Genomic DNA, 114,373 nt, shown 5'->3' on the forward strand with positions numbered 1-114,373 from the left:
CTTGTCTAAAGTACCGTACATCGGAGAAGCGCCGCAACGTGATCGCTGCGGCGCTGGTAACGGGACTTTATCTGCCCATGTTCAGGATCGGATCAGTTGCAGACTGCAACGGTTCCGGCCTTGACGCCCTGGCAGGTTTCTTCCTTGGAAATCCAGCCGGCGTCGATGACGACGTTCAGATTGTCCTTGGTGATCGGCTGCGGTGCGATGAAGAACGACTGCATTTCGACGCCCTTCGGTCCGCCGGCAAACTTGACAGTGCCGGGGATCGCATCCATGGCGGTGCCGCTGGCAAGCGCCACAGCGATTTCGCCGGCCTTCTTGCCGAGTTCGCGGCTATCTTTCCAGACGGATACGGTCTGGGTGCCAAGTGCGACGCGGTTCAAGGCGGCCTTGTCGCCGTCCTGGCCTGAAACCGGAACAGAACCTGCCAGGCCCTGGGCTTCGAGCGCTGCGACAACGCCGCCGGCCATGCCGTCGTTCGAGGAGACGACACCGTCAACCTTGTTGTCGTTGGCGGTCAGGAACTGCTCCATGTTCTTCTGCGCAACTTCCGGCTTCCAGCCGTCCGTATAGGCTTCGCCGACATTCTTGATCTTGCCGGCGTCCATGGCGGCCTTCAGCACTTCCAACTGCCCGGAGAACAGGAAGTCAGCGTTCGGGTCCGTTGATGCGCCCTTGATGAAAACGTAGTTGCCTTCCGGCTTGACCTTGAACACTTCGGCAGCCTGCATGCGGCCGACTTCCTTGTTGTCGAAGGTGATGTAGTAGGCAGCCGGATTTTCGATCAGGCGGTCGTAGCCGACGACCGGAATACCTTCAGCGGCGGCCTTTTCGATGGCCGGGCCGATGGCTTCCGAATCCTGCGCCAGAACGATGATGGCGTTGGCGCCCTGTGCGATTAGCGACTCGATGTCGGTCAATTGCTTGGCGGCGGATGCCTGGGCGTCAGCGGAAATGTACTTGTCGCCGGAGGCTTCGAGGGCTGCCTTGATGGCGGCTTCGTCGGTCTTCCAGCGTTCTTCCTGGAAGTTCGACCAGGAAACGCCAACGACCAGATCCTTGGCCATGGCTGCAGTGTGCAGAGATACGATGATGGCAGCGCCTGCCATCAGTGTCAAAACTGATTTCATGAAGTCCTCCCAAGTGACCGCTGGCCGTCCGCGCGAACCTCCCGCACGGCCCCCGGCCAGCAAATTTGCCTGTCGCCAGCTCCAAAAGAGTTTTTTCTCGACAGTCGAGAAAATAGATGTCAGAGTTTTTCGGGGCTGTCAACAATGCTTTGAACAAGGCCGTTTGACATCGGGCAGATGCTTTGGGAGGAGCATGTGTTTGTGGGATTCGTGAGCAACAGGGATGCGCAATGCTGAGTAAATCGAGCACCGAACTGGTGCGTCAGCAAAACAGCGCGCTCGTGCTTGCAACGCTGCGGCGTCTGGGGCCGCTCTCCCATACCGACATATCCGAACATACGGGGCTGGCCTCTGCAACCGTTTCTGCGATCACCGCCGAACTGGAGCGGGCAGGGGTCATTGAGAAGGCGGAACAGCAGGCGCCTTCGGGACGCGGCCGGCCGCGGGTGCTGTTTGCGCAGCGCCGCGACAGCGGCTTTCTGATTGCCGTGCGAATCTCCTCGGATGTCGTGCAATATTCGCTGGTCGATTATTCCGGGCGGCTGATCGACCGTTTCGAGGAGCTGCGCAATCACAAGGCCGTGGGCACGCAATCTTTTGCCGAGGGGTTCCTCGATGCGCTGGCCCGCCTTATTCACCGGTCGCAACTGGACAAGGCGCAGATCCTTGCCGTCTCGATCAGCAGCAAGGGCACGGTCGATGCGGATGGCAAGCGGCTGTTGTGGTCGCCGGTCTTTGGTGGCGAGCAGATCGATTTCGTATCGTTGCTGCAGCCGGACTGGCGCGCCAAGGTCACCCTGAACAACGAGACGCTTCTGGTGGCGCAGGCCTTGGGAATGAAGGCGGATGCGAGCGAGGCCGGGTCTTTTCGCGTGCTTGCCGCCTTGTCGCTTGGCCACAGCATCGGGCTTGGCGTTGCCCGCAAGGATAGGTTTGGCGAGCTGGAGGTGACGGCACCCAATTTCGGCCATATGCTGCATGCCACCAATGGCTGCCTGTGCCGTTGCGGCTCCTTCGGCTGCATCGAGGCGTCGGCGGGGTTCTATGGGATTTTGCGTACAGCCTTTGAAGTGCCGCCCGATACGATCCCGGCCAAGTTCGTGCCTCTGGCGGAAATGGACAAAATCGCCGCAAGCGCGCGCCAGGGAAACCGCATGGCGGGTTATGCTTTCCGGCAGGCCGGCATTGCGCTCGGCAATGGTCTGTCCCGGCTGCTCAGCCTCTACGACCGCATGCCGATCCACATCACCGGGCCGGGAACGCGTTACTTCGATCTTCTGCAGCGTGGCATCGACGAGGGGCTTGAGCAGTCGCATGAGGTTCGGCTGCAGGGCAAACCGGAAATTTCGGTGATCTTCGATGAGCAGCGGCTGGTTTTCGATGGGCATCTGGATCGGGCCTTGACCGACATGGATCACGATATCGCCGCCTTCAGGCCGCTGCCGTCGTCGATAGAGCAGTCTTGATACAAGAATGGCCGGGCGAACCCGGCCTTTCTGACTTCGGTTTATCGATCAGGCGCCGACGCGGATCTGACGCTTTTCCGTGACCGACTTGACGGCAGCGTCGGCCAAGGCCAAAGCTGCGAGACCGTCAGCACCGGAAGGCGTGATCTTCGTGCCCTTTTCGATCGCCGAGATGAAGCCGGCGATTTCGTTGGCATAGGCTTCGGTGTAGCGCGTCATGAAGAAATCATGCAGCGGCGGGCGGGTATAGCCGTCGCCGTTGGCGATCTCGATCGAGACGGCGCGCTGATTTTCGGCAGAGACGACGCCCTTCGAGCCGTGCACTTCGATGCGCTGGTCGTAGCCATAGGTGGCGCGGCGCGAGTTGGAGATGATCGCCTGCTTGCCGGATGCGGTTTCAAGAATGACCGAAACGCTGTCATAATCGCCGGCCTTGCCGATTTCCGGATCGACGAGCACGGCCGCATGGGCGGTGACGGCGACCGGCTCTTCGCCGAGCAGGAAGCGGGCCATGTCGAAATCATGGATGGTCATGTCGCGGAAGATGCCGCCGGAACGCTTGATGTAATCGACCGGCGGGGCGCCGGGATCACGCGAAATGATCGTCACCATTTCGACGTCGCCGATCTTGCCGTCGTCGATCGCCTTGCGCACGGCCATGAAGTGCGGATCGAAGCGGCGGTTGAAGCCGACCATCAGCTTGCCCTTGGTCTCTTCGACAACTTTCATGCATTCACGCACCCGGCCGACGTCAAGATCGATCGGCTTTTCGCAGAAGATCGCCTTGCCGGCACGGGCGAAACGCTCGATCAGGTCGGCATGGGTGTCTGTCGGGGTGCAGATGACGACGGCATCGATATCCGCCGATTTTTCGATTTCCTCGATCGTGCGGACCGCGCAGCCATACTGCTTGGCGATCGCGTTGGCGGCCTCGGGAAAGGCATCGGCAACAGCGATCAGGACGGCGTCCGGATTGCCGCTGACGGCTTTAGCGTGGACCTTGCCGATACGGCCGGCACCGAGAAGACCAAATCTGACGGTCATGTTCATCTCTTTTTGACGAGCGGCAAAGCGCCGCGAAGGGACGGGGTGATGACGCTCACTCCGGACAGGCGTTGCGGAAGACAGGTCCGCGCTGATGCTTTCAAGGTTGTTTCAGGCGTCGGCCGGCCCTGTATTGCGGGCAGGGGCAATCTCTCTCCCTGTTCTTTTCCACTCCGGCGCGCATACCGTATATCTCCTCCGGCACGAGCGAAAATCAGAATGAAAACGTAACGAACATTATTTTCGGAATTTTTATTCCATTTACGCCGTCGCCGTCAAGCTGTTAAACCGTCCGGCCCCTTGCGGCAAATGTCCTTTTGGCCATAAAGCTGTGACGTTGTGATGTAAGGCCTTCAAGGCCGGAAAATTTCCAAGGACAGTTTGCATGATGAAGTTCATCGATCCGGATCACCCGTTCTACAAGCCGCTTTGGGTCCGGCTGTTGATCGTGGCGCTCTGCTGTGTCTGGACGGCTGTCGAGTTCTGGAACGGTGCGAATACCTGGGGGATGATCTTTCTTGCTGTATCTGCCTATACGGCCTGCGTGTTGATCATCTTTTTCAAGCCGAAGGCCGAGGTTGCCGAAGAGGCCAAGACCGACGACCCGGCCTGATCATCACCGCCGCTGCATCAACCGTAACCGCCGTTGCGCCTCGTCGATCAGCATGTTGGCGATCTTCATCCGGATCGTCGCGTTGGAGCGAAAGTCCGGGTGGTGCCGGTCAGGATGATTTTCGGCTGCAAAGCGCCGGCGCTTGTCGGTGAGTGTCTGCGGCGTTTCCATCTCGGTCAGCGCCAGGTCGGCGGCGATCTGCTCCGGGCGGATCCGGCCCAGATGGTCCGGCATGACGGGCTTGGGTACCGGTTTGGCAGGCGCCAGCATCTCGTCGCTGGCCGTGTCGAAATAGGCGCGCTGAACTGCGCCGCTATCTGCCATCCCGGATGCGGCAAGATTGCCGACGAAGCCGCCGTTGAGGCCGCGGATACTGGTATGCGCTGGCTGCTCGTCCTCAGCAGGCCCTTCCGCGTCTTCTTCCGTTTTCAGCCGTTCCAGAACGGACTGGAACACCGACATTCCGAACATGCGCGTCTTCCCGTTTTGCCGCCTTAGAGCATGGCAAGGTTTTGCGGGCCTGATCAGGCGGAACTTTGCTTGAGGATCAGATCATAAAGAAGCTTGGCGCTTGGCGGCAGGGCGCGACCGCGAGCGGTGATCAGGCTGTACGGCCTGATCTTGATGTCGAAATCGGTGGGCAGGACGCGAATTTCGCCTGCCTGGCTGCCGCTCCCGGCGATCAGCGTTGCCACGTCACGGGCGACGGGAGCGACGGCATTGGTGTGGCGGACGATGGAGACCGTGAGGATCGTCGATGAGGTGTTGATGATGGTTGAGGGCAGGGGCGTGCCGGCCGACAGGAAGCTGTCTTCAACGGCGCGCCGCAGTAGCGTTCCGGACGGCTGGAAAACCCAGTCGTAACCGGGTAGATCAGACGAGCTGATGATGCTCTTGTCGAGCAGCGGATGACCCGCACGGACAATCAGGCAGACGTCTTCCTCGCCGAGTTCGATCAGATTGAACTGCCGCGGATCCATGTCGTCCGGTATCCGGCCGATGACGAAGTCGTGCCGCGCGGCCAACAGTTCGCGCACGAGCACATTGCTGTTTTCGATCTGGATGTTGATTTCGATACCGGGATAGGCGGTCGAAACCTGGCGGATAGCGGGAACGGCGAGATTGAGGGCCGGGCCGGTGACAGAACCGAGCGACACCGAGCCGCCGCTGCCCGTTTTCAGTTCGTTGATCTCGCGGGTCGTTTCCCGCAGTTCCAGGAAGATCGTGCGGGCACGCCGCGCCAGCGCCCGGCCATACTGTGTCAGCTCGACGCCGCGGGCGACGCGGGCGCAGAGCGGCGCCTTGAGAATGGTCTCGATCTCACCCAGCATGCGCGATGCGGCTGGCTGTGAAATGCTCAGGGAATCGGCCGCTGCACTGATCTGCCCGTGCTCCTCAATGGCCAAAATCAGCTGAAGATGACTCATTTTTAAGCCTAAGCGAAAAATTCCGCGCTCCGAATAATCGACAGCTGTGGATGAGTGCGGCGCTGAATCGTCCATATTTTACCCACCTTCCGAGAAAAATGCCTTCGCATATGCAAAAAATCACACTGTTCCGCCACATTATACCAAAATTGCTATATGGATACACATATATTGCATTTGACAGTTATGATGTTTGATTCCAGTTTGCAGCCATGTGCGCCAGCGTGCTCGGGAGCGTGTAAGGCCTGGGAGGGCTTTCTTTCACCCCTTAAACCTCCGCCAAGAGATTTTCTGATCTCTCGGCTACGCGACGCGCTGCACATATCAAGGCCGGCTGATCGCCGCCTGGATCAACACTCAGGGAGAGATACATGAGATTAGTTACTTCGCTTCTCGCCGCCGCAGCGCTCAGCGTGGCGTCGTTCGTCGTTCCGGCGATCGCCCAAGACAAGGGCACTGTCGGTATCTCGATGCCGACCAAGACCTCGACCCGCTGGATTTCGGACGGCGAGACCATGGAAAAGCTGTTCAAGGAAGCCGGCTATACCCCGGACCTGCAGTTTGCTGACGACGACATCCCGAACCAGCTGGCCCAGATCGAGAACATGGTCACCAAGGGTGCCAAGGTTCTCATCATCGGCGCCATCGACGGCACGACGCTCTCCGACATCCTGGCAAAGGCTCATGAAGCCGGCGTCAAGGTCATCGCTTATGACCGTCTGATCCGCGATTCCGGCAATGTCGACTACTACGCAACGTTCGACAACTTCCAGGTCGGCGTTCTGCAGGCAACCACGCTGGTTCAGGGTCTCAAGCTCGACGGCGCGACCGAGCCGAAGAACGTTGAACTGTTCGGCGGTTCGCCGGACGATAACAACGCCTTCTTCTTCTACGATGGCGCAATGTCGGTTCTGCAGCCGCTGATCGACGCCAAGAAGATCGTCGTCAAGTCCGGCCAGACAGGCATGGAAAAGGTCGGCACGCTGCGTTGGGACGGTGCTGTTGCACAGGCCCGCATGGAAAACCTGCTTTCCTCGACCTACACCGATGCCAAGGTTGACGGCGTTCTGTCGCCTTACGATGGTCTCTCCATCGGCATCATCTCGGCTCTGAAGGGCGTTGGCTACGGTTCCGGCGACATGCCGATGCCGATCGTTACCGGTCAGGACGCTGAGCTTCCTTCGGTCAAGTCGATCCTCGCTGGCGAGCAGTATTCCTCGATCTTCAAGGATACCCGCGAGCTTGCCAAGGTTGCCGTCTCGATGACGGACGCCATCATTGGCGGCAAGGAGCCGGAAATCAACGACACGAAGACCTATGACAATGGCGTCAAGGTCATCCCGTCCTACCTCCTGAAGCCGGTTGCTGTTGACAAGTCGAACGTCAAGGACGTGCTGGTTGGCGCTGGTTACTACACGGAAGACCAGATCAACAACTGATCCCGTCTTCTCCATTCCGGGCCCGCATCACCTGCGGGCCCTTTTATCTTGATGAGAGACTTGTATTGTCATTGCGTCTGGCCTCATCATTCACGGACTGCCGCAGGATTACCTGAACATGGACAACATCATTCTCGAAATGCGGGGCATCACCAAGACGTTTCCGGGCGTCAAGGCCCTGGACAATGTCAATCTGAAGGTTCACGAGGGTGAAATTCACGCGCTGGTCGGCGAAAACGGAGCCGGCAAATCAACGCTGATGAAGGTTTTGAGCGGTGTCTATCCCGCTGGAACCTATGACGGCGAAATCCACTACGATCGCGAAGTTCGCAACTTCTCGACCATCTCGGACAGCGAGCATCTCGGCATCATCATCATTCACCAGGAGCTGGCGCTTGTGCCGCTTCTGTCGATTGCCGAAAACATCTTCCTTGGCAACGAAATCGCCACCAACGGCGTCATCGACTGGAAGCAGACATTTGCCCGCACGCAAGGCCTTCTTGAAAAGGTTGGTCTCAAGGAGCCACCGTCGGCCCGGATCACCGATATCGGCGTCGGCAAGCAGCAGCTCGTCGAAATCGCCAAGGCACTTTCCAAGAAGGTCCGGCTGCTGATCCTCGACGAGCCAACAGCGTCGCTCAATGAAACGGATTCCGATGCGCTCTTGAAGCTGCTGATGGAATTCCGCAAGCAGGGCATGACCTCGATCATCATTTCGCACAAGCTGAACGAGATCAAGAAGGTCGCCGACAAGATCACCATCCTGCGCGATGGCGGCACGGTGGAAACACTGAACTGTCACAACGAAGATATCAGCGAAGACCGCATCATCAAGGGCATGGTCGGCCGCGACATGGAAGACCGCTACCCGCCGCGCGAGCCGAAGATCGGCGAAACGTTGATGGAAGTGAAAAACTGGAATGTCTTCCATCAGCAGCACCGCGACCGCCAGTTCCTGCATGATATCAATTTCAATGTCCGCGCCGGCGAAGTCGTCGGCATTGCCGGCCTCATGGGAGCCGGCCGTACCGAAACCGCGATGAGCATTTTCGGAAAGTCCTGGGGTCACAAGATCACCGGCGAAGTGCATATGCATGGCAAGCTTGTTGATGTCAGCACCATCCCGCGTGCCATCGAAGCCGGCCTTGCCTATGTTACCGAAGACCGCAAACAGCTCGGCCTGGTGCTCAACAACAACATCATGCACAACACGACGCTCGCCAATCTGGGCGCTGTCGCAAGCAGCGGCGTGATCGACGATCACATGGAGCGCAAGGTCGCGACCGACTACCGGACGAAACTGCGCATCCGCTCCCATTCGATCTATCAGGAGACCGTCAATCTGTCGGGTGGCAACCAGCAGAAGGTCGTTCTATCCAAGTGGTTGTTTACCACGCCTGAAGTGCTGATCCTCGACGAGCCGACACGCGGCATCGATGTCGGGGCGAAGTATGAAATCTATACCATCATCAATCAGCTTGCCGCAGAAGGGAAGGGTATCCTGATGATCTCATCGGAAATGCCCGAACTTCTCGGAACCTGCGACCGCATCTACGTGATGAACGAAGGACGCATCGTCGCCGAGCTTTCGAAAGCAGAAGCAAGCCAGGAATCCATTATGCGCGCCATCATGCGCTCCGGGGAGAAACACTAATGGTCGCCGAAACCAGCGCTCCGAAAACCACACCCTCCATCGGGGAATATCTCAAGAACAATATCCGCGAATACGGCCTGCTCGTCGCGCTCGTGGTTATCATGCTGTTCTTCCAGTATCTGACGGATGGCGTCCTCTTCCGTCCGGTCAACCTGACCAACCTGATCCTGCAGAACTCCTTCATCGTCATCATGGCGCTGGGCATGCTTCTGATTATCGTTGCCGGACATATCGATCTGTCCGTCGGATCGATCGTGGCGTTCACCGGCGGCCTGTCGGCAATTATGCTGGTGAAATGGGGAATCCATTACTCGATCGTGGTGCCGCTCTGCCTGATCTTGGGTGGTCTCGTCGGTGCCGCTCAAGGGTATTGGGTCGCCTACCAGAAAATTCCGGCCTTCATCGTGACGCTGGCCGGTATGCTCGTGTTCCGCGGCCTGACCTATCTCATTCTCCAGAACCGCCCGATTGGTCCGTTCCCGAAGGACTTCCAGTCGCTGTCGACCGGCTTCGTTCCTGATTTCCTGTATTTCCTCAATCCGGCGCCGGACACGATCGTCAATTTCTTCTCGCTTGTCGTCGTCGTTGCCCTGGTAGCCCTGGCCATCTACTACGGTCTTCGCGACCGCCGCACCAATGAGAAACACGGCACGGAAAACGAGCCTTTCGCGTTCTTTGCCGGCCAGATGTTCATCATTGCTGCTGTCGCAATTTTCCTTGGCTACCAGCTCTCGACCTACAAGGGTTTCCCAAACGTTCTGGTCGTCATGGCTCTGCTGATCGCGCTCTACACGTTCGTCACCACACGTTCGACGATCGGCCGCCGCATTTATGCGATGGGCGGTAATGAGAAGGCCGCAAAGCTCTCCGGTATCAATACCGAGCGCCTGACCTTCTACACCTTCGTCAATATGGGCGTGCTTGCCGCTCTTGCCGGCATGATCATCGCGGCCCGCCTGAATTCGGCAACGCCGAAGGCCGGTGTCGGCTTCGAACTCGACGTCATCGCGGCCTGCTTCATCGGTGGTGCGTCCGCTTCGGGCGGCGTTGGCAAGATCACCGGCGCTGTCATTGGTGCTCTGATCATGGGCGTCATGAACAACGGCATGTCGATCATGGGCCTCGGCATCGATTACCAGCAACTGGTCAAGGGCCTTGTGCTTCTCGCTGCCGTGTTCTTCGACGTCTACAACAAGAACAAGGGCTGACCGGGTCCGGTCTGTCCTGCGCGCCGGGCCTTGTCCGGCGCAAACTGGTGCCGGGGCGCGTTTCGTGCTGACATTTGGCGAGATGCTCCGGCCCACGCATCATAACGAGAACGGCGGCGTTGCCGCCACCAACGGGAGCATATGCCATGTCTCCCAATGGGTTGTTGTTGCCGAAAGCTCGCGGCTTGACGCTGAAAAGACAGCCCGGATCGAGAAAAGGATAGTGCTGTGCTGATTTCCCAGGTGAAGAACAATGATGGCTCGATCACGGTCGCCGTTCGCGACGCGGGGCAGGCCGCGCGTGCGGTCAAGAACGCATCCAGTGTCTACGGACTGGCGATGGAAGCGGCCAATTCCGGCAAGAGCCTGAAGGCTGTCGTCGAGGCACATGGACTTGGCGACGAAGTCGATCTTCAGGACGCTTATGCCAAGGGCAATTTCCTGCCGCCGATCACGCATCCGGACGATGCCCACCTGCACCTGACCGGCACGGGCCTTACCCATCTTGGCTCTGCCTCGACGCGCGATGCGATGCACGCGGCTGTGTCCAAGGTGGAAGAGGGCGCCACCGACACGATGAGAATGTTCAAGATGGGCCTGGAAGGCGGCAAGCCGAAGCCGGGCGAAAAGGGCGTTCAGCCCGAATGGTTCTACAAGGGCAATGGCTCGCAGACCGTGGCCCCTGGCGGCGACCTCGTTTCGCCATCGTTTGCGCAGGATGGCGGCGAAGAGCCGGAAATGGCAGGCATCTATGTGATCTCCGACAAGGGCGCGCCATTCCGCATCGGTTTTGCGGTCGCCAACGAATTCTCCGATCACGTGACCGAGCGCGTCAACTATCTCTATCTTGCTCATTCGAAGTTGCGGCCTGCAAGCTTCGGTCCGGAAATCCGGGTGGGCGAAGCGCCGAGCGATATCCGTGGGACCTCGCGCATCATCCGCGATGGCGCCGTGTTCTGGGAAAAGCCGTTCCTGTCCGGCGAAGCCAACATGTCCCATACGTTTGCCAACCTCGAATATCACCACTTCAAGTACGGTATCTTCCGTGCGCCGGGCGATGTGCATGTCCATATGTTCGGGACTGCGACGCTATCCTTCGGTGATGGCATCAAGACCGAGGCAGGCGATATCTTCGAAATCGAGGCGTCCGAGTTCGGCCTGCCGCTGCGCAACACGCTGGCGATTGCTGGCGAAGACGAGGTCACGATCGGCCAGCTCTGATTTCCGTGCATTTGACTGCGGGCGTCTATCCCAGGGCGCTCGCTGAACCAAAGGAGGCTTCGAGCCCATGACACTTCATCACAACCTGATCGCTGGCGAATGGGTCGGCAGCAATGGCGTCGAGAACATCAACCCGTCGAACACCAACGAGATTGTCGGCCTCTATGCCACCGCCAGCGCCGACGATGCCAAGACCGCGATCGCCGCTGCCAAGGCCGCATTTCCGGCCTGGTCGCGCTCGGGCATCCTTGAACGTCACGCGATCCTGAAGAAGACGGCCGACGAAATCCTCGCCCGCAAGGAAGAGCTTGGCAACCTGCTCGCTCGCGAAGAGGGCAAGACGCTTCCCGAAGCGATCGGCGAAACCATCCGTTCGGCACAGATCTTCGATTTCTTTGCTGGTGAGGCGCTGCGCCTGGCCGGTGAGGTTCTGCCATCGGTTCGTCCGAACATCGGCGTCGAGATCACCCGCGAGCCGATCGGCGTCATCGGCATCATCACGCCGTGGAATTTCCCGATCGCTATTCCGGCCTGGAAGATCGCCCCGGCGCTCTGCCACGGCAACACCATCGTCTTCAAGCCGGCCGAACTGGTGCCGGGCTGCTCCTGGGCGATTGTCGATATTCTTCATCGCGCCGGTCTGCCGAAGGGCGTGCTCAACCTGGTGATGGGCAAGGGTTCTGTCGTTGGTCAGGCGATGCTCGACAGCCCGGATCTTGCCGGCATCACCTTTACCGGTTCGACCGGAACCGGCAAGCGGGTGGCTGCCGCCTCGATCGAGCATAACCGCAAGTTCCAGCTGGAAATGGGCGGCAAGAACCCGATGGTCGTGCTTGACGATGCCGACCTGACGGTCGCCGTCGAGGCTGCTGCCAATTCCGGCTTCTTCTCGACCGGCCAGCGTTGCACCGCCTCCTCACGCCTGATCGTCACTGAAGGCATTCATGACAGGTTCGTTGCGGCGCTTACCGAAAAGCTGAAGACGCTGGTGGTCGATGATGCGCTGAAGGCTGGCACCCATATCGGACCGGTGGTCGATGAGCGCCAGCTTGCCACCGATACCGACTATATCGCCATCGGCAAAAAGGAAGGCGCCAAGCTCGCCTTCGGCGGCGAGACGATCGAACGGGAAAATCCGGGCTTCTATCTGCAGCCGACGCTGTTTACCGAAGCCACCAACCAGATGCGCATCAGCCGCGAGGAAATCTTCGGCCCTGTCGCCTCGGTCATCCGTGTCAAGGATTACGAGGAAGCCTTGTCGGTCGCCAACGACACGCCGTTTGGCCTGTCGGCGGGTATCGCCACGACGAGCCTCAAGCATGCCACCCATTTCAAGCGCAATTCGGAAGCCGGCATGGTTCGATTTCCACGTGCCGTTCGGCGGCCGCAAGGCCTCCTCCTTCGGCTCACGCGAGCAGGGCAAGTATGCAGCCGAGTTCTTCACTGTGGTGAAGACGGCCTACACGCTGGCATAACGCATTTTCGCCGGATCGGCTGTGTCGATCCGGCATGTCAAAGGACAAGGGTAATGTTCAAGAAAGCACAATGGCCGCGGCAGCTGCGTTCGCAGCATTGGTATGGCGGCACGAGCCGCGACGTCATCTACCATCGCGGCTGGATGAAGAACCAGGGATATCCGCACGACCTGTTCGACGGACGCCCGGTGATCGGCATCCTCAATACCTGGTCGGACATGACGCCGTGCAACGGCCATCTGCGTGAGCTGGCCGAAAAGGTGAAGGCCGGTATCTGGGAGGCGGGTGGCTTCCCGATGGAAGTACCGGTATTCTCGGCTTCGGAAAACACCTTCCGACCAACCGCGATGATGTACCGGAACCTTGCGGCTCTGGCGATCGAAGAGACGATCCGCGGCCAACCGATGGATGGTTGCGTGCTTCTGGTCGGTTGCGACAAGACCACCCCGTCGCTGATCATGGCAGCTGCCTCCGTCGATTTGCCTTCGATCGTCGTCACAGGCGGCCCGATGCTGAACGGCTATTTCCGCGGTGAGCGTGTCGGTTCCGGCACGCATCTGTGGAAGTTCTCCGAAATGGTCAAGGCCGGCGAGATGACGCAGGACGAATTCCTTGAGGCGGAAGCCTCGATGAGCCGCTCGTCAGGCACCTGCAACACCATGGGCACCGCGTCCACGATGGCCTCCATGGCCGAAGCACTCGGCATGGCGCTGTCCGGCAACGCCGCGATCCCGGGCGTCGACAGCCGCCGCAAGGTGATGGCGCAACTCACCGGCCGGCGCATCGTGCAGATGGTCAAGGACGACCTGAAACCATCAGATATCATGACCAAGCAGGCTTTTGAAAACGCCATCCGCACCAATGCGGCGATCGGCGGCTCGACCAATGCCGTCATTCATCTGCTTGCCATGGCTGGCCGCGTCGGCATCGACCTGACGCTGGACGACTGGGACCGTTGCGGCCGCGACGTGCCGACCATCGTCAACCTGATGCCATCGGGCAAATACCTGATGGAAGAATTCTTCTATGCCGGTGGTCTGCCTGTCGTCATCAAGCGCCTCGGTGAGGCGGGCCTGCTGCACAAGGATGCGCTGACCGTTTCGGGCGAAACCATGTGGGACGAAGTCAAGGATGTCGTCAACTGGAACGAAGACGTCATCCTGCCGGCCGAGAAGGCGCTGACGCAATCCGGCGGTATCGTCGTGGTGCGTGGCAATCTCGCTCCAAAGGGCGCGGTGTTGAAGCCGTCCGCCGCTTCGCCGCATCTGTTGACGCACCGTGGCCGCGCTGTCGTGTTCGAGGACATCGACGACTACAAGGCCAAGATCAACGATGACAATCTCGACATCGACGAGACCTGCATCATGGTCATGAAGAACTGTGGACCGAAGGGCTATCCCGGCATGGCCGAAGTCGGCAACATGGGTCTTCCGCCAAAGGTGCTGAAGAAGGGCATCACCGACATGGTGCGCATCTCCGATGCCCGCATGTCCGGCACCGCCTATGGCACGGTCGTGCTGCACACGTCGCCGGAAGCCGCTGTTGGCGGGCCGCTCGCCGTGGTCAAGAATGGCGACATGATCGAGCTCGACGTTCCCAACCGCCGCCTGCATCTCGACATTTCCGATGCGGAACTGGCCCAGCGTCTTTCTGCATGGAAACCGCAGCACGAGCTACCGACATCGGGCTATGCTTTCCTGCATCAGCAGCATGTCGAAGGGGCCGATACCGGCGCCGACCTCGACTTCCTCAAGGGATGTCGTGGTAGTGCTGTTGGCAAGGACAGCCACTAACCGCTGGGCAGCAATCAATAAAAAAGGCGGGGTGCAAACCTCGCCTTTTTTGTTTGCCCGCGCCAGATTACAGGCTGATCAAAGCAGTACCGCATACTGCGATGACAGCGCCGACCCACGCAGCTTTCGGTGGTGCGACCCCGGTTCTGGCCCATACCATAGGCAGGATCACGACGGGTGTCATCGAGGACAGCGTCGAGACAATACCGACATTGCCATTTGCAAGCGCCGCCATCAGCAATGACATGCCGAGACCCGTGCCGAAGAAGGCAGATCCAAGAGCCGTGACTTGTGTTTTGGCTGTCATCGGCGAACGGTCTCTCAGCTGTGCGATCGGCAGCAGGCTGGCGAGGAGAAAGACCAGTGCCGCAAAGCCGGCGCGGACCATCATGGCGGTAAACGGTTCGACACCTGCTGCCATCGCAGGACGGGCGCATAGGCTTCCGAGAGCCTGACCTATCGCCGTAATGACCCCGAGGCCGATGCCTAGCCATGGCGTTCCAGCCGATAATGCCGCCTTCGATCCTAACGGTAGGCCGATCGCCAGTGTGATGCCCAAAAGCACGAGAAGAACGCCGGCGCTCTGCTGCAGGCTGACCGTTTCGCCAAGCACGGCATAGCCGAGCAGAAGTGCGAAAGGAGACGCAAGCGAAAACAACAGGGCGGTTGTTCGCGCGCCGGCAATGTAGATCGCTGCGAAATAGGTCGTGGTCGCAATGACAATGCCAAAGCCGCTGGATAGTGCGAGGTATCCGATCTGCCATGGCTCCAGCGAGTGCCAGCCGCCAACGGCAAGCGACGCCGTACCTGTCATCAGGAATGACGCAACCATCTGCCACCGGGCCAGCCGGAAGACATTTACGCGCCCTTTCAGCTCACCAATGAGCATGCCGCTCATGGCAATGCAGGTTGCTGCGGCGAGTGCGAGGATTTCGGAGACATACATGAATGTTGCCTGGCTATGAATGTTTGCGGGGCATGCCACAGAGCCGTATAAATCCCCAGATAAATCGTGGTCTCTTGCCAGTAAAATTTCCCGTCCGGCTGCAAATGCATCATTTCAATGCACTTCTCTAAGGTATTATCGCCTGTGATTACTTTCCATTCACGCGGCTTTTCAGAAGCCGGAATGCGGTCGGAACGAAGGCGTGCCTGAGCTGGTTGCTTCTCCATCGCCGGGCTGATCCGGTATTCGGGAAGGAGAACGTTATGAAAATTGCTATCATAAGCCTGTCTCTCGGCTTTCTCGCTGCAACGGTTGTATTTGTGCCGCCTGTTGAGGCTGAGGACAGTCACGGCAACGGTCGCGGTCTCGGTGTGAGTGTATCGATCGGCGGTGAAAATGGCATCAACGCTGACGTTGGAGCATCACTGGGCGGGCGTAATGGCGTCAATGCCGACGTCAATGCTTCAGTGGGAGGTGCCAAGGGTGTGAACGCCGATGCCAATGCCTCTGTCGGAGGACGGTCAGGGATCAACGCCGACGTCGATGCCAGCGTCGGTGGCAGCCGAGGTCTGACAGCGGATATCAGTGCAAGCGCAGGCGGAAGCAAGGGTGTCAATGCCAATGCTGGCGTCGGGCTTGGCGGATCGCGCGGCCTCAATGCAGATGTCGATGTAGGAATAGGCGGCGGGCGGGGTATCGATGTCGGTATTGGTGTTGGCAACAACGGCGGCGATGGCGGTGGCAAGACGCCGGTGAAGCCCAATCCCGGTGGTGGCGATGGCAGCAGCAATCCGGACGTTAAGCCTGCAACGCCACCTATGACGGCGTTCAACAGTTTGCCGGCAGGCGAACAGCATCGTCTCATCCGCCGCTGCCGGGATATTGCCGGCTCGTCAGATTATGATGCCAGTCTAGTCAGTCTCTGCCGACTGCTGCAGGCAAGCGCTTCGCGCTGACAATAGCAAAAAGCAAAATCCCGCCAGCTGGAATGGCGGGATTTTCCGCGGCGATCGATATCACCCTTTACTGGCTTTGCGTCTGGCTCTGGCCCTGCTGCTCCACCGTCACGGAAACCTTCAACGCTTCGCTCGACGAACCATGCACCAGGCCGGAAATCGGTGCTGCGTCGCGATAATCCAGGCCGCAAGCGATGCGAACGTAGCGGTCGTCGGGGCACATCTTGTTGGCGGCGTCGAAGCCGACCCAGCCGAGGCCGTTGAGGTGCACTTCGGCCCAGGCATGGCTTGCCGTCTGTTCAGGCTGGTCTTGCATCATCAGATACCCCGACACATAGCGGGCCGGCAGACCCAGCGTGCGGGCAGCGGCGATCATGATATGGGCGTGATCCTGACAGACGCCGCTCTTTTGCAACAGAGCCTGTTCCGCTGTGGTCTCCGTTCCGGTTTCGCCCTGCCGGTATTCGACAAGCTCGTGGATCTTTCCCATCAGGGCGTGCATTCTGGCAAGATCGGTATCGCCATCCATGGCCTTGGCAAGGTTGCGGATCGGTTTTGCCATCTTCGTCAATGGCGTTTCGCGCAGATAGAGCCAGAGTGGGGCATAGGCCTGATGCGCGCCGTAGACGCCGGCCTTGTCCTCGGTCTCCACTTCGCCGGAAGCGACAACGCGGATGAAGGTCTGGTCGCCGTTGACACTGACGAGATTGACGCGGTTGCCGAAATGGTCGTCATAGCCGACCTCCATCTTGGCGCCCTCGACGGATGTTTCCCAGCTGATCACGCTCTGGCCGGGCTGCGACAACGGTGTCAGGCGCAAGCGTTGCAGGGAATACTGTACGGGCTCGGCATAGGTATATTCGGTGGTGTGACTGATTTTCAGACGCATTGATTGCTCCCCATCCGAATCTCAGTTGAACCGGTAGCCGTTGGAGATTTCCTCTCCGAGGCGGTTGTTATGGCTGATGAAATTCTCGATATACTCGTGCAGGCCTTGATCCATCACGTCCTTGATCGAATGGTTGCGCAGCGACGACAGCGTTTCCTCCGCTGTCGCATGGGCCGCGTGGGCTTCCCCATATTCACGTGCCAGATAGCCGAGATTGCTGACGATCTTGTCATAACAATAGGCAAGCGAACGGGGCATGCGGCCATTGAGGATGAGGAAGTCGGCGATGTTGGATGGCTTGTATTCCGCCTCATAGACCCAGCCATAGGAGCGGTGCGCCGAAACCGAGCGCAGGATCGATTCCCATTGCACGTTATCGATCGACGAGCCGACCTGCGACACCGCCGGAAGCAGGACGTAGTATTTCACATCGAGAATGCGGGCTGTGTTGTCGGCCCGTTCGATGAAGGTACCGATGCGGGAGAAGTTGAAAATCTCGTTGCGCAGCATCGTTCCGTGGAACGCGCCGCGAATGAGGCCGGTCATGCGCTTGATGCCGTCGATGACTTCGGGAAGGTCGGCCGGCTTGATACGCCGGGCGAGGGTGGATTTGAGGTTGAGCCAGCATTCGTTGGTGGCTTCCCAGGTCTCCCGCGTCAGCGCGGTGCGCACCATACGGGCATTGTTGCGGCCGGTGTCGATACAAGACATGACGCTCGACGGATTGGCCTTGTCGCGCAGCAGGAAATCGATGGCGTCGGCGCTGGTCAGGTTTGGATAGAGTTCGTCGTAGATGTCGCGGACACCGGAGCTTTGCAGCACGCCGTCCCAATCGTCTTCGGTCGCCTCCGAGCGGGTCAGCGACATGCGCAGGCCGGCGTCGATCAGCCGGGCGCTGTTTTCGGCCCGTTCGATATAGCGGAACATCCAGTAGAGGCCGTTTGCGGTTCTTCCAAGCATGTGGTGTCAGTCCTCCAGAACCCAGGTATCCTTGGTGCCGCCGCCCTGGCTGGAATTCACCACCAGCGATCCGGCCTTCAAAGCCACGCGGGTGAGCCCGCCCGGAATGATCTGCACCTTGTCGGAAACGAGGACGTAAGGGCGGAGATCCACATGGCGTGGAGCGATGCCCTTATTGACGAGGATCGGCACTGTCGAAAGTGAAAGTGTCGGCTGGGCGATGTAGTTGGCTGGCCGCGCCTTGAGCTTTTCGGCAAACAGCGTGCGCTCCTTCTTCGATGCGGTTGGCCCGACCAGCATCCCATAACCGCCGGAGCCGTGGACCTCCTTGACGACAAGATCGGCGAGGTTTTCCAGCACGTATTTCAGGCTGTCGGCCTCCGAGCAGCGCCAGGTCGGAACGTTCTCGAGCAGCGCCTTGCGGCCGGTATAGAACTCGACGATCTCGGGCATGTAGGAATAGATCGCCTTGTCGTCGCAGATGCCGGTGCCCGGCGCATTGGCGATGGTGATATTGCCGGCGCGGTAGACATCCATGATGCCGGGGATGCCGAGCGCCGATTCTGGCTTGAAGGTTAGCGGATCGAGATAGTCGTCGTCGACGCGGCGGTAGAGCACGTCGATCGCCTCGTAGCCGCGTGTGGTGCGCATCTTCACCTTGCCGTCGATGACACGCAGGTCCGAGCCCTCGACCAGTTCGACACCCATCATGTCGGCAAGGAAGGCATGTTCATAATAGGCCGAGTTGTAGATGCCGGGGGTGAGGACGGCGACACGCGGCTTGCCCTCGCAGCCGGGAGGGGCAAGCGACGCCAGCGAGTGGCGCAGCAGATAAGGATAGTTCTCGACGGGGCGGACGCGGTTCTGATGGAAGAGTTCCGGGAACATCTGCATCATCGTCTCGCGGTTTTCCAGCATGTAGCTGACACCGGAGGGGGTGCGGGCATTGTCTTCCAGCACATAGAACTGGTCTTCGCCGGTGCGAACGATATCCGTGCCGACGATATGGGTATAAACGCCGCCCGGCGGGCGGAAGCCGATCATCTGCGGCAGGAAGGCGACGTTGCGCTCGATCAGTTCGCGCGGTACGCGGCCCGCCTTGATGATTTCCTGCTTGTGGTAGATGTCATCGAGAAAGGCGTTGAGGGCGATGACCCGCTGCTCGATGCCCTGAGCGAGCTTTCGCCATTCACGGCCGGAAATGATACGCGGGATCAGATCGAAGGGGATGAGCTTTTCGGAACTGTCTGCGTGCCCGTAGACCGCGAAGGTGATGCCCGTCTTGCGGAATATGTTTTCCGCCTCCCGCGATTTGGCGATCAGGCGGGCCTTGTCCTGGGCGGCGTACCAATCATTGTAAGTCGAGTAAGGCTGGCGCGGGCTGTTGTCCGCATTCATCATTTCGTCAAATGCCAACGGTGTGTCCCCTTTTTTGTCATTTGAGACCAACAACAGGGGCAATGCAAGAAGCATGCTCAAAAGAAATTCAGGCGGGGGATCGCTGCTTTTTTAGGCTAATGACGGGGCGCCTGCATCGGCCTGCCACCAGTTTCATCATGTTTTTGCATAAACGTTGCCAAGCCATTCCATTCTGGTCTCGAGATGGAAGCCGGATGCTTGTCGAGTGCCTGATTTTTGTGCGGCCAAAAGATCGCGATCCTGCCGCTGCTGAAGATAAACATCAGGAATATTGCTTTGACCATCACAGGAAGCGGCCCTATCGCAGTCGGCGACGCAAAGATTGCCTCTGGAGTTCGCATGACCCTCGACCGCTTGGCACCCGCCATATTCGTACTGCTCTGGTCGACGGGATGGGTGATGGCGAAATATGCCGACATCTATGCCGATCCGCTGACATTCTTGGTGATGCGTTACATCCTCGCCACGCTGCTGTTCGTCGGCTTCTGTCTAGTCACCGGAGCCAAGTGGCCGAAGACATGGGCGGCAGCCGGACACGCAGTCGTCTCCGGCATCTTCCTGCACGGGCTTTACCTGGGGGCTGTCTGGTGGGCGATCGGGCAGGGCGTGCCGGCCGCGATTTCCGGCATCATTGCCGGCCTGCAGCCGTTGATGACGGCGGCGGTGGCGCCGGTCCTGATTGGCGAAAATCTGTCTGGTCAGCAGAGGCTCGGTTTGACACTCGGCTTCCTCGGGATTGCGCTGGCCGTCATTCCCAAGGTTCTGGCGATCGATACCGGCATGACACCGATCCATCTGTTCCCTGTCATCGTCAATGTCATCGGCATGGCGGCTGTGACCTACGGCACGATCTACCAGAAACGCCATCTTCAGTCGGGAGACATCCGCTCGACCGCGGCGCTGCAATATGTCGGGGCGCTGATCGTCACGGTGCCTGCCGCGTTTCTGTTGGAGGACATGCGGGTCATCTGGAGCGTGCAGCTGTTTGCCGCTCTTGCCTGGGCGGTGCTTGGCCTGTCGATGGGGGCAATCGCCTTGCTGCTCTATCTTATCCGGCGTGGTCAGGTCTCGAAAGCCGCTTCGCTGATCTATCTGGTCCCACCGCTCGCAGCGTTACAAGCCTGGTTGCTGTTTGATGAAGCGCTGACATTGCCGATGATCATCGGGACGGTCATTGCGGTGGCCGGTGTTTATCTCACCAACCGCAAGCCGGCAGCGGTTCCGGCATAAAAAAAACGGCGGGTCCAGCCCGCCGTTCTTCATTTCAATTCACTATCGCGAAAAGCTTATGCCTCGTCGCGGCGCGGGGCAGCGTTGGTACGCTTGCGCTGTCCCTGGGAGCCGGCGCCGCCTTCGCGGCTCTGGCCACCGGCGGCATTGCCGCCGCCATGGTTGCGGTTGCGCCATTCGCCCTGCTTGTGGCCGGGGCGTCCATTGCGGTTGCCGCCCGGACGCTTGGCAAGAGCATTTTCATGGGCTGCCTGTGCGGCCGGACCCTGGCCCTTGCGGTGCGGCTTTTTCGGCGAGGCGTTGTCGCCAGCCAAGAGATCGTCACCGGCAAACGGGCTTGGAGCCGTGCGCTCAGCGCGATGAACGTTGTCGCTGCCACCCTGCGGGCGCGGACGGCGTTCGTTGTGGCCGTTGCCGGCCGGACGTGCGGCGTTGCGGGCACCGTTGCCACCGCGGGCACCCTTCGGGCGGGCGCGGTCGGCCGGAACTTCACCGCTGGCGACAGCAATATCGATCTTCATCAGGCGTTCGATATCGCGCAGCAGGCGGATTTCATCCGGCGAGCAGAAGGCGATGGCGATACCGTCGCGGCCGGCGCGGGCCGTACGGCCGATCCGGTGAACGTAGGCATCCGGCACTTCCGGCAGGTCATAGTTGTAGACGTGGGTGACGCCCGGAATGTCGATGCCGCGGGCCGCAACGTCGGTTGCAACGAGAACGCGGGTGTCGCCATCACGGAAGGCCTTCAAGGCGCGCTCGCGCTGGCCCTGGCTCTTGTTGCCGTGAATGGAGGCAACGGAGAAGCCGACATGTTCCAGATGCTTCATCAGCTTTTCGGCGCCATGTTTGGTGCGCGAAAAGACCATGGCGCGGCCATCGGGATTTTCGGTCAGGGTCTTCTTGAGGATTTCGGTCTTCTGGCTGGCGCCCTGAACGAAGTGCACATACTGCTCGACCTTGTCGGCAGCCTTGCCCGGAGGCGAAACTTCGACGCGCTTCGGCGTGCTCAGATATTCGGCCGCGAGATCGGCAATGGCCTTCGGCATGGTGGCCGAAAACAAGAGCGTCTGGCGGTTCTTCGGCACCAGCTTGGAAATCTTGCGCAGGTCGTGGATGAAGCCGAGGTCGAGCATCTGGTCGGCTTCGTCAAGCACGAGGTAGCGTGCCTGTGTCAGCGTCACGGCCTTGCGGGCAACCAGATCGAGAAGGCGGCCAGGGGTCGCGACAAGGATGTCGACGCCGCGGGCGAGCTGTTCGGACTGCTTGTTGATCGAGGCGCCGCCAACGACCAGACCGATCTTGATCGGGGTCTTCTTGACGAAGTCCTTCAGGTTGGCGGCGATCTGGTTCACCAGTTCGCGGGTCGGGGCGAGCACGAGCGCGCGGATGTTGCGCGGATCGGGACGCTTGCCGTCGGCCATCATCTTTTCGATCATCGGCAGGCCGAATGCGGCCGTCTTGCCGGTGCCGGTCTGGGCAAGACCGATCAGGTCATGGCCTTCCATGACAAGCGGAATGGATTCGGCCTGAATCGGTGTCGGCGTTTCGAACCCGAGGGAGGCGAGGGTCGAAAGCACGTGCTCGGAGAGGCCAAGGTCTTTGAAAGTGGTCAATGTAGTACCTTTTCGGGGCGCAAAACGAGATTTGCCGGAACTGCACCATGCGGTTCCGGTTTCGCTTCGCGTCAAGAACCCCGCGTGATTTGGGAACTTGTGGGTTGATTCTGCTGTCTGCGCTGCATCCTGCCGCGTTTGGCAGGACATTCTGTGTTGCGCTTATCCTTCGTTACGGATCGTTGAGATCCCGCAGGGCTCGCTCACGCGGCGGCCGGAAGGTGACGCTGGGCCTCATGTCGTTGTTTTGCCGCGAAAAGTCAAGGGATAGTTTTTGCAGCTGCGAAGAGACCGGCGGATCACGGCATGGCCAGCTGGAAATCCCCGCCAGCGAGCACCGTGCCGTTGACGAGAATTTCCACGCGGTGGCTACCGGGATAATATTGCCGCGTGGTGATGGCGCGAATCGCATGCTGGCGTGTCATGATGACAGTTTCGCCGGGAGCGAGCACGAGGCTTTTCCACTTGAAGACTTTTGGGGCAAGGCTGCCATTGGCTTTGCGATGATGGACGGCATAGTCGATCATCACCTGTTGCGGTGCCGGCCCCTCATTGGCGATGGCGAGCTTGAAGGCGAGGGCATTGCCGAAGACCACCTGCGGGGTCTCTATCTCCATGGCCGCGCCGATGCCGGAAAGCGGCGCAAAGCCGAAATTCGACAATGCGGCCGCATGTCCCTTCTTCAAGAGCGTGCGCGAGGCATGCCGCAAAAGCTGCCGCCGCTCGGGGGAGGCCGTTTCGATATGCTCACCGACGAAGGATGCGACCAAATCAGGATGATCCTTGGCGATGTCGTTCAGGCTGTTGGCAACGGAGCGGCGCACGTAATCCTCGGGATCATCCAGCAGCGTGGAGAGGATTGGCAGGATCGGTTGCGGATCACGCATCAGCGCCGGTAGACGAATCGCCCAGGGCAGGCGGGGCCGGGTACCCTCGCTTGCCAGCCGCCGAACATGATAGTTGCTGTCGGTGGTCCATGTGCTGATTGTTGCCAGGGCGCGTTCCTGCTCCGCGAGAATAAACGGCCGGATGCCGAACTCGGCGGTAAAATGCGGGGTCAGCTGTTTCAGCAACGCCAGGGACAGATCGAAATGGCCAAGGCCGTTTTGCGCTACGAACTGGCTGACGGGCAGCAGCGCCCAGCCTGTGATACCTGAGCGGCCCGATTGCGGCAGGCTCGCCGACAGGATTGCAGCGGCTGTTTCGAAATCATCGGGCAGGGTTTCCTCAAGCGCGTCACGTATCTGCAGGGCGCGCTGCATCAATTCCAGCTGCTCCATATTCCGGCAGGCGATATCGACAAAGCGTACCCTGTCGAAACCAGTGGCGTTCGCGGCAATGTGCGTGGCCATCGTTTCGACGAGCGCCGGATGCAGAAGGTTTTTCAGTGGTTCAGCCATGCCGTGTCCGTCCTGTGATTCCTATCAACCATAATGGCTGTTCTGCCGGGAGCGTAGGACGGTTTTTGGCAGTAGGATCGATCATCGGATTTTCTGCGGAACTATCCTTTTTTCCAATGCGTTGATTCCATTGCGCGCCTCGCCATCCGGGAGGCGCGGCCGGTCTTCAGTCGCGGTGCCGCCGGTGCTGTGCCATGTGAATGCCGGGATACCACGCTCGAGGAGTGAACAATGACCACCACTTGGATTCTTGCTGCCGATGGAAATCAGGCCCGTCTTTTGAAGGGCGTGAATTTCCTCAAAGACGAACCCCAGAACCCCGAGCAGGAGATTTTTCAGATGGACACCAAGCGTGTCCAGGACATCATGGCGGACAAGCCTGGACGTAGTCATTCGTCGGTCGGACATGGCCGTTCGGCGATGGAGTACTCCAGCGATCCGGTCCGCGAGGAACAGCAGAAATTCACCGCCGACGTTGCCAGCAGGATCGACAGCTACGAACAGGAAGGTGCATTCGATCGTCTGGTCGTCTGTGCAGCGCCACAGACGCTGGGGGACCTGCGGGGCATGCTTTCCACCGCGACACGGGCAAAGACCACGGCGGAGATCAGCAAGGACTACAGCAATCTACCAACGAAAAAGCTGATCTCGTCGGTGCGCGCTGCAATGTCAAACTGATCGCAACGACAAGGGCAGGCAGCGATGCCTGCCCCTTCGGCTTTTTAGTAGCACACACGGGTTCTGTACTGATCACCCCAACGATCCTGATGCCAGACAATGTGGCAACGAGGGTAATAGCCGCCGTACACATAATATGGGCGATAGGCAGGGGCATAATAGGCCGGAGGCGCATAATAGCGGGGTTGGCTGAGCGCTCCGCCGATGATGGCACCCCCGACAATGCCGGTGGCCAGTCCCGGCCAGAAGCGATCATGCGCAGTGGCCTCAGAGGCGGTGGCAATTGTGGCGCCCGCAATTGTCAAGGCAATCAGACCGGTGGAAATTGCTGTTCTCAACGAAAGCATGGTCTTGTTCCCTATGTCCGGGCGATGGCCGCCGACCGGTCATGTCTTGCTCGAACAAGGATATTAATGCGCCGGAATGTGGCTTTGTTGCCTTAGATTTTCATTAAATTTCCGTTAGAAATCAGTCGCAACGCCGCCCTCTGCCTTGCGGCGGGCAACAAACGCGTCAAGCTCTTCCTCGATGGCCGGATCGAGTGGCGGCTTCTCGTATTCGTTGAGTTTTTCCTTGAAGACGCGGTTGGCGTGATCATAGGTCGTCGGCCGTCCGGCCTCGGTCCAGGTCTCGAAATTGCGCCAGTCCGACAGGATCGGCGAATAGAACGCCGTCTCATAGCGGGCAAGTGTATGGGCGGTGCCGAAATAGTGACCGCCGGGGCCGACGTCGCGCACGGCATCGAGACCGAGCGCATCCTCGCTGACATCAAGGGGGGTGAGAAACTCTGCCACCATCTGCAGCATGTCGACATCGAGAATGAATTTTTCGAAGGATGCGGTCAGGCCGCCCTCGCTCCAGCCGGCCGAATGCATGATGAAATTGCCACCGCCTTGCGTCAGCGCCCACAATGACAGCACCGATTCATAGGCGGCCTGCGCATCCAGTGTATTGGAGGCATTGGTATTGGAGGTGCGGTAGGGCACCTTGTAGCGGCGGGCGAGCTGTCCGCCGGCAATCACGGCCTTCATGTATTCCGGCGTGCCAAAAGCGGGTGCTCCGGTTTTCATGTCCACATTCGAGGTGAAGCCGCCATACATCACCGGAGCGCCGCGCCGGACCATCTGGGTAAACGCGATACCCGCCAGCGCCTCGGCATTTTGCTGGACCATGGCGCCTGCGATCGTCACTGGCGCCATGGCACCGGCGAGCGTGAACGGTGTGACGACGACGACCTGATTGCGAGACGACATTTCGATGATGCCTTGCAGCATCGGCCCGTCGAGCCGCAGCGGCGAGGAGGTGTTGATGATGGTGAACAGCGATGGTTCGCTTTCCATCTGCTCGGCGGAAATGCCACGCCCGATCCGGGCTATCTCAAGCGCATCGATATTGCGCTGCTGGCCAAGCGAATAGCAGTGAAACACCTTGTCGGTCAGCTTCACCATGTCGGAGAGGCAATCGAGATGGCGCACAGAGGCGTGGATATCGATCGGCTCGACCGGATAGCCACCGGTTGTGTGGATAATATCGTAGGACTGAGCGAGCTTGACGAGCTTGCGGAAGTCTTCCTGGTTGCCGGCGCGCCGTCCGCCTTCGCGGTCGGCGACGAAGGGGGCCGAGGCGATCTGAGCAAAGACAAGATTGTTGCCGCCAATCTGGACGTTTCGCGCCGGGTTCCGGGCGTGCATGGTGAAGCCTGATGGTACCGACGCCATCATGTCCATGATCAGGCCGCGATCGAAACGTACTCGATCAGTGCCGGGTGTGACATCTGCACCTGCCGCCTTCATCCGGTCGCGGGCTTCCGGCAGGATCACATCCATGCCGATTTCTTCAAGGATTGTCAGCGAAGCGTCGTGAATGGCCTCAAGCGCGTCTTCCGACAGCACGACGGATTTTGCCATCGTGTTGACGAGGTTGAGATATTTCGAGCTGCCGCCGCCCCTGCGCGAGCGATCCGCGCCGCGGCCGCCGGTTCGGCGCCGGCGTTCCACCGGAGCTTCTGGGTCGCTCGGGGTGGTCTGCGGAAATAGGTTCTCGCTCATGATTCTTCCATCGGATTGGACCGAGCGTCATGTTGCATATCCGGTGCTCGAAAGGCGCTACCATTTGCGACAGCAAACTTCCTGGAAAGAGTAGGCGGTTTTGGAGGGTTGGCTATTCCGCGACGCCGGATGTCGATTTCACGCCGCAAAGCATTTCCCGTTTGCTGCCAAAGCCCGGCCTGCGCTCGACGATAAAACCGGCCGCTTGCAGATTACGGCGGACAAAACCGGCGGCGGCATAGGTCGCGAACGTGCCTTCCTCGACAGTCTTTTCCTGGACAACGCGCATCAGCTCTTGCGACCACATATCCGGATTGCGCCGGGGCGCGAAACCGTCGAGATACCAGGCGTCGAATGGGGCAGGGAACCCAGGGATCGTGTCGAACGCCGGGCCGCAGACGACGGTCAGCCGCACATCGGTGGCAAGATCGAGATCGATACGGCCGTTTGGTGCGTCCGGCCATGCGGCACAGAGCGCTTGCCGCTCCGCATCGATCTCAGGCCAATGTGACAGCGCCCGGCCGATGTCGCCCGCCTGCATCGGAAACCGCTCGAACGAGACGAAATGCAGATTTGTCCCTTCGGCAGCGGCCGTTTTCCACTGCCGCCATGTCTCGCAACAATTGAGCCCGGTGCCGAAGCCGAGTTCGCCGATCCGGAATGTGCCGGGGCCGCGCCAGCGTCCGGGCAGGCCGTTGCCCGCAAGAAAGACATGGCCGCATTCCAGCCGCCCGTCTTCGCGGCAATAAAAGTGATCGCCAAATTCCTGCGAATAGGGCATATCGCCCGCGTGCCATTCAAGCGTTTGCCGGTCGGGAATATCGGCCTCTGGCACGATTGCAATTTCAGGGTTCTTGGTGGACATGCCGAACCGATAATCTCCGCATGCAGGAAGGTCAATCGATGACGGATCTGTTGATCGTCGGCGGCGGCATCATGGGGCTCTGGGCTGCCGTCATGGCCGATCAGGCTGGGTTGAAAACGGTTCTCGTCGAGCGTGACAGGATCGGCGCCGGTGCCAGCGGCGGCGTGCTCGGCGCGCTGATGCCGCATATGCCGGATCGCTGGAATGCCAAGAAGCAGTTCCAGTTTGATGCACTGCTCTCGCTTGAAGAAGAAGTTGTCGACCTTGAGGCGCAAACTGGGCTATCGGCCGGTTATCGCCGCTCGGGCCGGCTGATCCCGCTGCCAAAACCACATTTGCGCACCATCGCTCTTCGCCATGAGCAAGACGCGCTCGTGAATTGGAAGCAGAAGGACCGGCAGTTCTTTTGGCATGTTCGAGACAACCCGGCGGCGGCTGGCTGGCCAGAAACCGAAGCCATGGCTAGCGGTGTCGTGTTCGATACGCTGGCCGCACGTATCGATCCGCGCTTGCTTCTGAGGGTTTTGAGCGCGGCGCTTCTGCAGTCTCGCCACGTGCAGATTGAGGAGGGGCGGGCGCTTGCCGGTCTTGACCCGGCTGTCGGCAAGGCGACGTTTTCGGACGGACACTCCATTTCTTTCGGTGCGTGCATTCTTGCCAGCGGAGTCGACGCCTTCCGGCAGCTGGATGCCCTGGAAGAAACCCCGATGGCGGCATCCAGCGGCGCGGCCGTCAAGGGGCAGGCGGCGGTGTTGAAAGCCGATATCGATCCCGCCTTACCTGTCATTTTTATGGATGGTCTCTACATCGTGCCGCATGACAACGGCCTTGTTGCCATTGGCAGCACCAGCGAAGACAAATTTGCCGATCCGTTGTCAAACGACCATCTGCTGGACGATCTCCTTTCCCGGGCTCGGGCGGTTGTTCCGTCGCTTGCCGATGCGCCTGTGGTCGAGCGCTGGGCGGGCTTGCGGCCAAAGGCCATCGGCCGCGATCCGATGGTCGGCCGCCATCCGGATCATTCCCGCCTTTATACCCTGACCGGCGGCTTCAAGATCAGCTTCGGACTGGCGCATCGTCTTGCGGCCAGTGTTATCGGCGAAATCACCGGGCGGGCGGATGGAGCGTTGCCGGAGACGTTCCGCTGTGCCAGCCATTTTTCGCTGCTCCGCGGCTCATAAAGCTGACGTCGTCATAAGTGGCGTGCCGTTCATGCAAAAAAGCCCTGCTCGGGTGAGCAAGGCTTTTCGCTGGCGGTTCAGGCTGAATTACATCCAATATGGCGGCACGCCGTAATAATCGTAGACGCGGCGGCCGTTTTCCTTGTTCCAGTCGTACTCGTCATTCCCGTGATATTTCGGCGCACTTTCCACCTGTTCGCGGGTGATATCAGTACGATAGCCACCAAGGCTCTCGTCGTAGCTAAGCTTCTGCCACGGAAGCGGATAGTGGTCTTCACCGATACCGAGGAAGCCACCGAAACCGAGCACGGCATAGGAGACACGGCCACTGCGCTTTTCCAGGATGACCCGCTCGATCGAGCCGATGTGCTTTCCGTCCTGGCCATACACGCGGGTACCTTCGACCTTGTCGCTGGCGATCAGGTCGTGCGTTTCCTTGATGCTGGCATCCCGGTTCATGCTTTCCTGGTAAGTCATGATCAGTCTCCGTTTTTGAATGGTATCGCTTGGAAAACGAAGCAAATGCCAGTTGGTTCCGTTCAGAAACCGGTATTTCCGGGCAGCCATTCATTTTTGCAGGGATAGATCGTAAGTTTGTATTGGCCGCCGCCATTCGTCATTGTGTCATGCAAATCACTTAACCCCGGCTCCAGAACAAGTTTCAACGGAGCGGGGCCGATGCGGTACGCCATCTATTTTACGCCGTCGATGTACGATCCCCTGTCGGTCGCCGCGGCAAGCTGGCTTGGCCGCAACGTCTATTCCGGCGAAGCGCCCGAGGCGCCCTCTATCGCCGGTTTCAGCCGGCAGGAGCTGGCGTTTCACACCGCCGTGCCGCGCCGCTACGGATTTCACGGGACGATCAAGGCCCCCTTCCGCCTGCATGACGATACCAGCGAATCGGCACTCTTGAAGGCGCTGATGCATTTTGCCAGCACCATGACGCCGTTTGAGATTCCGCGAATGGAAATCGCACGGCTCGGCGAGTTTTTCGGGCTCGCACCCTCGGTCCCCTGCGAGCAGATGAACCATCTCGCAGCTTCCGTGGTTCAGGTCTTCGATGAATTTCGCGCACCCTTGAGCGATATCGAGATCGAGCGGCGGGATCCGGACCGGTTGACGGCCCCGCAGTTCTCCAATCTCCACCGCTGGGGCTATCCCTATGTGATGGATGAATTCCGTTTTCATATGATGTTGACGGGGCCGGTAAATTCCAAACTCAACGCCCGCTTCGAAACCGCCTTGCGCGATTTCTTCGAGCCGGTGATCGCTGATCCGTTGAAAATTTCCAGCCTTGCCCTGTTCGTCGAGCAGGAACCCGGCGCGCCGTTGCGGGTCCATTCGCAGCATCCGCTCGGCAAGCTTTCGGCGCACCGGCCCGCTGCTGCTTGCGCAAAAGCCAGTGCCTCGGCATTGATCACTGTGCCGCGCATTTCCGAATCAAGGGCGGCTGTGGCTGCCCGCTTGCTGCAGGCGAGCTGCTGAGCCGCAGATGCCGTTCTGACTGTTAAAGCTCCAGCCTCTGCAAGCTTTGGACAGAGCGTTACCGGTCACCATTTTGACTTCGATTTTCCGGTCCCGGATGATACCGTTCCGGCAAATTCGAAGGGTGATTTCATGACAGACCAATCCTATCCACGCGATCTCGTCGGCTATGGCCGCAATCCTCCGCAAGTTCGCTGGCCGGGCGATGCGCGCATCGCCGTGCAATTCGTGGTCAACTATGAAGAGGGGGGCGAGAGCTGCATTCTTGACAGCGACAAGGCATCCGAATCGCTGCTGTCGGAAATCGTCGGCGCACAGCCCTGGGCCGGCCAGCGCAACCTCAATATGGAATCGATCTACGAGTATGGCGCGCGTGCCGGTTTCTGGCGGCTGTGGCGGATGTTTACCAGCCGCAATGTCGATGTCACCGTTTACGGCGTGACGCTGGCCATGGCGCGCAATCCGGAGGCGGTTGCCGCCATGAAGGAAGCGGGTTGGGAAATCGCCAGCCACGGCTATCGCTGGCTGGAGTACAAGGATTTTTCCGAAGACGAGGAACGCAAGCATATCCGCGAGGCCGTGCGCCTTCACACCGAACTGACGGGATCGCACCCGCTTGGCATGTATCAGGGCAAGCCTTCAGACAATACATTGAAGCTGGTGATCGAAGAGGGCGGCTTCGTCTATTCCTCTGACAGCTATGCCGACGAACTACCCTATTGGGTGCCGGGCCTGACCAAGGACAAGCCGCATCTGATCATTCCGTATACGCTCGATGCTAACGACATGCGGTTTGCGACGCCGCAGGGCTTCAATTCCGGCGACCAGTTCTTTGCCTATCTGAAGGACACGTTCGACGTGCTCTATGCGGAAGGTAAGGAAGGCAGCCCGAAGATGATGAATGTCGGTCTGCACTGCCGTCTCGTCGGCCGGCCAGGTCGGGCCGCGGCGCTTGCCCGGTTCGTCGATTACGTTCTAAGCCACGAAAAGGTCTGGACGCCGAAGCGCATCGACATCGCCCGGCACTGGCATGAGCATCACAAGCCGGAAGGTGGCCTGTGATGCTGGCGCGGGACGAGTTTGTCGCGCGGTTTGGCGGCGTATTCGAGCATTCTCCTTGGGTCGCCGAGCGTGCTTTCGACACGGTACCGGATATTTCGCTGACGTCTGACGATGTGCATGAGGCGCTGGTTGCGCCGTTCCGTGCGGCCTCGCATGCCGAGCGGCTGGCGGTTCTCCGCGCTCATCCGGATCTTGCTGGTAAACTCGCCATTGCCGGTGGGCTGACCGAGGATTCCAAGGCGGAGCAGGCTGGGGCAGGGCTTGATCGCCTTAGTGCCTCCGAACATGCGCGGTTTACCGGGTTGAATACCGCCTATACGGAGAAATTCGGCTTTCCTTTCATCATCGCCGTCAAGGGGCTGAACAAGGACGATATTCTGTCTGCCTTCGAAAGGCGGATTGACAATAGCCAGGAAGAGGAATTTGAAACGGCATCTGCGCAGGTCGAGAAGATCGCGCTTTTGCGTTTGCGTTCACTGCTTCCGGGAGAAGACAATGCCTAAGACGAACCCGCCATGCCATTTCACGGCGGCATTGACGATCTGATGCCACATATTCTGACGATCGAGCCGCTGACCCAGGCGGCATTCGCGCCTTTTGGCACTGTTATTGAGGCTGATCCGGAAACGATGCGGCTTATCAACGGTGGATCGACCGAGCGGTTTCATGCGCTTGGACGTGCCGATGTGGCCGGTGACGATGCCCGCGTCATCATCAATATCTTTCGCGGCCAGCCGCGCAGCTTTCCCTACAGTGTGATGATGATGGAGCGCCATCCGCTGGGCTCCCAAAGCTTCTCGCCGATCAGTGGCGGTTCGTGGCTTGCGGTCGTGGCGCCGGATGATGGTGGAAAGCCTGGATTACCGCGGGTCTTTCTGGCCACCGGCGCGCAAGGCGTCAACTATGGCCGCAATGTCTGGCATCATCCGCTGATGGCTGTCGGCGCGGTCAGCGATTTCCTGGTTGTCGATCGTGATGGTCCGGGTAACAATCTCGAAGAGGTTTTCTACGACGAGCCCTTCGTCATCGCCAATCCCTTCTGACGCACGAGGTTCCCATGAGCATGTCCGGCCGCCTGACCACCCATGTCCTCGATACCGCGCTCGGTAAACCGGCCAGAGGCTTGAAGATCGACCTCTTCCTGATCGAGGGTGACGGTCGCCGTCTGCTGCGCACTGTCGAAACCAACAGTGACGGCCGGGTCGATGGCCCGGTGCTTGAGGGCGACGCCTTTGTGGCCGGTACTTATGAGTTGCTGTTCCACGCGGGTGACTATCTGCGTGGGACTGGTGCTGTCTTGGCAGAGCCAGCCTTCCTCGATCTCATTCCGCTGCGCTTCGGCATTGCCGATGCGGCCAGCCACTACCATGTGCCGCTGCTGCTTTCGCCGTTCAGCTATTCGACATACCGGGGTAGCTGAGCCTATTCGGCAATCACGTCCCGGTTGATATCACGGATATCACGCTTGCCGCAGAGCGCCATGGTGATGTCGAGTTCCTTGCGGATGATATCGAGCGTGGTGGTGACACCGGCCTTGCCGCCGGCGCCGAGGCCATAGAGGAACGGGCGGCCGATATAGGTGCCCTTTGCGCCCAAGGCGATAGCCTTCAGTACATCCTGGCCGGAACGGATGCCGCCATCGACATGGACCTCGATCTGGTGGCCGACGGCATCGACGATTTTCGGCAGCATGCTGATCGATGACGGTGCGCCATCCAACTGGCGGCCGCCGTGATTGGAAACGATGATCGCGTCAGCGCCGGTGCGCGCCGCCATCTTGGCGTCCTCGACATCGAGAATGCCCTTCAGGATCAGCGGGCCGCCCCACATTTTCTTGATTTCCTCGACATTTTCCCAGGACAGCTGCGGATCGAACTGTTCGGCGGTCCAGGAAGAGAGGGAGGAGAGATCGGAGACGTTCTTGGCGTGGCCGACGATGTTGCCGAAGCTGCGGCGCTTGGTCCCCAGCATCTGCATGCACCATAGCGGCCGGGTCGCCATCTGCCAGATATGTTTTGGGGTGAATTTCGGCGGGGCTGACAGGCCGTTGCGCAGGTCCTTGTGACGCTGGCCGAGAATCTGCAGGTCGAGCGTCAGGACCAGTGCCGAGCATTTGGCGGCCTTGGCGCGGTCGATCAGGTTCTTGACGAATTCCCGGTCGCGCATGACGTAGAGCTGAAACCAGAAAGGCTTTGTCGTCACCGAGGCAACGTCCTCGATCGAGCAGATGCTCATCGTGGAGAGCGTGAAGGGAACGCCAAATTCCTCGGCCGCCTTCGCCGCCAGCATTTCGCCATCGGCGTGCTGCATGCCGGTCAGGCCGGTCGGAGACAGGGCCACCGGCATCGAGACCTTCTGGCCGATCATCGTGCTTTCGAGCGAGCGGTTGGTCATATCGACCAGCACGCGCTGGCGCAGCTTCATCTTGCGGAAATCCTCTTCGTTGGCCCGGTACGTGCCTTCGGTCCATGCGCCGCTGTCGGCATAGTCAAAGAACATTTTTGGCACGCGGCGCTTGGCGAGTGCCTTGAGGTCACTGATTTCGAGGATTTTGGCCATGGCGCGGGTTTCCAGCTCAACAGATGTTGCCCGGCCATACCATGTTTCGCGAATGCTTGTTAAGAGCCGAATCGAGAAGAGGTAAAAATATTTTACCTCTTTCTCGATGCTCAATCGCCGCCAGCAATTTGCCCGTTCACCGTCGCATGTACCTCACGCGCCTTGGGCGGCTTGGCAAGCCGGCGCCGAAATGTGCCGGGCTTGGTGCCGAACCGGTCATGGAAGGCTTCGTAGAAACGGGAGAGGGAGCCGAAACCCGCCTCGAAGGCAATCGAGGTGATCGGCAGGTCGGTGGAAATCAGCAGCGATTGCGCCGTGTCGAGGCGGTGGCGGACGATCGATTGATTGATGGTCACGCCAACGGTGCGCTTGAAGATGCCCATTGCATAATTTGGGTGAAGGCCGACATCCCTTCCGACATCCTCGGCCGATATGTTTTCCAGCGCATGTTCGGTAATGAAGCGCATCATCCGCTCGACATGGAACATCCGGTCGGCGTCGTGATGTTCGAACGAGGCGATGGCCGAGCCCTGTTCGCGCAGATCGCGCCAGCCCTCGCGGTCGAGACGGCGCACGCGCGCGCCGAGTTCCTCGCGTACGATCTGCTCCAACTCCGCGTCACCGGAGAGCAGTTCCTCGCGCCAGCGCATGAAGACGTCGCGGTCATAGGGCCTGATATCGAGCGCTTCGATCATTGCGCCGCGAAAGACGGCATCGCGAAAACGGCTGAGGCTTGGAAGCGCCAGAAAGACCGACATCGGCACATAGAGGCAGATGAACCGCGTCGGGTCTTTGATATCCGTCACCTGATGCGGGATCATCCCCCAGAACAGGCAGAGCCGTCCTTCCGAAACGCTGAGCTCGCGCCCGTCGAACCAGTAGGTCATCTCGCCTTCCAGCACGAAATTGAGCTCGATCTGACTGTGCATGTGCGGGCCTGCCATGCGCCGCACATTGATGTTGTCGCCGGCGCAGAAACGGTGATCGCCAAACACCACCAGCGGATGGGCCGGATCGCGTTCCGGATGAACCGGTGTCGCTCCGAGCCTGTTCACGAGTTTCGGACGGCGGGTCATTTCATATCCTGCTGATGTTAGGAAACCGGAAGTCTATGCCGAAATGTCGGAAGTAGATTGCGGGTTTCGGCCGCAAGGTCAAGGCGTTCATGCGGGAGAGAGGAACAAGACGACCTGCGGGACGCAACGGCACCACACGCTGATCCTTGGGAGGATATCATGAATTCTTTTAAAGCCGCGCTCGCGCTCGGCTATGCACTGACCGTCTCGACCGCGTTCGCAGGCGAACTCGTCGTCAATTCCGACCAGACCGATCCGGCGCCGAAAAAGGCAATGGAAACCTTGATCGAAGGGTTCAAGGCTGCCCATCCGGACGTCACGGTCAAGTGGAACAATTTCGACCATGAAGGCTACAAGTCGGCGATCCGCAACTTCCTGACGGCGGACGCGCCCGACGTGGTGTCCTGGTATTCCGGCAACCGCATGGCCCCCTTCGTCAAGGCCGGCCTGTTCGAGGATGTCACTGATCTGTGGACCGAAAACAAGCTGGACGACCAGCTGAAATCGGCTGTGAAGTCAATGGAAATCGACGGCAAGAAATGGGGCATTCCCTATTCCTACTATCAGTGGGGCATCTACTACCGCAAAGACATCTTCGCCGAGCAGGGTATCACTCCGCCAAAGACCTGGGCCGAACTGATAGCCGCTTGCGAAAAGATCAAGGCAGCCGGCATGACGCCGTTTGCAATCGGCACCAAGGCCCTTTGGCCGACGGGCGGCTGGTTCGACTATCTCGACCTGCGCGTCAATGGCTACGAATTCCACATGGACCTGACGGCGGGCAAGGTTCCCTACACCGATCCGAAGGTGAAGGCCGTGTTCGAAAAGTGGGGCGAACTGGTCAAGCCCGGCTATTTCATTGAAAACCACGCCGCGATCGACTGGCAGGATGCCATCCCGCAATTCGTCCAGGGCAAGGCGCCGATGTATCTGATGGGCAATTTCGCCGTTGCTGCGATGGTCGATGGCGGGCTGAAGGAAGACCAGATCGGCTTCCTGCAGTTCCCGGAAATCACCGCCGGCATCCCGATGGCCGAGGATGCACCGACCGAATCCTTCCACATCCCGTCGGGTGCGAAGAACAAGGAAGATGCCCGCAAGTTCCTCGCCTATCTGGCAACGCCGGAGGCTCAGACCAAGATGAACGAGGTTCTCGGCCAGCTTCCGGTCAACAACCAGTCGGCCAAGTCGAACGATCCGTTCCTCAAGGCAGGCTTCGAGATGCTGGCCAACGCCTACGCCTTGGCCCAGTTCTACGATCGTGATGCACCGGCTGAAATGGCCAAGGCCGGTATGGAAGGTTTCCAGCAGTTCATGGTCAAGCCTGACAGTGTCGATGCGATCCTTGCACGCCTCGAAAAGGCACGCGGGCGGATTTACAAGTAGCGGCGGTCTCGGAATAACCCTCCCCCTTGTGGGGAGGGTCGGAGCGAAGCGAAGGGGAGGGGTTCTTTTTCTTAAACAGAAGAAAACCCCGCCCCACCCCTCCCCACAAGGGTGAGGGAGTACTCCGAGCATGCCGCGCCTTCATTAATCTCAAATTTTTTTAACAAAAGGGGCCGCGATGAGCAGCACCGTTCCCGCGACAACGAGTTACTGGAAACGCAACCAGCAGCGCCTCGCGCCCTGGCTGTTTCTGGCGCCCGGCATGATCATGTTTTCGATCTATGTGATCATCCCGATCTTTGAATCCATCTGGATCAGTTTCTACGACTGGGATGGCCTTGGGGCAAAGACCTGGATCGGCGTTGCCAATTATGTCGAGCTTCTCGATGACGAGGCGTTCTACACCTCGCTGAAGAACAACATCCTCTGGCTGGTGCTTTATCTGCTGGCGGTTCCGGCCGGTCTTGCCGTGGCGTTGTTTCTCAACCAGACGGTCACCGGCATCCGGCTCTATAAGTCGCTGTTCTTCTTTCCGTTCGTCATCAGCCAGGTGGTCGTCGGCCTGATCTTCACCTGGTTCTATGCCCCGGATTTCGGACTGCTTTCGGCGCTGATCAAGACGGTGACCGGCGAAAGCATCGCCATCCTTGCCGACGAGCGTTACGTGACGCTCGGCATCATCGCCGCTGGCCTCTGGCCACAGATCGCCTATTGCATGATCCTCTATTTGACGGGCCTCAACAACATCAATCCCGAGCAGGTGGAAGCCGCCCGCATGGACGGCGCCAAGGGCTGGTCGCTGCTCTGGAACATCGTCCTGCCGCAACTTGGTCCCGCCACCTTCATCGCCATCGTCGTCACTGTCATTGGGGCGCTGCGCTCCTTCGACCTGGTGTCGATCATGACCGATGGCGGCCCCTATGGATCGAGCCGCGTGTTGTCCTTTTACATGTATGAGCAGGCGCTGTCCGAATACGGCTACCGCATGGGTTACGGCGCGGCGATCGCGGTCGTTCTGTTCATGATCATGATGGTCTTCATCACGATGTTTATCGTGCGCATGCTGATGCAGGAAAGGAACGCCTGATGTTTCCAACGCCTGTCCAGAAGGCTTCCCCCTGGGTGCGCCACGCCTATACGATCATCCTGCCGGTCGCGCTGATCGTCTGGCTCTTGCCGCTGATCGGCGTCGCCATCACCTCGATTCGTCCGTCCGGCGATCTCGCCGCCGGCAACTATTTCGGCATACCCTCGCGCTTTGCCGGTATCGAGAACTACACCGCCGTCTTCCGGGATTCGCCGATCGGCTGGTACATCCTCAATTCCTTCAAGGTGACGATCCCGACGGTGATCGGCGCGGTCGGGCTTGCCTGCCTCTCTGGGTTCGCTTTGGCGGTCTACAAGTTCCGCGCCAACCTGATCCTGTTCTTCCTGTTCGTCGCGGGCAACTTCATTCCATTTCAGATTCTCATGGTGCCGGTGCGCGACATGACGCTGAAAGCGGGGCTCTACGACAGCATTTCCGGTCTGGTGCTTTTCCACATCGCCTTCCAGACCGGCTTCTGCACGCTGTTCATGCGCAACTTCATCAAGTCGCTGCCATTCGCGCTGATCGAATCCGCCCGTGTCGAAGGTGTCAGCGAGTGGCGGATCTTCCGCTATATCGTCCTGCCCTTGATGCGACCGGCCATCGCAGCCCTTTCGGTGCTGGTGTTCACTTTCATCTGGAACGACTATTTTTGGGCGACGGTCCTGGTGCAGGGCCAGCACGCCATGCCGGTGACGGCCGGGCTCTATTCGCTGAACGGCCAATGGATCGCCGCCTGGCATCTGGTCTCGGCCGGCTCGATCGTCGCCGCCATGCCGCCGGTGCTGATGTTCTTCCTGATGCAGAAACACTTCATCGCCGGGCTGACGCTCGGAGCGACCAAGGGATGATCGCCATGTCCTGCTTTTCCACATTTCAACGTACTTCGGGAGGCAAGGCCAATGGCTGATGTCACACTCCACAATGTCAAGAAACAGTTCGGCGCCGTCAGCGTCATCAAGGGCGTGGATCTCACCATCGCCGATGGCGAGTTCTGCGTCTTCGTCGGCCCGTCCGGCTGCGGCAAGTCCACGCTGCTGCGTATGATTGCCGGGTTGGAAGACATCTCCGCCGGTGACCTGAAGATCGGCGGCAAGGACATGACCCATGTCGGCCCGTCCGAGCGCGGCGTTGCCATGGTCTTCCAGTCCTATGCGCTCTATCCGCACATGACTGTTGCCGACAATATCGGTTTCGGCCTACGCATGACCGGTCACGACAAGGGCGAAATCGAAAAACGCACCAAGCATGCGGCAAAGATGCTGCAGCTCGAACCGCTTTTGACCCGCAAGCCCTCGCAGCTTTCCGGCGGCCAGCGCCAGCGCGTCGCCATTGGCCGCGCCATCGTCCGCAACCCGGAAGTCTTCCTGTTCGACGAGCCGCTGTCGAACCTCGACGCGGCACTGCGCGTGCAGATGCGCACCGAGATCAGCACGCTGCATCAGGACCTGAAGGCGACGATGATCTACGTCACCCACGATCAGGTGGAGGCCATGACCATGGCCGACAAGATCGTCGTCTTGAGTGCCGGATCGATCGAGCAGATCGGCTCGCCGCTCGAACTGTATCATAGACCGAAGAATCTCTTTGTTGCCGGCTTCATCGGCTCGCCGAAGATGAATTTTTTGCGGGCCACAGCCGCGCCTGCAGGCGACCAGATCCGGGTGACGTTGCCGGGTGCCATCGATATTCTGTTGCCTGCCGGTAATGCAAAGGTGAGCGAAGGCCAGCCGGTGACGCTCGGTATTCGTCCCGAACATATCGATGCTGATGCCAGGGACGGCGCCATCCTGTCAGCCAAGCTCAGGCTCGCCGAATATCTCGGCTCCGAGACGATGTTCTATGTCAGCCTTGCCGATGGCAGCGATATCGCCGTCAAGGCCGATGGGCTGGCCACGGCCAAACCGGGCACGGATTTCCGCATCGGCATTCCGCCGAAAGCCTGCCACCTCTTCGACGCCGAGGGCGTCGCCATCATCAATAGGGATCTGACGAAGTAATGCTGGGCGTTTGCTATTATCCGGAACATTGGCCAGAGGCATGGTGGGCAAAGGATGCCCGCCGCATGCGCGAGCTTGGTATCTCTTTCGTTCGCATTGGCGAATTCGCGTGGTCGCGGCTGGAGCCAAAGCGCGGCACGTTCGATTTTGACTGGCTCGACCGGGCCATGGATACGCTGGGTGCCGCCGGTCTGAAAGTCGTGCTCGGCACGCCGACGGCGACTCCGCCGAAATGGCTGATGGACGAATATCCGGAGATCGCCCCGGTTGACCAGCAGGGTCATGTCCGCGGCTTCGGTTCGCGCCGGCATTATACATTTTCCTCGGAAGTCTGGTGGCGCGAGAGCGCCCGCATCGTCGAGATCATCGCCAAACGCTACGGCGAGCATCCGGCACTCGATGGCTGGCAGACCGACAACGAGTACGGCTGCCACGACACGACGCAATCCTGGGGGCAGGAAGACCTGAAGGCATTTCGCCGCTGGCTGAGGCTGCGTTACCAGTCGACCGACCAGCTCAACGAAGCCTGGGGCAATGTCTTCTGGTCGATGGAGGTCAACAGTTTCGACGATGTCGTGCTGCCGAACCTGACGGTCACCGAGACCAATCCGGCGGCGCGGCTCGATTTCTGGCGTTTCCAGTCGGGGCAGGTGGCAGCCTATGACACGATGCAGTGCGAGATCATCCGCAAGCATTCTCCGGGCCGTTGGATCACCCATAACTTCATGGGCTTCGTCAATGATTTCGACCATTGGAAGGTCGGCGAGAACCTCGATATCGCCTCCTGGGATAGTTATCCGATCGGCTTTGTCGAAAAATTTCCGTTCAGCCAGGACGAAAAGAACCGCTGGGCGGAGACGTCGCATCCCGACATCGCACCATTTCATCACGACCTTTATCGCGGCGTCGGCCGTGGCCGTTTCTGGGTGATGGAGCAGCAGCCGGGTCCGGTAAACTGGGCGCCGTGGAACCCGGTGCCGAAGCCGGGCATGGTGCGGCTCTGGACCTGGGAGGCGTTGGCGCATGGTGCCGAAGTCGTCAGCTACTTCCGCTGGCGGCAGGCGCCGTTTGCGCAGGAACAGATGCACGCGGGCCTCAATCTGCCGGGATCGGACGAACTGTCGGCCGGCGGCCGCGAGGCGGAGGTCACCGGCCGCGAGATCATCGAGATGGGCGAACTGCCGACAACGGAACAAGCGCCGGTCGCGATCGTCTATGATTACGAAACCTACTGGAGCACCGTCATTCAGCCGCAGGGCAGGGACTTCCAGTATCACGACCTTGCTTTCCGCTGGTATGAGGCCGTGCGCAAGCTCGGGCTCAACGTCGATTTCGTTCCCCCGGGTGCGGCGCTCGACGGCTACAAGCTGGTCCTCGTGCCATCGCTGATGATTGTCTCGGAGGCAGCATTTCAGGCATTTGCCGCGGCGGAGGGCATCGTTCTCTACGGTCCACGCTCCGGCTCGCGCACGCGCCAGTTTTCCATCCCCGACAATCTGCCGCCGGGTCCGCTTGCCGCGCTGACGGGTATTCGCGTTACGCAGGTCTCGTCGCTGCGTCCCGGTCTTGAGGATGCCGTCTCCGGGGCCGTCTCGGGCGCTGCCATCCGCTGGCGGGAATATATCGAGACCGACGGCGAGGTTCTTGCGCATTTCACCAACGGCGATCCGGCATTGTCGGTGAAGGGCCGGCACCACTATCTTGCCTGCTGGCCTGATCAGTCTCTGCTACAACAGACGCTCACCCAACTGGCGGCAAAAGCTGGCCTCGAAACGGTGGCGCTGCCCGACCACATCCGTCTGCGCAAGCGTGGCGGCATGACGTTTGCATTCAATTACGGCACCGAATCCTGGGCAAGCCCGGCCACGGGTACCGTCATTCTCGGCGACATCGACGTGAAGCCGCAGACGGTAGCGGCCTGGCGGAAATAAAACTGGCGTTTTGCCCTTGCGTAAAAAACGATCTCCTCCACAAAAGGAGATCGTTTTTCGCATTGGATTTTTTGAATGAGAGCCAGCCTGAGACAGAAAATCATCGAGGTCTGCGATCGCAAGATCGCGGAAAAAGGACCCGGTGTCGGGCTGTCCTTCTACGCGTTCTTTGCAAACCGCAATGATGATCCTGAGCTGCTGATGGAAGCGGCCGAATGGTGGATCCGGACGCACAGGCTCGACCATTTCGAAAAGGCCGTGAAGATCAAGGCGATGGTGGAGGAGATGGCCTAAGCGGCCAAATCCGCCTTGGCCGCAAGGCCCGCCACATAGGTCTCGACGATTGCCCGGTCGTCACCCATGGTCTGCAGCAGGAACAATTCGTCGGACAACGAATTGACCATCTCCGCCTTCAGCGCCATGGCCGGTGTTGCCGCCATGTTGAGGACGATGAAGTCGGCATCCGTTCCAGGCTCCAGCGTTCCGATCTTGTCTTCCAGCGACAGCGCCCGTGCATTGCCAAGCGTCATGAAATAGGCGCTTTCCAGCGGGTTCAGCCGCTCGCCCTGCAATTGCTGGATCTTGTAGGCCTCGTCCATGGTGCGCAGCATTGAATAGCTGGTACCGCCGCCGATATCGGTGGCGAAGGAGACGCGCACGGGCTTCTCCCGGTTCATCAGCCTTCTCAGCGGAAACAAGCCGGAGCCGAGGAAAAGGTTCGAGGTCGGGCAGTGAACCGCAATCGAGCCGGTCTCGCTCATCGCATCCATTTCGCGCTCGGACAGGTGGATGGCGTGACCAAACAGGGTTTTCGGCCCTAGCAAGCCGTAGCGGGCATAGACATCGGTATAGTCGATGGCCTCCGGATAAAGTGCGCAGGTGAAATCGATCTCGTCGCGGTTTTCGGAGAGATGCGTCTGGACGTGGAGGTCGGGAAATTCGCGCACTAGGGCTGCCGCGGCCGACATCTGTTCCGGTGTCGAGGTGATGGCGAAACGCGGCGTGATGGCCACGTGGTTGCGGCCCTTGCCGTGCCATTGTTCGATCACGGCGCGAGTTTCGTCGTAGCCCATTTCGGGCGTGTCGAGCAGACCTTGCGGGGCGTTGCGGTCCATCATCACCTTGCCCGCGATCATGCGCATGTTACGGTTCAGCGCTTCGGCGAAGAAAGCATCGGCGGAAGCCTTGTGCACGGAGCAGTAGGCAGCGGCGGTCGTCGTGCCGTGGCGGACCATTTCATCAAAGAATTTTCCGGCAATACGCTGAGCATGCGCCGTCTCGACGAAGCGGCATTCCTCGGGAAACGTATAGGTGTTCAGCCATTCCAATAGATTGGCGGCATAGGAGCCGATCACCTGCATCTGCGGGAAGTGCAGGTGGGTATCGATAAAGCCGGGCATGATCAGATGCGGGCAATGGTCGATTTCGGTGACGTCGCCGGGCGCCTGCGTCTTGACGGCGTCATAGCCGCCGCTGGCAAGGATCAGTCCGTTCTCGACTAGCAGAGCGCCATCGGCTTCGTAGATATAGGAAGCGCTATCGTCCAGGCTCGAAGGAGCGCGGGTGAAACTCAGGGTGCGTCCACGGATGAGGGTAGCGGTCATTCTGTCTTGCCTTCCGAAACCGAGCTTTCAAACCATGCGGTCACAAGCTTGCGTTCGTCATTGGTCATGTCGGTGATATTGCCGGGCGGCATCGCATGGCTGCGTCCGGCCTGGATATAGATTTCGCGGGCGTGGGCGGCAATCTCAGCGTCGTTTTCGAGCATCACGCCCTTCGGTGCCCGATTGATGCCTTCATAGACGGGTTCGGCCGAGTGGCACATGGAACAGCGCGTCGAAATGGCGTCCTTCACGGCGGGGAAATGGGCATTGGCGGCGAATTGCTGGAAGGCGGGCGAGACTTCGGCCTTCTCTTCGCCGGTCAGCACTTTTGGCACTGTCGAGAGCCACATGATGACGATGAAGATGATCAGCGTGACGATCCATGTCCAGGTCGGACGTCCCTTTCTGGCATGGGTGGTATTGAACCAGTGCCGGATGGTGACGCCCATCAGGAAGACCAGAGCCGCGATTACCCAATTATAGGCGGTGGCAAAGGCCAGCGGATAGTGGTTCGACAGCATGAAAAAGACGACGGGCAGGGTCAGGTAATTGTTGTGCAGCGAACGCTGCTTGGCGATGACGCCATATTTCGGATCGGGCGTGCGGCCGGCAATCAGGTCGGCGACGACGACGCGCTGGTTCGGCATGATGATGAAAAAGACGTTGGCCGACATGATCGTCGCGGTGAAAGCGCCGAGATGCAGGAAAGCGGCGCGGCCGGTGAACACCTGCGTGTATCCCCATGCCATGATGACGAGCGCCACATAGAGGATGCCCATCAGCGTCCAGGTGTTCTTGCCGAGCGGCGATTTGCACAGGAGATCGTAGAAAATCCAGCCGATCGCGAGCGAACCGATCGAGATCGCAATAGCCGTGGTCGCGGAGATATCCAGCACATGGCGGTCGATCAGGAAGAGATCGGCGCCGCCATAATAGACCAGACAGAGCATGGCGAAGCCGGAGAGCCAGGTCGCATAGCTTTCCCATTTGAACCAGGTCAAGTGCTCCGGCATGGTGGCGGGCGCGACCAGGTATTTCTGGATATGATAGAAGCCACCGCCATGCACCTGCCACTCCTCGCCATAAGCACCAACGGGCAGATGGTCACGCTTCACCAGGCCGAGATCAAGCGCGATGAAGTAGAAGGACGAGCCGATCCAGGCGATTGCCGTGATCACATGCAGCCAGCGAACGGCAAAAGCTAGCCATTCCCAGGCGATGGCAAATTCATACATTGATGTTCCCTTTATGCTTCCTCTGCGCACCTTGCGCAAAAATGCCCGGCGGGGGAAGAGGGCGATGCGGTCGTCAGACGCTATTTGGTGAAGCTGTTGGCTTGCGGGTTGAGTTCGCCGAGAATCCAGTCGCGAAACATGCGGATTTTCGGCGTGTTGCGTCGTGCATGCGGATAGACGACCCAGTAGTTGTGGCCATCGTTGCCGACCAGTTCGAACGGCTGGTAGAGCCTGCCGAGCGCGATGTCGTCCGGGTAGAAATCCGGCGTCAGGATGGCAACACCCTGGCCGGCGATCGCCGCGCGCGCTTCGAAACTCTGGGCTCCAAGCCGGCTGGTCGGCCGTCCCTCCAGATCCGGATCGTCAACACCTGCTGCAGCAAACCACAGCCGCCACCACGGATCGCCAGCATCGATGATCCGCAGTTTCAGAAGGTCACGCGGCTCCTGGATGCCGCCGACCGTTTCGGCAAGCGCCGGGCTCAGCATCGGTGTGAACTCGATGGGCATCAGGGGATGGCTGTCGAGGCCCGGCCAGACGCCGGTTCCTGCGCGGATGGCAAGGTCGGTGGATTCCGCGATGAGGTCGATCACCTTGTCGGTGGTGGTCAGCCGTACGGCGATGTTCGGATGGGCGAGCTGAAAGCTGCCGATGTTGCGGGCGAGCCATTGCGAGGCAAAGGTTGGCGTCGAGTTGATCAACAGGGCGCTGTTGACATCACCGCGCGCCGATAGCACCGCTTCCTGCAGCATCTCGAAAGCTTCGGTAACACGTGGTGCGAGTTGCTCGCCAACATCGGTCAGCACAATCTGCCGTGGCCGCCGCAGGAACAGCGGCTCGCCGACATTCTCCTCGATCAGCTTGATCTGATAGCTGACCGCCGTCTGCGTCATGCCGAGTTCAGCGCCTGCCTTGGTGAAGCTGCCCAGCCTTGCCGCCGCTTCGAACACGCGAAGCGCATTGAGCGGAAACTGTTTCGACATTTTCATGGATAAGTTCTCTTAATGCATGCTGACGGTTGTTCGATTGGAATTGGAGCATGTTTGCGCGCATGCTGCAATCACATTCACGAAAACAACAGGTGCCGTCATGGATTGCCAAGCAATTGAAAGATATCAACCAATGTCGCGCAAGCGCAGCGAGGGATGGCGCTCCGTGCTGGCAAGACTGCTCTGCGGGTTTCAACCACGCTACCCGAGGCTCGATCTCGAAGTGATGTCCGAATACATGAAGAGAGACTTGGGATTCATGGACGGTCGCGACCCGCGTGAGGATTCGGATATGACGCGATAGACCCTGTTTGCCGCCGGACATATTCAGAAGGTCCGGCGGTGTGATGTCAGCGTGGTACGCCCAGTTCGCCGCGTTCCAATTGTTCGAGATAGATGAATTCCGGCGCCTCGACCCCGGCCTTGGCGCGGATCTCGACCAACCGGTCGGACTCGAAAAATGCTCTCGCCGCATCGAGTGAACTCCATAACGCATAATGGACGATCCGGTTGGGGTCGGTATCGTATTTCAGCACTTGATAGGCGATCTCACCGGCCTCGCGGCGGATGCCGGCAGCGGCGTCGAAAATTGCCTTCCAGGCGGGGTAATCGGCGACCTCATGGATGATCAGAACGTAGGGCATGGTTTTCCTTCGATGGATTGGAGGGAGCGTCGCATCATGCCTTTGCCGTGAATGTAGCATTGGCTCTGGAACGGCGTGTATTTGTTTGCAGGGGACGCCCTCTTCAACGGCTTGTCCGGCCAGGGATTGATGCCGTCGCGCAGCCAGAGTAGGCTATCCAGCCAGAAGCCGGCGGCGTGGCGTTTGTGAAAGAGGCTGAAATGGCCGATGCGGTCGAAGCCAAGATCTGTCGGTGACAAGGCGGCTTCGGCAGGACTGGCATTTTCATAATACTTGAGCGCCCGGCGAATGGCATTCGAGGTGCCGATGTCATCATCCGTCACTCCGATCGCCAGAATGTCGGCGGTGACGGCAGAGAACCGCCTCAAAATATCCGGCCGGTCTTCGCGCCGATGGGTAAGTTCCATGCGGGCGCGGCGAAAACTCCAGTCTCTCGCCACCCCTGCCGGAAGGTCTTCCAGCCAGCCGAGCATCCTGCCGGGGAAATATCCGCATATCGCCGTCAGGAGCGGCATGGCGAGATGCCATTTTAAAAACAGGCGCAGGCGTTGATCTCCGGCATAGTCGCGCCAATAGGCATATTGGGCGCCGACAGTGAGCATGCGGTCGACCAGCGGCGCGTTTTCCGCAAAGCCGGGCAGGAACCCGCCGATGCTGTGGCCGACCACGAGCCTGGGGCCATCCTGTCTATGGGTGTCCAGAAAGGCGAGGGCTGCAACGAAATCCAGTTCACCCCAATCCGCCCAGCGATAGGTGCAGCCGCGCAGTGTGGCGGGCCGCGACTGGCCAATGCCGCGATAATCATAGGTCAGCACCGTGAAACCGTGACCGGCAAGAAACCGCGCATAGGCGTGATAGTAGCGCGCCAGCACGCCGGTTGCCGGATTGATGATGACGCTGCCGAAATCGCCGTTACCCGTGCCTCTCCAGACATGGCCGCCAAGCCGGACGCCGTCTGCGCAGACAATCCCGACGGGCCAGCCGTCCATCTCCAGCATGATCGTTCTCCGGCGGTTTCGATGGCTTTATCGTAGGCGAGAGCATTGCTTGTGTATATTCACTGGTCGGTATACATTGAAGTATGAGCACATCGGCACTTCCCACCCGCGACCGTATTGTTTCCGCTGCCTCAAAGCTGTTTTACAGCGAGGGCATCCGTGCCGTCAGCGTCGATGCGGTGGCGGAAAAGGCGGGAGTGACCAAGCGCACGCTTTACTACCATTTTGACAGCAAGGACGACCTGATCGCCGCTTATCTGGAAGAGCGTGACCAGCCAAATCTGGCCCTGTTCAAGCGATGGTTTTCAGAAACGGAAGGCGATGTCGCCGACAAGGTGCGAGGTATCTTCTTCAATCTGGCGGTTGCAGCCCGGCATCCGCGCTGGAAGGGCTGCGGGTTTCTGAGAACGTCGGCCGAGCTTGCCAATATGCCCGGTCATCCGGCGATGAAGATCGGTGCCGCGCACAAGCGGCGGGTTGAGGACTGGTTGAACAGCACCTTCGAGGCGGCGGAATTGGGTGCGCAGGCGCGGATGCTTGCCCGGCAGACGATCCTGCTGCTGGACGGCTCTTTTGCCGTCGTCCTCCTGCATCGGGACCCCTCCTATATGGAAACAGCGGGCGAGGCCGCACATGCGCTGATCCGTGCCTCCATGCCGCGTCCGTAGAGGCTACCGCGCATGCAGCGCGACGAGAATCTCTGCCGCAGTCATGGCAGCGATCACCGAGGGGCGCTTGTCGCTGACGGCCTTGCCGCCGATGGGCAGGACGAGCCTGCCGATCGCCTCGTCGCCGAGGCCGTCCTTCTTCGCCCAGTTTGAGAACGTTGCACGCTTGGTCCTGGAGCCGATCATGCCCACGTAAGCAAGGTCGTCGCGGGCGAGTGCTTCCCTGGCAATGAGGAAATCCAGCGCGTGATCATGTGTGAGGATAACCACGGCAGAACCCGGCGCGATCTCCTTGACGATCGCCTCCGGCATGGCAACCAGGCGATGGCTGGCACCGGCCGACATCAGGTCGAGTTCATTCTTCCGGGTTTCCACCGCGTAGGTCTTCAGCGGTAAAAGCAGGAGTGCGTCTGCCAGTGCGCGCCCGACATGGCCGGCCCCGAACAGCCAGACCTCCGGCAGGGCCTGCAATCGTTGCCTCAGTTTCCGGTCGAGTGCTGCGCGGGTGGCGTCATCGCCGATCCGGAATGTCAGAACCACGCGGCCCCCGCAGCATTGGCCGATATCGGGGCCGAGCGGGATGTCCATCTCCAACTGGTCATTCACACCTGCGAGCAATGCTCGTGCATGGTCGATCGCCATATGCTCCATCTGGCCGCCGCCGATCGTACCATGCGTGTCTGCCGGAGAGACCAGCATGACCGTGCCGGCTTCGCGGGGTGTCGATCCGAAGGTCTGCTTGATCTCGACGATGACCAGCTTGTATTCGCGCGCAAGGAACGCTTCGAGGCTGTCGATTGCAAAGTTCATTTCAAGGCTCTTTATGCTCTTCCTGTCCGCAGGCGCTCGACGGCCATCAGGATGCGTTCCGGAGTGGCCGGTGTATCGAGCCGCGGGCATTCGCGGTAATCGGCGACACTGGCAACCGCCATCGACAGGGCTTCGAGAACCGAGATCGGCAGCATGAATGGCGGCTCGCCGACAGCTTTCGAGCGGCCGATGGTCATCTCGGCATTTTCGGCCCATTCCGCCAGCTTGACGTTGAAGATCTTTGGCCGGTCGGAGGCGAGCGGAATCTTGTAGGTCGATGGCGCGTGGGTGCGCAGTCGCCCCTTGGCATCCCACCACAATTCCTCGGTCGTCAGCCAGCCCATGCCCTGCACGAAAGCGCCCTCGACCTGACCGATATCGATCGCCGGATTGAGCGACTTGCCGACATCGTGCAGCACATCGACCCGGTCGACCATATATTCGCCGGTGAGCGTATCGATAGAAACTTCTGAGACCGAGGCGCCATAGGCGAAATAATAGAACGGCGTCCCACGGCCGGTATTGCGGTCCCAGTGGATTTTCGGTGTCTTGTAAAAGCCTGCCGCCGAGAGTTGTACGCGGGCAAAATAGGCCTGCTTGATGAAGGCTGGGAAGGGCACCAACTCATCGCCGATCTTCACATGATTGGGTACGAAAGTGATGTTTTCTCGCTCGGTCTGCCAGCGTTCGGCGGCGAAATCGACAAGCCGCTCCTTGATCTGCCGGGCGGCATCATAGGCCGCCATGCCGTTCAAATCCGACCCGGAGGAGGCGGCGGTTGCCGACGTGTTCGGCACTTTGCCGGTGGTGGTCGCGGTGATCTTGACGTTGGTGATGTCGACCTGAAAACTGTCGGCCAGAACCTGCGCCACCTTGGTATAGAGCCCCTGGCCCATTTCGGTGCCGCCATGGTTCAGGTGGATCGAGCCGTCCTGATAGACATGCACCAGCGCGCCCGCCTGGTTGAAGGCGGTCATGGTGAAAGAAATGCCGAATTTGACCGGTGTCAGCGCGATACCCTTGCGGATGATGCGGCTGGTCTTGTTGAAGTCGATGACCGCCTTGCGCCGCGCCTGATAATCGGCGCTCTCTTCCAGCTCCGCGACAATGCGGTGGATGATGTTGTCTTCAACCTGCTGATGGTAGGGCGTCAGGTCACGGCCGGAGCCTTTTTCGCCGTAGAAATTCACCTTGCGGATATCGAGCGGGTCCTTGCCCAGCGCATAGGCGATCTCCTCGATGATTCGCTCGCCGCCGACCATGCCCTGCGGCCCGCCGAACCCGCGATAGGCGGTGTTGGAGACGGTGTGGGTCTTTAGGGGTTGCGAGGTCAGTTTTACATGCGGATAGAAATAGGAACTGTCGGCATGGAACAGCGCACGGTCGGTGACCGGGCCGGACAGGTCCGAGGAATAACCGCAGCGGGCGGCATAGTTCGCCTTGACCGCATGGATACGGCCGTCGTCATCGAAGCCGACATCGTAATCGACAAGGAAGTCGTGCCGCTTGCCGGTCGCGGTCATGTCCTCGTCGCGGTCCGGCCGGAATTTCACGGCGCGCTTCAGTTTCTTCGCGGCCACTGCGGCGAGTGCCGCAAACTGGTTGCCTTGTGTCTCCTTGCCGCCAAAACCGCCGCCCATGCGCCGGACCTGCACGGTCACGGCGTTGGATGGGACCCCAAGCACGTGGCCAACCATATGCTGCACTTCGCTCGGGTGCTGGGTGGACGACCAGACGGTGATCTCGTCGTCCTCGCCCGGAATGGCCATGGCGATATGGCTTTCGAGATAGAAATGCTCCTGTCCGCCGATCCGCATCCGGCCGGCCAGGCGGTGCGGGGAGAGCTCAAGCTCCGCTTCGGCATCGCCCCGCGACAATGTCAGCGGCTTGGTGACAAGCTCGGCGCCGTTCTCCAGTGCGTCGAGAATATCTGTGTGATGCGGCAGGTCGCGATAGATGATTTTTGCCTTGCGGGCAGCCCTTCGGGCAATGTCACGTGTCTCGGCGATTACGGCAAATGTGGGCTGCCCGTGGAATTGCACCAGACCTTCGGCCAGCACCGGCTCGTCATCGAGATGGCTGGGGCTGATATCGTTGGAATGCGGCATGTCTTTTGCGGTCAAAACACAGACGACGCCGGGCGTTGCCTCGACGTCGGACAGGTCCATCGAAACGATCTCGGCATGGGCGCGGTCGGTCATGCCCAAAGCGCCATGCAGCGTACCTGCCGGTTCCGGAATGTCGTCGATATAGTCGGCTGTGCCCGAGACGTGCTTGTGGGCGCTGTCGTGGCGCAAATTCGAATGCATGGAACCGGCGATGGTCTTGCGTTCCTCGAAGGTGGAGTTGTCCATCAGTAGGTTCCTTCGCTTCTTTCTCTTCTCCCCAGCGGGGAGACGGTGGCCCGAAGGGCCGGATGAGGGGGAGCCGCACAAACTGGACTTTGCCGCAAGACCCCATCATCACCTCGTTCCACTCGCCACTTCTCCCCGCTGGGGAGAAGAGGAAAACCGCCGCCCGCACTCATGCCGTCACCTCAAAGCGGACGAGTTCCGCCTTTTGTCCCGAAGTTTCCAAAAAGAACCGCAACAGAAGGTTCTTCGCCGTCAGCATGCGATAGGCGGCCGTGGCCCGCCAATCCGTCAGAGGCTGGTAATCGGCATCAAATGCGGCCTGAGCGGTCTTAACGGTTTCCTCGTTCCAGAGGTTCCCGACCAACGCTTTTTCGACATTGGAGGCCCGCTTTGGTGTCCCGGCCATGCCGCCGAAGGCGATCCGGGCGGAGGCGACGGTGTTGTCACTGTTGAGCGAAAGGCGGAAAGCGCCGCAGAGCGCTGAGATATCCTCGTCACGGCGTTTGGAGATCTTGTAGACAGCGAAATGATCGTCCGCAGGCAAATGCGGCACGAAAATGCTTTCGACGAATTCGCCGGGTTTACGATCCTGGCGGCCATATTCGATGAAATAGGCTTCGAGGGGCACGGTTCGCTGCCCGGTTTTCGAACCCAGATTGACGCTGGCGCCAAGCGCGATCAGTGGCGGCGGCGTATCGCCGATCGGCGAGCCGTTGGCGACGTTACCGCCGATCGTGCCCATGTTACGCACCTGCTCGCCGCCCAGCCGGTCGAGCATGCGGCCAAAGGCGGGATAACGGGCGGAAATGGCTGAAAAGGCGGTGGAATAGCTGACGCTGGCCCCGATCAGGATGCCATCCGCCGTTTCTCGGATGAACTGCAAATCTTCCAGGCCGTTGATGAAAATGACCGGATTGAGCGCGCGCATCTGCTTGGTGACCCAAAGCCCGACATCGGTGGACCCGGCAACGATGGTCGCCTGCGGATGATCCGCCAGCGTATCGGCAAGATCGGCTGCGGTGCCGGGCACGATCAGAGTGGCATCACCGCTTGTCATGCGGATCGTTTGTGGCGAGCGGATTGCGGTCAGCTTGGTGATGATCTCGTTCCGGGCCTTGACGATCGGGTCGAACACGGCATCGGGTCTGGCCTTCGCCACGGCTTCCGCCGCCTTGACGATCGGCTCGTAGCCCGTGCATCGACAGAGATTGCCTTGCAGCGCCTTTTCGATATCGGCCCGGCCTGGATTGTCCTTCGATAGCCAGAGGCCATAGAGCGACATGATGAAACCGGGCGTGCAGAAGCCGCATTGGGATCCGTGATAGTCAACCATCGCCTGCTGAACCGGATGCAGCGTTCCATCCTTTGCCGCCAGATGTTCGACGGTGACGACATGAGTGGCGTTCAGCGAGCCGGTGAACCGGATGCAGGCATTGACGCTTTCGTAAACGAGTTCACCGGCCGATAGCCGTCCTACCAACACGGTGCAGGCGCCGCAATCTCCTTCGGCGCAGCCTTCCTTGGTGCCGGTCATACGCTTTTCGAGGCGCAGAAAATCGAGCAGCGTCGCGGTTGGCTGCACGGTGGTGAGCGCAATCTCCCGATCGTTCAGGATAAAACGGATGCTGCCGGACGACTGTGTCATTCTGTCTCTTCTTTTCATTTCGACTCTTGAAACTATGCCCAAAACCGGCACCCTGACAATTGTGTTTTTGCCGTTTTCCGCCCGGTCTTTCAGGTGAGCGCGGACATCTGGATTTGCGTTTTGTTTTCGTTTGACATTCGTTTTTGTATCGTATTGAAGTTTTTGAAATGGCTCGCGGCCTCCGAGGAGGGGCCGTGGAGATAAGAAACGCCGGGAGGGGCAGCATGGCCGGATATGTTCTCGCAATCGATCAGGGCACGACATCGAGCCGTGCGATCGTGTTCGACAAGAACCAGAAAATTGCGGGCTCCGGACAAAAGGAATTCAAACAGCATTTTCCGAAATCCGGCTGGGTCGAGCATGACCCGGAGGAGATCTGGGAGACCGTCGTCTGGGCAATCAAGGAAGCGATCAGCAAGGCCGGTATCCAGGCCAGCGATCTTTCGGCCATCGGTATTACCAATCAGCGCGAGACCGTCGTCGTCTGGGAGCGCGACAGCGGCAAAGCGATTCACAATGCCATCGTATGGCAGGACCGGCGCACCGCATCCTATTGCGACAAGCTGAAACGTCAGGGGTTGGAGAAGACCTTCACCAAGAAGACCGGCCTGCTGCTCGATCCGTATTTTTCCGGCACGAAGTTGTCCTGGATGCTGGCCAACGTCAAAGGTGCCCGCACGCGTGGTTCCCGGGGCGATCTCTGCTTTGGCACCGTCGATACTTTCCTGATATGGCGGTTGACCGGCGGCAAATCCTTCGTCACCGACGCGACCAATGCCTCGCGCACGCTGATGTTCAACATCGCCACCAATGACTGGGACCGCGAACTGCTCGACATTCTGCGTGTGCCGGAAGCAATGCTGCCGCAGGTTCTCGACTGCGCTGCCGATTTCGGCGTGACGGACGCTTCTATCTTCGGCGCTGAAATTCCGATCCTCGGTGTCGCCGGCGATCAGCAGGCCGCAACCATCGGCCAGGCCTGTTTCCAGCCCGGCATGATGAAATCCACCTATGGCACTGGCTGCTTTGCACTTTTGAACACCGGCAAGGACATCGTCCGCTCAAAGAACCGGCTTCTGACAACCATCGCCTACCGCCTTGACGGCGAAACCACCTATGCGCTCGAAGGCTCGATCTTCGTTGCCGGTGCCGCCGTGCAGTGGCTGCGGGATGGTCTGAAAGTGATCAAGGCAGCGCCCGATACAGGCACGCTGGCTGCAAGTGCTGATCCCTCGCAGGAAGTTTATCTCGTTCCTGCCTTTACCGGCCTTGGCGCGCCGCATTGGGATCCCGATGCGCGGGGCGCCATCTTTGGCATGACGCGCAATACCGGCCCAGCCGAGTTTGCCCGCGCAGCCCTTGAGGCCGTTTGTTACCAAACGCGCGACCTGCTCGATGCGATGCACAAGGACTGGAAGAGCGACGGCCGAGAAACCGTGCTGCGTGTCGATGGCGGCATGGTTGCCTCCGACTGGACGATGCAACGCCTGTCCGATCTGCTCGATGCGCCGGTCGACCGGCCGACCATTCTGGAAACAACGGCGCTCGGCGTTGCCTGGCTTGCCGGCAGCCGGGCAGGGGTCTGGCCGAACCAGAAGGATTTCGCCAAGTCCTGGGCAAGGGACCGACGGTTCGAGCCGGAGATGGACGAGGCAACACGGAAGGCCAAGATCAAGGGCTGGAAGGATGCCGTGCGGCGGACCCTGAGCGAATAATTCTGGCTTGCCGGGATTTTGCAAACTATCCTGCAGCATGAAACACACCGTTTCAACGGAAGGCCTGTGCCATCGCCCGATACGTGACTATTTGTGATGCCAAACAATAGCTTCGCCCCAAATCGGGCTGATCAGACAGGCAGGACATCATGGAACTCGGTCTTTACACATTCGGCGATGTTCATCCGCAGGCACCACAGGGGCGTGGCAGAGAGGGCGAGGAGCGCGTGCGCCATCTGATCGAGGAAATCGAGCTGGCCGACCAGGTCGGGCTCGATGTCTTCGGCTTGGGCGAGCATCACCGATCGGATTATGTCGCGTCGGCGCCGGCTATGATCCTCGCGGCTGCCGCCGCGCGGACGAAAAACATCAAGCTGACCAGCGCCGTCACCGTGTTGAGTTCGGATGATCCTGTCCGGGTGTTCCAGCAATTTGCAACGCTCGACCTGATTTCCAATGGTCGTGCCGAGATCATGGCGGGGCGGGGTTCGTTCATCGAATCCTTCCCACTGTTCGGCTATGATCTCGAAGATTACGATCAGCTGTTTTCGGAAAAGCTGGATCTGCTCCTGGCGATCCGCGATGGCGAGGTCGTCACTTGGTCTGGCGAGAAGCGGGCTCCGATCAACGGCCGAGGTGTCTATCCGCGGCCCGTCAACGATCCGCTACCGGTCTGGGCCGCGGTTGGCGGCACGCCGCAATCGGTGGCGCGGGCTGGCGTCCTCGGCCTGCCGGTGGCACTGGCGATCATCGGTGGCGAACCGGCGCGTTATGCACCTTTGTTCGATCTCTACCGCGAAGCTGCGCGCCGGGCAGGGCAGGATGCGTCGAAACTGAAAACCAGCATCAATGTCCATGGTTTCATTGCCGATACCAATGAAAGGGCCGGTGATCAGTTCTATGGTCCGCAGGCAGAGGTCATGAACCGGATTGGGCGGGAGCGCGGCTGGGGACCGACCAGCCGGGCGCATTTCAACCAGTCGATCGGGCCGAACGGCAATCTCTTCCTCGGGGACCCAGATACGGTGGCGGAAAAGATCATCCGGCACCAGAAGATCTTCAAGAATGACCGTTTCCTGCTGCAGATGGCGATCGGCCTGATGCCGCATGACCAGATCCTGCGCGGCATCGAACTCTACGGCACGAAGGTGGCGCCGTTGGTGCGCGCCGCGTTGGCTAAGGAGAAGAAACAGACAGAAACCACCTGACGGCAGTGATTTTCCTCTGGTCTGCGTCTGGATTGGCCGCTTTCGGCGAGTTACATAAACAGCCGAAAGCGAGAGACGATGACACTCAACAACGACGAAGACCTGGAGCGGCTGAAGGAAATCGGTCGTATCTGCGCCAATACGATCCAGATCATGGCGGCAGCGCTTGAGCCGGGCATGACGACGGCGGAATTGGATACGATCGGCCGCAAACTCCTGGAGGAATCTGGCGCGCGCTCCGCTCCGGAATTGACTTACAATTTTCCGGGCGCAACCTGTATCAGCGTCAACGAGGAAGTTGCCCATGGCATTCCGGGCAGCCGTATCATTCAGGCAGGCGACCTTGTCAATATCGACGTTTCCGCTGAAAAGAACGGGTGGTTTGCCGATACCGGCGCGTCCTTTGCCGTGCCGCCGGTCAAGCCGCAGGTTGAGCGTCTTTGCCGTGACGGCAAACGCGCCATGTGGGTGGGGCTGAACGAAGTAAAGGCGGGAAAGCCGCTGGCCGCGATCGGCAATGCCATCGGCGCCTTCGCCAAGAAGAACCGCTACACGCTGATCACCAACCTGGCGAGCCACGGCGTCGGCCGTTCGCTGCACGAAGAGCCGACCGAAATCTCCACTTGGCCCGACAAGCACGAGAAGCGGCGGATGACCGACGGCATGGTTTTCACCGTCGAGCCGTTTCTGTCGCTTGGGGCGCAATGGGCGGAGGGTGGCGACGATGAATGGACGCTCTACAGCGAACCGCGGGCGCTGACCGTGCAGTACGAGCACACGGTGATCGTCACTCGCAACGGTCCGCTGGTCGTTACATTGCCGGGCTGACGGTTGTTCCATTCGCGCGGCTGAACGGCATCATCAGATTTTGTCGTTTGTCATCGTCATGCTGCATTGCAATAGGTAGGGCATGACCAAGCCCAATCTGCCATCACACCAGAACCTCGTCCCGACTGCCCTTGCCGGCGCCATCGCCATGGCGGTCGCGATGGGGTTTGGGCGGTTTTCCTATACGCCGATCCTGCCCGGCATGATGAGCGGCCTTGATTTGAGCCCGGCCGATGCCGGGTTGATCGCGTCGGCTAATTTCATCGGTTATCTCGTTGGCGCGGTCGCTGCTGGTTACGGCTGGGCGGCCGGGCGCGAGCGGGCGGTCAGTCTGTCGGCGCTTGTTGCAACCACGGTTCTGTTGCTTGCCATGGGGCTGACGTCGTCACTGCTGCTGTTTTCGGTCATCCGGTTTCTTGCCGGTGTCGCCAGCGCGTTCACGATGATCTTCACTTCGGCGATTGTGCTCAGCCGGGGATTGGCGGCCGGTAATCCGCATGTGCAATCCATCCATTTCGGCGGTGTGGGCATCGGCATCGCGGTGTCGTCGCTGATGGTCTTTGTGTTGCCCTCCGGCGGCTTCGGGACTTTTGCCGGCTGGCAGGCAGCGTGGTTCGGTGGCGCTGCAATCGCGTGTCTCGGCACGATCGCGGTGGCTTTCCTCCTGCCGTCTGGCCCTGCTTCCGGTAAAAGTGCCGAGCGGGAAAAGCCGCTGGTGTGGACACGGCCGCTCGTGATCGTCACGCTGACTTATGGCCTGTTCGGCTTTGGTTACATCATCACCGCAACCTTTCTGGTTGCGATGGCGCGGCAAGGGGCAAGCGATCATACGGTCGAGTTCCTCGCCTGGCTGATCACCGGCCTCAGTGCGGCGATCTCGGTACATCTGTGGCGCCGTGCTGTGCCACGGCTTGGGATCACCGGTGTCTATCTGGCTGGCCTTGTTGTCGAGGCTATCGGTCTTATCCTCGTCGTCACCCTGCCATCGCCCTATGCGCCGCTTATCGGCGGCCTGATGCTCGGGCTGACCTTCATCATGGTGACGGCTTACGGCCTGCAGATCGGCCGGGCGCTGGCACCGGAAAGCCCGCGCAAGGCGCTTGCCTTCATGACGGCCGCATTTGGCGTCGGTCAGATCATCGGACCTCTCGTTGCCGGTTGGCTGGCCGAAGGCAATGGGAATTTCAATGCGCCGACGCTGGTTGCGGCAGCCGTGCTCCTGTTCTGCGCTGGCCTGATCGCAATGGAGTTCCGCCGGATGGTTGCTGCCATGACGGCCTGAACAGTCTCGCGATTAAATAACGGTAACATTAGCTTGACGTGATTGGCAGGTGAGGGCTTTTGCCCTAGGTTCGCCACATCGAAGCAGGGTGTTCGCGCCCGCAGAAAACGTGAGTGCCGCCTTGTTCCATTCCTTCTTTCCCCGGCCGAAACCATTTTTTATCTCGGCTTTCTTGTGGGCCATCCTCGTCATCGGATCCTGGTATGCGGGCGGGGGGGCGCTCGGCCCCACGCTCGGTTTTACGGCGCGTGATCCCAATGCCGGCGTGGACATTTCGCTTTTCTGGTCGGGGGCGTTTCTGTGGTTTTACATTTATTACGCCCTGGCAACCGCGGTCTTTGCTGCCTTCTGGTTCTGGTACGCTCCCCACCGCTGGCAATACTGGTCGGTGCTGGGAAGCTCTTTGATTGTGTTCGTCACCTATTTCTCGGTGCAGGTTAGTGTCGCCTTCAATGCGTGGTACGGTCCCTACTACGACCTCCTGCAGCAGGCTATGGCAAGGACGGCACCGGTAACGGTGGAGCAACTCTATACTGGGCTTCTCGGGATCACGGGTATTGCTTTCGTATCCATAACGGTCAGCGTGCTGAACCTGTTTTTCGTTAGCCACTACATTTTTCGGTGGCGCACTGCGATGAACGAATTCTACATGGCGAACTGGTCGAAGCTTCGCCACATCGAAGGTGCTTCGCAGCGTGTGCAGGAAGACACGATGCGTTTTTCCGGTACGGTCGAGGGCCTCGGCGTCGGTTTCGTCAGGGCGATCATGACGCTGATTGCCTTCATGCCGGTGCTTTTCACTTTTTCAGACAAAATCAACGAGCTGCCGATTATTGGGCAAGTCCCGCATGCGCTGGTTTGGGCGGCGATCCTATGGGCACTGTTCGGGACCTTTTTCCTGGCCGTTGTCGGCATCAAACTGCCCGGTCTGGAATTCCGCAACCAGCGCGTCGAAGCAGCTTATCGCAAGGAACTTGTTTATGGTGAAGACCATGAGGATAGAGCCCAGCCGGCGACGGTGGCGGAACTCTTCGCCAACGTTCGGAAGAACTACTTCCGGCTCTATTTCCACTATCTCTATTTCAATATTGCCCGCTTTTTCTATCTCCGCGCGGATGACCTCTACAGCCTGCTGGTGCTGATCCCATCGGTCGCCGCCGGGAAGGTAACGTTGGGCATCTTCACGCAGGTCAGCAATGTTTTTGATCAGGTGCGGTCATCATTCCAGTATCTAATCAATTCCTGGACGACAATTGTCGAGCTGATGTCCATTTACAAACGTCTGAAGGCTTTTGAGGCCACGATCTACGACGAGCCACTGCCGGATATCGACCAACGTTTTCTCCGGCGCGAAGATACGGACGGCGAGCTGGCAGCCAACCGCCCCTGAGTTTCGTCAGGCTTGGGATACTTTTTAAAAGGCGGAGCGATCCGCCTTTTTCTGTTTGGCGATCATCGGCAAAGCCTCCGCATAACTCACGCAGGCGACGTCGGGCTTGCCGCAGGTTTCGGTGAGAAACCGGTCGAGCGCGCGCCAATAGGCGCCGCCATTCATCTCGACGAAATGGAAACCGAGTTGTAGCGGAATGCGGCTGCCGTCATATTCTTTCTGGAAGGCCTTGCGGTAGGCATCGAGCGTGCGCTCTTCGAAGACGGCGCTGTCCTTCTTGTTTTCGATGCCCATGGAGTGGCGAACGAACAGATTGTAGTCCATGCCGATCACCCGGCGCTGCTGCGGGCCTTCGGGAATGAGTGGCAGGCCGAAGCGTGGCAATCCATCAGCATCCGACGGCCAGCCCGGTCCCTTGGTGACGAGGCTGGCATCATAGGTAAAGCCGTCCTGCTTCAAGGCGGGGAGCAGGCCATCGCTGAGCGACAGATAGGGTGCGCGAAAACCTTTGATATCGTGGGCGGCGAAATCGGCCCAGCCCTGTGGCTCCTCACCTGGAATGCCGGCGGCCTTCCAGGCGCCGGCCAGTGCCATATTGAACGCAGAGAATTCCTGTTTCCAGTCCGCAGTACTCCAGCCTTTGCCGTCGAAATGGCCACACGCATGACTGCCGATATCATGGCCGGCCTCGTGGGCTGCCCAGATATGGCGGACGCGGGACTGAATCTCTTCGCGGCTCTGGGCAAAGCCGACATTGGAGCGTGCGGCCTTGTGGCCCGGCGCCTGATAGCTCTTGCCGCCTTCGGCTCGGGTCATGAGGAAGGTGCAGGAGAGAAAATACGTGAACTGCGCGCCGGTGCGCTTGCCCATATCCAGGCTTTTTTCCCATAGTTTGTTGTCGTGCGCGCCATCGAACGAGATGATGACGAGTTGCTTGCGTTCCGCCGGTGCTGGAGGCTCGACGGCGTGGGCAGCGGCAGGGGCGAGTGCCATTGCGAAAGCAAGACAGGGGGCTGCGGAAATTCTGGGCATGCGGGAACCTTGGGCGGCGAATGCGGGATTGCGTTCCCTGAGCCAAGAATGCGGCAATCCTTTGATCGGACTGGAAAACAAGCCGCATTACCGCTATGCGATAGTTCTGAATTCATAACAGTTGCGGGTATCCTTCATGGCCTTTCTCATTCTCGGTATCGTCATCTTCCTCGGCATCCATCTGGTGAAGAGCTTTGCGCCCGGTCTTCGCGCTGCGGTCGTCGAGCAGGGCGGCACCGGGCTTTGGCATGCCATTCATGGTTTCTGTGCTCTTCTGGGGCTTTGTCTGATCGCCTATGGTTTCGATCTGTCGCGGGCAACGACCGGCATGCTCTACACGCCGCCGAAGTTTCTCACCCATATCGCCCTGACGCTGATGCTGATCTCCTTCGTCTGTCTGGCAGCTGCGTTCCTGCCTGCCGGAAAAATCAAGGCTGCCACCAAACACCCGGCGATCCTGGCCATCAAGATCTGGGCACTGGCGCATCTGATGGCCAATGGCGAGGTCAACTCGGTGCTGCTGTTCGGCACGTTCCTTATCTGGGGCGTGATCTTGCGCATCTCGATGAAGCGCCGCTGGCGTGCAGGCGAGATCAAGCATCCGGTGTTCGTGTCTTATAAATACGATGCCATCGCCGCGCTTATCGCCCTTGTTGTCTACGTGTTGTTTATCTGGAAGTTGCACGAACTGCTGATCGGCGTTGCGCCGATTGTAATGGGGTAAATGGCGCTAATCGGGGCTAAATCGCGCTGCCCCCTTACAACGGCCTCAAAATACGGTAGAAGCGCGGAAATCTTTACATCCATCTTTGCAGGGAAGGCCGGGAAACCGGAACTTAGGAATGGCGAACCAGGACGACAGCTTTATCCGCGAAGTCAACGAAGAATTGCGCTCTGAACAGGTGAAAGCCGTCTGGACGCGGTTTGGCAGCGTCATCATCGGGATCGCAATTCTCATTGTTGTCGGCACGATCGGCAAGGTCGGTTACGAGTATTGGCACGAGACATCGGCCTCGCAATCGGGCGACGAATTCCTGGCAGCCTTGACGTTGTCGCGGGAAAACAAGACGGATGAAGCGCTGGCCGCCCTCGCCACGCTCGAAAAGGATGGCTACGGCGCCTATCCGGTTCTGGCGAAAATGCGGGCAGCAACCTTGCAGGCGCAGAAGGGCGATACGGCAGGCGCCGTCAAGGTCTTCTCCGACATCTCCAAGGATGCCAGCCTGCCGCAGGCAATGCGCGATGCTTCCCGCCTGCGTGCCGCCTATCTGCTGGTCGATACCGGCACCTATGAACAGGTTTCGGCAGAAGCTGAACAGCTTGCCGTTCCTGGTAATGGCATGCGTCATTCGGCCCGTGAAGTGCTCGGTCTTGCAGCCTACAAGGCTGGCGATATGCCCAAGGCCAAGACCTGGTTCCAGCAGATCGTCGATGATGCCGAGACACCGCGCAATCTGGCAAACCGCGCCCAGATGCTGCTTGACCTGATTACCGCCAGCGGAAAGGCTGCCTGAACGGGCGCCCGAGAAAACAACATTGGAGCGTGACCGTTTGCGGGTGCTCTGAAGACAGGATTATTCGATGAACTTCACCGTCGCCATCGTTGGGCGCCCCAATGTCGGAAAGTCGACGCTTTTCAACCGTCTGGTTGGCAAGAAGCTGGCGCTCGTTGACGATACGCCGGGCGTTACCCGCGACCGCCGTCCGGGCGATGCCAAGCTTGTCGACTTGCGCTTCACCATCATCGATACCGCCGGCCTCGAGCAATCCGGGCCGGAAACCCTGCAGGGCCGTATGTGGCTGCAGACGGAAGCGGCCATTGAAGAAGCCGACCTGACGCTGTTCGTTGTCGACGCGAAATACGGCCTGACGCCGGCCGACGAGACACTCGGCAAGATGCTGCGCCGCCGCGGCAAGCCGGTCGTGCTGGTTGCCAACAAGTCGGAAGCCAAGGGCTCCGACGGCGGCTATTACGATGCCTTTACGCTGGGACTTGGCGAACCCGTCGCCATTTCGGCCGAACATGGCCAGGGCATGATCGACCTGCGTGACGCCATCGTCGCAGCGCTTGGCGAAGACCGCGCCTTTCCGCCTGAGATCGACGAGCCGGAGACCAATGTCGACCTGCGCGGCGACGAAGACCTGAACGACGAAGATTTTGAGCCGGAATACGACGAGACCAAGCCGCTGCGTGTGGCGATCATTGGCCGCCCGAACGCCGGCAAGTCGACGCTGATCAATCGCTTCCTTGGCGAAGACCGCCTTTTGACCGGTCCCGAGGCCGGCATCACCCGCGACAGCATTTCCGTCGAATGGGACTGGCGCGGCCGCACCATCAAGATGTTCGACACCGCCGGCATGCGCAAGAAGGCGCGGGTGCAGGAGAAGCTGGAAAAGCTCTCCGTCGCCGACAGCCTGCGCTCCATCCGCTTTGCCGAATCGGTCGTGATCGTTTTTGACGCGACCATTCCGTTTGAAAAGCAGGACCTGCAACTGGTCGATCTTGTTGCCCGCGAAGGCCGCGCCGCGATCCTTGCTTTTAACAAGTGGGATCTGGTTGAGGATACCCAGGCGCTGCTGGCCGATCTGCGCGAAAAGACCGAGCGGCTGCTACCGCAGGTCCGTGGCATCCGCGCCGTGCCGATCTCCGGCCAGACCGGCTACGGTCTCGACAAGCTGATGCAGTCGATCATCGACACCGACAAGGTCTGGAACCGCCGTATTTCGACTGCGCGGCTCAACAAGTGGCTGGAATCGCAGCAGATCCAGCACCCGCCACCGGCCGTTTCGGGCCGCCGCCTGAAGCTGAAATACATGACCCAGGTCAAGGCCCGCCCGCCGGGCTTCATGATCTCCTGCACACGGCCGGATGCTGTGCCGGAAAGCTATATCCGCTATCTGACAAACGGCCTGCGCGCCGATTTCGAAATGCCGGGCGTACCGATCCGCATTCACTTGCGCGCGTCGGAAAATCCGTTTGAGAACAGGAAGAAGCGGTAGACTCCGGGACTGGGCATTGCCCTACCACGTGATGAAGGTCGGGCTATAGGCCGCAATCTTGCTGTCGCGGGTGACGAGGATCAGCGGCTCGGTGATCGCCTGCGCGATCAGCAGGCGATTGAATGGATCAGGGTGAGTGGTGTCCAGATTTCCCAGTGCTGCGGCGTGGGCAACGGTGAGGTTCAAGAAATCATATCCGACATTGGTGAAATGCCGGATTGCTTCCTCCCCATCGAAGGGAGGACTGTCCTTGCGTCCGAGCCGGAATTTCAGCGCGATTTCCCATATACTGGCTGCGGAGACGAAAACATCGTTGCTCCGGTTTGAGAGAATTTGGCGTATGTCTGACGGTAGGCGGTGTATCGCCGTCAGACTCCATATGGCCACATGGGTATCGAGCAGCAGCCTCATTCCGGCTTGACGCCGAAGAGTTCGGCAATCTCGTCATCCAGCGCATTGAAGTCCTCGAGAGACATGTCCGGAAATTGCCCTTGAAGAAGACCAAGCCGTCTTGGCGGCTTTTCATTGGCGGCTAGCGGAACCAGTCTCGCTGCCGGTTTGCCGTCGCGCGCAATGATGATCTCGTCTTCGGCGCCGCTTTCAACGGCGCTGACAAGTTGGGAAAGGCGCGTCTTGGCTTCCAGCATATTGACGATCGTCATCGCATCTCCCCTTGGCTAAGGTTGACCAAAGGTAATGCCGGAAGCCCGGAATTGCAACGATGAGCCTACAGGCTCGCTTCGAACTTGTCTCTGGAAACAAGGGCTCCGTGATGCTGAATGACCGTCGCTGCTGCTTCTGCCGCAAACCGCGCCGCAACGCTGGCGTCACCATCGACGGCATAGCGGGCAAGGAAGGCGCCGTTGAAACTGTCGCCGGCGCTGGTCGTGTCGACGATCTTTTCGACATTGGCGGAGGGGACGAACTGGAGCGGCGTATCACCAAAACTCAGCGTCACGCCCTTTGGTCCATCCTTCACCACGATATTATCGACGCCAAGGCCGCGATAGCGGGCGATGGTTGCCGCAATGTCGGCATCGCCGAAATGCGCCTGTTCGTCGTCAAAGCTCGGCATGACGAGGCTGGAGGCGCGGGCGCCGGCCGAGACCGTTTCGCGCATATAGGTCTTGTCGTCCCACAGGCGCGGCCTGATATTGGGGTCGAAGATGACAAGTTTGCCCGCAGCCTTGGCGCGGCGCAGTTCGGACAGCAGCGTTTCGACGGCTGAAGGGGCGAGAATGGCAAGGGTGATACCGGAAAAGACGATGATATCGGAGGCTTCGATGGCGGCGCGCAGATGGGTGGCGTCGTCGGCCAAGGTCTTGGCGGCCGAGACCGAGCGCCAGTAGGAAAAGCTGCGCTCGCCATCTTTCAAATGGATCATGTAGAGCCCGGGAGAACGGCCTTCAACGCGGCGGATGGCGCTAGTGCCGACCCCGGTCTTCTCGATGAAGGCCAGCATCTCATCGGAAACCGTATCGGTGCCGACGGCGGTCAGGTAATCGACCGACCAGTCGTGTGGAAGGAACAGCCGGGCATAATAGGCAGTGTTGAACGTGTCGCCGGCATAGCCCTTGCGCAGCAGATCACCCTCTGCCTGCATCAGTTCCACCATGCATTCGCCGATCGAAAGCAGCCTGCCTGTCATGAACTTCTCCCCGTTCTTCATGCTTTGCGAGAGCCGAGATACGGCTTACCGGCGGGGAAGGCAAGCGGATGCCGCTGGTTGCGAGTTGATATAAGGTCCGGAAAATCTTGCGGTGCTTCATGCCCTGTATGATCATTTTTGCCTCGGCCCACCGCAATCGCCACAAACGGCCGGGAAGGCCGTTTACTCGCTCCTGCGGCAACGATACATCTTTCAACATATCCTTGTGATCGCGGAGCTTTTTGATGGCATCTCCCTTGACGTCCAATCCCGACTGGTGGCGCGGCGCGGTGATCTATCAGGTCTATCCACGCTCTTTCCAGGATACGACAGGGGATGGCCTGGGCGATCTCAAAGGGGTGACGCAGCGGCTGCCGCATATTGCCAGCCTCGGTGTCGATGCCATCTGGCTGTCGCCGTTCTTCACCTCGCCAATGGCCGATATGGGCTATGACGTTTCGGATTATTGCGATGTCGATCCGATGTTTGGAACGCTCGCCGATTTCGACGCCTTGTTGGCGACGGCGCACCGGCTTGGCCTCCGGGTCATCATTGATCAGGTGATTTCGCACACGTCCGACCAGCACCCCTGGTTCAAGGAAAGCCGCTCGGACCGCACCAATCCGAAAGCCGATTGGTATGTCTGGGCCGATCCGAAGCCGGATGGCACCGCGCCAAACAACTGGATGTCGATCTTTGGCGGACCCGGCTGGGAATGGGACGGGGTGCGCAAACAGTATTACATGCACAATTTCCTCGGCTCGCAGCCGGACCTCAATTTCCACAATCCGCAGGTGCAGGAAGCGCTGTTGGAAACGGTGCGCTTCTGGCTGAAACGCGGTGTCGATGGCTTCCGGCTCGACACGGTCAACTTCTATTTCCACGACAAGGAACTGCGCGATAATCCGCCGCTGGTTTATGACCCGGATGCGATTGGGCTCGATGCTCCGGACGTCAATCCCTACGGCATGCAGAACCACCTTTATGACAAGACGCAGCCGGAAAATATCGACTTCCTGCAGCGCTTTCGCGCCTTGCTGGACGAGTTCGGTGACCGGGCTTCGGTAGGTGAGGTGGGGGATGGTGCGCGATCGTTGAAGACGGTGGCTGCCTATACCGGCGGCGGCGACAAGCTGCATATGTGCTACACGTTCGACCTCTTGGGACCGGATTTTACCGCCACGCATATCCGCCGCTGCGTTCAGGCGTTTCAGGACGCGGTCACGGATGGTTGGGTCTGCTGGGCCTTTTCCAATCATGACGTCACGCGCCATATCAGCCGGTTTGCTGAGACGGCCGATGAGCGCGAGCGGATTGCCAAGCTGGCGATCTCAGTGCTCGCGGCGCTACGCGGCTCGATCTGCCTGTATCAGGGCGAGGAACTGGCCCTGCCGGAAGCGGAACTGCAGCTTGAGGATCTGCGCGATCCCTACGGCATCCGCTTTTGGCCGGCCTTCAAGGGGCGCGATGGATGCCGCACTCCGATGGTCTGGGAAAGGAAAGCCGCTCATGCAGGTTTCTCCAGCGCCAAGCCATGGCTGCCGGTGCCGGCCGAACATCTTGCGCTTGCCGTCGATCAGCAGCAGGAAACCGGTTCCGTTCTCGATCACTACCGCCAGACACTGGCCTTCCGCAAAGCGTATGTGCCGTTGCTCGATGGTGCGCTGACATTCCTCGACACCAATCAGGACATACTGGCGTTCACGCGGGATAAGGGCGGCGAGAAGCTGCTGTTCATCTTCAACCTGCACCGTGGCCCGCAGACCGTCAGCGTCCCGAAGGGCATGGTGATTGCCGATGTTATGCCGATGCCGGGATTCGCGCCGAAGTTCGATGGCGGCGAGATCCTGTTGGAGGCGATGGACGTGTTTTGCGGGCGGCTGGGATAGACACGGCTTTGCTATGGATACGGGATGACATCGAGAGATGCCATCCGTGGCACCGGTTATCCTTCATCCGGCAGCAGGCGGGCTACCAGACTGCGGGCAGCGGCGAGGTCGAGGGCACGGTCAAGGACGATGGCGTCGGGATGCGCCTCCGTCGCCACCAGAAGCACGGTGCTGGAGGCGGTAAGGCCTGCCAACTCCCGGAGACCCTCCTTGTTTGCCACATGTAGCAACCCTGCAAGACCGGCACTGCCGGATGGCGTGGTTTGGATGCCCGCTTCCTCATGCAGAAGTGTGGCTGCCTGCAAAAGTGCAGCTTCGCTGACAAGCACCGGCAGGGGATCATGCCGCCGCAGGATCGCCAGTGCCGGCGCCGATGCCTCGCCACAGGCCAGCATCTCGGCGCATGTGTGCAGCGATCCGGCGATGCGCACCACGTGTCCGGCCGCAAGGGCCGGTGCCACGCACGCTGCCTGCTCTGGCTCGACAATGGCAAGCCTGGCCGCCGGCAGCCCTTCCGCCATGGCGGCGGCAAGGCCGCCCACACCCGCCTGGACGAACTGATGGGAGACGGTGATGCCGATGGCTGCAAGTTGAGCATTGATCTCGCTGGTCATCGTTGCGTAGCCGGACATCACGTCGCGAACGATCGGGTCGTTCACATCGGCACTGGTATCCGGCACCAGGACGCCATCGACGCGGGCCGCCTCAGCGGCGGCATCCACCGCATTGTCATAGGTTCCCGCGACCCAGTAAACCGACGTGCCGAGCGCCAGGATGCGCTCTGCCCGCGAGCGTGGAACGCTGTGATGCAGGTATATTGTTGCAGGCGCGCCAGCGATTTTGGCCGCTGCCGCGACAGCCAATCCATGGTTTCCATCGCTGGCACAGATCAGGCGGGGCAGATCGCCGCGTTTCCGCAACTGGGCAATCGGCGTTCCAGTCACGCGGGCCAAGGCGCGCAGCGCCGCCGTCATGCCGCCCAGAATCTTGAAATTGCCAAAGGGTCGACTGCTTTCGATCTTGACGAGAACGCGCCCGACACCGGCGCGTTGGGCGAGGGACGGGCAGTCCGCGAGCGCCGTTGCGGCGGCGGGAACCTGAGGGGGAAAATGTGTCATGGGCAGAGTATGGTGCATTGCCATGCGGTAAAACCGCAGAGATAGTCGCATAGGCGCTGAAAAACTGTTTTTTGCGACTAGTCATCATCCAGAGCAACGGGAATGACCAAGCCGCGTTTGATGACGCCGAGCGCCACATTGGTGGTGAAGCGGCGGACATTGGCGTTTTCGGCGATCAGCCGTGACATCAACGTATCATAGGCATCCACATCAGGTGCGGTGACGATCAGCACGAAGTCCGATCCGCCGGTGATGTAAAAGGCCTGCTGGATCATCGGTTCGTTCGCCAGCCAGCGGCGCAGCTGGGCAAGAAGCTCCGGCCGTTCCCGCTCGACATCTAGCGCAACGATGAAGAATGTCGGCCTGCCCACCTGTTTGGGGTCCACCACCGCAATGTCGCGCTGGATGATGCCCGTTTCGCGCAGCCGCTTCAACCGCCGCTGGATCGCGGAAACGGAGAGAGGCACCACCGCAGCAAGCTGTTCGGCGGTCTGAGAGGCATCTTCCTGCACCAGGTTGAGCAAATGTCGGTCGAAGCGGTCGAGGTTCATGGAGGCATAGTACAGCCCCGAAACGCGGATAAAAAGCGATCTTGCGTCACTCAACGCGGCAGGACGGCGCGGCGATGCCTTAAACCTACCCGAGTGGACCAGATACTTTGGAATTATGTCAATGAAGCTTCTTTATCAGACTCATTCGCCCTTTGCCCGCAAGACGCTGGTCTTCGCGCATGAAGTGGGGATTGCTCATCAACTGGTTGTCGAGCATCACGAAACCAGCCCGACAAACCCCAACGCCGAGGTTTTCAATCGCAATCCGCTCGGAAAAGTGCCTGTTCTCCTGCGCGACGGCGTATCGCCGTTGTTCGATTCCGATGTCATTTGCGCCTATTTCGATACATTGCACGAGGGGCCATCGCTTTTCCCTGCCGACACCGAACGTCGATGGGCGGCACTGCGTTTGCAAGCCTTGGCTCAGGACATGGCCTATGCGGGTATCGGCATCCGCTGGGAAACGGCCCGGCGTCCCGAACATCTGCGCTATCCCGAGCTACAGGCAGGCTACGAACGAAAGCTCTTTGAAAGCTATCGTTGGCTGGATCGGGAAATCCAGAGTGACGAGCCTTTGCATATCGGCCATATCGCCGTTGCAACGACACTGGACTGGCTTGCCTTCCGGCACCTGCCACCGTTTCGGGCACACGCCAATCTTACTCGCTGGTTCGATGCGTTTGCACAGCGGCCGTCGATGCTGAAGACACCGCTTTCCGGCGAGACCCGGGACTAGAGAGCCGCCTCAGCTGATCAGCGTAAACTTGTCGACATCCACCAGCCCCATGTCCGAAATCTTTAGATGCGGGATAACGGGCAGGGGCAGGAACGCCAGTTGCAGGAAGGGCTCTTGCAGCGTTGCCCCGAGCGCGAACGCGGCCTGGCGCAGATGATGCAGCGTGTCGCGCACGCTCTCGTAGGGTTCAAGGCTCATCAGGCCAGCGACCGGCAGCGAGATTTCGCCGGTGACCTTGCCATCCTCGACGACAACGAAGCCGCCCTTGATCTGGCCGAGCCGGTTGGCGGCCAGTGCCATGTCGTCCTCGTTGACGCCGACGACGCAGATATTGTGGCTGTCATGGCCGACAGTGGAGGCAATCGCCCCTTTCTTCAACCCAAAACCCTGGACGAAGCCGTTGGCATGGTTGCCGTTGACGCCGTGGCGCTCGATGATGGCGACCTTGATGATGTCACGGCCAAGATCGACGCCGGCCTGATTGCCGGATGCGGGCAGCTTGTAGCGGCGGTGTTCGGTGATGATTTTTCCCGGCAGTACGCCGATGACGGACGTCTCTCCCTCGGCGTAGGGCACGCCGAAATCGGCGGCATTGATATGGCCAGCCTTGACGCTATCGAGACCGACCGGTGCGACGGGGCGGCGGGTGGCAAACAGGGCATCGTTGACGAGACGGCCACCGGCAAGCACGGCTTCGGCCTTGCAGTTTTCCAAGCTGTCGACGACCACCAGATCGGCGCGCCAGCCGGGTGCGACAAGGCCGCGGTCGCGCAGGCCAAAGGCGCGCGCAGCCGAGATCGAGGCGGCGCGGTAGACGGCGAGCGGTTCTACCCCTTTGGCGATCGCTTCGCGGATCATGTAGTCGAGATGGCCTTCTTCAGCGATGTCGAGCGGATTGCGGTCATCGGTGCAGAGTGCCAGGAACGGCGACAGCCGCTCGGTCAGGATCGGCATCAGCGCGTGCAGATCCTTGGAGACGGAGCCCTCGCGCACCAGGATATGCATGCCCTTGCGGATCTTCTCCAGCGCCTCAGCCGCAGTGGTGCATTCGTGATCGGTGCGAATGCCGGTGGAGAGATAGCCATTGAGATCAAGCCCGCTTAACAGCGGCGCGTGGCCATCGATATGGCCGCCCTGGAAGGCGTCGAGCTTGGCAAGGCAGACGGGGTCCTTGTGAATGACACCGGGGAAATTCATGAACTCCGCAAGGCCGATGACCTTCTCGTGGTTGCGGAAGGGCAGAAGCTTTTCGATTGGCAGGTTGGCGCCGGAGGTTTCCAGATGGGTGGCCGGCACGCAGCTCGAGAGCTGCACGCGGATATCCATGATGGTTTCGCAGGCGGAATCGAGGAAATACTGGATGCCCGTGGTGCCGAGCACATTGGCGATCTCGTGCGGATCGCAGATCACGGTGGTGACGCCATAGGGCAGCACGCAGCGGTCGAATTCATGCGGGGTGACCAGCGAGGATTCGATGTGCAGATGCGTGTCGATGAACCCCGGTACGACGATCTTGCCGGTGATATCGATTTCGGTGGTGCCGGTGTAAGTGCCGTAGGTGCCGACGATGCGATCGCCGCAGATGGCGATATCGGAGGCAACGAGGTCGCCGGTCACCAGATCGAAGAAACGGCCGCCTTTGAGCACGATATCGGCCGGAATACGGCCGGTGCCCTGATCGATCAGCTGTTCAAGTTTTTCGCTCACGGGTGCCTGCCTCTTGGGTGCTTGTCTGAAATATTGCTCACCGGAGCATAGAGGCTGATCGCCATCATTGCATACCGGGATATACCAGATCGGTGATTGTGACTGTGGATGGTGGCTGCGCTGTGGCCGACGAACCCCGCAACAAACGAAATCGGGCGCCGAAGCGCCCGATCCGTCATTGATTGCTCTGCTTACTCGGCAGAAACGATCTTGCCAGCTTCCCACTTGTAGAGCGAGAAGCTCTGCGAGGTGAGGTCGCCGGTTTCGCCATAGGTGACGTCGCCGATGGCGGTCTTGATCGGTTCGCCGGTTTTCAGGGCAGCGGTGACGGCTGCGGCGTCTTCGGCGCTGCCGGCCTTCTCGATACCGGCCTTGATCACTTCAACGGCTGCATAGGCGTTGAGCGTAAAAGCTTCCGGCGGGATGTTGACGGCCTGAAGGGCTGCAACGGCTGCCTTCGAGCTGTCGTTCTTCAGAGCGTCGGCCGCGTTGGTGAAGACCGTGCCGGCACCTGCGTCTGCGCCGATAGCCCAGAATTCGGTGTTGGACAGGCCGTCGCCGCCGATGATCTGGATCTGAGCGCCGATATCATGCAGCTGGCGCACCAGAAGACCGGCTTCCGGGTGGTAGCCGCCGAAATAGAGTACGTCGACCTTTTCAGCCTTCAGGCGGGTGGTGAGCGCGCTGAGATCCTTGTCGCCGGGTGTCAGCGAATCGTTGAAGACTTCGGTGACGCCACCGGCGTTCAGCGTTGCCTTGAAGGAATCGGCCAGACCCTTGCCGTAGGCGCCCTTGTCGTTGAGGATGCCGATGCGCTTGTCCTTGAACTGCTTCAGGACATAGGCTGCTGCGACTTCTGCCTGCTGGTCGTCACGGCCGCAGGTGCGCAGGATGGTGGCGAGGCCACGCTTGGTGAGGTCCGGCGTCGTCGCTGTCGGAGTGACCATCAGGATGCCGTTTTCAGCGAGAACGTCGGATGCCGGCATGGCAACGCCCGAGGTGACCGGGCCGACGACAAAGCGGATGCCTTCGCCGACGATCTGGTTGGCTGCCGAAACACCCTGCTTGGGTTCGCCGGCGTCGTCAGCCAGCTTCAGGACGACCTGTTCGCCGAGAATGCCGCCATTCTTGTTGATCTGATCGACGGCAACTTGGGCGCCGTTCTTGACCTGGTCGCCATAGGCGGCGACGGGGCCGGTCAGCGGCGCGATCAGGCCGATTACGATCTCGGCATGGGCGAGCGGCGCAAAGACCAGCGAGGCCGCGAGCGTGGCGCCCGACAATGTCTTGAATTTCATCTTGCGTCTCCTTTGGTGGGTTTGTTCCCCGCAGTGCCAGCGCTTCGGCTGCCGGGCTGGGCGGGTGAGACCTGCCAGCCGGAAAGCAACGTCAGTTCTGTTGAGGTGTCCGCCTTCTGTGAACGGATCGATCCCATGCTTCTCGTCTATGAACCCCGCCCGGATTCCGCAAGGCGATTTTTTGGGCAAAGTGCAAAATAATTGTTCAGATATTGCGCCAGACGGGACCGGGACCTCTGGTCCGGCCCCGTCTGGATGATTTTACGATCGTATCTTGTTCGTTTATGCGTTGGCGATCAGCACTTTGCGGATGCCGTCGACCAGTTCGTCGATCTCGGCCTTCGAGATGATCAACGGCGGCGAAAGGGCGATGATGTCGCCGGTGGTGCGGATCAGATAACCGCTTTCATAGGCCTTCAGGAAGGCGGAGAAGGCGCGTTTCGTCGGCTCTCCGGCGATCGGTGCCAGCTCGATCGCGCCAATCAGGCCGATATTGCGGATGTCGATCACATGCGGGCAGTCGCGCAGCGAATGCAGCGCATCGCCCCAGTAGGACGCAAGCTCGGCGCCACGGGTGAGCAGGCCTTCATCGCGATAGGTGTCGAGTGTGCCAAGCGCTGCGGCGCAGGCGATCGGGTTGCCGGAATAGGTATAACCGTGGAAGAATTCGATCATGTGCTCCGGGCCGCTCATGAAGGCGTCATGGATTTCGCCAGTGACGAACACGGCGCCCATCGGGATGACGCCGTTGGTCAGGCCCTTTGCGGTGACGATCATGTCCGGCTTGACGTCGAAATACTGGGCTGCGAACGGTGTGCCGAGGCGACCGTAACCAGTGATGACTTCATCGAAGATCAACAGGATGCCGTGCTTCGTGCAGATGTCGCGCAGTTTCTGCAGATAGCCTTTCGGCGGGATGAGCACGCCGGTCGAGCCAGCGACGGGTTCGACGATGACGGCCGCGATGGTCGAGGCGTCATGCAGTGTGACGATGCGTTCCAGTTCGGTAGCGATATCGCCGCCATGCTCCGGCTCGCCCTTGGTGAAGGCGTTCTTGTCTGGAAAATGGGTGTGCGGCATATGGTCGACGCCGGTCAGAAGCGTGCCGAACATCTTGCGGTTGGAAACGATACCGCCAACCGAGATGCCGCCGAAATTGACGCCGTGATAGCCACGCTCGCGGCCGATCAGGCGGGTGCGCGAGCCCTGGCCCTTCACCTTGTGGTAGGCAAGCGCCACCTTCAGCGCTGTTTCGACCGATTCAGAACCGGAATTGGTGTAGAGCACATGCTCCATGCCTTCTGGCGCGATATCGATCAGGCGGTTTGCCAGTTCGAAAGCCTTCGGATGGCCAAGCTGGAAGGCGGGAGCATAGTCAAGCTCGCCAGCTTGCTGCTGGATGGCTTCGGTGATCTGCGGGCGACAGTGGCCGGCGTTGACGCACCAGAGGCCGGCCGTGCCATCGAGCACCTGGCGGCCGTCATGGGTCGTGTAGTGCATGTCCCTCGCCTTGACGAACATGCGCGGTTCTTTCTTGTACTGCCGGTTGGCAGTGAACGGCATCCAGAAGGCGCTGAGATCGTTCGGCGTGGCATTGAGGCGGTTCGACATCATGTTCTCCGTGGCGCGTACGGTCTGGCGGCCAAATCCAGTGGGTTTCGGTTAAATCTTTACCTGATGGTCAAACTATCAGGGCGCTTTTCGCGGTCAAGCCTCGGCCTGACGACGTCAGAACCTGGCGCAGATCGGCAATGCCCAAGTTTCGGCGGCCCGGAAACATTTGGAAACAGGGCTTGCATCCAATCTTTTCCGAAGGTTAACCTGTTTGCAGCAGAGTGGCGCCGCGTTCCCGCAACACGCGCTCAGGATAGATATTTTGCCAAAATTTGCAGCCAGCCTGATGCTCGCGCTTTTCGTCAGTCTACCAGCGCAAGCAGAAGCAGCAGACATGATTGCCGATGGCGCCTTTGAAAAGGGGCATGATGGCTTCTGGGCGGCTGGTGGAGTCGCGCTGGCGCGCGAGCATGGCAAGTTGTGCGCCGATGTCGAGGCGGGCGGTACCCCTTGGGACCGGCTGCTCGGTCTCAACGATCTTCAGTTCGAACCGGGAAAATCCTATCGCCTGACAATGGTGCTCGAAGCCAAGGACGCGCACACATTCCCGGTCACGATCCAGCGGAATGCCGAACCCTGGACGGCGCAGGCAACCTTCGAAGCCGGGACCAAGGCCGGGAAGGTGGAGTTTTCGGCCGCTTTCACGGCAACGGAGAAAGATCCGGCCCAGATCATCTTCCAACTGGGCGGAGCGCAAAAAACTTGGCGCGTTTGCCTGGATGATGTGGCACTGCGCGAAACAAAGCCTGACAGGCTCGAGGCAACCGCGCGAAAGACGATGTACGCGCTACCGGCACTGGTCAATCAAACCGGCTATTTTCTCGATGGGCCGAAGCGGGCGACGATCTTGTCGGAGGCGACCGATCCGTTGCCGTTCAAGCTGGAAGACGAAAATGGTGCCGCAATCGGCGAGGGGATGACGGCGCCTGCCGGTTTCGATCCGACGGTCGAGGCCAACACACAGATCGCTGATTTTTCGGCTTTTGCAACGGCAGGCGAGGGCTACCGCCTGGTCCTCGGCGGGAAGAAAAGCCTGCCGTTTTCGGTCGGCCACGATATCTATGGCAAACTGCGCGTCGATGCGCTGTCCTGGTTCTATCCGCAGCGCAGCGGCATCGAGATCAAGGGCGATATCGCTGGCGAGGCCTATGCACGGCCGGCCGGACATGTGCAGGAAAGCCCGAACCACGGTGATACGAAGGTAACCTGCCTGACAGGCAAGGTCGCCACCAAGCTCTATGGCAAGGACTGGACCTGCGACTATACATTGGATGTCTCTGGCGGCTGGTATGATGCGGGCGACCAGGGGAAATATGTGGTCAATGGCGGTATCGCCGTGTCGCAGCTCTTGAGTACGTTCGAACGCGGGCTGGTTTTCGGCGATGGGGCTTCGCCGGTTTTGAGCGACAGCCTGTCGCGCATTCCTGAAAACGGCAATGGCATTCCCGATATCCTCGACGAAGCACGTTGGGAACTTGAATTCCTGATGAAAATGATGGTGCCTGACGGTCAGCCGCTGGCCGGCATGGTGCATCACAAGGTTCACGATATCAAATGGACCGGGGTGCCAATGCTGCCACATCTCGATCCGGAACTGCGCGTGCTGCACCGCCCCTCGACGGCGGCAACGCTCAATCTCGCTGCTGTAGCGGCACAGGGCGCCCGGCTGTTTGCGACCTATGACAGGGAGTTTGCGCAACGCCTGCTCGCTGCCGGTCAGAAGGCATGGCTGGCCGCCGCCGCCCATCCCGCTCTCTTCGCGCCGGGTTCCGACGGCTTGCAGGGCGGTGGCGATTATGGCGACGACGACATTTCCGATGAAACCTATTGGGCGGCCGCCGAGCTCTATATCACCACGGGAGAAGCCCGCTATCTCACGGCGCTGAAAGCTTCGCCGCATTGGGCCGGACCGGTCTTTCCCGCCGTCGGCGCGTTCGATTGGCGCAGCGTAGCGGGTCTCGGCCGTCTCGATCTGGCGCTTTATGGCGACAATCTTGAGCCCGATGACAAGGCAATGGTGATGGCATCCGTTGTATCAGCTGCGCGGAATTTCCTCAGCCTGCAGGCAAAGGAGCCGTTCGGGCATATCTACCGGCCGGCCAACAATCGCTACGACTGGGGATCAAACCAGCTCATTTTGCAGAACATGATCGTTGTTTCCGCCGGCTATGACCTCACGGGCGAATTGCCGTTTCTCAATGGCGTGCGGGAAAGTATCGACTACATCCTCGGGCGCAACGCGATGAACACATCCTATGTTACCGGTTACGGCAGCGTCTTTGCCAAGAACCAGCATAGCCGCTGGTATGCCCATCAGGTCGATAAAACGCTGCCCAATCCGCCTGTCGGTACGCTGGCCGGCGGGCCGAATTCGACACTGGTCGATGATGTCGCGCGCGCGCGCCTGAAGGGCTGCGCACCACAGACCTGCTATATCGATGACATCATGGCCTGGGGCACCAACGAAATGACGATCAACTGGAATGCACCGCTGGTCTATATCGCCTCGTTCCTGGCGGATGCGCGATGAACGGACAGACGGGCATCGCTTTCATCGGCACGGGCTTCGTCGCCGATTACTACATGACGACGCTGGCCAACCACCCGCAACTGCAGCTGGCGGGTGTCTGGGACGTCGACCCCGATCGCTTAAAGCAGTTTTGCAACTACTGGAACGTTCGCGCCTATGCCTCTGAAGCAGAATCGCTTTCCGATCCTGCTGTCGTCATCATCGTCAACCTGACGACGCCGGAAAACCACCATGCCGTCAACCGGGCGGCGCTGCTGGCAGGCAAACATGTCTATTGCGAGAAGCCTCTGGCCATGACGGTCGATGAGGCGCGGGAGTTGGTATCGCTTGCTGCGGAGCGAGGTCTTATCCTTGCCGGCGCACCGGCCAATGCGCTCAGCGATGCCTGTGGTCATTGCGCCGAAATCCTCCGCTCCGGTGTCATCGGCACGCCACGTCTTGCCTATGCCGAGATGGAGGACGGACCCGTCTTTCGCGACAAATGGCAGGAATGGCGCAGCCGCTCTGGTGCGAAATGGCCGGCAGTGCACGAATTCGAAATTGGCTGCACGCTCGAGCATGCCGGCTATGCCGCAAGCTGGCTGGTGTCGCTGTTCGGACCAGTGTCGAATGTCGCGGCTTTTTCCGCGCTCACCTTTCCCAACAAAGGCCCGGGCACCGAAGGCCTTGACCTTGGCCCTGATTTTTCCGTTGGCTGCCTGACCTTCAAGTCGGGGCTTGTCGCTCGTTTGACCAGCGGTCTGGCGGCGCCACGGGACCGGTCGCTGACGATCGTCGGCGACAAGGGCACGATCGTCGTGCGCGATCTCTGGGACAATCGCTCGCCGGTCCATGTCGAACTGAGTGGTGGCAAGCGGCCGCTGCTGCATCGGCTGGTCGAGCGCATCGAGTGGCAGTTTCAGCGAAAGTTCCCGTTTCGGCTCACTGCCGGAAAACCGGTCGTCTATCCGCAGGCAGCGCAGAAGAACAGCCTGCCGGCCTATCCCTCACAGATCGATTTTGTCCGCGGGATTGCAGCGCAGGCGGACGCGATCAAGGCTGGCAACCGGCCGCTGTTTTCCGGCGAAACGGCATTGCATCTGACGGATATCGTGCTTGCGCTCAATGCCGGCAAGCGGGACCATACACCGACGGCGCTATGAAGGCGGCAGTGACCGGATAGTTTCGATGATGCGGAGTGCTTCGGCGCTGGCGCTGAGCGGCATTTCCGATTGCTGCTGTTGCCCTGCCAGGATGGCACGGCTCACAGCCGCGATCTCGAACTGTAGCCCATCGCCGGGAAAGCCATGCCGATAGACCGTGAGGCCGGGCAGGGGCAGCCGGCGGGCCAACTTCCCGGCTGCGCGTGACAGGCGGCTCGACCCGGAAGGAACTGCAAGGTGATGGGCGATGCGGTTTCTCGTCAGGATGATCCGGTTTGCCCGCAGGAACGGAGCATCGATCACCAGGCTGCCGGTTTCGCCTTCGATGATGAAGCGATTGGTCCCATTGCGGTCGAAACCGCAGGACAGCCTTGCCTGGAAACCGTCATAACCGAGCGCGACATCCGCTGTCATATCGACACCCGTGGGTGCGGCCGACCAGCGCCCCGATATCGTCTGCGGCGAGCCGAACAGCGAGAGCGTGAGGGCGATCGGGTAGACACCCAGATCAAGCAGCGAGCCACCGCCGAGCGACGGTGCAAAAAACCGACTGCTGGCATCGAAGGTCTTGGCATAGGCGAGTTCGGCGCGGATGCCGGCGATGGCGCCGATCGTCCCATCGGCCAGAAGCTGCTTTAGATGATTGATCGCGGGCAGGAAGACAGTCCAGAGTCCTTCCATCGCAAAGGTCTGTTTTTCCGCGGCCAGGTCGGTGAGTGCCTGCGCCTCGGCTGCAGTCGCCACGAGCGGCTTTTCGATCAGTACGGGCTTTCCGGCGTTGAGTAGCGCCCGAGTCTGATCAAAATGAGTGGTGTTTGGCGTTGCGAGATAGACGGCATCGATCGATGGATCAGTGGCGAGGGTATTGATATCCGGGATGATGCGCAGTCCGCCGAAGCGGTTTGAAAAAACGGTGGCGGCCTCAAGCGTGCGCGAACAAACGGCAACCAGTGTTGCATTATCCGTCAGCCGTATGTCTTGGGCAAACGTCGTTGCGATGGAACCCGTACCAAAGACGGCCCATTTGAGGGAAGTTGCGGAAGGTGGATTTTGGGCAGTCATGGTCATGGCGCCGATACTGCAACGCCAAGTCTCAAAGTCGCGTAAACGTCATATGACGATCGCAACCGATCCATACTCCGGAGGCAAGCGCTTCCAGATGACAAGCCGGCGAGCGGCGAGACAGGACGGGGCCGGCAAGCGGCCCCGATCCGTATCAGGCGGTACGGCGCTGCGCGACCTTTTCAACCGCGCTGGTATCGTCGCCGTAGATTTCCTTCAAGGTTTTCAGAACTTTCAGTACTGCATCCGAAGAACTTGAATAATAGATCGTCTGAGCATCTCTACGGGTAGTCACGAGATTTTGGGCACGCAGCTTCGAGAGATGTTGCGACAGGGCAGATTGGCTGAGGCCGACCTGGTTTGCCAAGGCGCCAACGGCCATCTCTTCGTTCACAAGTGAACTGAGAATCAGCAGACGCTTTGGGTTGGCCATAGCCGACAGAAACTCCGCAGCTATTTCAGCCTTGCCGTGTTTCTGAGGAGAGATCGTTTGCATTCCATACTCCATGCGAAGTTCACATCACGCTTGGTTATGAATGTGAATAAGGGATAATTAGACGTGATGAATAAAAGGACAACTGCCTACTGCAAGAAATCGGGGTAAAAGTTCCCGTATTTAACGGTAAAGTTTTACCAGTGTGTCCCGTAACTCCCCTTTGGATTGCAGTGGGGCGTCGTATTCCAGTCGCTTGAGTTGATCGCCCGACACCAGATCGACCCCGCTGGCATCGAGACCGCAGATTTTCCAACCGGTTCCTTTTGCCTTGCAATAGAGCGCGGCATACTTGCTGGCTGCATCGGAGTGGTCGGAATTCATGTGGTCGATCGCGCCTGCTTCCATTGCGGCGAGATCGTCGATTGCCGGGGAACGGATCATCAGATCCTCGCCACTCAGGACATAGGCACGGCCAAAGCCGCCATTCATGCTGGCCTTGATTGGCATGAGGCGGAAGAATGCGAAATCTGGAAAGTCGACATAGAGCTGGGCCTTCGGATGGCGGCGGATGAAGCGCTCGCGGATACGGGCGTGAGCGTTGCCATTGCGCTCGACCTTTTCCGCTTCACATTGAACCGTCAGCCGCGCATGGGCGAGTGGATCACCCTTGCCGATTTCGCCGGTCAAGAGTGAGCAGCGCTGGTCTGCGGACAGGGCCTGCGTGTGGGCCGACAGGGCGGAAACCAGGATGACCGGCGTGCCATCGGTATCGATACCGACAAGCACACGGCTGACAAAGGGGAAACCGCCGCTGTCTGGCTCGATCACCGCAATGGCGGCACTGCGCGCGGAGCGCAGGATGATGCGGGCAAGCTTGCGCGCCTCGTCATCGGTTTCGCGCAGAACGGAAGGTTTGTCGGCCATAAGGTTGCCTCTTGTCTTGAATGCCAAACGCCCGGACATGTGTTGCCCGGGCGTCCTTTATAGCGACATCATGAGCAGAACAGTCAACTTTTGTTGCGATGCCGTGTCAGGCCTTCCACGACGTTCTGCGCATTGATTGTGCCGACGATGGCGCCGTTGTCGACGACGCCGATGCTGCCGGGCTGGCGCGACATCGCATCGAGGATGTCGATCAGCGGGGTGGTCGGTTTGGCTGTTGCCGAGACACCGGCCGCAGGCGCCGTGCGGCTGACGCCCTGGCTCATGACGTCCATCGCCGTCAGCATGGTGATCGGGTTCATGTGCTGGACGAAATCGGCAACATACTGGTTGGCCGGATTCTTGACGATATCTTGCGGCGTTCCGCACTGGATGATGCGTCCGCCTTCCATGATGGCGATGCGGTTGCCGATGCGGAAGGCTTCGTCGAGATCGTGGCTGACGAACAGGATGGTCTTCTTCAGACGCCGCTGGAATTCCAGCAACTCGTCCTGCAGGCGGGTGCGGATCAGCGGATCGAGTGCCGAGAACGGCTCGTCCATCAACAGGATCGGCGCACCAGTGGCAAAGGCCCGGGCAAGGCCGACGCGCTGCTGCATGCCGCCGGAAAGCTCCTTGACCTGACGTCCGGCCCATTTCGTCAGGTTGACCAGTTCCAGCTGTTCGGCAACGCGCTCCTTGCGTTCCTTGTCCGGCACGCCGGCCAATTCCAGCCCGAAGCCGACATTGTCTTCCACTGTGCGCCAGGGCAGGAGAGCAAACTGCTGGAACACCATCGAGACATCGTGCATGCGGAAGTCGCGCAGCGATTTCGCGCTGGTTTTATACGGATTGATTCCGCCGTGCCGGGTCTTTACCTGGACTTCACCGCGCACCACTGGCGCCAGTCCGTTGACGGCGCGCAAAAGGGTCGATTTGCCCGAGCCGGAGAGCCCCATCAGCACCAGGATTTCGCCTTCGGTGATCGTCAGCGACGCATCGGCGACACCGAGCACCAATCCGGTCGCAGCGCCGATCTCGTCGCGCGTCTTGCCCTGATCGACCATGGCGATGGCCGCTTCCGGCTTGTTGCCGAAGATGATATCGACATTCTTGAAAACGACGGCCTCGGTCATGCGCCTTCTCCTTCATCGGACGAACGGAACAGGCGATCGAGAATGATCGCGAGGATGACGATACACAGGCCGGATTCGAAACCCATGGCGATGTTGACGGTGTTCAGCGCCCGCACGACCGGTACGCCAAGACCGGCAGCGCCGACCAGCGCCGAGATGACCACCATCGACAGCGACAGCATGATGGTCTGGGTGAGGCCAGCCATGATCTGCGGCATGGCAAAGGGTAATTCGATCTTGCGCAGCACCTGCGATGGCGTCGCGCCAAACGAGACAGCCGCTTCCACCAGCGAGGGCGGGGTGGAAATGATGCCGAGGCGTGTGAGCCGGATCGGCGCCGGAATGGCGAAGATGACAGTGGCGATCAGGCCCGGCACCATGCCGAGGCCGAACAGCACGAGGGCAGGGATCAGGTAGACGAAGGTCGGGATGGTCTGCATCAGGTCGAGGATCGGCCGCATCACCGCGTAGACCCAGGCGCGCCGGGCGGCGGCGATGCCGAGCGGAATGCCGACGGCCATTGAGACGGCACTGGCGGCCAGCACCAGCGCCAACGTTTCCGTCGTTGCCTTCCAGTAGCCGAGATTGATGATCAACAGCAGGCCGAACAGCGTGAACAGGGTAACGCCGATCGAGCGGCGGAAATAGTAGGAAAGGGCGGTGACGATGGCCACGACGATCAGCGGATGTGGCGTCTGCAGAACCCAAAGGATCGCATTCACCACGCCGGCCAGGATCGCGGATACCTGGTCGAAAAAGCCGGTAAAATTGGTGGTGAGCCAGGTGAAGAAACTCTTCGCCCAGCCGCCGATGGGGATGCGTCGATCAGGGTTGGTTAGCCATTCCACGGGAAAATCGCCTGGTTCTTGGTGCCAATGATAGGAGCGGAAGCGCGTGGTTTGCGCTTAAAAAAAGGCGGGGACGAAGCCCCGCCTTATATATGCCGGTCAGAGACCGAGCGCGGTCTTGACCGCCGGCAATCCTTCAGCACCATCCTTGGTGGTGACACCTGCGAGCCAGGGGTCGATTGCTGTCGGGTTGGCCTTCAGCCACTCATTGGCCGCTGTTTCCGGATCTTTGCCGTCGTTGAGGATCTTGCCCATGATCTCGTTTTCCATCGGTAGCGAGAACTTCAGGTTGGTGATCAGCTTGCCGACATTCGGGCATTCGGTGGCGTAGCCGGCGCGCACGTTGGTGAAGATGGTCGCTCCGCCGAGGTTTGGTCCGAAGATGTCGTCGCCACCCGTGAGATAAGTCAGCTTGAAGTTGGAGTTCATCGGGTGGGGTTCCCAGCCGAGGAAAATGACGGGTGTGCCATCCTTTTCGGCACGGGCGACCTGCGCCAGCATGCCCTGCTCGGAGGATTCGACGACTTCAAAGCCTTTCAGGCCGAATGTGTCCTTGTCGGTCATGTCGATGATCAGGCGGTTGCCGTCGTTGCCGGGCTCGATACCGTAAATCTTGCCGTCAAGTTCGGCCTTGTGGGCGGCGATATCCTTGAAATCCTTGATGCCGAGTTCGGCACCCTTGGCATTGGTCGCCAGCGTGTACTTGGCGCCCTCAAGATTCGGGCCGAACGATTCGACCGACTTGTCGTTGAGGAAGGGGCGGACGTCGGCTTCCTGTGTCGGCATCCAGTTGCCGAGGAAGACGTCGATGTCCTTGTTCTTGAGCGATTGATAGGTGACAGGAACGGAGAGAACCTTGATGTCCGTCTGATAGCCAAGGCCTTTGAGGACGGAGGAAACGGTCGCCGTGGTCGCGGTGATATCCGTCCAGCCGACATCGGCGAAACGGACGGTGCCACAGCTTTCGGGCTCGGCGGCATAGGCCGATGTCAGCGCGCTCAGCGATACGGCTGCGGTCAGCATGAATTTCAATGTCAGTCTGCTCATTGTGATTATTCCCCTGCCTTTTGATTTTAGCCAATCACCAAATGTCCGCCAATTCAAGCGCCCTGGTGTTGCCTTGAGTGTATTGGGACATTCGCTGGACACGCCCGCCTAAAGCGACGTGATATGTCGCATTGCTCATGTTCTGGCGCCCGCCGTCGATTTTCTGTGACTTTCGCGCTTGCGCTCTGGTCTTCCCCGCTTTGTCTGTTCATGAACAACCAACAGCATACAGAAGAGGACGCCATGGCAAAACTGTATTTCAGCTACGCCACGATGAACGCAGGCAAATCGACCATGCTCCTGCAGGCGTCGTACAATTATCGCGAACGTGGCATGCGCACGGTGATCCTGATTGCGGCCTTTGATGACCGGGCCGGCCAGGGCCGGGTGTCCTCGCGGATCGGATTGAGCGAGGACGGCATTGCCTTCACCCATTCCGACGACCTCTACGCTCTGATCGAACGCCTGCATGCCGAGGAAACGATCGCCTGTGTCTTTGTCGACGAAGCGCAGTTTCTCGGCGAGGATCAGGTCTGGCAGTTGGCGCGCATTGCAGACCGGATCGGCATTCCCGTGATGGCCTATGGTCTGCGCACCGATTTCCAGGGTAAGCTGTTTCCCGGTTCGATGGCGTTGCTCGCCATCGCCGACGAAATGCGCGAAGTGCGAACCATCTGCCATTGCGGCCGCAAGGCGACCATGGTGGTGCGTTTGGATGGGGCCGGAAATGTCGTCCGGGAGGGCGCGCAGGTCGAAGTTGGCGGCAATGAAAAATATGTCGTCTATTGCCGCCGTCACTGGGAAGACAAGATGAACGAAGCGTGAGGCGGACTATCGCCGGGCGGGGGCGGCGTGCCATGATGGCATCCTTGCCTTAGCGTTCCGGGAAATCGTCCATGCTTCTCTCTCAGTCTCTTCCCTTGTCCATGCGTTTCGCTTCATTCGGCCTCTTTCTCTGTCTTGGAACAAGTGTCGCGCAGGCCGCAGGCAATGCCGAGGCCGGCGCTCAGGTCTTCAAGAAATGCGGCGCCTGTCACACCGCGACCGAGCCGATGAACCGTGTCGGCCCAAGCCTGATGGGCATCGTGGGCCGTCCGGTCGCTGCCTTTGCGGGCTACAGCTATTCCAGCGCCATGACGGCATTTGGCGCGGATGGCAAAGTCTGGGACGAGGAGAGGCTGTCGGAATATCTGCTTAGCCCGAAGGCAATGGTGCCGGGTACCAAGATGTCTTTCCCCGGTTTGAGAAAGCCGCAGGAGATCGAGGACATCCTTGCCTATCTGAAGACCGCAGTGGCGCAATAGGAGCGGCGTTCCGGCCATTGTCCCGCTTCAAAGCGATTTACGGTTTAAAATCCGTCGATTGTACACTTGTTCTTCAAATTGCCGCTCCCATTATATAAGCTGATGTCATGACTGAATAATTTGGCGACGCGGCGCGTCTGCACCGGAGCAACCAGGGGGAACCGATGGCGACACTTCAGAATTTTGAGAGCGAAATCGAGAAAACCCGCGGCATCGTCGAGCAGATGCGCGGCAAGATGAACCAGTCGGCCGTCGTGCTCGACCAGTTCGCCAAATCCGACACCACACTGGGCGACGCCAATTTCGACATCGAGAATGCCCGCATCCAGGACGTCATCAACCAGCAGAAGGTGATGGAAGGCAATATTGCCGACCTGATCATCGGCCTGGAAGACGCCACCAATGCCTTCGGCTCCGAATTCGAGAGCATGAAGAGCTATACCGGCTATGAGAAATTCATCGGCATCTTTTCCAAGCAGAGTGCCCAGCGCATGCGCACCGACCGTGTCCGCAACATGTCGCTGGCCGGAAACCTGCAGGAATTGCTGGCCAAGTCCGACACCATCGTCGGCATCCTCAAGGAACAGAAGAGCGTTCTCGACCAGCGCTACAAGACTTCGGAGGCAAGCCTGTTGCAGGTGATCGAGCGGCGCAAGGCCACGATGGCCAACCTGCAGGAAACCCAGAAGCGCATCGAGGAACTCAACCCGATGCTGATGGACATTGAAAACAAGATTGCCGCCTCGACCGACCAGATCTCCCGCACCCAGCTTGAGGGCGAGCGTTCGGTTCTGGCGACGGAATATAACGAGAAGCAGGCGAAGGAGCAGGAACTGCTGGCGGAAAGCCAGACATACGAGCGCTACACCTCGATGTTCCAGACTTTCGTCGATTCACTCAATAACCAGATCGCCGCGCAGAACACGCTGATCAACAAGCTGACCATCGATACCGAGCAGCGCATCGTGCTGTACAAGGCGCTGGAAGATTCCTTGAAGACGGCTGCCCAGCAGGATGTTGCCCACAAGATCAACACGCTTGGCAGCCAGGTCGATACGGCGGCGGAAGAAACCATGGCCGGTATCGGCTCGGCCTCGCAGCGCCATATCGGCGATCTCCTGGAAATGCACGAGAAGAACATGCTCTCGACCCAGGACATCCAGCGCCGCAAGAAGCTTGCCGACGATGCCTTTGCGCGCCGGTTCCAGGCCGTGATGGACAAGCACAATTCGGCGAATTACGTGAAGCAGTAGTGCAGCGCATGCCGGCTGCTCACCATGGCATCAAGCCCCTCACCCTAACCCTCTCCCCGCACGCGGGGAGAGGGGACTACGGAGTTTGCCGCTTATCCCTTCTCCCCGTAAACGGGGAGAAGGTGGCCGACAGGCCGGATGAGGGGCTTTACGCCGCACAAAGAGCATTGTTGTTGAGACAACCATCATGAATGCCGCATCCGAAGGTCCCGTCGGCCAGTACTTCGCGTCCATCCGGGCAGCGCTCGCTGGCCTTGAAATCTTCCTCGGGGACCGCAACTCGCCGCTTTATCGCGATACGGTGGTCGGCGAGGTCGTCATTCCCTACCTGTCACGGCTGAAGGCGTCCTTTTCCTGCTGGGAAAACCGGATCGGTTTCATCGAGCAGTTCCGGATCTCGCGGGCCGAAAGCGGCTTTCCGGTGTTCCAGAATGTCCTGGAACTGGAAAACGACAGGCAGTCGGCGGAAAAGCGGCTGGCCGGTATTCCCGCGGCCGATGCACTGCGCCAGGAAATGGCCGATTTCATCCTGCGGCAGAAGGCCTTTCCGGGTGAACTGCAGTCACGCATGGCCGAGCGGCTCTATCTCGAGCAGATCGGCAAGGGCGATATTTTTTCACCCTTCATCATGCCTGAGACCATCCGTGTCGGCGTCAATCCGAAGACCATGCGGCCCTATTATGTCGTCTGTTGGGGCGCGTTTGACGGAACAAGCACCTTGCCGATGGTCTATATGTCGGTGATCGAGGATTCGTCGGAAAAGATCATCAAGCTTCTGGTGACGCCGGATGGCAAGCTCAATCCCGATACGGATATCCCGCTGCCGATCGGCGGATTGCTCAATCCGGATCTTGCCAGCCGTTTCGACGATTTCGCGCTGAAGAACAGCGCCTATTCGCTGACACCGGTGACGATCGCCACCAATCTCGACAAGGATTTCGAGGAGCTGCATCCCAAGCAGTTGCGGCGCATCGTGCTTGGGCCGTTCTATTCGGCCGGAATTACCGAGAACAATGCCAAGATCAACGACATCCTGTCGAAGGTCCGCAAGACCGAAAATGCGTGGCTGTTGACGTGGACGGTGCAGGAGGTGTTCTCCAAGGCGGAACGGCCGGCCCAGAGGGGCTTCTTCTCATCGACGCCGGCATCGGAAGAATTCCATATCGATACCGACAATCTCGAGGCGACGCGCATGGGTGTCAGTTCCTACGAGAAACACGCACTGGTGCCGCACGACGCCTATCAGGCGCTTTATGCTGCCGGAGACGCTGCAGCGATTTTTGGTGACTACAAGGTGCATGTGATTTCCGGAAACCAGGTCATCAGCGAGGTCTAGACAATGTCACTGAACGCGGGCTTGACGACGCTGCACGAGGACGACATCGCCAAACATCTGGCGGTGGCACAAGGTCTGGTCACCCGGCTCATTCTTCTGGAGGCAGACGATCCGGCTGCGGCTACGGCATTGGCTGGAACGGGCCGCCGCTTTGTCTCGACCGTTTCAACCGGCGGACAGCGCCGCACCCGCGAGGTCGAGCTGACGAAGACCATCCAGTCGATCCGCTCCGCTGACCCGCTGATGTCTCCCGCGCAGCACGCCTTGCTCTATCGTTCACGGCGCGGATTGCAGGTGGCGCTGGCGGTTGCCGACGTGTTTGCCCGCCAGACCAATCTGGAAGGCTTGCAGTCGCGCAATGCGACAGCACCGCTATCCGGCGAGGACGCCAACCAGTTCAAGGCGCTTCTGTCTGCTTCCGCCTATATCGCCGCCTTCACTTTCGCCGCCTATCTCGGCGCGACGCTTGCCGGTGAGGGCGAGCCGGTCGAGGATGGCAACGAGCCGGATTTTCTGTTCGATACGCCGCAGGATGCGTTGAAGAGCATGATCTCTGCGCTCGACAAGACGATTGCCGGGGCGCCGGATGATGTCGCCCTGACCAGCCGGGCGCGCGCCTTTGCCCGTGTTGCCATCGAAGGCCTGATCGGCCGCAAGGCGCGGTTCACCGGGCTTGCCAGCTTCGAGAATGTGCATATCCGTCTCGATCAGGACGACTTCACGCTGAACGGTTTCGATGTTGCGCCAGGCGCCAAGCGCGCGCCGCTGGTGATGACCTTCAAGAAGCCGGAAGAGATCATCGGCAACCATATTGCCAAGTATCAGGCGCTGAAGCTTGCCAAGATGCTGATGGCCTATGACTTCGACCGGCAGATGAACCCGTTTGTCGAGCTTGGCGGCTTTCTCTTCACCTTCATCGGCGACGGCATGCCGGGCACTGGCAAGACCATTCTTATCCAGATGCTGGCGGGTCTGCTCAACGACTACTGCGAGATCGCCGGTTACGCCTTCCACTACGAGAATTTCGGCGTCGACCAGATTTCCTCCTATCAGGGAAAATCCGGCCAGAACTGCAAGGCCTTCGTCAACAATGTCATCAATCCGCGCGCCATCGGCTTCGGCACGATCGACGATGTCGATCAGGTGGCCGCCAAGCGTTCCGATGATCGCGCCTCGGCCGGACAGCACGAGGTGACGGCGGTGTTGATGGAGAGCTTTGCGGGCGCCTCGACGGTGATCCGCGGCAATTGCACCTTCGGCATGTTCTCCAACTATCCGGAGAATGTCGACGACGCGCTGCGCCAGCGCGCCGGTGCCCGCTGGCTGGTGGATGGGCCGCAGTCGGAAGGCGACTATATCGACATCTTCGCCATGCTGGTTGGCAAGAACCACAAGATCCCGCTGGGTGAACACCAGCTGTTTGCCGGGCAGGAAATCAAGAAGGCCGTGTCACAATCCTATGCCGAACATGCCCGCCCGAAGGAGGAGGGGCTGCTGGCCGTCTGGGAACGCCACGAAAAGGAAGAGGGCAAGATCGAGACGTTGGCCGATGTCGGCTCCTATCTGCACATGATCAAGGAGGCCGAGCCGCGCTTCACCGGCCGGGCGATCAAGAACATCACCGATGCAGTCAAGATGCGGGCGATGGACGTGGACCTGCCGGACGATTGGTTTGCGACGCCGGAAGCCTTCATGCACAAAGCCTATGACGAGAAGAAAGCCATGATCGAAACCCTCCGCGGCCCGATCACGCTCGAGATGGTCATGCAGGAAATCAACCGCTATGCCGACAGCGAGTTCCGCTACACCGACAAATCCGACGATGCAGCTGTCACCGACATCATCCGCCGCGAACGCCAAAGGGAGAAGGCCATCCGTGAGATCGAGGCCATGAAGGCTGACGGGCGCTGGCAGGGATAGGCGAAATGCAACCACGTTTTGCTCGTTATGGCAATTAAGACATAGTCGTGCTACATGGTATACACGTATCCCATATGGAAATTCATCATGGCTAAGCAAACAGCAATCCGTCTTCCTGACGAGACTTACGAAAGATTGCAGGCGCTTGCGGCTCGCACAGGGCGGACGGCGACGTTTTACATCCGGCAGGCGATCGAGGAACATCTCGAAGATCTCGAAGATATCTATATGGCAGAACAGGTGTTGGGAAAATTAGCGCGCGGTGAGACACGCACCTACACTCTGGAAGAAGTTGAGAGGAAACTTGGCTTGGACGATTGAGCTGACGGACGAGGCGCTCCGGCAGCTTGAAAAGATGGGACGTTCCAATGCTGTTCGAATCCGGGAGTATTTGCGAAAGCGTGTTGCAACGCTCGATAATCCGCGCTTGCTGGGAAAACCGTTGCAAGGTGGTGCGCTTGGCCATCTCTGGCGATACAGGGTTGGTGATTTCCGGATTTTGTGCGAGCTGCGAGACACGCAGCTTATTGTCCTCGTTGTTGAGATTGGGCATCGACGTGAAATTTACAGGTGATCAGCCCATGGTCTTGACCGCATGAAACGCCTCCTCGAAGCCGAACTGATTTACGGACGCCTGCTCGATATTTCCGAGCCGCATCTGATTGCGCGTTATAACAAGGCGTTGCAGGGCTTTGGCCTGCGCCCGACGTCTCTGCCGTCCTTCCAGATCGACATGACCGGGTTTTCGCCTGAAATCGCCGATGAACTTGGCGACCGCGATTATCTCGACCCCAACCGCGTCAACCGCCGCTTCATCATCATGACGCCGGACCAGGAAGAACTGCCGGTCGTTCATACCAGCTTTTCCAACACCGCTGGATTGATGCACGAGTTTTTCGGCGCCAACCGGCGGGCGATCAATGCGGTGACGATCAAGGATGCGCTGTACGGCGAGATCGAGGATTCCGTATCGGTCGTCAATGATATCGATGACCTCTTGTCGATCAATGAGGTCCGTTTTCGCGTCCTGTCGGCCGAGGACATGCTCGGCAAGGCGGCCGAATTGCGCTCGCTTGTCGACCGGTTGAAGACGGTGCCGACGGCCTGGGCCGATGATGCGCTGCTTAACCGGATGGTCGAACTGGCAAAGGTGACCGGCGATATCCGTGAGAATGCGCTTGTGCCGGACAAGCTGGTGTTCCGCCACGATGCATTCTGGGCCAATCATTTCGGCGGCGTCTATGTCTTCCTGGATGAAAAGACCACGACCGTGATCTGCGATCCTTCGGTGCCGGGCTTTCGCCGTTCACGTCCGTGGCAGGTCGGTTATATCAGCCTGTCCGACCATCAGCGCATCTATGAGTTCCTGGCCTCCACCAACCGGCTGCAATTGCCGCAAGCGTCCTGGGTACAGGATTCCGGCCTCTATCAGCATCGGGCCGACATGATCCTGCGCAGCCTGGTTAATCAGGCGGACCCAACGACGGATATCAACGCGATCGATTCAATCTGGTTGCAGACCTGGCTCCACCGCAATTCGGCGCTGGTCGCCTCGGATGGAACCTATCCGTTCCTGCAAACGATGATCCGGACGATTTCGGCGTCGGGCAGCATCAAGATGCAGGATGTAAGCCCTGAGAACCGCTTTCTGCTGGTGCGAGCCTCGCCCAATCATCCGGACCAATGGCTGACCAACCGGCTGATCTCGCAGCTCTGCCCGAGTGATTTCGTTTCCCGCTTCGTCTTTGACAAGCAGGGGTTTTATACGGCCTATGAACATTACAGCGAAAAGTTCAGGGAATATGTTGTCGCGACACTGACCAGCACATATCTCATGGACAAGGTGGCGTTCCGCAAACGCCTTTATGGCCTCAAGGAGGATAACACGAATGCTTGATCCGATCGTTGCGTTTTTCCAGCGTGTGTTTGCAGCGATCGGCCGGGGTATTGGCCTGGCGGTGTCCTGGATTCTTTTTCCCTTCATGGCGGTTGCAAATTGGTACAGAGGGCGCGCGTGGATCATCAAGGGTCCGATCGGTCTTGGTCTCCTGGTTTTGATCGCACTCTACGGCTATTTCATCTGGCAGACGCAGGTCTGGACCAATTTCGATCCTGACTATCCCAACCGGTACAATCTTGCTGAGCGCAAGAATGATGCAGGCCTTCCGGTCAAGGTCGCCGCTGGCCAGACGGCGCCGGCCAATGCCTGCGAGCGTTCGGCCATCGTCGATGTCACCGCCGATCTGATCGACTACAATGTCAACCAGAATGCGTGGATCTCGTCCATGGTGCTCTACAAAGCCGGCCTGTTCGGGATGGACTGGGACCGCACGCCATGGCTCGACAACAAGGCGTCGTTCCAGCGCGGCGTCAATGAAGCCGTCCGCCGCACCACTGTCGAACTGGTCGATTCACTGGTGCGTATGCGCGGTACCTCCGGCATCAATCCGCAGTTGCAGAGCGTGCGCAGCAAGATGCAGTACGAGGAAACCAACTGGTATTTCGGCCTGTCACCCTTCGGCTTCCTGACGCCGACGCCGACGCAGTATCGTGCTGCCTTGAAGGACCTTCGCGGGTTCAACGATCAGCTGGCCACGTGCGCTGCCACCTTCGATGCCCGCGCTGACAATTTCCTCGAATTCATGGACCGCGTTTCGAGCTCGATCGGCAGCACGTCTGCCATGCTGCGCGAGCGTTCCGAGAACTTCAACGGCGGCTGGTTCGATACGCGGGCCGACGACCGGTTCTGGTTCGCCTACGGTCAGCTTTACGGCTACTACGGCATCCTGACGGCAACCGGCGCAGACTTTGACGGGGTGATCAACCAGCGCGGTCTGGCGCCAATCTGGAATGAAAGCATCAAGCAGATGCGTGCTGCCCTGCGCATCCAGCCGCTGATCATCTCCAATGGCCAGGAAGATGGCTGGATCATGCCGACCCATCTGGCAACGCTCGGCTTTTATGTTCTCAGGGTTCGCTCGAACCTCGTTGAAATGCGCGACATTCTGGCGCGCTGAGCCTTTTCACTTGTTTGGAGACGGAGGAACGCTGTTCCTCCGTCTTTTTCGTTTGTTCTTTCAGAAAATCGCCAGATTTTGCGTTTTTCGCCGCCATTTCTCAACAAAATGATGGAAAGCGCCTTCGGTTCACGCTCATATGCTCTCAGACCAAGAAAAAGGTGGAACGGGAGAGACACCATATGGCCGATGTGAAGTCTGATATCGAAATTGCCCGCGCAGCGACGAAAAAACCGATCCTCGAAATCGGCGCCAAGCTTGGAATTCCACCCGAACATCTGCTTCCTTACGGCCACGACAAGGCAAAGATCGGCGCCGAGTTCATTGCGCAGCAGAAAGGCCGCCCGGATGGCCGGCTGATCCTGGTGACGGCGATTAATCCAACGCCGGCTGGTGAGGGCAAGACCACCACCACGGTTGGCCTTGGTGACGGCCTCAACCGTATCGGCAAGAAGGCGGTCGTCTGTATCCGCGAAGCATCGCTTGGTCCGTGTTTCGGGGTCAAAGGTGGAGCTGCCGGCGGCGGCTATGCGCAGGTGGTGCCGATGGAGGACATCAACCTGCATTTCACAGGCGACTTCCACGCCATCACGTCGGCCCACAATCTTCTGTCGGCGTTGATTGATAACCATATCTACTGGGGCAACGAGCAGAATATCGATATCCGCCGTGTTGCCTGGCGCCGCGTGATGGACATGAACGACCGTGGCCTTCGCCATATCGTTGGTTCGCTTGGCGGCGTTGCCAACGGCTTTCCACGTGAGACCGGCTTCGACATCACCGTTGCCTCGGAAGTCATGGCGATCCTGTGTCTTGCCACCGATCTCAAGGACCTTGAAAAACGCCTTGGCGACATCATCATCGCCTATAGGCGCGACAAGACGCCGGTCTTTGCCCGCGATATCAAGGCGGATGGGGCAATGACCGTGTTGCTCAAGGATGCGATGCAGCCGAACATCGTCCAGACGCTGGAAAACAACCCGGCCTTTGTCCATGGCGGCCCGTTCGCCAATATCGCCCATGGCTGCAACTCGGTGGTGGCGACGACGACGGCGCTGAAGCTTGCCGATTATGTCGTCACCGAAGCCGGGTTCGGCGCTGACCTCGGGGCCGAAAAATTCTTCGACATCAAGTGCCGCAAGGCAGGGTTGAAGCCGGATGCTGCGGTGATTGTTGCAACGGCCCGCGCAATGAAGATGAATGGCGGCGTCAAGAAGGAGGATCTCGGGCAGGAGAATGTCGAGGCCGTCAAGAAGGGCTGCTCCAATCTCGGCCGCCATATCCAGAACGTCAAGAAATTCGGCGTTCCGGTGGTGGTGGCGATCAACCATTTCACACTGGATACCGAGGCCGAGATCAAGGCGATCAAGGACTATGTCGCGACGCTCGGTGCCGAGGCGGTTCTGTGCAGGCACTGGGCGGAGGGCTCTGCCGGCATCGAAGATCTGGCCCGCAGGGTCGTGGCGCTGGCCGAGAGCGGCCATTCGCAGTTCTCGCCGCTCTATCCCGATGATATGTCGCTGTTCAAGAAGATCGAGACGATTGCCAAGGATATCTATCACGCCGATGCCGTCATCGCCGACAAATCGGTGCGCGACCAATTGCGAACCTGGGAAGAGCAGGGCTACGGCCACCTGCCGGTCTGCATGGCCAAGACCCAGTATTCGTTCTCGACAGACCCGAACCTGCGTGGCGCGCCGACCGGCCATACCGTCCCCATCCGCGAGGTCCGGTTGTCCGCAGGTGCGGGTTTCATCGTTGTCATCACTGGCGAGATCATGACCATGCCAGGCCTGCCGAGAGTGCCTTCTTCAGAGAAAATCTTTCTCAATGAAGACGGCTATATCGAGGGGCTTTTCTAGCGAAAATCCGGCGGACCGTTGCTCCCTGCAGCGATCCGCCAGGCCATTCTCTGGTCAGCTGTAAGGGCCGAGAAAATCGACCTTGCCGACGGCCACGCCCTGGTTGCGGAGGATGTCGTGGGCTGTCGTGACATGGAAAAAGAAATTCGGCAGGGCGAATTTCAGCACATAGTCGTCACCGGGAAACGTGAAGCTGAGCTTGCCGAACGTGACAGTGATTTCCCTGGTATCGCTGGCCTCGAGATCCGACGGCTTTACTGTTTCCAGGTAGGCGATCGTCTTGGCGATGCGTTCGCGAAGTTCGCCGAAATTTGTCTCGTTATCTGGGAAACTGGGCGCTGCCACGCCAATCAGGCGGCCGATGGTATTTTTCGACGTATCGCTGACACGCTGGATCTGGGCGGAAAGCGGTAGCATGTCCGGCGCGAGGCGGGCGTTGAACAGGTTGTCCAGCGGCATCTTTTTCTCGGCGGCGTAGGATTCGGCCTTGTCGAGCAGGCCGGCGAGAACGTTAAGCCCGCGAATGAAGACGGGGACGGACAATTTGAACATGGAAACGGACATGAGAAATCCTTTGAACGGGTGCCGTTGATGGTCCGGATATCCTGAGCAGATGGGGCGGGACGAAGCCTTGGGCAAGATGCTGCATTGCTGATCTCCGGCCAATTTTGAAGGGTGCGCTTAACGGCAGTAACGGTACCCGCCCTTGCGCTCGATCACGTCGAAATGTAGGTGGTTTTCGTGGGCTTCGTCGCTGCCTGGGTCGAGCACGGTTTCGAAATAGAGGCAGCCGGTTGCCGTCACCGCCCGCTGGAAGGCGCCGGCCAATGTCGAATCTTCGTCACGCGGCTGGATCTCGATCGATTTTCCGTTTTTGAACGTGAAGGAGGCGATGTCGATGGCGTTGCCGCGTGCATGTTCGGAAATCTTTCCGGTCGCCGCATTGTTGCGCAGGCGGCAGATATAGCTCGAGGCTTGGTTGATGGTGGTCAGCTCTCCCTCGCTTTCGAGTGCAACCCTGGCTGCGGGCAAGACTGCGTCCTTGGTCCATCGCGCCAGTTCCAGCGCCGTTTCACAGCGCATCTTGCCTTCCGGTTTCAACGTAATGCCCGGCAGTACGGCCGATAGCGTCAATGGCTTGTCGATACCGCACCCCTTGCCATCGTCTATTCGCGGTTCTTCCTTGAAGACGGCGCCAATGGCCTTCAGGTCGGCAAGGCAGGTGGCATATTCCTTGTCGTCCTCGGGCTTGATGGTCAGAACGGGTTCCGGCGCCGGTTTCACCTGCGGTTGAACGGTTTCAGGCTTTATGTCTGCAGGAATTTCCTCACCGGCTGGCGCCTTTTCATCAATCTTTGCCTGCGGTTTTTTCTCCGGTTTGACCTCTGGGGTCACCTCGGATTTCGCTTCGGGTTTTTCCTGCGGTATCACAACCTTCCCGCCTTGTTTAGTTTCAGTCGCTGCTGGTTTTTCCTCTGGGAGCGGACCTTTTTCAGGAAGACCGGCGCTTGCCAGCAGGACGGCGGAGAGGAGAGGGGCGAGGAAACGAAGAGGCATTGACGGTCTCCGGTTCTGCCGGGACGGCAGGGGTTCGAATTCACAACGCATTCGGCTGCAAAAGGGTTGCATGGAAGCCCCAGGGACCGGATCGTTGCCAAATCGAAACACATAATCGTGGGCAAGTCAGAATCTGACAAAAGTAAGACAATTATTTGTTGACAATAAGTGTCATGTTTTTTAACCGATGCATACAAGCAGCCCATTACAACTGCTCCCAAATGCTTCGACGCCATACCCAGCCAGCCCCTTGAGCGAATGCCTCAGCAGCCAGCCCGGTGACTTTATCAAAGGATTGATTCATGATTACCCGGCATCACTGCGCGGCTCTTTTGGCATGCGCGGCGTTTTTGACGCTTTCTCCTGCAGGCCACGTCTTGGCGCAAACTCCAGAGGAGTTGGCCGCGCTGAAGAAGAAGGCGGAGGAAACCGCACCGGCCGGTGAGGCGACTTATCTGAAGACCATCACCGCGACGGGCGGCAAAACGGGCCGTGACCCCTATTCGACACCGGCTGCCACCAGCACCATCACTGCCGATGAAGTCGAGCAGTTCGGCAACAGGAACATCGACGATGCCCTGCGTGCAACGCCGGGGACTTTTACCCGTGACAACCCGCAGAACCCGGGTCTCGCCGTCAATATTCGCGGTCTCGAAGGATCCGGCCGCGTCAATATGATGATCGATGGTGTACGCCAGAATTTCCGGTTCACAGGCCATGAGGCTCAGGGCTTTGCCTATATCGATCCAGCGTTCATCAGCGGTATCGATATTTCGCGTGGTGCAGTGTCCGGCGTTGGTGGGGCAGGGGCCTTGGCAGGTGCTGCCAATATGCGCACCTATAACATCGAAGACCTGTTGACGGATGGCAAAAACTACGGCGGCTTTGCCACGGCGTCCTTCGGCAGCAACCGGTCCGGCTGGTCGGAATCGGCGCTCGGCGCCTACCGGGTCAATGACAGCATTGCCTTCCTCGGCGGCATCAGCAAGAAGGATCCCGGCAATTACAAGAACGGCAATGGTGAGGTCGTCCCCTACACTGAATCCGACCTGATCTCCGGTATTTTCAAAACCGAGATCACGCCGAACGACGAGCATTCGCTGAAGCTCAGCGGCATTCTCTACAACAATGATTTCATCGCCAATTCCTATGACCAGACAATCAACGCGCAGACCTACAGCGCCAATTATGCCTATACACCCGGCAACGACCTGATCGATTTCCGCGCCAACATTTACTACAACGACATCAAGATGAAATATGACCAAAGCCCGATGATCCCAGGCGGTGGTTCGGCGGCCGGCCGTGTCGTCGACGACAAGGGTTTTGGCTTTGACGTCTCCAATACGTCTAACTTCGATCTCGGCGCGGTCGCCGTCACATCGAACTATGGCGTTGAATATTTCTCCGACGATTACGATGTGGTGAACAGCAGGCTGGCGCCGAGTTCCGGTGTCAACGGCAGCGGCAAGAGTTCGACGACGAGTGTCTTCAACTCGACCAAGCTGACCTATGGCATGGCCGATCTGACGCTGGGCCTGCGTTACGATCGTTTCGATCTCAAGGGCAATGGCCAGGTTTCCGCCGGCAATCCCCTCGGCATGCCGGCTGGCCCTTACTCGGTAGACAGTTCCGAAGGCCGTCTTAATCCGAGCGTCACCTTCGCGCTCAATCCGGTGGATTGGCTGCAGCCCTATGTCAAATACGCCGAGACCTCGCGTGGCCCGACCGTCAATGAGACCTTCGTCGGTGGAACGCATCCGGGCGGCGGCGCACCACAGTTCTTCTTCCCCAATCCGTTCCTTGAACCGGAAATCTCCAAGGGCTGGGAAATCGGCGCCAATATCAAGGTGGACGACCTGTTGACAGCCGGCGACAGTTTCCGCTTCAGGGCCGACTACTTCAATAACGATGTCGACAATTACATCACTGCAAACTTCATTGGTGGTACACATTTCGCCAATGTTCCCGGGACCACCAAGGTGCAGGGCATCGAACTGGAAGGCGCCTATGACGCCGGTTTCGTGTTCGCCAACGTTTCCTACACCCACACGGAATCCGATCTGCCTTCCCAGGTGAACGGTTTTGGTGCGCAGAGCTATTTGCCGGATGACATCTTCACGGCGACGCTTGGCGCGCGCTTCCTCGAAGATCATCGCCTGACGGTCGGCGGCCGCCTGTATGCGGTCAGTGAAAGCTATATCGGCGAAGTCAATGTCGCTCCGGGTCAATCACCTTATCAGGACGGCTACGAGCTGGTCGATATCTTCACCAACTACAAGTTCAAGAACGGTTTCGAGGTAACCGCCAGTGTGCTGAACGTCTTTGACAAGGAATATACGCCGGCTCTCAGCACTTCGCCGAGCATCACGGTCGACACCGGTCGTGGACGGACCTTCCTGCTGACGGCAAAGGCAACGTTCTAATCTCTGAATGAAGAAGGCGGCTTGAAAGGCCGCCTTCTTTTTTATTGACAAAGTGCATATGCACATATACGTTTTCGTCATGAAAACACAATCGTCCATCACCGTCTGCAACTGTTTCGCCATTCGCCAGGCTGCCCGTTTCGTGTCGCAGCTTTATGAGCGGCATTATGCACGGGCAGGGATCACGGCGGCACAATTCTCTTTGCTGGTCTACATCGCCGAAGCGGGAAAGGCCGGAATGGCAGAGATGGCCGAAGCGATGGTGATGGATCGCACAACATTGGTGCGCGCCCTGAAGCCGCTGGAACGCGACGGTTATGTCACCAGCGAACCGGAAGGCAAAGGATCGCGCAAGCTCTTGCTGGCGCTCTCAGCCAGCGGGCAGCAGAAGCTGTCGGAAGGCGTCGAATGCTGGCATGCCGCGCAGGCGGAGTATGTGGAATTGGTCGGAGCCGAGCGCGCTAACAATCTGCGGGAGATGCTTCTCGCCATCCCGTCCGGAAAGGCCGCCTGATAACCCAAAGCCGGGCTTTCTCCGGCTTTTTTAGTAAGCAATATAGTGCATATGCACATATCAAAGGAAGAAATGATGCCTCAGAAAATCGAAAATGCCGTCGCTCTCGTCACCGGTGCCAATCGTGGTATCGGCCGCGAATTCGTTGCCGAACTGCTGCGCCGCGGAGCCAGAAAAATCTATCTCGGCGCCCGCGATCCGGCTTCGCTTGCGGATCTCGTTGCACTTGATCCCGCGCGTCTCGTACCGCTGAAACTGGATGTGACCAACCCTGCCGATGTGGCTGAAGCCGCCAAGGCGGCGTCCGATGTGACCTTGCTGATCAACAATGCCGGCTTTGCCGGCGGGCAGGGGGTTATTTCTGCGCCGGATATTTCGATCGCCCGGCAGGAAATGGACGTGAACTATTTCGGCGTGCTGTCTCTGTCGAAGGCTTTTGCGCCCATCCTTGCTAAGGTTTCTCAAAGCAGCATCGTGAACGTCCTGTCCTTTCTGTCTCTGGTGACGCTGCCATCGGCCGGCACCTATTCGGCATCGAAGGCCGCAGGTCTTGCGGCCAGCCGCTCGATCCGGGCGGAGCTGCTTGGCCAGGGAACGCAAGTTGTCGTCACCATGCCGGTGCAGGTTGATACCGATATGGGCCGCAGTTTGCCGGAGCCCCGCCTGAAGCCGTTGGATGTCGTCAGCGAAACGCTCGATGCGGTCGAGGCTGGCATCGAGGAGGTTTTCCCGGGCGAACTGACCCGTTCGGTTGCGGCAGCGTTTGCGGCTGATCCGAAGGGCGTGCAGGCGCATATGTCCACCCGGCTTCCGGCATAAGATGCAGAAGGGCGCGGCGGAAATCGCATCTCCATTTTTCCGCCGACGCCCGCTTGCACAATCCTTTGTCTCACGCTAACAATTCCGCCATGACAAACGCACGCAACATTGCAATCTGGTGGTGGGCTCGCTGAAGCGGCCTTGACCAGTCATGCGTGATTGAGACGACAAGCCGCCCGGAAGTTTCGAGGCGGCTTTTTTGTATTCGGGCCGCAGGAATGACGGGCCTGAACGGAGCGACAGATGGCGACGACTATTCTTGCAGACGGTGCGGAAGCCTATACCACCAAGGGCGGCATTTCCGTCACCCGAAGGCGGCGCGAGGCCCCTTATGGCGAAGCGATTTCCAGCTATGTCGACAGGCTCGACGAACGCCGGGGCGCGGTCTTTTCCTCCAACTACGAATATCCGGGCCGCTACACCCGTTGGGACACGGCGATCATCGATCCGCCGCTTGCCATTTCCTCGTTCGGCCGCGCCCTGTGGATCGAAGCCTATAACGAGCGCGGCGAAGCGCTGTTGGCGATGGTCTCAAAGCATCTTGCCGATGTCGCCGATATCACGCTCGGTTCTGCCACGGCTCGCCGTCTTGATCTCACGGTCAACATGCCGGACCGGGTGTTCACCGAGGAAGAGCGCTCGAAGATGCCGACGGTGTTTACCGTTCTGCGCGCGGTCACCAACCTGTTCTTTTCGCAGGAAGATGCCAATCTCGGCCTCTATGGTGCCTTTGGCTACGATCTGGCTTTTCAGTTCGATGCGATCGAACTGAAGCTGAAGCGTCCTGACGACCAGCGCGACATGGTGTTGTTCCTGCCGGATGAAATCCTCGTCGTCGATCACTATTCGGCCAAGGCCTGGATCGACCGCTATGATTTCGCCAAGGACGGCGAAACGACCGAAGGCAAGGCGGGCGATATTGCGCCGGAACCGTTCCAGACCGTCGACAGCATCCCGCCGCATGGCGATCATCGTCCTGGGGAATATGCCGAACTCGTCACCAAGGCCAAGGAAAGCTTCCGCCGCGGCGATCTGTTCGAGGTGGTTCCGGGCCAGAAATTCTACGAACGCTGTGAAAGCAAGCCATCGGAAATTTCCAACCGGCTGAAGGCGATCAATCCGTCGCCCTATTCCTTCTTCATCAATCTCGGCAATCAGGAATATCTGGTTGGCGCTTCACCGGAAATGTTCGTGCGCGTCTCCGGTCGCCGCATCGAAACCTGCCCGATTTCCGGCACGATCAAGCGCGGCGACGATCCGATCGCCGATAGCGAGCAGATCCTCAAGCTTTTGAACTCCAAGAAGGACGAATCCGAGCTGACCATGTGCTCGGATGTCGACCGCAACGACAAGAGTCGCGTCTGCGAACCGGGTTCCGTCAAGGTCATCGGCCGCCGCCAGATCGAGATGTATTCGCGTCTGATCCATACAGTTGACCACATCGAGGGGCGCCTGCGTGATGACATGGACGCCTTTGACGGCTTCCTGTCGCATGCGTGGGCCGTCACCGTCACCGGTGCGCCGAAACTGTGGGCCATGCGCTTCATCGAAAGCCATGAAAAGAGCGCCCGGCTCTGGTATGGTGGTGCCATCGGTATGGTCGGCTTCAACGGTGACATGAATACCGGTCTGACCCTGCGCACGATCCGCATCAAGGACGGCATTGCCGAGGTGCGCGCCGGTGCGACGCTGCTCAATGACAGCAACCCGGAAGAAGAAGAAGCCGAAACCGAACTGAAGGCATCCGCCATGATCGCAGCGATCCGCGACGCAAAATCCGCCAACAGCCGCGGCGCTCGCCGCGATGTCGCTCCGGTTGGCACCGGCGTCAAGATTCTGCTCGTCGATCACGAGGACAGCTTCGTTCATACGCTGGCCAACTATTTCCGCCAGACGGGCGCGACGGTGACGACGGTACGTTCGCCGGTCTCAGACGAGATTTTCGGCCGGGTCAAGCCTGACCTCGTCGTCCTGTCGCCGGGACCCGGTACGCCAAAGGATTTCGATTGCAAGGCGACGATCAAGAAGGCGCGTGCCCATGATCTGCCGATCTTCGGCGTCTGCCTCGGGTTGCAGGCACTGGCCGAAGCCTATGGCGGCGATCTGCGCCAGCTTGCCGTGCCGATGCACGGCAAGCCCTCGCGCATCCGCGTGCTGGAGCCCGGCATCGTCTTTTCCGGTCTTGGCAAGGAAGTCACCGTGGGCCGCTATCATTCGATCTTCGCCGACCCCTCGACCTTGCCACGGGATTTCATGATCACGGCCGAGAGCGACGACGGCACGATCATGGGCATCGAACATACCAAGGAACCGATTGCCGCCGTGCAGTTCCACCCGGAATCGATCATGACGCTGGGTGGCGATGCCGGCATGCGGATGATCGAGAACGTGGTGGCGCATCTGGCCAAGCGAGCGAAGATCAAGGCCGCATAAGAGGCGTTTCGTCAGTTTAGACGGAAATTCCGGGCCCGACCCGCTACGGACGCTTTGACAAAGCCGTAGCCTTGATCCATATGCAGACTATCCAAAACCGCTGAAGCGCTCCTCGCGCTCCGGCGGTTTTGGCGTTCTAGGACCCTGATTTCTGCAATTCATTCGCATATGCAAGGAGATGATGATGGTAGGGCAAAAGACAATAACGGTGCAGCGCCTCGCCTTCTGGAGCATCCCGATCTCCATTGCCGTACTGGGGCTGAAGATGCTCGCTTGGTGGTTTACCGGTTCGGTGGCGCTGCTTTCCGATGGACTGGAATCGATCGTCAACGTCGTTGCCGCCATCGTTGCTTTCGCGGTGATTGGCTATGCGGCCAAGCCTGCGGATGCCAGCCATCCTTTCGGTCATCACAAGGCGGAGTATTTTTCAGCGGTTATCGAGGGGGTGTTGATCGTCGTTGCAGCCCTTCTGATCGTCTCCGAAGCCCTGCCGGCAATCTGGGCGCCGAAGCTGCCGGATGCACCGGCGCTCGGCCTTGCGATCAACCTGTTGGCGGGCATTGTCAATGCCATCTGGGCGTATGTGCTGATCCGTGCGGGGCGCGCTTATCGTTCTCCCGCGCTATCCGCGGATGGCCATCATATTCTCTCCGATGTGGTCACCTCGATCGGCGTATTGGTCGGTCTTGTGCTGGCCATTCTCACCGGTTATGCGGTGCTTGACCCGCTGCTTGCGGTGATCGTCGCCTGCAACATTCTCTATCAGGGTTGGAAGGTGATCGCCCGTTCGATCAACGGGTTGATGGACAAGGCCGTTCCTGTGGAGGAAGAAGAGGCGATCAAGAAGGCGATTGCCGCAAATGCAACGGGTTCGCTTGGCGTACACGACCTGAAGACCCGTGAAGCAGGGGCTGTGATCTTCGTCGATTTCCACATGGTGGTTCCGGCGGCCATGCCGGTGGGCGAGGCCCATGACATCTGCGACCGCCTTGAAGATGCCATCCGTGTGGTTCACGCCGGAGCCAAGATTGCCATCCACGTCGAGCCAGAGGGCGAAAAGGCCCATGGCATTCGCGTCAAAGTTATTGAAGGATTGAGATCATGACAAAAACAGACGTCTCCGGTCTGTCACAACTCGGGCAGAACGTGGCTTCGCCGCAAAACCCGGAAGAGGCCGTGCTTGAACGCGTGCCAACCAGCCATGCCGGCACGGATTTCGTCGTGCGCTTCACGGCGCCGGAATTTACCTCGCTTTGCCCGATGACCGGCCAGCCGGATTTCGCCCATATCGTCATCGACTATGTGCCGGATGGATGGCTGGTCGAATCGAAATCGCTGAAACTCTATCTGCATTCGTTCCGCAATCATGGTGCGTTCCATGAGGACTGCACGCTCGATATCGCCAAGCGGCTGGTCGATCTGCTGGCGCCGAAATGGCTGCGGATCGGTGCCTACTGGTATCCGCGCGGCGGTATCCCGATCGATGTCTTCTGGCAGACGGGTGCGCCGCCGGAAGGTCTGTGGCTGCCGGATCAGGGCGTTCAGCCCTATCGCGGCCGCGGCTGAAACGAAAAACGGCGGGCTTTTGGCCCGCCGTTTTTCGTTGATGCGATGAGGATCAGCTAACGATCAGTGCCAGTCCGGCAAAGGCGGTGACGCCGCCGAGAATCCGTGAAATGATCCGGCCGGACGACAGGCGGCCGATGCCGAGGCCAAGACCGATGCCGGCGACATGCAGCAGTGCTGTTGCAATGATAAAGCCGGCGCTGAAGGGCAGGGCGCCGGCCGCACCCAGTTCGCCGCCATGGGCATAGCCGTGGAACAGCGCGAAGACGCCGACGACGGCAGCGCTTGCAACGGTTTCCATGCGCACAGCCATGGCGACCAGAAGGCCAAGCGCGACGACGGAGGCGAGAATGGCGGGCTCGACGAAGGGCAGGTGGACACCGGCCATCGCCAATGCAAAGCCGAAGGCCATGGTGCCGACGAAGGCGGAAGGCACCACCCAAAAAGCGCGTCCACCGATTTGAGCGGCCCAGAGGCCGACGGCGATCATCACCAGGATATGGTCAATACCGGATAGCGGATGGGTAAAGCCCGCCAGCAGTGATCCGTGTTCAGCTGGATCGAGATGGGCGAAGGCTGGCACGGTCGAGGCGGCAAAGCCTGCTGCGGCCAGAAGAAGGCGTTTTTTCATTGGTGTCCCCCTGAAGGGCGAAGATGTGGGAGACACCCCGCCGGATGTAAATTCTTGTCCTGCGCATCTTATGGGGCGGCGGGTCGCTGTCTATACGGCAATTGCCTTAGGTGGCGTCTTTACCATAGCCGCAGGGTGTTGCGGATTGGGCTTTCATCCGTATCCGCTTTTGTTGCATTGTTTTCGCAGTCGAGTCGCCTTATCTGACAGCGGCAGAACATTTGAATTTATTTCGCGGGAGAGTTCGCATGATGAACGAAGAAGACGACGACAAGACAAAGGAATTGTCATTGGGCAAAGAGACTGAGGCGAATCTTTTCAAGTCGCGCTCGATCTTCATCTACGGCCCGATCAATCAGGAACTGGCACAGAAGGTCTGCTCGCAGCTCGTGGCTCTTGCCGCCGCCAGCGATGACGATATCCGCATCTTCGTCAGCTCCCCGGGCGGCCATGTCGAATCCGGCGATTCGATCCACGACATGATCAAGTTCATCAAGCCGAAGGTCTGGATGATCGGAACCGGCTGGGTCGCTTCCGCCGGCGCACTGATCTACGTCTCGGCTCCGAAGGAACGGCGCATTTGCCTGCCAAACACCCGCTTCCTGCTTCATCAACCCTCCGGTGGCACGCGCGGCATGGCGTCCGACATCGAAATCCAGGCCCGCGAAATCATCAAGATGAACGAGCGCCTGAACAAGATCTTCTCCGAGGCAACCGGCCAGCCGGTCGAAAAGATCGCCAAGGACACGGACCGTGACTACTGGCTCTCCGCCGAAGAAGCCAAGGCCTACGGCCTCGTTTCGCGCATCGTATCGTCGCAGGCCGATATCTGAGGCTTGCTGATCGCTGAAATATCGAAACCCTGCTGGTTCGCCCGGTGGGGTTTTTTTTATTGCCAGGGCGTGGCGGGATCGGCGCTTGCCCTTGCGCACTTCTCTCGCTATACAAGCCTCATGTTGAAGACAGGCGCCATCATCGTCGAACAGGTTTCCCGCGGGCACGTTGCCATCGTGGAACGTTCGCGCGCCTTTACCTCGCTTCTTCTTCTCGGCCTTACACGCGGTTGCCGGGTTCTTTGAAGGAGCGCCCGGTGGCCGAAAGCCCACCGGCCCCAGCTCCTTGCCTTTCCTGAAATCCAGATACGAAAAGAACCCGAGAGCCAGCATTTTGCCGTCGCAATGCGACCGTCGATCGGTTATTGCATGCGGGCTATGCGCCTCACAGAGTGAAGAGAAGCCGCAATGATCATGAAGTCCCACACCGTCAAGCAAGGCATGCCTGAAGCCGCGGTCAAGTATCAGCCCTATCCGCAGATCAATATTCCCGACCGCACATGGCCGGGCAACACCATCACCAAAGCACCGATCTGGTGTTCGGTGGACCTGCGCGACGGCAACCAGTCTCTGGTCGACCCGATGGGCCACGACCGCAAGGCCCGCATGTTCCAGCTGCTGCTCGATATGGGCTTCAAGGAAATCGAGATCGGTTTCCCGTCGGCCTCGCAGACCGATTTCGACTTTGCCCGCTGGTGCGTCGAGGAAGGCAACGTGCCTGCTGACGTTTCGTTGCAGGTTCTCGTCCAGTGCCGGCCTGAGCTGATCACCCGGACGTTTGAAGCTCTGCAGGGTGCCACCAAGCCGATCGTGCATTTCTACAACTCGACCAGCGAGTTGCAGCGTCGCGTGGTGTTTTCCAAGGACGTCAAGGGCATCAAGCAGATCGCCACCGATGCCGCCAAGATGATTGCCGACATGGCCGCCAAGGCCGGTGGCGGTTTCCGGTTCGAATATTCGCCGGAGAGCTTTACTGGCACCGAATTGGAAGTGGCGCTGGAAATCTGCAACTCGGTTGCCGAGATCATCAAGCCGACGGCCGACAACAAGCTGATCCTCAACCTGCCATCGACCGTCGAAATGGCGACGCCGAACGTCTATGCCGACCAGATCGAATGGATGTGCCGCAACCTCGACAATCGCGAAAACCTGATCATCTCCTTGCACCCGCATAACGACCGCGGCACGGGCATTGCGGCAACGGAACTCGGTCTGATGGCCGGTGCTGACCGCGTCGAAGGCACGTTGTTCGGCAATGGCGAGCGCACCGGCAATGTCGACGTGGTGACCCTGGCGTTGAACATGTTTACGCAAGGGATCGATCCTGAGCTGGATTGCTCCGATATCGAGCGGATCAAGGAAGTCTACGAATATTCTAACCAGATGGTCATTCCCGAGCGCCATCCCTACGTTGGCGAACTGGTCTACACGGCCTTCTCCGGTTCGCATCAGGACGCGATCAACAAGGGCATGAAGGCGATCAAGGTTGCCAACAAGCCGCTCTGGGAAGTGCCTTACCTGCCGATCGATCCGCAGGATGTCGGCCGTTCCTACGAGGCGATCATCCGTATCAACTCGCAGTCGGGTAAGGGCGGCATCGCCTATATCCTGCAGCAGGACTACGGCATCAACTTGCCGCGCAACCTGCAGGTCGAGTTCCGCGAAGATATCCAGCGGATCACCGACGAAGAGGGCAAGGAACTGCCGTCCAAGGCGATCCACGCCCGTTTCATCGAGCGCTATGTCGATCAGCCGGACGCACGTATCCGCTTTGTCGATCATCACACCTATCCGGTCGGCGAGCACAAGGGCGTGCGCGTCGTTGCAGCCGAGATCACTGACAATGGCGAAACCAAGCGCATCGAGGGCAAGGGTACCGGTCCGATCGATGGCTTCATCAATGCATTGGCGATCTATCTCGGTATCGATATCTCGGTTGCCGATTATTCCGAGCATTCGCTACAGCACGGCTCGAATGCCGCTGCTATCGCCTATGTTGAAGTGGAATATCCGGGCGGAAAACTGTTCGGCGTCGGCATCAATACCAATATCGTCGCGGCATCCCTCGAAGCCATTGTCTCCGCAGCAAACCGGGTTTTGGAGCTGAAGGCTAAATAATACAGCCTGTTACGCGGTTTGTTAAAAAGATCGATTCAAGCAAAAGGGCCGCTTTCGTCAAGGAAGCGGCCCTTTTGCAGTGATATCGAAACTCAGATTGCGGTCGAAACCGCTGTCGCCAATTGATGAAGGTTGGCGTCGGACGATGGGCCAACGACGACATAGGATGCGCCTGCCTTCTGCCAGGAAATCATCGCGATATCGTCGCGCATGCTTTCGGTCATCTTGCCGTCGGTGCTGCCCGGTGTGCTTTTCAGAAAACAGATCGCAAAGACGTCGCCGTCCTGATCCTTGTACATCAGTTGCGCCACCGGCTTGCCTGAGGCCACCAGCAGGCGGGCGCCTTCAAATGTCAGGCCTTTGTTGCTCAGGTCCGGCAGCGAAAAATTGACGCCGACGTTCGACGCCAGCCAGCCTTCGATCTTGCCTTCGGCGGAGGCCGGAACCTCCACAAGATGTTCGGCCGTCTGGCGCGAATAGATGCGGTGGTAGTCGGCGATATCGTCGAGCCATGTGCGGGCGGCAGCCATTTTTACCTGCTGCTCGTCGTCATGGCTGGTCTTGCCGATGATGAAGCCGGTCGAGCCGCCGACAAGCAGCAAAACCAGGGAGGCGGCGAGGGCGCGCGGCCACAGGCGCTGCTTTGTTTGACGGGGTGCTGCGGTCACGACGCGCTCGGTCTTCGGATTGAGACCCGGGCCCTGCTTGATCCGGCGCACCAGCGACAGCGGCACCGGATCGTGAAGAAATTCCTCGAACGCCTTGTTGCCGAAGGCATTTCCGGCCCGCAGCCTCTCCAACATTCGCCGGGCTTCGTCATCGCGCGCCACCAGCTGTTCCAGTTCCTTGCGTTCCGCTTCATTGACTTCGCCGTCGAGATAGGCCGACAGGCGAACGTCGAGCGGGAGCCCTTTGGTGGTTTGCAACGCTCAGGCCCTCCTTTCCGTCGTCTCTGTAATCATTGCGGCCAAGCGCAGGCGCGCGGTCGAAAGCCTGCTCATTACTGTCCCGATCGGTATCTTCAGGATATCGGCGGCTTCCCGGTAGCTATGCCCTTCGATGTTCACCAAAAGGAAAACGCTGGCCAAGCCTTCTGGCATGGAGAGGATCATTTTCTGCAGCTGATTGGCGTAGACAGCTTTTTCGCCAGATGCCTCGATCGACAGCTCATCTTGCTCGGTGGCGTCGACCGTACCAGTGCCGGTGCGCACCCGGCGCTTTCTGATCTCATCGATCCATAGATTGCGTGTCATTGCGTATATCCAGCTTTCGAGCCGACCTTCACCGTTCCAGAGGTGATTGCGGGTGATTGCCCGCTCGCATACCTCCTGGACCAGGTCATCGGCATCGGCGGCGTTCCGCGTCAGTGTCATCGCGAAACGGCGCAACTTGGGCAGAACACTGACCAAGTCCCGTCTGAATTCGTTCGAGTCTGCCGCTGGACGCATTGCTCTTCCAAAGAAAACGTTCCGGGTCGACAGTTTATTCGCCCGGATCGAAATACACGCCGGTTGATATGAAACATTTGGCCCGTGGTCTGCAAGTCGGCAGCGTATTGGAAGGGCATATTTTGCCACTTCGGGGACGTTTCTCAACGTCAAATATCAGGCCGGGCAATGCGTTAGGATCGCCCGGCCTGATTGCTGTCAGTAGTGGCGAACGCCGCCGAGGGATTCGAGCAAGGCGCGGTAGGCCCAGCTGTTTTCACCGCCGCGGTCGCGGATCTCGATGAGCTGTGCCTTGGCTTCCTCGACCTTGCCCTGTTCGAGCAGCGCCTGGCCCATGTAGGAGCGTGCAAGGATATAGTTTTCATCGGCCTGCAGCGCGCGCTTGTAGAAGCTCATACCGAGTTCCATGCGTCCGGCCTTGCGGTTGGAATAGCCGCGATAATTGAGGATGCGGGCGCTGTTCTGGTCTTTCACAGCGTCGAGTACCTTCAGCGAGTTTTCGTATTGGCCGGCATAGGCCAGTTCGCGGGCCGCCTTGAACAGGATATCGTCGTCAAGCCCGCTCTTCTTGGCATTGACGCATTCTTTCTTGTTCTTGTCCCAGATCTTGCCATTCTTGCATTCGGTGGAGGTCTTGGTCTTTTCCGGCGGTGCGGTCGTATCCTCGCCTGCAGCCCAGGCCGCTTGGCCCAGTGCGAAGAAGGAGGCGGCTGAGAACAAGGCGATCATTGCAGTCTTGCTATGGATCATGGTCATCTCCCTGGCTGAAACTGATACCGGCAAGCCGGATTGCGCACGACATCTGCCGATGCCAGCATTCCCATTCTTACGGTCAGTGCTGTAGGACGGATGACGAGCGCCGATTATTTCGCGAGCATAGTCTTTTTTCGCCGCGTGGCGAGTAACGATAGGGCGATCAGAGCCGGGTGGTTTCGACCAGCGTGACGGAGCGGCTGTCCATCGTCAGTTCGAACCGCTCGCGGATCACGTTCCATTGTCCCGGGCTGCCGGAGATTGAAAACAGGTTGAACCCGGCGGGTGGCTTCTTGCCGCCGCGGCCTTGCGAAGCCGACGCGATGCCAACGACCGGCACCGGTTTGACCTGACCCTTGAGCGAATAGACCGTGTTCAGGTGCGTATGGCCGTGCAGCACCAGTTCAGCGCCACCGGCGGTGATCGTTGCGGCAAAGCGGCGAATGCCGAGCATGCGCTTGTGCAGGGATGTAGCGCCACGGATCGGCGGATGATGGATCATTACGACGCGAAACAGGCCGGCTTCGCCTGCTGCACGCAACAGATTGACGGTCTCGCGCGCCTGACGGCTGCCGAAATAGCCGCTGGCTGCGAAGGGCGGGGTGGCAACGGCGGTAGAGCAGCCGATCAGCGCCACAGGACCACGAACCCGTAAGTACGGGTAGCAGTGAAAATCCTCGTTCCACTCCGCCGGTCCGCGCTCGCCGCGCATATAGGGATACCAGGCCCTGGTCGTTTTTTCATAGGCACCCGGCACATAGGCATCGTGGTTGCCCGGCACGATCGAGATGTTTTCGGGTTCTCCAGCTTCTTTCAGCCAGCCGGTCATGATCTCGATTTCACGCGAGGACGCGAGGTTAACGAGATCGCCTGTTATCGCGAGATGATCCGGATCGATCCGCTCGATTTCGTCCATCAACAGGTTGAGGGTATTGCCGACGAGGTGGTTGCGTCGATTGCGATGCCAGTTGACGAAGCCGGTAATGCGTTTCGATGCAAGTTCACGGTACGAGAGGTCCGGCAGGGGGCCGAGATGGATGTCGGAAATATGGGCGAGTTTGAACATCCTTCGTACCTAGCGCATATTCCTGCAAAGGGGAATCATTCCAGACGCTTTATCCTCGGCGTGATAATTCGAAAGGAACCGGACCGGAATGAACGCGAGGCCGCGGGAAATGCGCAGTTGGAGAGCAAGGCTGATCACCCGCCTGGCTCACAGCTATTTTGCGGTCGCGCGGGGCATGACGATGGGCGTGCGGGCTGCCTGTTTCGATGCCGAAGGCCGGGTTTTCCTGGTCCGGCATTCCTATGTGCCCGGCTGGCATATGCCTGGCGGCGGTGTCGAGCGGGGCGAGACGGCCTTACAGGCACTGGTCAAGGAATTGCGCGAGGAGGGAAATCTCGAAATGAGCGGCCCGCCTGAACTCTTCCATGTCTATTTCAACCGGCAGACTAGCAATCGTGACCATGTGATCTTCTATCGCTGCCGCAATGTCCGGCAGGTTTCGCCGAAGAAGCCGGACATGGAAATTGTCGAGAGCGGCTTCTTCGCGCTGGATGCTCTGCCGGCGGCAACGACGCCTGCAACGCGCAGGCGTCTGGCGGAACTCTTAGACAGTGTTCCGCCAGCCGAAGTCTGGTAGATCAGGCAGCCAGTTTTTCACGGCCATGTGGCGCGTCAAGAGCAAGGACTGGCCCAGCGGGCACAATGCCGGTCGGATTGATCATGGTGTGGCTGCGGTAATAATGCTCCTTGATGTGGCGCATGTTGACCGTTTCGGCGACACCGGCCACCTGATAGAGATCCTGCAGATAGCCTTGCAGGTTGGGGTAATCGGCGATGCGGCGGATGTTGCACTTGAAGTGCCCGACATAGACCGGATCGAAGCGCACCAGCGTTGTGAACAGCCGCCAATCAGCCTCGGTGATACGTGCACCGCTCAGGTAACGCCGGATCGACAGGCGCGCTTCCAGTTCGTCCAGCACCTCGAATACCGTCGTGACACTTTCCGCATAGGCATCCTGTGAGGTCGCGAAACCCGCCTTGTAGACGCCGTTGTTGACGGCGCCATAGATATGCTCGTTGAGGGCGTCGATCTCGCCGCGCAGATCCTGCGGATAGAAGTCCTCGGTCGAACCCGTCAATCCGTCGAAGGCCGAGTTGAACATGCGGATGATTTCAGCGGATTCGTTGGAAACCATCTTGTTCTGCTGCTTGTCCCACAGCACCGGCACGGTAACGCGGCCCGAGTAATGTGGATCTGCCTTGGCATAGACCTGCCAGAGCGCTTCGGAGCCAAACAGGTGATCGACGGTGCCGCCGATCTCGTTCTTGAACTCCCAACCCTTCGACAACATCAACGGATCGACGATCGAGACAGTGATCAGGTCTTCGAGCTTCTTCAGCTTGCGGAAGATCAGCGTGCGGTGCGCCCACGGACAGGCGAGCGAAACGTAGAGATGGTAACGCCCAGCCTCGGCCTTGAAGCCACCTTCGCCTGTCGGACCGGCCGAGCCGTCGGCGGTGATCCAGTTGCGGAACTGCGATGCCGCCCGCTTGAAATGTCCCTTGGTTTCCTTCGTGTCGTACCAGACGTCCTGCCAGACGCCATCAATCAGCATGCCCATTGACTATCTCCTGGCGGCTGTATCGCCGCTTGTCTGTGAATTCATGATCCATAGATAGCGCATCAAACCCGCTCATATAGTCCGTAAAAACTGAACAGTGCGTTTTAGGCTTTGACACGACGCATTTTTCTGCTATCCGGCCAGACAGAATTTTTCTGAACACGGATCAAGATTGATGTTTTTCCCGGGAAGCCCACGACGACGCTGATGCTGCAAACGCCCTTGAGGGCGAAGCCATCATATTTTTGTCTCGTATGCCCGGTTTCCCGATGTTCATGAAAAAGCACGACCTCGTCTATCTCACTGAAGACGCTTCCCACGACGCAGCCATCGAAATCATCAATGAAGAAGCATTTGGCCCTGGCCGGTTTGCGCGTGCTGCCGCCCGCATCCGCGAGCAGGGGCCGCATGATCTATCCCTGTCTTTTGTCTGCGCCGACGATGGCGAGACGATCGCCTCGGTGCGGATGACCCCGGTGATGGCGGGTTCGATCAAGGGCCATCTGCTGGGTCCTTTGGCTGTTCGTCCGTCGCACAAGAACCGGGGTATCGGCCGCGAGCTGGTCCGTATTGCGGTCGAGGCGGCGCGGCGCAAGGGTTCGGAATGTGTCATCCTCGTCGGCGATCCTCCCTACTACCAGCCGCTCGGTTTCGAGAAGGTCGCCTATGGCGCGCTGACGTTTCCGGGACCGGTCGATCCGAACCGCGTGCTGGTCGTGCCGATGACCGAGGGCGTTCATGAGGGCCTGAAGGGCGACATTCACTGGCGGGCCTGATTTCCCCGCAGGGGATTGTCAGCGGACAATGCTGCCCATTCCCAATTCCGCCATAGTGACTGCGAATATCCCGGCCATCGCAACCGGGATATTTTTGATGCGTCTGCTACCCGCGGTCTTCGCCTCGCTTCTTCTTGCCACCTCGGCGTCTTCTGCCGATCTCATCCAGTTCTGGGACAAACCGCAGCATGGCGGCAACAGCTTCAACCGGCTGCCTCCGGACCAGGCCTATTTCGATGCTCTGAAAGGCTATGGCGCCACCTGGGTGCGGCTGTCCTATGACAAATGGAAGCCTCAAAAACGCGACTTCCTGATTGGCGATGCCGACAAGTATGAGGGCATTCCGGCAAAGGACCTTGCGACGCTGAAGGCAACACTCGATCGCGCCGACAAGGCGGGCCTGAGGATCGTCATCACGCCTTTGTCGCTGCCGGGCATGCGCTGGGCGCAGAACAACGGGAACACGTTTGACGGTCGTTTATGGCAGGATAAGGCCTGGTGGGCGCAATCCGCAGCCTTCTGGAAGGACATCGCCACGGCCCTCAAGGATCACCCGGGCGTGGCTGCCTACAACATCATCAACGAACCAGCGCCGGAAAAGAACAATGGCGTGGCCGAGCATGGCGGTGCCGACGCGATGAAGGCCTGGTATGCGAAGCAGGCCGAGACTGCCCGCGACTTGCCGGCCTTTTACGAGACGATGATCAAAGCCATCCGCGAGGTTGATCCCTCAACCCCGATCATGGCGGATGCCGGCTGGTATGCTGCAGCCGATGCGTTCAGCTATTGGCCAAAGCCGCTCACCGATGGCAAGGTTCTCTATAGCTTCCACATGTACGAGCCCTACGCCGCCACCAGCGCGCCGAACATGAAGCGCGACAAGCCCTATGCCTATCCGGGCAAGGTGCCGTTTGGCGAGACGGAAGAAGCCTGGGACCGCGAGCGGGTCGCCGCCTATCTCAAGCTTCCTGTCGACTGGGCCGACAGCCACAACGTACCGCGCAACCGCATAGTGGCAGGCGAGTTCGGCTGCATGCGCCGCTGGGAAGGGTGCAAGACGTATCTCGAGGATGTCCTGACCTCGCTCGACGACAACAAGCTGCACTGGGCCTTCTACAGCTTTCGCGAGGACAGCTGGGATGGCATGGATTACGAGCTTGGCGCGCAGAAGGTCAACTGGAAGTACTGGGAAGCGATCGATCAGGGCAAGCCTGACTCGGTGAAGCGTAAACCGGGGGCGGAATTCGATCCGATTAGGAAGAGGCTTTAAGGGGCGTCGCTGTCGGGAGATATCGGAGAACATCAAGCGCTATCGACGCTTCCGCCCCTCACCCTAACCCTCTCCCCGCGAGCGGGGAGAGGGAATGATGGAGTTTTCCGCTTGTCCCTTCTCCCCGTTCACGGGGAGAAGGTGGCCGACAGGCCGGATGAGGGGCCGTTGCCGATAATTCGGCAATTGTCTTGCATCAGGGAAGGAATAGGCCACGATGGATTGCCTGCACCGCCAATAAATTCACCGCCCCTCGCGATGCCAGGTGGCCGAGAGGACGAACAGCAGAGCCGCCAAGCCGAGGAATCCGGCGAACAGCGACAGCGAATTGATGCCCTTCAGCACGGTCTCATCGGTCATGCGCAGCGACATCCGCTGTGCATCGGCAACGCGGACGGTGCCGCGGACGGGCAGAATCTGCGGCACATCGACCGGCCCCTCGGCATTGGCAAGACGCTGCACCAGCCCCTTTGTTTTTTCCGCCCAGGGGGCCAACGTTTCAGTCGTCGAAATCGTCGCCTTGAACTCCGGCGCATCGACGCTGCCGACATGCACCAGCGTATTGAGTTCGCCGTTGGTGACTTCGAACAGACCGGTCTCAGCGGTGCGGACGCTGGCCTTGTAGAGACCGGGTTCGCCTTCGTTGAGCGTAATCTCTTCGGTCTTGCCGGAAGGGTAGGTCAGCGTCGCCGGCCCCGGATCGCCGGCAATGGTCTGGCGGGCGATTTCGAGGGTGCGGCCGCTCGCATGCGCCGTCAGCGCTTCTTCTTCCAACGCCGGTTCCTGCATCAGCCAATGAGCCGTGCGGCGATAGAGCGAAACACTCGGGCCGCCGCCTTCGAAGCCGCGCGCCCAGAGCCAGCCCTGATCAGAGAGCAGCATGGCGACACGGCCCTTGCCAACACGGTTCAGGACCAGGAGCGGCTTGCCGTCGGCCGCCTGCATGACGGTTTGACCGAGCGGCTTGTCGACATCCACCGTACGGAACCAGCGGCCCCAATGCGGCGGCTCGCTGTCGGCGCCTTCCAGGCCACGGGTAACCGGATGTTTCTTTCCCTCGTCCGACAGCCGCGGATAGAAGGCTTTCTCGTTCATGAAGCCGGTCGGACTTGCGGGCAGCACAGTCGATAGTGGCGTCGTCGCAATCGAGTCATCGCCGGCGTGTTCAGGGCCAGCGGCAATCAGGAGGGCGCCGCCGTTCTCAACATATTGGGCGATGTTGTCATAGTAGAGGATCGGCAGCACGCCGCGATGCTGGTAGCGATCGAAGATGATCAGATCGAATTCGTTGATCTTGTCGACGAACAGTTCGCGGGTCGGAAACGCGATCAGCGACAATTCGTTGATCGGAGTGCCGTCCTGTTTTTCCGGCGGCCGTAAAATGGTGAAGTGGACGAGATCGACGGCGGCATCGGATTTCAGCAGATTGCGCCATGCCCGCTCGCCCGAATGCGGTTCACCGGAAACTAAGAGCACACGCAGATTTTCACGGATGCCGTCGATGACGTGGACCGCACGATTGTTGGCTTCCGTCACTTCACCGGCGACCGGGGCGACGGAAAACTCGAGGATATTGTTGC

General features: G+C 59.5%; 105 protein-coding genes and 1 pseudogene (1 of these 106 only partly in view). 58 read left to right on the top strand and 48 right to left on the bottom strand.

All coding sequences use genetic code 11. From position 1 onward, the window contains the following. Positions 1-92 precede the first annotated feature (92 nt). On the bottom strand, positions 93-1,133 hold the full coding sequence (xylF, locus tag ASD36_RS18805) for a D-xylose ABC transporter substrate-binding protein (RefSeq protein WP_060505842.1): 1,041 nt from the start codon (positions 1,131-1,133) through the stop codon (positions 93-95). A 230-nt stretch (positions 1,134-1,363) separates the two neighbouring features. On the opposite strand from xylF, the gene ASD36_RS18810 reads away from it, so the two are divergent. After that, positions 1,364-2,599, top strand: coding sequence for an ROK family protein (locus ASD36_RS18810; RefSeq protein ID WP_060505841.1), 1,236 nt, complete (start codon positions 1,364-1,366; stop codon positions 2,597-2,599). A gap of 48 nt (positions 2,600-2,647) precedes the next feature. On the opposite strand, the gene iolG is transcribed toward ASD36_RS18810, so the two are convergent. Next, positions 2,648-3,643, bottom strand: coding sequence for an inositol 2-dehydrogenase (iolG, locus tag ASD36_RS18815; protein ID WP_060506069.1), 996 nt, complete (start codon positions 3,641-3,643; stop codon positions 2,648-2,650). A gap of 385 nt (positions 3,644-4,028) precedes the next feature. Between iolG and ASD36_RS18820 the strand changes: the two genes are divergently transcribed. Beyond that, positions 4,029-4,256, top strand: a complete 228-nt coding sequence (locus ASD36_RS18820; RefSeq protein ID WP_082512264.1) for a hypothetical protein — start codon at positions 4,029-4,031, stop codon at positions 4,254-4,256. Positions 4,257-4,259: 3 nt separating this feature from the next. Here ASD36_RS18820 and ASD36_RS18825 read toward each other — a convergent pair whose 3' ends face one another. After that, positions 4,260-4,727 carry a hypothetical protein gene (locus ASD36_RS18825; protein ID WP_060505840.1) on the bottom strand — a complete coding sequence of 156 codons (468 nt, stop codon included), beginning with the start codon at positions 4,725-4,727 and terminating at the stop codon, positions 4,260-4,262. A 53-nt stretch (positions 4,728-4,780) separates the two neighbouring features. Continuing rightward, positions 4,781-5,758 carry a LysR family transcriptional regulator gene (locus tag ASD36_RS18830; RefSeq protein WP_060511738.1) on the bottom strand — a complete coding sequence of 326 codons (978 nt, stop codon included), beginning with the start codon at positions 5,756-5,758 and terminating at the stop codon, positions 4,781-4,783. Between the two features lie 296 nt (positions 5,759-6,054). Between ASD36_RS18830 and chvE the strand changes: the two genes are divergently transcribed. From chvE to araD, 6 genes and pseudogenes are all read left to right on the top strand, one after another. After that, positions 6,055-7,122 (top strand): multiple monosaccharide ABC transporter substrate-binding protein, encoded by a 1,068-nt coding sequence (gene chvE / locus ASD36_RS18835; RefSeq protein WP_060505838.1) that lies wholly within the window; start codon positions 6,055-6,057, stop codon positions 7,120-7,122. A gap of 118 nt (positions 7,123-7,240) precedes the next feature. Beyond that, entirely contained in the window at positions 7,241-8,776 is a 1,536-nt protein-coding gene (gene mmsA / locus ASD36_RS18840; protein WP_060505837.1) for a multiple monosaccharide ABC transporter ATP-binding protein, read from the top strand. Further along, a complete protein-coding gene (gene mmsB / locus ASD36_RS18845; protein WP_060505836.1) occupies positions 8,776-9,984 on the top strand; it encodes a multiple monosaccharide ABC transporter permease in 1,209 nt (402 codons plus the stop codon). The genes mmsA and mmsB overlap by 1 nt, the downstream gene beginning before the upstream one ends. A 228-nt stretch (positions 9,985-10,212) precedes the next feature. Next, a complete protein-coding gene (gene araD1 / locus ASD36_RS18850) occupies positions 10,213-11,205 on the top strand; it encodes an AraD1 family protein (protein WP_060505835.1) in 993 nt (330 codons plus the stop codon). A 67-nt stretch (positions 11,206-11,272) separates the two neighbouring features. Beyond that, positions 11,273-12,680: pseudogene (locus tag ASD36_RS30305) on the top strand (aldehyde dehydrogenase family protein). Between the two features lie 53 nt (positions 12,681-12,733). Beyond that, positions 12,734-14,473: an L-arabinonate dehydratase gene (gene araD / locus ASD36_RS18855; RefSeq protein WP_060505834.1), complete on the top strand. Its 1,740-nt coding sequence runs from the start codon at positions 12,734-12,736 to the stop codon at positions 14,471-14,473. Between the two features lie 67 nt (positions 14,474-14,540). On the opposite strand, the gene ASD36_RS18860 is transcribed toward araD, so the two are convergent. Beyond that, positions 14,541-15,419, bottom strand: coding sequence for a DMT family transporter (locus ASD36_RS18860; protein WP_060505833.1), 879 nt, complete (start codon positions 15,417-15,419; stop codon positions 14,541-14,543). 263 nt (positions 15,420-15,682) lie between these two features. Between ASD36_RS18860 and ASD36_RS18865 the strand changes: the two genes are divergently transcribed. Next, positions 15,683-16,375 (top strand): hypothetical protein, encoded by a 693-nt coding sequence (locus ASD36_RS18865; protein WP_060505832.1) that lies wholly within the window; start codon positions 15,683-15,685, stop codon positions 16,373-16,375. 67 nt (positions 16,376-16,442) lie between these two features. Here ASD36_RS18865 and ASD36_RS18870 read toward each other — a convergent pair whose 3' ends face one another. The 3 genes from ASD36_RS18870 to ASD36_RS18880 are packed head-to-tail and all read right to left on the bottom strand — an operon-like array spanning position 16,443 to position 19,625. Continuing rightward, a complete protein-coding gene (locus ASD36_RS18870) occupies positions 16,443-17,264 on the bottom strand; it encodes a transglutaminase family protein (protein WP_060505831.1) in 822 nt (273 codons plus the stop codon). Between the two features lie 21 nt (positions 17,265-17,285). Next, on the bottom strand, positions 17,286-18,224 hold the full coding sequence (locus ASD36_RS18875; RefSeq protein WP_060505830.1) for an alpha-E domain-containing protein: 939 nt from the start codon (positions 18,222-18,224) through the stop codon (positions 17,286-17,288). A gap of 6 nt (positions 18,225-18,230) precedes the next feature. Then, positions 18,231-19,625 (bottom strand): circularly permuted type 2 ATP-grasp protein, encoded by a 1,395-nt coding sequence (locus ASD36_RS18880; RefSeq protein ID WP_037099483.1) that lies wholly within the window; start codon positions 19,623-19,625, stop codon positions 18,231-18,233. 357 nt (positions 19,626-19,982) lie between these two features. On the opposite strand from ASD36_RS18880, the gene ASD36_RS18885 reads away from it, so the two are divergent. After that, positions 19,983-20,873, top strand: a complete 891-nt coding sequence (locus ASD36_RS18885) for a DMT family transporter (RefSeq protein ID WP_060506067.1) — start codon at positions 19,983-19,985, stop codon at positions 20,871-20,873. Between the two features lie 56 nt (positions 20,874-20,929). Here the strand turns inward: ASD36_RS18885 and ASD36_RS18890 are convergent, their stop codons facing one another. Beyond that, complete coding sequence (locus ASD36_RS18890) at positions 20,930-22,486, bottom strand: DEAD/DEAH box helicase (RefSeq protein WP_060505829.1); 1,557 nt, start codon at positions 22,484-22,486, stop codon at positions 20,930-20,932. Positions 22,487-22,785: 299 nt separating this feature from the next. Further along, entirely contained in the window at positions 22,786-23,886 is a 1,101-nt protein-coding gene (locus ASD36_RS18895; RefSeq protein ID WP_060505828.1) for a DNA alkylation repair protein, read from the bottom strand. Positions 23,887-24,117: 231 nt separating this feature from the next. On the opposite strand from ASD36_RS18895, the gene ASD36_RS18900 reads away from it, so the two are divergent. Then, entirely contained in the window at positions 24,118-24,564 is a 447-nt protein-coding gene (locus ASD36_RS18900) for a host attachment protein (protein ID WP_060505827.1), read from the top strand. Between the two features lie 44 nt (positions 24,565-24,608). Here the strand turns inward: ASD36_RS18900 and ASD36_RS18905 are convergent, their stop codons facing one another. The 3 genes from ASD36_RS18905 to mnmD all read right to left on the bottom strand — a co-directional run bounded on the left by ASD36_RS18905 (position 24,609) and on the right by mnmD (position 27,477). Then, entirely contained in the window at positions 24,609-24,911 is a 303-nt protein-coding gene (locus tag ASD36_RS18905; protein ID WP_060505826.1) for a hypothetical protein, read from the bottom strand. A 114-nt stretch (positions 24,912-25,025) separates the two neighbouring features. Next, positions 25,026-26,612, bottom strand: a complete 1,587-nt coding sequence (locus tag ASD36_RS18910; RefSeq protein WP_060505825.1) for a trimethylamine methyltransferase family protein — start codon at positions 26,610-26,612, stop codon at positions 25,026-25,028. Positions 26,613-26,724: 112 nt separating this feature from the next. Continuing rightward, a complete protein-coding gene (gene mnmD, locus ASD36_RS18915; protein ID WP_060505824.1) occupies positions 26,725-27,477 on the bottom strand; it encodes a tRNA (5-methylaminomethyl-2-thiouridine)(34)-methyltransferase MnmD in 753 nt (250 codons plus the stop codon). Between the two features lie 38 nt (positions 27,478-27,515). On the opposite strand from mnmD, the gene ASD36_RS18920 reads away from it, so the two are divergent. Further along, positions 27,516-28,658: an FAD-dependent oxidoreductase gene (locus tag ASD36_RS18920; protein WP_060505823.1), complete on the top strand. Its 1,143-nt coding sequence runs from the start codon at positions 27,516-27,518 to the stop codon at positions 28,656-28,658. Between the two features lie 87 nt (positions 28,659-28,745). On the opposite strand, the gene ASD36_RS18925 is transcribed toward ASD36_RS18920, so the two are convergent. Continuing rightward, entirely contained in the window at positions 28,746-29,135 is a 390-nt protein-coding gene (locus ASD36_RS18925; RefSeq protein ID WP_060506066.1) for a PRC-barrel domain-containing protein, read from the bottom strand. Between the two features lie 201 nt (positions 29,136-29,336). Between ASD36_RS18925 and ASD36_RS18930 the strand changes: the two genes are divergently transcribed. The 5 genes from ASD36_RS18930 (at position 29,337) to uraH (ending at position 32,625) form a co-directional block, all read left to right on the top strand. Then, a complete protein-coding gene (locus tag ASD36_RS18930) occupies positions 29,337-30,143 on the top strand; it encodes a DUF1045 domain-containing protein (RefSeq protein WP_060505822.1) in 807 nt (268 codons plus the stop codon). 132 nt (positions 30,144-30,275) lie between these two features. Next, entirely contained in the window at positions 30,276-31,205 is a 930-nt protein-coding gene (puuE, locus tag ASD36_RS18935; RefSeq protein ID WP_060505821.1) for an allantoinase PuuE, read from the top strand. Then, complete coding sequence (gene uraD, locus ASD36_RS18940; protein ID WP_060505820.1) at positions 31,205-31,708, top strand: 2-oxo-4-hydroxy-4-carboxy-5-ureidoimidazoline decarboxylase; 504 nt, start codon at positions 31,205-31,207, stop codon at positions 31,706-31,708. The genes puuE and uraD overlap by 1 nt, the downstream gene beginning before the upstream one ends. 42 nt (positions 31,709-31,750) lie before the next feature. Beyond that, positions 31,751-32,248, top strand: a complete 498-nt coding sequence (locus ASD36_RS18945; protein ID WP_060506065.1) for an ureidoglycolate lyase — start codon at positions 31,751-31,753, stop codon at positions 32,246-32,248. A 20-nt stretch (positions 32,249-32,268) separates the two neighbouring features. Further along, positions 32,269-32,625 carry a hydroxyisourate hydrolase gene (uraH, locus tag ASD36_RS18950; protein WP_060506064.1) on the top strand — a complete coding sequence of 119 codons (357 nt, stop codon included), beginning with the start codon at positions 32,269-32,271 and terminating at the stop codon, positions 32,623-32,625. A 2-nt stretch (positions 32,626-32,627) separates the two neighbouring features. Here uraH and ASD36_RS18955 read toward each other — a convergent pair whose 3' ends face one another. Together ASD36_RS18955 and ASD36_RS18960 are read right to left on the bottom strand one after the other, a co-directional pair. Continuing rightward, positions 32,628-33,764, bottom strand: a complete 1,137-nt coding sequence (locus ASD36_RS18955; RefSeq protein ID WP_060505819.1) for an alpha-hydroxy acid oxidase — start codon at positions 33,762-33,764, stop codon at positions 32,628-32,630. Positions 33,765-33,874: 110 nt separating this feature from the next. Continuing rightward, positions 33,875-34,840 carry a helix-turn-helix domain-containing protein gene (locus ASD36_RS18960; protein WP_060505818.1) on the bottom strand — a complete coding sequence of 322 codons (966 nt, stop codon included), beginning with the start codon at positions 34,838-34,840 and terminating at the stop codon, positions 33,875-33,877. 159 nt (positions 34,841-34,999) lie between these two features. Between ASD36_RS18960 and ASD36_RS18965 the strand changes: the two genes are divergently transcribed. From ASD36_RS18965 to ASD36_RS18990, 6 genes are all read left to right on the top strand, one after another. Further along, positions 35,000-36,226: an extracellular solute-binding protein gene (locus tag ASD36_RS18965; protein WP_060505817.1), complete on the top strand. Its 1,227-nt coding sequence runs from the start codon at positions 35,000-35,002 to the stop codon at positions 36,224-36,226. A 178-nt stretch (positions 36,227-36,404) separates the two neighbouring features. Continuing rightward, positions 36,405-37,313: a sugar ABC transporter permease gene (locus ASD36_RS18970; protein WP_060505816.1), complete on the top strand. Its 909-nt coding sequence runs from the start codon at positions 36,405-36,407 to the stop codon at positions 37,311-37,313. After that, positions 37,313-38,164 carry a carbohydrate ABC transporter permease gene (locus tag ASD36_RS18975; RefSeq protein ID WP_060505815.1) on the top strand — a complete coding sequence of 284 codons (852 nt, stop codon included), beginning with the start codon at positions 37,313-37,315 and terminating at the stop codon, positions 38,162-38,164. The genes ASD36_RS18970 and ASD36_RS18975 overlap by 1 nt, the downstream gene beginning before the upstream one ends. A gap of 51 nt (positions 38,165-38,215) precedes the next feature. After that, a complete protein-coding gene (ugpC, locus tag ASD36_RS18980) occupies positions 38,216-39,313 on the top strand; it encodes a sn-glycerol-3-phosphate ABC transporter ATP-binding protein UgpC (RefSeq protein ID WP_060505814.1) in 1,098 nt (365 codons plus the stop codon). After that, the gene (locus ASD36_RS18985) at positions 39,313-41,244 is read left to right on the top strand and encodes a beta-galactosidase (protein WP_060505813.1); all 1,932 of its coding nucleotides are present in this window, start codon (positions 39,313-39,315) and stop codon (positions 41,242-41,244) included. The genes ugpC and ASD36_RS18985 overlap by 1 nt, the downstream gene beginning before the upstream one ends. Positions 41,245-41,319: 75 nt before the next feature. Next, positions 41,320-41,538: a DUF6500 family protein gene (locus ASD36_RS18990; RefSeq protein ID WP_060505812.1), complete on the top strand. Its 219-nt coding sequence runs from the start codon at positions 41,320-41,322 to the stop codon at positions 41,536-41,538. On the opposite strand, the gene guaD is transcribed toward ASD36_RS18990, so the two are convergent. The 5 genes from guaD to ASD36_RS19020 all read right to left on the bottom strand — a co-directional run bounded on the left by guaD (position 41,535) and on the right by ASD36_RS19020 (position 46,714). Then, a complete protein-coding gene (gene guaD / locus ASD36_RS18995) occupies positions 41,535-42,848 on the bottom strand; it encodes a guanine deaminase (protein WP_060505811.1) in 1,314 nt (437 codons plus the stop codon). The genes ASD36_RS18990 and guaD overlap by 4 nt on opposite strands. Further along, positions 42,845-44,083 carry a urate hydroxylase PuuD gene (puuD, locus tag ASD36_RS19000; protein ID WP_060505810.1) on the bottom strand — a complete coding sequence of 413 codons (1,239 nt, stop codon included), beginning with the start codon at positions 44,081-44,083 and terminating at the stop codon, positions 42,845-42,847. Before puuD ends, guaD begins: the two co-directional genes overlap by 4 nt. An 80-nt stretch (positions 44,084-44,163) precedes the next feature. Further along, a complete protein-coding gene (locus ASD36_RS19005) occupies positions 44,164-45,072 on the bottom strand; it encodes a LysR substrate-binding domain-containing protein (protein ID WP_060505809.1) in 909 nt (302 codons plus the stop codon). A 350-nt stretch (positions 45,073-45,422) separates the two neighbouring features. Beyond that, positions 45,423-45,716: an antibiotic biosynthesis monooxygenase gene (locus ASD36_RS19015; RefSeq protein ID WP_060505807.1), complete on the bottom strand. Its 294-nt coding sequence runs from the start codon at positions 45,714-45,716 to the stop codon at positions 45,423-45,425. Continuing rightward, positions 45,701-46,714, bottom strand: a complete 1,014-nt coding sequence (locus tag ASD36_RS19020; RefSeq protein WP_082512262.1) for an alpha/beta fold hydrolase — start codon at positions 46,712-46,714, stop codon at positions 45,701-45,703. The genes ASD36_RS19015 and ASD36_RS19020 overlap by 16 nt, the downstream gene beginning before the upstream one ends. Before the next feature lie 83 nt (positions 46,715-46,797). Here ASD36_RS19020 and ASD36_RS19025 point away from each other — a divergent pair, with 83 nt between their 5' ends. Next, on the top strand, positions 46,798-47,382 hold the full coding sequence (locus ASD36_RS19025; protein WP_060505806.1) for a TetR/AcrR family transcriptional regulator: 585 nt from the start codon (positions 46,798-46,800) through the stop codon (positions 47,380-47,382). Between the two features lie 3 nt (positions 47,383-47,385). Here ASD36_RS19025 and xdhC read toward each other — a convergent pair whose 3' ends face one another. The 3 genes from xdhC to xdhA form a co-directional block, all read right to left on the bottom strand. Continuing rightward, entirely contained in the window at positions 47,386-48,192 is an 807-nt protein-coding gene (gene xdhC / locus ASD36_RS19030; RefSeq protein ID WP_060505805.1) for a xanthine dehydrogenase accessory protein XdhC, read from the bottom strand. An 11-nt stretch (positions 48,193-48,203) separates the two neighbouring features. Continuing rightward, positions 48,204-50,546 (bottom strand): xanthine dehydrogenase molybdopterin binding subunit, encoded by a 2,343-nt coding sequence (gene xdhB, locus ASD36_RS19035; protein WP_060505804.1) that lies wholly within the window; start codon positions 50,544-50,546, stop codon positions 48,204-48,206. Positions 50,547-50,715: 169 nt separating this feature from the next. Continuing rightward, entirely contained in the window at positions 50,716-52,191 is a 1,476-nt protein-coding gene (gene xdhA, locus ASD36_RS19040; RefSeq protein WP_060505803.1) for a xanthine dehydrogenase small subunit, read from the bottom strand. A gap of 224 nt (positions 52,192-52,415) precedes the next feature. Between xdhA and glpK the strand changes: the two genes are divergently transcribed. The 5 genes from glpK to sbmA all read left to right on the top strand — a co-directional run bounded on the left by glpK (position 52,416) and on the right by sbmA (position 58,614). After that, positions 52,416-53,906 (top strand): glycerol kinase GlpK, encoded by a 1,491-nt coding sequence (gene glpK, locus ASD36_RS19045; protein ID WP_060505802.1) that lies wholly within the window; start codon positions 52,416-52,418, stop codon positions 53,904-53,906. Between the two features lie 149 nt (positions 53,907-54,055). Then, complete coding sequence (locus ASD36_RS19050) at positions 54,056-55,114, top strand: LLM class flavin-dependent oxidoreductase (RefSeq protein ID WP_060511741.1); 1,059 nt, start codon at positions 54,056-54,058, stop codon at positions 55,112-55,114. Between the two features lie 78 nt (positions 55,115-55,192). Continuing rightward, positions 55,193-55,942 carry a type I methionyl aminopeptidase gene (gene map, locus ASD36_RS19055; protein ID WP_060505800.1) on the top strand — a complete coding sequence of 250 codons (750 nt, stop codon included), beginning with the start codon at positions 55,193-55,195 and terminating at the stop codon, positions 55,940-55,942. Positions 55,943-56,024: 82 nt separating this feature from the next. Next, on the top strand, positions 56,025-57,224 hold the full coding sequence (locus ASD36_RS19060; protein WP_082512261.1) for an MFS transporter: 1,200 nt from the start codon (positions 56,025-56,027) through the stop codon (positions 57,222-57,224). 121 nt (positions 57,225-57,345) lie between these two features. Next, positions 57,346-58,614: a peptide antibiotic transporter SbmA gene (gene sbmA, locus ASD36_RS19065; RefSeq protein ID WP_060506062.1), complete on the top strand. Its 1,269-nt coding sequence runs from the start codon at positions 57,346-57,348 to the stop codon at positions 58,612-58,614. A 24-nt stretch (positions 58,615-58,638) separates the two neighbouring features. Here the strand turns inward: sbmA and ASD36_RS19070 are convergent, their stop codons facing one another. Continuing rightward, on the bottom strand, positions 58,639-59,646 hold the full coding sequence (locus ASD36_RS19070) for a hypothetical protein (protein WP_060505799.1): 1,008 nt from the start codon (positions 59,644-59,646) through the stop codon (positions 58,639-58,641). A 136-nt stretch (positions 59,647-59,782) separates the two neighbouring features. Here ASD36_RS19070 and ASD36_RS19075 point away from each other — a divergent pair, with 136 nt between their 5' ends. From ASD36_RS19075 to der, 3 genes are all read left to right on the top strand, one after another. Continuing rightward, positions 59,783-60,370 (top strand): NnrU family protein, encoded by a 588-nt coding sequence (locus ASD36_RS19075; protein ID WP_037098849.1) that lies wholly within the window; start codon positions 59,783-59,785, stop codon positions 60,368-60,370. 118 nt (positions 60,371-60,488) lie between these two features. Beyond that, complete coding sequence (locus ASD36_RS19080; protein ID WP_060505798.1) at positions 60,489-61,160, top strand: tetratricopeptide repeat protein; 672 nt, start codon at positions 60,489-60,491, stop codon at positions 61,158-61,160. A gap of 67 nt (positions 61,161-61,227) precedes the next feature. Next, positions 61,228-62,646, top strand: a complete 1,419-nt coding sequence (gene der, locus ASD36_RS19085; RefSeq protein ID WP_037098845.1) for a ribosome biogenesis GTPase Der — start codon at positions 61,228-61,230, stop codon at positions 62,644-62,646. Positions 62,647-62,667: 21 nt separating this feature from the next. On the opposite strand, the gene ASD36_RS19090 is transcribed toward der, so the two are convergent. From ASD36_RS19090 to ASD36_RS19100, 3 genes are all read right to left on the bottom strand, one after another. Continuing rightward, positions 62,668-63,057, bottom strand: a complete 390-nt coding sequence (locus ASD36_RS19090) for a type II toxin-antitoxin system VapC family toxin (protein WP_037098844.1) — start codon at positions 63,055-63,057, stop codon at positions 62,668-62,670. Then, positions 63,054-63,308: a type II toxin-antitoxin system prevent-host-death family antitoxin gene (locus ASD36_RS19095; RefSeq protein WP_037098842.1), complete on the bottom strand. Its 255-nt coding sequence runs from the start codon at positions 63,306-63,308 to the stop codon at positions 63,054-63,056. Before ASD36_RS19095 ends, ASD36_RS19090 begins: the two co-directional genes overlap by 4 nt. A gap of 65 nt (positions 63,309-63,373) precedes the next feature. Beyond that, positions 63,374-64,294 carry a sugar kinase gene (locus tag ASD36_RS19100; protein WP_037098840.1) on the bottom strand — a complete coding sequence of 307 codons (921 nt, stop codon included), beginning with the start codon at positions 64,292-64,294 and terminating at the stop codon, positions 63,374-63,376. Positions 64,295-64,539: 245 nt separating this feature from the next. Between ASD36_RS19100 and ASD36_RS19105 the strand changes: the two genes are divergently transcribed. Continuing rightward, positions 64,540-66,183 carry an alpha-glucosidase gene (locus ASD36_RS19105; protein ID WP_037098837.1) on the top strand — a complete coding sequence of 548 codons (1,644 nt, stop codon included), beginning with the start codon at positions 64,540-64,542 and terminating at the stop codon, positions 66,181-66,183. A 56-nt stretch (positions 66,184-66,239) separates the two neighbouring features. On the opposite strand, the gene ASD36_RS19110 is transcribed toward ASD36_RS19105, so the two are convergent. Next, entirely contained in the window at positions 66,240-67,301 is a 1,062-nt protein-coding gene (locus tag ASD36_RS19110) for a pyridoxal-phosphate dependent enzyme (RefSeq protein WP_060511743.1), read from the bottom strand. A 77-nt stretch (positions 67,302-67,378) separates the two neighbouring features. Beyond that, positions 67,379-67,852, bottom strand: coding sequence for an Lrp/AsnC family transcriptional regulator (locus tag ASD36_RS19115; protein WP_060505796.1), 474 nt, complete (start codon positions 67,850-67,852; stop codon positions 67,379-67,381). A gap of 121 nt (positions 67,853-67,973) precedes the next feature. Between ASD36_RS19115 and ASD36_RS19120 the strand changes: the two genes are divergently transcribed. Next, the gene (locus ASD36_RS19120; RefSeq protein WP_060505795.1) at positions 67,974-68,588 is read left to right on the top strand and encodes a glutathione S-transferase family protein; all 615 of its coding nucleotides are present in this window, start codon (positions 67,974-67,976) and stop codon (positions 68,586-68,588) included. Between the two features lie 9 nt (positions 68,589-68,597). Here the strand turns inward: ASD36_RS19120 and ade are convergent, their stop codons facing one another. From ade to ASD36_RS19135, 3 genes are all read right to left on the bottom strand, one after another. After that, the gene (ade, locus tag ASD36_RS19125) at positions 68,598-70,295 is read right to left on the bottom strand and encodes an adenine deaminase (RefSeq protein WP_060505794.1); all 1,698 of its coding nucleotides are present in this window, start codon (positions 70,293-70,295) and stop codon (positions 68,598-68,600) included. 191 nt (positions 70,296-70,486) lie between these two features. Then, positions 70,487-71,593, bottom strand: coding sequence for a branched-chain amino acid ABC transporter substrate-binding protein (locus ASD36_RS19130; protein WP_060505793.1), 1,107 nt, complete (start codon positions 71,591-71,593; stop codon positions 70,487-70,489). Positions 71,594-71,875: 282 nt separating this feature from the next. Beyond that, entirely contained in the window at positions 71,876-73,204 is a 1,329-nt protein-coding gene (locus ASD36_RS19135) for an aspartate aminotransferase family protein (protein WP_060505792.1), read from the bottom strand. 265 nt (positions 73,205-73,469) lie between these two features. Here ASD36_RS19135 and ASD36_RS19140 point away from each other — a divergent pair, with 265 nt between their 5' ends. Both ASD36_RS19140 and ASD36_RS19145 read left to right on the top strand, forming a co-directional pair. Continuing rightward, a complete protein-coding gene (locus ASD36_RS19140; protein ID WP_244482311.1) occupies positions 73,470-75,737 on the top strand; it encodes a glycoside hydrolase family 9 protein in 2,268 nt (755 codons plus the stop codon). Then, complete coding sequence (locus ASD36_RS19145; protein ID WP_060505791.1) at positions 75,734-76,879, top strand: Gfo/Idh/MocA family oxidoreductase; 1,146 nt, start codon at positions 75,734-75,736, stop codon at positions 76,877-76,879. The genes ASD36_RS19140 and ASD36_RS19145 overlap by 4 nt, the downstream gene beginning before the upstream one ends. On the opposite strand, the gene ASD36_RS19150 is transcribed toward ASD36_RS19145, so the two are convergent. The 6 genes from ASD36_RS19150 to ASD36_RS19175 form a co-directional block, all read right to left on the bottom strand. Next, on the bottom strand, positions 76,874-77,941 hold the full coding sequence (locus tag ASD36_RS19150) for a Gfo/Idh/MocA family oxidoreductase (RefSeq protein WP_162246392.1): 1,068 nt from the start codon (positions 77,939-77,941) through the stop codon (positions 76,874-76,876). The two genes, ASD36_RS19145 and ASD36_RS19150, sit on opposite strands and share 6 nt — an antisense overlap. A gap of 154 nt (positions 77,942-78,095) precedes the next feature. Next, positions 78,096-78,437, bottom strand: coding sequence for a metalloregulator ArsR/SmtB family transcription factor (locus ASD36_RS19155; RefSeq protein ID WP_060505789.1), 342 nt, complete (start codon positions 78,435-78,437; stop codon positions 78,096-78,098). 120 nt (positions 78,438-78,557) lie between these two features. Beyond that, entirely contained in the window at positions 78,558-79,301 is a 744-nt protein-coding gene (locus tag ASD36_RS19160) for a HugZ family protein (RefSeq protein WP_060505788.1), read from the bottom strand. Positions 79,302-79,384: 83 nt separating this feature from the next. Continuing rightward, a complete protein-coding gene (choV, locus tag ASD36_RS19165; protein ID WP_060505787.1) occupies positions 79,385-80,434 on the bottom strand; it encodes a choline ABC transporter ATP-binding protein in 1,050 nt (349 codons plus the stop codon). Next, positions 80,431-81,282 (bottom strand): choline ABC transporter permease subunit, encoded by an 852-nt coding sequence (gene choW, locus ASD36_RS19170; RefSeq protein ID WP_037098811.1) that lies wholly within the window; start codon positions 81,280-81,282, stop codon positions 80,431-80,433. The genes choV and choW overlap by 4 nt, the downstream gene beginning before the upstream one ends. Before the next feature lie 99 nt (positions 81,283-81,381). After that, entirely contained in the window at positions 81,382-82,329 is a 948-nt protein-coding gene (locus ASD36_RS19175) for a choline ABC transporter substrate-binding protein (RefSeq protein ID WP_060505786.1), read from the bottom strand. A gap of 243 nt (positions 82,330-82,572) precedes the next feature. On the opposite strand from ASD36_RS19175, the gene ASD36_RS19180 reads away from it, so the two are divergent. The 10 genes from ASD36_RS19180 (at position 82,573) to ASD36_RS19225 (ending at position 93,021) form a co-directional block, all read left to right on the top strand. After that, on the top strand, positions 82,573-83,154 hold the full coding sequence (locus ASD36_RS19180) for a thymidine kinase (RefSeq protein ID WP_060505785.1): 582 nt from the start codon (positions 82,573-82,575) through the stop codon (positions 83,152-83,154). A gap of 101 nt (positions 83,155-83,255) precedes the next feature. After that, the gene (locus ASD36_RS19185; RefSeq protein ID WP_060506060.1) at positions 83,256-83,633 is read left to right on the top strand and encodes a cytochrome c family protein; all 378 of its coding nucleotides are present in this window, start codon (positions 83,256-83,258) and stop codon (positions 83,631-83,633) included. A 164-nt stretch (positions 83,634-83,797) separates the two neighbouring features. Beyond that, the gene (locus ASD36_RS19190) at positions 83,798-84,886 is read left to right on the top strand and encodes a hypothetical protein (protein WP_060505784.1); all 1,089 of its coding nucleotides are present in this window, start codon (positions 83,798-83,800) and stop codon (positions 84,884-84,886) included. A 187-nt stretch (positions 84,887-85,073) separates the two neighbouring features. Then, the gene (locus ASD36_RS19195) at positions 85,074-86,222 is read left to right on the top strand and encodes a hypothetical protein (protein ID WP_060505783.1); all 1,149 of its coding nucleotides are present in this window, start codon (positions 85,074-85,076) and stop codon (positions 86,220-86,222) included. 3 nt (positions 86,223-86,225) lie between these two features. Next, positions 86,226-88,142, top strand: a complete 1,917-nt coding sequence (locus ASD36_RS19200) for an AAA family ATPase (protein WP_060505782.1) — start codon at positions 86,226-86,228, stop codon at positions 88,140-88,142. A gap of 87 nt (positions 88,143-88,229) precedes the next feature. Next, positions 88,230-88,463 (top strand): DUF6290 family protein, encoded by a 234-nt coding sequence (locus ASD36_RS19205; RefSeq protein ID WP_060505781.1) that lies wholly within the window; start codon positions 88,230-88,232, stop codon positions 88,461-88,463. Continuing rightward, positions 88,447-88,716, top strand: coding sequence for a type II toxin-antitoxin system RelE/ParE family toxin (locus tag ASD36_RS19210; protein WP_060511745.1), 270 nt, complete (start codon positions 88,447-88,449; stop codon positions 88,714-88,716). The genes ASD36_RS19205 and ASD36_RS19210 overlap by 17 nt, the downstream gene beginning before the upstream one ends. Before the next feature lie 21 nt (positions 88,717-88,737). Further along, positions 88,738-90,039, top strand: coding sequence for a DUF6638 family protein (locus tag ASD36_RS19215; RefSeq protein ID WP_060505779.1), 1,302 nt, complete (start codon positions 88,738-88,740; stop codon positions 90,037-90,039). Next, the gene (locus ASD36_RS19220) at positions 90,032-91,159 is read left to right on the top strand and encodes a DUF2333 family protein (protein WP_060505778.1); all 1,128 of its coding nucleotides are present in this window, start codon (positions 90,032-90,034) and stop codon (positions 91,157-91,159) included. Before ASD36_RS19215 ends, ASD36_RS19220 begins: the two co-directional genes overlap by 8 nt. 182 nt (positions 91,160-91,341) lie before the next feature. Continuing rightward, positions 91,342-93,021, top strand: coding sequence for a formate--tetrahydrofolate ligase (locus tag ASD36_RS19225; protein WP_060505777.1), 1,680 nt, complete (start codon positions 91,342-91,344; stop codon positions 93,019-93,021). Positions 93,022-93,075: 54 nt separating this feature from the next. On the opposite strand, the gene ASD36_RS19230 is transcribed toward ASD36_RS19225, so the two are convergent. After that, positions 93,076-93,585: a DUF1993 domain-containing protein gene (locus ASD36_RS19230; protein ID WP_060505776.1), complete on the bottom strand. Its 510-nt coding sequence runs from the start codon at positions 93,583-93,585 to the stop codon at positions 93,076-93,078. Positions 93,586-93,702: 117 nt separating this feature from the next. Continuing rightward, a complete protein-coding gene (locus ASD36_RS19235; RefSeq protein WP_060505775.1) occupies positions 93,703-94,578 on the bottom strand; it encodes an extensin family protein in 876 nt (291 codons plus the stop codon). Positions 94,579-94,955: 377 nt separating this feature from the next. On the opposite strand from ASD36_RS19235, the gene ASD36_RS19240 reads away from it, so the two are divergent. The 7 genes from ASD36_RS19240 to queF all read left to right on the top strand — a co-directional run bounded on the left by ASD36_RS19240 (position 94,956) and on the right by queF (position 102,336). Then, on the top strand, positions 94,956-97,004 hold the full coding sequence (locus ASD36_RS19240; RefSeq protein WP_244482309.1) for a TonB-dependent receptor: 2,049 nt from the start codon (positions 94,956-94,958) through the stop codon (positions 97,002-97,004). Between the two features lie 79 nt (positions 97,005-97,083). Continuing rightward, positions 97,084-97,518 carry a MarR family winged helix-turn-helix transcriptional regulator gene (locus ASD36_RS19245; protein ID WP_060506059.1) on the top strand — a complete coding sequence of 145 codons (435 nt, stop codon included), beginning with the start codon at positions 97,084-97,086 and terminating at the stop codon, positions 97,516-97,518. Between the two features lie 75 nt (positions 97,519-97,593). Then, positions 97,594-98,337, top strand: a complete 744-nt coding sequence (locus ASD36_RS19250; protein ID WP_060505773.1) for an SDR family NAD(P)-dependent oxidoreductase — start codon at positions 97,594-97,596, stop codon at positions 98,335-98,337. An 89-nt stretch (positions 98,338-98,426) separates the two neighbouring features. After that, a complete protein-coding gene (trpLE, locus tag ASD36_RS31145; protein ID WP_197065633.1) occupies positions 98,427-98,471 on the top strand; it encodes a trpE operon leader peptide TrpLE in 45 nt (14 codons plus the stop codon). 109 nt (positions 98,472-98,580) lie between these two features. After that, positions 98,581-100,770, top strand: coding sequence for an anthranilate synthase (locus ASD36_RS19255; protein ID WP_060505772.1), 2,190 nt, complete (start codon positions 98,581-98,583; stop codon positions 100,768-100,770). Between the two features lie 184 nt (positions 100,771-100,954). Beyond that, on the top strand, positions 100,955-101,875 hold the full coding sequence (locus ASD36_RS19260) for a cation diffusion facilitator family transporter (protein ID WP_060505771.1): 921 nt from the start codon (positions 100,955-100,957) through the stop codon (positions 101,873-101,875). Continuing rightward, positions 101,872-102,336, top strand: coding sequence for a preQ(1) synthase (gene queF / locus ASD36_RS19265; RefSeq protein ID WP_060505770.1), 465 nt, complete (start codon positions 101,872-101,874; stop codon positions 102,334-102,336). The genes ASD36_RS19260 and queF overlap by 4 nt, the downstream gene beginning before the upstream one ends. A gap of 52 nt (positions 102,337-102,388) precedes the next feature. Here queF and ASD36_RS19270 read toward each other — a convergent pair whose 3' ends face one another. After that, positions 102,389-102,967 (bottom strand): HupE/UreJ family protein, encoded by a 579-nt coding sequence (locus ASD36_RS19270; protein WP_060505769.1) that lies wholly within the window; start codon positions 102,965-102,967, stop codon positions 102,389-102,391. A gap of 251 nt (positions 102,968-103,218) precedes the next feature. Between ASD36_RS19270 and ASD36_RS19275 the strand changes: the two genes are divergently transcribed. Continuing rightward, entirely contained in the window at positions 103,219-103,800 is a 582-nt protein-coding gene (locus ASD36_RS19275) for an ATP-dependent Clp protease proteolytic subunit (RefSeq protein ID WP_037099456.1), read from the top strand. Positions 103,801-104,208: 408 nt separating this feature from the next. Continuing rightward, entirely contained in the window at positions 104,209-105,918 is a 1,710-nt protein-coding gene (gene leuA / locus ASD36_RS19285) for a 2-isopropylmalate synthase (protein ID WP_060505767.1), read from the top strand. A 92-nt stretch (positions 105,919-106,010) separates the two neighbouring features. Here leuA and ASD36_RS19290 read toward each other — a convergent pair whose 3' ends face one another. The 4 genes from ASD36_RS19290 to ASD36_RS19305 all read right to left on the bottom strand — a co-directional run bounded on the left by ASD36_RS19290 (position 106,011) and on the right by ASD36_RS19305 (position 109,185). Next, positions 106,011-106,844 (bottom strand): anti-sigma factor, encoded by an 834-nt coding sequence (locus tag ASD36_RS19290; RefSeq protein ID WP_060505766.1) that lies wholly within the window; start codon positions 106,842-106,844, stop codon positions 106,011-106,013. 3 nt (positions 106,845-106,847) lie between these two features. Continuing rightward, positions 106,848-107,366: an RNA polymerase sigma factor gene (locus tag ASD36_RS19295; RefSeq protein WP_060505765.1), complete on the bottom strand. Its 519-nt coding sequence runs from the start codon at positions 107,364-107,366 to the stop codon at positions 106,848-106,850. A gap of 198 nt (positions 107,367-107,564) precedes the next feature. Next, positions 107,565-108,116 carry a tetratricopeptide repeat protein gene (locus ASD36_RS19300; protein ID WP_060505764.1) on the bottom strand — a complete coding sequence of 184 codons (552 nt, stop codon included), beginning with the start codon at positions 108,114-108,116 and terminating at the stop codon, positions 107,565-107,567. 166 nt (positions 108,117-108,282) lie between these two features. Beyond that, positions 108,283-109,185, bottom strand: a complete 903-nt coding sequence (locus ASD36_RS19305) for a metallophosphoesterase (RefSeq protein WP_060505763.1) — start codon at positions 109,183-109,185, stop codon at positions 108,283-108,285. Between the two features lie 88 nt (positions 109,186-109,273). Here ASD36_RS19305 and ASD36_RS19310 point away from each other — a divergent pair, with 88 nt between their 5' ends. Next, entirely contained in the window at positions 109,274-109,762 is a 489-nt protein-coding gene (locus ASD36_RS19310; RefSeq protein WP_060505762.1) for an NUDIX domain-containing protein, read from the top strand. 1 nt (position 109,763) lies between these two features. Here the strand turns inward: ASD36_RS19310 and ASD36_RS19315 are convergent, their stop codons facing one another. Further along, complete coding sequence (locus tag ASD36_RS19315) at positions 109,764-110,747, bottom strand: glutathione S-transferase family protein (protein WP_060505761.1); 984 nt, start codon at positions 110,745-110,747, stop codon at positions 109,764-109,766. A gap of 275 nt (positions 110,748-111,022) precedes the next feature. Here ASD36_RS19315 and ASD36_RS19320 point away from each other — a divergent pair, with 275 nt between their 5' ends. Both ASD36_RS19320 and ASD36_RS19325 read left to right on the top strand, forming a co-directional pair. Beyond that, positions 111,023-111,523: an N-acetyltransferase gene (locus ASD36_RS19320; RefSeq protein WP_060506058.1), complete on the top strand. Its 501-nt coding sequence runs from the start codon at positions 111,023-111,025 to the stop codon at positions 111,521-111,523. A 97-nt stretch (positions 111,524-111,620) separates the two neighbouring features. After that, on the top strand, positions 111,621-112,793 hold the full coding sequence (locus ASD36_RS19325; RefSeq protein WP_060506057.1) for a cellulase family glycosylhydrolase: 1,173 nt from the start codon (positions 111,621-111,623) through the stop codon (positions 112,791-112,793). 243 nt (positions 112,794-113,036) lie between these two features. Here the strand turns inward: ASD36_RS19325 and ASD36_RS19330 are convergent, their stop codons facing one another. After that, positions 113,037-114,373, bottom strand: partial view of a hypothetical protein gene (locus ASD36_RS19330; protein ID WP_060505760.1) — the 3' portion only. It continues 733 nt past the right edge of the window; the window shows 1,337 of its 2,070 coding nt (coding positions 734-2,070); its start codon lies beyond the right edge, outside the window; the stop codon is at positions 113,037-113,039.

Origin of the sequence: Rhizobium sp. Root1334, assembly GCF_001426665.1 — a bacterium.
Taxonomy (GTDB): Bacteria; Pseudomonadota; Alphaproteobacteria; order Rhizobiales; family Rhizobiaceae; genus Pararhizobium.

Excerpts from the sequence above, each read along its gene's own strand:
- xylF (WP_060505842.1), bottom strand. The coding sequence starts at position 1,133 with ATGAAATCAGTTTTGACACTGATGGCAGGCGCTGCCATCATCGTATCT.
- ASD36_RS18810 (WP_060505841.1), top strand. The coding sequence starts at position 1,364 with ATGCTGAGTAAATCGAGCACCGAACTGGTGCGTCAGCAAAACAGCGCG.
- iolG (WP_060506069.1), bottom strand. The coding sequence starts at position 3,643 with ATGACCGTCAGATTTGGTCTTCTCGGTGCCGGCCGTATCGGCAAGGTC.
- ASD36_RS18820 (WP_082512264.1), top strand. The coding sequence starts at position 4,029 with ATGATGAAGTTCATCGATCCGGATCACCCGTTCTACAAGCCGCTTTGG.
- ASD36_RS18825 (WP_060505840.1), bottom strand. The coding sequence starts at position 4,727 with ATGTTCGGAATGTCGGTGTTCCAGTCCGTTCTGGAACGGCTGAAAACG.
- ASD36_RS18830 (WP_060511738.1), bottom strand. The coding sequence starts at position 5,758 with ATGGACGATTCAGCGCCGCACTCATCCACAGCTGTCGATTATTCGGAG.
- chvE (WP_060505838.1), top strand. The coding sequence starts at position 6,055 with ATGAGATTAGTTACTTCGCTTCTCGCCGCCGCAGCGCTCAGCGTGGCG.
- mmsA (WP_060505837.1), top strand. The coding sequence starts at position 7,241 with ATGGACAACATCATTCTCGAAATGCGGGGCATCACCAAGACGTTTCCG.
- mmsB (WP_060505836.1), top strand. The coding sequence starts at position 8,776 with ATGGTCGCCGAAACCAGCGCTCCGAAAACCACACCCTCCATCGGGGAA.
- araD (WP_060505834.1), top strand. The coding sequence starts at position 12,734 with ATGTTCAAGAAAGCACAATGGCCGCGGCAGCTGCGTTCGCAGCATTGG.
- ASD36_RS18860 (WP_060505833.1), bottom strand. The coding sequence starts at position 15,419 with ATGTATGTCTCCGAAATCCTCGCACTCGCCGCAGCAACCTGCATTGCC.
- ASD36_RS18865 (WP_060505832.1), top strand. The coding sequence starts at position 15,683 with ATGAAAATTGCTATCATAAGCCTGTCTCTCGGCTTTCTCGCTGCAACG.
- ASD36_RS18870 (WP_060505831.1), bottom strand. The coding sequence starts at position 17,264 with ATGCGTCTGAAAATCAGTCACACCACCGAATATACCTATGCCGAGCCC.
- ASD36_RS18875 (WP_060505830.1), bottom strand. The coding sequence starts at position 18,224 with ATGCTTGGAAGAACCGCAAACGGCCTCTACTGGATGTTCCGCTATATC.
- ASD36_RS18880 (WP_037099483.1), bottom strand. The coding sequence starts at position 19,625 with ATGATGAATGCGGACAACAGCCCGCGCCAGCCTTACTCGACTTACAAT.
- ASD36_RS18885 (WP_060506067.1), top strand. The coding sequence starts at position 19,983 with ATGACCCTCGACCGCTTGGCACCCGCCATATTCGTACTGCTCTGGTCG.
- ASD36_RS18895 (WP_060505828.1), bottom strand. The coding sequence starts at position 23,886 with ATGGCTGAACCACTGAAAAACCTTCTGCATCCGGCGCTCGTCGAAACG.
- ASD36_RS18900 (WP_060505827.1), top strand. The coding sequence starts at position 24,118 with ATGACCACCACTTGGATTCTTGCTGCCGATGGAAATCAGGCCCGTCTT.
- ASD36_RS18905 (WP_060505826.1), bottom strand. The coding sequence starts at position 24,911 with ATGCTTTCGTTGAGAACAGCAATTTCCACCGGTCTGATTGCCTTGACA.
- ASD36_RS18910 (WP_060505825.1), bottom strand. The coding sequence starts at position 26,612 with ATGAGCGAGAACCTATTTCCGCAGACCACCCCGAGCGACCCAGAAGCT.
- mnmD (WP_060505824.1), bottom strand. The coding sequence starts at position 27,477 with ATGTCCACCAAGAACCCTGAAATTGCAATCGTGCCAGAGGCCGATATT.
- ASD36_RS18920 (WP_060505823.1), top strand. The coding sequence starts at position 27,516 with ATGACGGATCTGTTGATCGTCGGCGGCGGCATCATGGGGCTCTGGGCT.
- ASD36_RS18925 (WP_060506066.1), bottom strand. The coding sequence starts at position 29,135 with ATGACTTACCAGGAAAGCATGAACCGGGATGCCAGCATCAAGGAAACG.
- ASD36_RS18930 (WP_060505822.1), top strand. The coding sequence starts at position 29,337 with ATGCGGTACGCCATCTATTTTACGCCGTCGATGTACGATCCCCTGTCG.
- puuE (WP_060505821.1), top strand. The coding sequence starts at position 30,276 with ATGACAGACCAATCCTATCCACGCGATCTCGTCGGCTATGGCCGCAAT.
- uraD (WP_060505820.1), top strand. The coding sequence starts at position 31,205 with ATGCTGGCGCGGGACGAGTTTGTCGCGCGGTTTGGCGGCGTATTCGAG.
- ASD36_RS18945 (WP_060506065.1), top strand. The coding sequence starts at position 31,751 with ATGCCACATATTCTGACGATCGAGCCGCTGACCCAGGCGGCATTCGCG.
- uraH (WP_060506064.1), top strand. The coding sequence starts at position 32,269 with ATGTCCGGCCGCCTGACCACCCATGTCCTCGATACCGCGCTCGGTAAA.
- ASD36_RS18955 (WP_060505819.1), bottom strand. The coding sequence starts at position 33,764 with ATGGCCAAAATCCTCGAAATCAGTGACCTCAAGGCACTCGCCAAGCGC.
- ASD36_RS18960 (WP_060505818.1), bottom strand. The coding sequence starts at position 34,840 with ATGACCCGCCGTCCGAAACTCGTGAACAGGCTCGGAGCGACACCGGTT.
- ASD36_RS18965 (WP_060505817.1), top strand. The coding sequence starts at position 35,000 with ATGAATTCTTTTAAAGCCGCGCTCGCGCTCGGCTATGCACTGACCGTC.
- ASD36_RS18970 (WP_060505816.1), top strand. The coding sequence starts at position 36,405 with ATGAGCAGCACCGTTCCCGCGACAACGAGTTACTGGAAACGCAACCAG.
- ASD36_RS18975 (WP_060505815.1), top strand. The coding sequence starts at position 37,313 with ATGTTTCCAACGCCTGTCCAGAAGGCTTCCCCCTGGGTGCGCCACGCC.
- ugpC (WP_060505814.1), top strand. The coding sequence starts at position 38,216 with ATGGCTGATGTCACACTCCACAATGTCAAGAAACAGTTCGGCGCCGTC.
- ASD36_RS18985 (WP_060505813.1), top strand. The coding sequence starts at position 39,313 with ATGCTGGGCGTTTGCTATTATCCGGAACATTGGCCAGAGGCATGGTGG.
- ASD36_RS18990 (WP_060505812.1), top strand. The coding sequence starts at position 41,320 with ATGAGAGCCAGCCTGAGACAGAAAATCATCGAGGTCTGCGATCGCAAG.
- guaD (WP_060505811.1), bottom strand. The coding sequence starts at position 42,848 with ATGACCGCTACCCTCATCCGTGGACGCACCCTGAGTTTCACCCGCGCT.
- puuD (WP_060505810.1), bottom strand. The coding sequence starts at position 44,083 with ATGTATGAATTTGCCATCGCCTGGGAATGGCTAGCTTTTGCCGTTCGC.
- ASD36_RS19005 (WP_060505809.1), bottom strand. The coding sequence starts at position 45,072 with ATGAAAATGTCGAAACAGTTTCCGCTCAATGCGCTTCGCGTGTTCGAA.
- ASD36_RS19015 (WP_060505807.1), bottom strand. The coding sequence starts at position 45,716 with ATGCCCTACGTTCTGATCATCCATGAGGTCGCCGATTACCCCGCCTGG.
- ASD36_RS19020 (WP_082512262.1), bottom strand. The coding sequence starts at position 46,714 with ATGCTGGAGATGGACGGCTGGCCCGTCGGGATTGTCTGCGCAGACGGC.
- ASD36_RS19025 (WP_060505806.1), top strand. The coding sequence starts at position 46,798 with ATGAGCACATCGGCACTTCCCACCCGCGACCGTATTGTTTCCGCTGCC.
- xdhC (WP_060505805.1), bottom strand. The coding sequence starts at position 48,192 with ATGAACTTTGCAATCGACAGCCTCGAAGCGTTCCTTGCGCGCGAATAC.
- xdhB (WP_060505804.1), bottom strand. The coding sequence starts at position 50,546 with ATGGACAACTCCACCTTCGAGGAACGCAAGACCATCGCCGGTTCCATG.
- xdhA (WP_060505803.1), bottom strand. The coding sequence starts at position 52,191 with ATGACACAGTCGTCCGGCAGCATCCGTTTTATCCTGAACGATCGGGAG.
- glpK (WP_060505802.1), top strand. The coding sequence starts at position 52,416 with ATGGCCGGATATGTTCTCGCAATCGATCAGGGCACGACATCGAGCCGT.
- ASD36_RS19050 (WP_060511741.1), top strand. The coding sequence starts at position 54,056 with ATGGAACTCGGTCTTTACACATTCGGCGATGTTCATCCGCAGGCACCA.
- map (WP_060505800.1), top strand. The coding sequence starts at position 55,193 with ATGACACTCAACAACGACGAAGACCTGGAGCGGCTGAAGGAAATCGGT.
- ASD36_RS19060 (WP_082512261.1), top strand. The coding sequence starts at position 56,025 with ATGACCAAGCCCAATCTGCCATCACACCAGAACCTCGTCCCGACTGCC.
- ASD36_RS19070 (WP_060505799.1), bottom strand. The coding sequence starts at position 59,646 with ATGCCCAGAATTTCCGCAGCCCCCTGTCTTGCTTTCGCAATGGCACTC.
- ASD36_RS19075 (WP_037098849.1), top strand. The coding sequence starts at position 59,783 with ATGGCCTTTCTCATTCTCGGTATCGTCATCTTCCTCGGCATCCATCTG.
- ASD36_RS19080 (WP_060505798.1), top strand. The coding sequence starts at position 60,489 with ATGGCGAACCAGGACGACAGCTTTATCCGCGAAGTCAACGAAGAATTG.
- der (WP_037098845.1), top strand. The coding sequence starts at position 61,228 with ATGAACTTCACCGTCGCCATCGTTGGGCGCCCCAATGTCGGAAAGTCG.
- ASD36_RS19090 (WP_037098844.1), bottom strand. The coding sequence starts at position 63,057 with ATGAGGCTGCTGCTCGATACCCATGTGGCCATATGGAGTCTGACGGCG.
- ASD36_RS19095 (WP_037098842.1), bottom strand. The coding sequence starts at position 63,308 with ATGACGATCGTCAATATGCTGGAAGCCAAGACGCGCCTTTCCCAACTT.
- ASD36_RS19100 (WP_037098840.1), bottom strand. The coding sequence starts at position 64,294 with ATGACAGGCAGGCTGCTTTCGATCGGCGAATGCATGGTGGAACTGATG.
- ASD36_RS19105 (WP_037098837.1), top strand. The coding sequence starts at position 64,540 with ATGGCATCTCCCTTGACGTCCAATCCCGACTGGTGGCGCGGCGCGGTG.
- ASD36_RS19110 (WP_060511743.1), bottom strand. The coding sequence starts at position 67,301 with ATGACACATTTTCCCCCTCAGGTTCCCGCCGCCGCAACGGCGCTCGCG.
- ASD36_RS19115 (WP_060505796.1), bottom strand. The coding sequence starts at position 67,852 with ATGAACCTCGACCGCTTCGACCGACATTTGCTCAACCTGGTGCAGGAA.
- ASD36_RS19120 (WP_060505795.1), top strand. The coding sequence starts at position 67,974 with ATGAAGCTTCTTTATCAGACTCATTCGCCCTTTGCCCGCAAGACGCTG.
- ASD36_RS19130 (WP_060505793.1), bottom strand. The coding sequence starts at position 71,593 with ATGAAATTCAAGACATTGTCGGGCGCCACGCTCGCGGCCTCGCTGGTC.
- ASD36_RS19135 (WP_060505792.1), bottom strand. The coding sequence starts at position 73,204 with ATGTCGAACCGCCTCAATGCCACGCCGAACGATCTCAGCGCCTTCTGG.
- ASD36_RS19145 (WP_060505791.1), top strand. The coding sequence starts at position 75,734 with ATGAACGGACAGACGGGCATCGCTTTCATCGGCACGGGCTTCGTCGCC.
- ASD36_RS19150 (WP_162246392.1), bottom strand. The coding sequence starts at position 77,941 with ATGACTGCCCAAAATCCACCTTCCGCAACTTCCCTCAAATGGGCCGTC.
- ASD36_RS19155 (WP_060505789.1), bottom strand. The coding sequence starts at position 78,437 with ATGCAAACGATCTCTCCTCAGAAACACGGCAAGGCTGAAATAGCTGCG.
- ASD36_RS19160 (WP_060505788.1), bottom strand. The coding sequence starts at position 79,301 with ATGGCCGACAAACCTTCCGTTCTGCGCGAAACCGATGACGAGGCGCGC.
- choV (WP_060505787.1), bottom strand. The coding sequence starts at position 80,434 with ATGACCGAGGCCGTCGTTTTCAAGAATGTCGATATCATCTTCGGCAAC.
- ASD36_RS19175 (WP_060505786.1), bottom strand. The coding sequence starts at position 82,329 with ATGAGCAGACTGACATTGAAATTCATGCTGACCGCAGCCGTATCGCTG.
- ASD36_RS19180 (WP_060505785.1), top strand. The coding sequence starts at position 82,573 with ATGGCAAAACTGTATTTCAGCTACGCCACGATGAACGCAGGCAAATCG.
- ASD36_RS19185 (WP_060506060.1), top strand. The coding sequence starts at position 83,256 with ATGCGTTTCGCTTCATTCGGCCTCTTTCTCTGTCTTGGAACAAGTGTC.
- ASD36_RS19190 (WP_060505784.1), top strand. The coding sequence starts at position 83,798 with ATGGCGACACTTCAGAATTTTGAGAGCGAAATCGAGAAAACCCGCGGC.
- ASD36_RS19195 (WP_060505783.1), top strand. The coding sequence starts at position 85,074 with ATGAATGCCGCATCCGAAGGTCCCGTCGGCCAGTACTTCGCGTCCATC.
- ASD36_RS19200 (WP_060505782.1), top strand. The coding sequence starts at position 86,226 with ATGTCACTGAACGCGGGCTTGACGACGCTGCACGAGGACGACATCGCC.
- ASD36_RS19205 (WP_060505781.1), top strand. The coding sequence starts at position 88,230 with ATGGCTAAGCAAACAGCAATCCGTCTTCCTGACGAGACTTACGAAAGA.
- ASD36_RS19215 (WP_060505779.1), top strand. The coding sequence starts at position 88,738 with ATGAAACGCCTCCTCGAAGCCGAACTGATTTACGGACGCCTGCTCGAT.
- ASD36_RS19220 (WP_060505778.1), top strand. The coding sequence starts at position 90,032 with ATGCTTGATCCGATCGTTGCGTTTTTCCAGCGTGTGTTTGCAGCGATC.
- ASD36_RS19225 (WP_060505777.1), top strand. The coding sequence starts at position 91,342 with ATGGCCGATGTGAAGTCTGATATCGAAATTGCCCGCGCAGCGACGAAA.
- ASD36_RS19230 (WP_060505776.1), bottom strand. The coding sequence starts at position 93,585 with ATGTCCGTTTCCATGTTCAAATTGTCCGTCCCCGTCTTCATTCGCGGG.
- ASD36_RS19235 (WP_060505775.1), bottom strand. The coding sequence starts at position 94,578 with ATGCCTCTTCGTTTCCTCGCCCCTCTCCTCTCCGCCGTCCTGCTGGCA.
- ASD36_RS19245 (WP_060506059.1), top strand. The coding sequence starts at position 97,084 with ATGAAAACACAATCGTCCATCACCGTCTGCAACTGTTTCGCCATTCGC.
- ASD36_RS19250 (WP_060505773.1), top strand. The coding sequence starts at position 97,594 with ATGCCTCAGAAAATCGAAAATGCCGTCGCTCTCGTCACCGGTGCCAAT.
- ASD36_RS19255 (WP_060505772.1), top strand. The coding sequence starts at position 98,581 with ATGGCGACGACTATTCTTGCAGACGGTGCGGAAGCCTATACCACCAAG.
- ASD36_RS19260 (WP_060505771.1), top strand. The coding sequence starts at position 100,955 with ATGGTAGGGCAAAAGACAATAACGGTGCAGCGCCTCGCCTTCTGGAGC.
- queF (WP_060505770.1), top strand. The coding sequence starts at position 101,872 with ATGACAAAAACAGACGTCTCCGGTCTGTCACAACTCGGGCAGAACGTG.
- ASD36_RS19270 (WP_060505769.1), bottom strand. The coding sequence starts at position 102,967 with ATGAAAAAACGCCTTCTTCTGGCCGCAGCAGGCTTTGCCGCCTCGACC.
- ASD36_RS19275 (WP_037099456.1), top strand. The coding sequence starts at position 103,219 with ATGAACGAAGAAGACGACGACAAGACAAAGGAATTGTCATTGGGCAAA.
- leuA (WP_060505767.1), top strand. The coding sequence starts at position 104,209 with ATGATCATGAAGTCCCACACCGTCAAGCAAGGCATGCCTGAAGCCGCG.
- ASD36_RS19295 (WP_060505765.1), bottom strand. The coding sequence starts at position 107,366 with ATGCGTCCAGCGGCAGACTCGAACGAATTCAGACGGGACTTGGTCAGT.
- ASD36_RS19300 (WP_060505764.1), bottom strand. The coding sequence starts at position 108,116 with ATGATCCATAGCAAGACTGCAATGATCGCCTTGTTCTCAGCCGCCTCC.
- ASD36_RS19305 (WP_060505763.1), bottom strand. The coding sequence starts at position 109,185 with ATGTTCAAACTCGCCCATATTTCCGACATCCATCTCGGCCCCCTGCCG.
- ASD36_RS19310 (WP_060505762.1), top strand. The coding sequence starts at position 109,274 with ATGAACGCGAGGCCGCGGGAAATGCGCAGTTGGAGAGCAAGGCTGATC.
- ASD36_RS19315 (WP_060505761.1), bottom strand. The coding sequence starts at position 110,747 with ATGGGCATGCTGATTGATGGCGTCTGGCAGGACGTCTGGTACGACACG.
- ASD36_RS19320 (WP_060506058.1), top strand. The coding sequence starts at position 111,023 with ATGAAAAAGCACGACCTCGTCTATCTCACTGAAGACGCTTCCCACGAC.
- ASD36_RS19325 (WP_060506057.1), top strand. The coding sequence starts at position 111,621 with ATGCGTCTGCTACCCGCGGTCTTCGCCTCGCTTCTTCTTGCCACCTCG.